69 protein-coding genes and 2 pseudogenes are annotated in these 115,343 nt (G+C 41.8%); 18 read left to right on the plus strand and 53 right to left on the minus strand.

The window, feature by feature from the left end; translation table 11 throughout:
• The 3 genes and pseudogenes from I2I04_RS08320 to I2I04_RS08330 form a co-directional block, all read left to right on the plus strand.
• Nucleotides 1-806 (plus strand): annotated as a pseudogene (locus I2I04_RS08320) (transposase); the annotation flags it as partial.
• Between the two features lie 538 nt (nt 807-1,344).
• Nucleotides 1,345-1,572, plus strand: coding sequence for an IS110 family transposase (locus tag I2I04_RS08325; protein ID WP_317192944.1), 228 nt, complete (start codon nt 1,345-1,347; stop codon nt 1,570-1,572).
• Entirely contained in the window at nt 1,573-2,355 is a 783-nt protein-coding gene (locus I2I04_RS08330) for a transposase (protein ID WP_195654777.1), read from the plus strand.
• Nucleotides 2,356-2,516: 161 nt separating this feature from the next.
• Here I2I04_RS08330 and I2I04_RS08335 read toward each other — a convergent pair whose 3' ends face one another.
• From I2I04_RS08335 to I2I04_RS08440, 22 genes are all read right to left on the minus strand, one after another.
• Complete coding sequence (locus I2I04_RS08335) at nt 2,517-6,551, minus strand: hybrid sensor histidine kinase/response regulator transcription factor (RefSeq protein WP_195654778.1); 4,035 nt, start codon at nt 6,549-6,551, stop codon at nt 2,517-2,519.
• A gap of 214 nt (nt 6,552-6,765) precedes the next feature.
• Entirely contained in the window at nt 6,766-9,423 is a 2,658-nt protein-coding gene (locus I2I04_RS08340; RefSeq protein WP_195654779.1) for an alpha-L-rhamnosidase, read from the minus strand.
• Between the two features lie 37 nt (nt 9,424-9,460).
• Nucleotides 9,461-11,986: a beta-galactosidase GalB gene (gene galB, locus I2I04_RS08345; protein ID WP_195654780.1), complete on the minus strand. Its 2,526-nt coding sequence runs from the start codon at nt 11,984-11,986 to the stop codon at nt 9,461-9,463.
• Between the two features lie 19 nt (nt 11,987-12,005).
• Nucleotides 12,006-14,117 (minus strand): hypothetical protein, encoded by a 2,112-nt coding sequence (locus tag I2I04_RS08350; protein WP_195654781.1) that lies wholly within the window; start codon nt 14,115-14,117, stop codon nt 12,006-12,008.
• Between the two features lie 91 nt (nt 14,118-14,208).
• A complete protein-coding gene (locus I2I04_RS08355; protein WP_195654782.1) occupies nt 14,209-15,042 on the minus strand; it encodes an alpha/beta hydrolase in 834 nt (277 codons plus the stop codon).
• Between the two features lie 110 nt (nt 15,043-15,152).
• Complete coding sequence (locus I2I04_RS08360) at nt 15,153-19,415, minus strand: glycoside hydrolase family 2 TIM barrel-domain containing protein (protein ID WP_195654783.1); 4,263 nt, start codon at nt 19,413-19,415, stop codon at nt 15,153-15,155.
• 61 nt (nt 19,416-19,476) lie between these two features.
• Entirely contained in the window at nt 19,477-20,679 is a 1,203-nt protein-coding gene (locus tag I2I04_RS08365; protein WP_195654784.1) for a SusE domain-containing protein, read from the minus strand.
• Between the two features lie 15 nt (nt 20,680-20,694).
• Nucleotides 20,695-21,960, minus strand: a complete 1,266-nt coding sequence (locus I2I04_RS08370) for a glycoside hydrolase family 76 protein (RefSeq protein ID WP_195654785.1) — start codon at nt 21,958-21,960, stop codon at nt 20,695-20,697.
• A gap of 111 nt (nt 21,961-22,071) precedes the next feature.
• A complete protein-coding gene (locus tag I2I04_RS08375) occupies nt 22,072-23,448 on the minus strand; it encodes a BT_3987 domain-containing protein (RefSeq protein ID WP_195654786.1) in 1,377 nt (458 codons plus the stop codon).
• A gap of 25 nt (nt 23,449-23,473) precedes the next feature.
• Nucleotides 23,474-25,423: a RagB/SusD family nutrient uptake outer membrane protein gene (locus I2I04_RS08380; protein ID WP_195654787.1), complete on the minus strand. Its 1,950-nt coding sequence runs from the start codon at nt 25,421-25,423 to the stop codon at nt 23,474-23,476.
• A gap of 18 nt (nt 25,424-25,441) precedes the next feature.
• Nucleotides 25,442-28,603: a SusC/RagA family TonB-linked outer membrane protein gene (locus I2I04_RS08385; protein ID WP_195654788.1), complete on the minus strand. Its 3,162-nt coding sequence runs from the start codon at nt 28,601-28,603 to the stop codon at nt 25,442-25,444.
• A 43-nt stretch (nt 28,604-28,646) separates the two neighbouring features.
• Nucleotides 28,647-29,846 carry a glycoside hydrolase family 76 protein gene (locus tag I2I04_RS08390; protein ID WP_195654789.1) on the minus strand — a complete coding sequence of 400 codons (1,200 nt, stop codon included), beginning with the start codon at nt 29,844-29,846 and terminating at the stop codon, nt 28,647-28,649.
• A gap of 415 nt (nt 29,847-30,261) precedes the next feature.
• Complete coding sequence (locus I2I04_RS08395) at nt 30,262-32,187, minus strand: DEAD/DEAH box helicase (protein WP_195654790.1); 1,926 nt, start codon at nt 32,185-32,187, stop codon at nt 30,262-30,264.
• A 114-nt stretch (nt 32,188-32,301) separates the two neighbouring features.
• Nucleotides 32,302-33,369, minus strand: coding sequence for a tyrosine-protein phosphatase (locus tag I2I04_RS08400; protein ID WP_143256663.1), 1,068 nt, complete (start codon nt 33,367-33,369; stop codon nt 32,302-32,304).
• Between the two features lie 162 nt (nt 33,370-33,531).
• Nucleotides 33,532-35,001, minus strand: a complete 1,470-nt coding sequence (locus I2I04_RS08405; protein ID WP_143256664.1) for a glycoside hydrolase family 125 protein — start codon at nt 34,999-35,001, stop codon at nt 33,532-33,534.
• A 38-nt stretch (nt 35,002-35,039) separates the two neighbouring features.
• Nucleotides 35,040-36,200, minus strand: a complete 1,161-nt coding sequence (locus tag I2I04_RS08410) for a glycoside hydrolase family 76 protein (RefSeq protein ID WP_143256665.1) — start codon at nt 36,198-36,200, stop codon at nt 35,040-35,042.
• A gap of 22 nt (nt 36,201-36,222) precedes the next feature.
• Nucleotides 36,223-37,728 (minus strand): sulfatase family protein, encoded by a 1,506-nt coding sequence (locus tag I2I04_RS08415; RefSeq protein ID WP_195654791.1) that lies wholly within the window; start codon nt 37,726-37,728, stop codon nt 36,223-36,225.
• 9 nt (nt 37,729-37,737) lie between these two features.
• Nucleotides 37,738-39,126: a sulfatase-like hydrolase/transferase gene (locus I2I04_RS08420; RefSeq protein WP_195654792.1), complete on the minus strand. Its 1,389-nt coding sequence runs from the start codon at nt 39,124-39,126 to the stop codon at nt 37,738-37,740.
• Between the two features lie 44 nt (nt 39,127-39,170).
• The gene (locus I2I04_RS08425) at nt 39,171-40,679 is read right to left on the minus strand and encodes a sulfatase-like hydrolase/transferase (RefSeq protein WP_195654793.1); all 1,509 of its coding nucleotides are present in this window, start codon (nt 40,677-40,679) and stop codon (nt 39,171-39,173) included.
• A 114-nt stretch (nt 40,680-40,793) separates the two neighbouring features.
• Nucleotides 40,794-42,461, minus strand: a complete 1,668-nt coding sequence (locus I2I04_RS08430) for a hypothetical protein (RefSeq protein WP_229126956.1) — start codon at nt 42,459-42,461, stop codon at nt 40,794-40,796.
• Nucleotides 42,462-42,493: 32 nt separating this feature from the next.
• On the minus strand, nt 42,494-44,359 hold the full coding sequence (locus tag I2I04_RS08435; RefSeq protein WP_229126957.1) for a RagB/SusD family nutrient uptake outer membrane protein: 1,866 nt from the start codon (nt 44,357-44,359) through the stop codon (nt 42,494-42,496).
• A gap of 9 nt (nt 44,360-44,368) precedes the next feature.
• Entirely contained in the window at nt 44,369-47,524 is a 3,156-nt protein-coding gene (locus tag I2I04_RS08440) for a SusC/RagA family TonB-linked outer membrane protein (RefSeq protein WP_195654795.1), read from the minus strand.
• 409 nt (nt 47,525-47,933) lie between these two features.
• Between I2I04_RS08440 and I2I04_RS08445 the strand changes: the two genes are divergently transcribed.
• Genes I2I04_RS08445 through I2I04_RS08455 form a run of 3 tightly spaced genes read left to right on the plus strand, consistent with a single transcriptional unit; the run spans nt 47,934 to nt 52,254 of the window.
• Nucleotides 47,934-49,313 carry a sulfatase-like hydrolase/transferase gene (locus I2I04_RS08445; RefSeq protein WP_143256671.1) on the plus strand — a complete coding sequence of 460 codons (1,380 nt, stop codon included), beginning with the start codon at nt 47,934-47,936 and terminating at the stop codon, nt 49,311-49,313.
• A gap of 22 nt (nt 49,314-49,335) precedes the next feature.
• A complete protein-coding gene (locus I2I04_RS08450) occupies nt 49,336-50,697 on the plus strand; it encodes a sulfatase (RefSeq protein ID WP_195654796.1) in 1,362 nt (453 codons plus the stop codon).
• Between the two features lie 27 nt (nt 50,698-50,724).
• Nucleotides 50,725-52,254 (plus strand): sulfatase-like hydrolase/transferase, encoded by a 1,530-nt coding sequence (locus tag I2I04_RS08455; protein WP_195473125.1) that lies wholly within the window; start codon nt 50,725-50,727, stop codon nt 52,252-52,254.
• A 94-nt stretch (nt 52,255-52,348) separates the two neighbouring features.
• Here I2I04_RS08455 and I2I04_RS08460 read toward each other — a convergent pair whose 3' ends face one another.
• The 4 genes from I2I04_RS08460 to I2I04_RS08475 form a co-directional block, all read right to left on the minus strand.
• A complete protein-coding gene (locus I2I04_RS08460) occupies nt 52,349-53,950 on the minus strand; it encodes a DUF6377 domain-containing protein (protein WP_143256674.1) in 1,602 nt (533 codons plus the stop codon).
• Nucleotides 53,951-54,151: 201 nt separating this feature from the next.
• Entirely contained in the window at nt 54,152-55,072 is a 921-nt protein-coding gene (locus tag I2I04_RS08465) for a carbohydrate kinase family protein (RefSeq protein WP_143256675.1), read from the minus strand.
• Entirely contained in the window at nt 55,060-55,665 is a 606-nt protein-coding gene (locus I2I04_RS08470) for an SIS domain-containing protein (RefSeq protein ID WP_143256676.1), read from the minus strand. The genes I2I04_RS08465 and I2I04_RS08470 overlap by 13 nt, the downstream gene beginning before the upstream one ends.
• A gap of 4 nt (nt 55,666-55,669) precedes the next feature.
• Complete coding sequence (locus I2I04_RS08475) at nt 55,670-56,203, minus strand: TIGR00730 family Rossman fold protein (RefSeq protein WP_143256677.1); 534 nt, start codon at nt 56,201-56,203, stop codon at nt 55,670-55,672.
• Between the two features lie 105 nt (nt 56,204-56,308).
• Between I2I04_RS08475 and I2I04_RS08480 the strand changes: the two genes are divergently transcribed.
• The 4 genes and pseudogenes from I2I04_RS08480 (at nt 56,309) to I2I04_RS08495 (ending at nt 59,999) form a co-directional block, all read left to right on the plus strand.
• Nucleotides 56,309-57,529 carry a M16 family metallopeptidase gene (locus I2I04_RS08480; protein ID WP_143256678.1) on the plus strand — a complete coding sequence of 407 codons (1,221 nt, stop codon included), beginning with the start codon at nt 56,309-56,311 and terminating at the stop codon, nt 57,527-57,529.
• A gap of 58 nt (nt 57,530-57,587) precedes the next feature.
• Entirely contained in the window at nt 57,588-58,685 is a 1,098-nt protein-coding gene (locus I2I04_RS08485) for an SGNH/GDSL hydrolase family protein (RefSeq protein ID WP_143256679.1), read from the plus strand.
• A 145-nt stretch (nt 58,686-58,830) separates the two neighbouring features.
• Nucleotides 58,831-58,953: pseudogene (locus tag I2I04_RS08490) on the plus strand (DNA-binding protein); the annotation flags it as partial.
• 161 nt (nt 58,954-59,114) lie between these two features.
• Nucleotides 59,115-59,999 (plus strand): D-isomer specific 2-hydroxyacid dehydrogenase family protein, encoded by an 885-nt coding sequence (locus tag I2I04_RS08495; RefSeq protein WP_195654797.1) that lies wholly within the window; start codon nt 59,115-59,117, stop codon nt 59,997-59,999.
• On the opposite strand, the gene I2I04_RS08500 is transcribed toward I2I04_RS08495, so the two are convergent.
• From I2I04_RS08500 to I2I04_RS08525, 6 genes are all read right to left on the minus strand, one after another.
• Nucleotides 59,982-60,770 carry an aspartate dehydrogenase domain-containing protein gene (locus I2I04_RS08500; RefSeq protein ID WP_143256681.1) on the minus strand — a complete coding sequence of 263 codons (789 nt, stop codon included), beginning with the start codon at nt 60,768-60,770 and terminating at the stop codon, nt 59,982-59,984. The genes I2I04_RS08495 and I2I04_RS08500 overlap by 18 nt on opposite strands.
• Before the next feature lie 40 nt (nt 60,771-60,810).
• Entirely contained in the window at nt 60,811-61,353 is a 543-nt protein-coding gene (locus I2I04_RS08505) for a hypothetical protein (protein WP_195654798.1), read from the minus strand.
• A gap of 68 nt (nt 61,354-61,421) precedes the next feature.
• Nucleotides 61,422-62,126 carry a hypothetical protein gene (locus I2I04_RS08510; protein ID WP_195473117.1) on the minus strand — a complete coding sequence of 235 codons (705 nt, stop codon included), beginning with the start codon at nt 62,124-62,126 and terminating at the stop codon, nt 61,422-61,424.
• Nucleotides 62,127-62,150: 24 nt separating this feature from the next.
• On the minus strand, nt 62,151-62,621 hold the full coding sequence (locus tag I2I04_RS08515; protein ID WP_195473148.1) for a hypothetical protein: 471 nt from the start codon (nt 62,619-62,621) through the stop codon (nt 62,151-62,153).
• Nucleotides 62,622-62,708: 87 nt separating this feature from the next.
• On the minus strand, nt 62,709-63,200 hold the full coding sequence (locus I2I04_RS08520) for a hypothetical protein (protein WP_195473116.1): 492 nt from the start codon (nt 63,198-63,200) through the stop codon (nt 62,709-62,711).
• Nucleotides 63,201-63,361: 161 nt separating this feature from the next.
• On the minus strand, nt 63,362-63,976 hold the full coding sequence (locus I2I04_RS08525; RefSeq protein WP_143256686.1) for a TetR/AcrR family transcriptional regulator: 615 nt from the start codon (nt 63,974-63,976) through the stop codon (nt 63,362-63,364).
• Between the two features lie 406 nt (nt 63,977-64,382).
• On the opposite strand from I2I04_RS08525, the gene I2I04_RS08530 reads away from it, so the two are divergent.
• Nucleotides 64,383-66,629, plus strand: coding sequence for a glycoside hydrolase family 3 C-terminal domain-containing protein (locus I2I04_RS08530; protein ID WP_195654799.1), 2,247 nt, complete (start codon nt 64,383-64,385; stop codon nt 66,627-66,629).
• Between the two features lie 1,050 nt (nt 66,630-67,679).
• Nucleotides 67,680-69,389: a DUF5597 domain-containing protein gene (locus I2I04_RS08535; RefSeq protein ID WP_195654800.1), complete on the plus strand. Its 1,710-nt coding sequence runs from the start codon at nt 67,680-67,682 to the stop codon at nt 69,387-69,389.
• Between the two features lie 54 nt (nt 69,390-69,443).
• On the opposite strand, the gene I2I04_RS08540 is transcribed toward I2I04_RS08535, so the two are convergent.
• The 4 genes from I2I04_RS08540 to dapB form a co-directional block, all read right to left on the minus strand.
• Nucleotides 69,444-70,082, minus strand: a complete 639-nt coding sequence (locus tag I2I04_RS08540; RefSeq protein WP_195470006.1) for a WbqC family protein — start codon at nt 70,080-70,082, stop codon at nt 69,444-69,446.
• Nucleotides 70,083-70,152: 70 nt separating this feature from the next.
• Complete coding sequence (lepB, locus tag I2I04_RS08545) at nt 70,153-71,094, minus strand: signal peptidase I (RefSeq protein ID WP_143256695.1); 942 nt, start codon at nt 71,092-71,094, stop codon at nt 70,153-70,155.
• 42 nt (nt 71,095-71,136) lie between these two features.
• Nucleotides 71,137-72,621 carry a signal peptidase I gene (gene lepB / locus I2I04_RS08550; protein WP_195654801.1) on the minus strand — a complete coding sequence of 495 codons (1,485 nt, stop codon included), beginning with the start codon at nt 72,619-72,621 and terminating at the stop codon, nt 71,137-71,139.
• A gap of 35 nt (nt 72,622-72,656) precedes the next feature.
• A complete protein-coding gene (gene dapB, locus I2I04_RS08555; RefSeq protein ID WP_195654802.1) occupies nt 72,657-73,421 on the minus strand; it encodes a 4-hydroxy-tetrahydrodipicolinate reductase in 765 nt (254 codons plus the stop codon).
• Nucleotides 73,422-73,504: 83 nt separating this feature from the next.
• Here dapB and I2I04_RS08560 point away from each other — a divergent pair, with 83 nt between their 5' ends.
• Complete coding sequence (locus I2I04_RS08560; RefSeq protein ID WP_195654803.1) at nt 73,505-74,788, plus strand: DUF2851 family protein; 1,284 nt, start codon at nt 73,505-73,507, stop codon at nt 74,786-74,788.
• Between the two features lie 111 nt (nt 74,789-74,899).
• Nucleotides 74,900-75,460 carry a DUF4348 domain-containing protein gene (locus I2I04_RS08565; protein ID WP_185911583.1) on the plus strand — a complete coding sequence of 187 codons (561 nt, stop codon included), beginning with the start codon at nt 74,900-74,902 and terminating at the stop codon, nt 75,458-75,460.
• A gap of 127 nt (nt 75,461-75,587) precedes the next feature.
• Here the strand turns inward: I2I04_RS08565 and I2I04_RS08570 are convergent, their stop codons facing one another.
• Genes I2I04_RS08570 through I2I04_RS08590 form a run of 5 tightly spaced genes read right to left on the minus strand, consistent with a single transcriptional unit; the run spans nt 75,588 to nt 83,920 of the window.
• The gene (locus I2I04_RS08570; protein WP_004324271.1) at nt 75,588-76,103 is read right to left on the minus strand and encodes a DUF1573 domain-containing protein; all 516 of its coding nucleotides are present in this window, start codon (nt 76,101-76,103) and stop codon (nt 75,588-75,590) included.
• Between the two features lie 38 nt (nt 76,104-76,141).
• Nucleotides 76,142-78,295, minus strand: a complete 2,154-nt coding sequence (locus I2I04_RS08575; RefSeq protein ID WP_195654804.1) for a DUF4838 domain-containing protein — start codon at nt 78,293-78,295, stop codon at nt 76,142-76,144.
• On the minus strand, nt 78,270-81,236 hold the full coding sequence (locus I2I04_RS08580) for a hypothetical protein (RefSeq protein ID WP_195654805.1): 2,967 nt from the start codon (nt 81,234-81,236) through the stop codon (nt 78,270-78,272). The genes I2I04_RS08575 and I2I04_RS08580 overlap by 26 nt, the downstream gene beginning before the upstream one ends.
• A 30-nt stretch (nt 81,237-81,266) precedes the next feature.
• A complete protein-coding gene (locus I2I04_RS08585) occupies nt 81,267-82,742 on the minus strand; it encodes a glycosyltransferase family 2 protein (RefSeq protein WP_143256702.1) in 1,476 nt (491 codons plus the stop codon).
• A gap of 5 nt (nt 82,743-82,747) precedes the next feature.
• Nucleotides 82,748-83,920, minus strand: a complete 1,173-nt coding sequence (locus I2I04_RS08590; RefSeq protein WP_195654806.1) for a HEAT repeat domain-containing protein — start codon at nt 83,918-83,920, stop codon at nt 82,748-82,750.
• Nucleotides 83,921-84,243: 323 nt separating this feature from the next.
• Between I2I04_RS08590 and I2I04_RS08595 the strand changes: the two genes are divergently transcribed.
• The 3 genes from I2I04_RS08595 (at nt 84,244) to I2I04_RS08605 (ending at nt 89,019) form a co-directional block, all read left to right on the plus strand.
• Nucleotides 84,244-85,587 carry an LruC domain-containing protein gene (locus tag I2I04_RS08595; protein WP_195654807.1) on the plus strand — a complete coding sequence of 448 codons (1,344 nt, stop codon included), beginning with the start codon at nt 84,244-84,246 and terminating at the stop codon, nt 85,585-85,587.
• Nucleotides 85,588-85,702: 115 nt separating this feature from the next.
• Nucleotides 85,703-85,897: a hypothetical protein gene (locus I2I04_RS08600; RefSeq protein ID WP_143256704.1), complete on the plus strand. Its 195-nt coding sequence runs from the start codon at nt 85,703-85,705 to the stop codon at nt 85,895-85,897.
• Nucleotides 85,898-85,944: 47 nt separating this feature from the next.
• Nucleotides 85,945-89,019 (plus strand): chondroitinase family polysaccharide lyase, encoded by a 3,075-nt coding sequence (locus I2I04_RS08605; RefSeq protein ID WP_195654808.1) that lies wholly within the window; start codon nt 85,945-85,947, stop codon nt 89,017-89,019.
• 427 nt (nt 89,020-89,446) lie between these two features.
• Here I2I04_RS08605 and I2I04_RS08610 read toward each other — a convergent pair whose 3' ends face one another.
• The 7 genes from I2I04_RS08610 to I2I04_RS08640 form a co-directional block, all read right to left on the minus strand.
• Entirely contained in the window at nt 89,447-90,706 is a 1,260-nt protein-coding gene (locus I2I04_RS08610; RefSeq protein WP_195654809.1) for a DcaP family trimeric outer membrane transporter, read from the minus strand.
• Nucleotides 90,707-90,761: 55 nt separating this feature from the next.
• The gene (locus I2I04_RS08615; protein WP_195654810.1) at nt 90,762-91,706 is read right to left on the minus strand and encodes a tRNA-dihydrouridine synthase family protein; all 945 of its coding nucleotides are present in this window, start codon (nt 91,704-91,706) and stop codon (nt 90,762-90,764) included.
• 210 nt (nt 91,707-91,916) lie between these two features.
• Nucleotides 91,917-93,017 carry a DUF5017 domain-containing protein gene (locus I2I04_RS08620; protein ID WP_195654811.1) on the minus strand — a complete coding sequence of 367 codons (1,101 nt, stop codon included), beginning with the start codon at nt 93,015-93,017 and terminating at the stop codon, nt 91,917-91,919.
• Nucleotides 93,018-93,047: 30 nt separating this feature from the next.
• Nucleotides 93,048-94,820, minus strand: a complete 1,773-nt coding sequence (locus I2I04_RS08625; RefSeq protein WP_143256707.1) for a RagB/SusD family nutrient uptake outer membrane protein — start codon at nt 94,818-94,820, stop codon at nt 93,048-93,050.
• A gap of 27 nt (nt 94,821-94,847) precedes the next feature.
• Complete coding sequence (locus I2I04_RS08630) at nt 94,848-98,006, minus strand: SusC/RagA family TonB-linked outer membrane protein (protein ID WP_195470173.1); 3,159 nt, start codon at nt 98,004-98,006, stop codon at nt 94,848-94,850.
• 159 nt (nt 98,007-98,165) lie between these two features.
• Nucleotides 98,166-99,701 (minus strand): sulfatase family protein, encoded by a 1,536-nt coding sequence (locus I2I04_RS08635; protein ID WP_195654812.1) that lies wholly within the window; start codon nt 99,699-99,701, stop codon nt 98,166-98,168.
• Nucleotides 99,702-100,044: 343 nt separating this feature from the next.
• The gene (locus I2I04_RS08640) at nt 100,045-104,103 is read right to left on the minus strand and encodes a two-component regulator propeller domain-containing protein (protein ID WP_195654813.1); all 4,059 of its coding nucleotides are present in this window, start codon (nt 104,101-104,103) and stop codon (nt 100,045-100,047) included.
• Nucleotides 104,104-104,215: 112 nt separating this feature from the next.
• Between I2I04_RS08640 and I2I04_RS08645 the strand changes: the two genes are divergently transcribed.
• A complete protein-coding gene (locus I2I04_RS08645; RefSeq protein ID WP_143256725.1) occupies nt 104,216-104,857 on the plus strand; it encodes a carbohydrate-binding family 9-like protein in 642 nt (213 codons plus the stop codon).
• Between the two features lie 162 nt (nt 104,858-105,019).
• Here I2I04_RS08645 and lpxA read toward each other — a convergent pair whose 3' ends face one another.
• From lpxA to I2I04_RS08670, 5 genes are all read right to left on the minus strand, one after another.
• Complete coding sequence (gene lpxA / locus I2I04_RS08650; protein ID WP_143256726.1) at nt 105,020-105,790, minus strand: acyl-ACP--UDP-N-acetylglucosamine O-acyltransferase; 771 nt, start codon at nt 105,788-105,790, stop codon at nt 105,020-105,022.
• 18 nt (nt 105,791-105,808) lie between these two features.
• Nucleotides 105,809-107,200, minus strand: coding sequence for an efflux transporter outer membrane subunit (locus I2I04_RS08655; protein WP_195654814.1), 1,392 nt, complete (start codon nt 107,198-107,200; stop codon nt 105,809-105,811).
• Between the two features lie 11 nt (nt 107,201-107,211).
• The gene (locus tag I2I04_RS08660) at nt 107,212-110,646 is read right to left on the minus strand and encodes an efflux RND transporter permease subunit (protein ID WP_143256728.1); all 3,435 of its coding nucleotides are present in this window, start codon (nt 110,644-110,646) and stop codon (nt 107,212-107,214) included.
• A gap of 16 nt (nt 110,647-110,662) precedes the next feature.
• Entirely contained in the window at nt 110,663-111,838 is a 1,176-nt protein-coding gene (locus I2I04_RS08665) for an efflux RND transporter periplasmic adaptor subunit (protein ID WP_195470030.1), read from the minus strand.
• A 181-nt stretch (nt 111,839-112,019) separates the two neighbouring features.
• Nucleotides 112,020-115,127: a glycoside hydrolase family 2 TIM barrel-domain containing protein gene (locus I2I04_RS08670; protein WP_195654815.1), complete on the minus strand. Its 3,108-nt coding sequence runs from the start codon at nt 115,125-115,127 to the stop codon at nt 112,020-112,022.
• Nucleotides 115,128-115,343 lie beyond the last annotated feature (216 nt).

Consider the following 115,343-nt stretch of genomic DNA (forward strand, 5'->3'; position numbering starts at 1 on the left):
AAATAGCCTTGATGGTCCTGAAGTCCTATACCAACTTTTCCGATTCACAACTGATTGAACATTTAAACGGTAATATTTATTACCAATTATTTTGTGGTGTTCAAATTGATCCTCTTCATCCGCTAACCAATCCTAAAATCGTTAGTGCAATTCGTCAAGATTTAGCGGATCGTCTTGATATTGGGTCTCTCCAGCCTATTCTGGTCGAGCATTGGAAACCTTATCTTGAGAATCTTCATGTCTGTATGACCGATGCCACCTGTTATGAAAGTCATCTGCGCTTTCCTAGTGATGTCAAACTCTTATGGGAAGGTATTGACCGGCATTACCTTCGCTCCATTATCAGAGGTTAGGAAACCAAATCAGTTGAATTCGGAGCCGAAGTCAACAATATACAGATAGACGGAATCTCCTTTATAGAACATATCTCCTTTAAGGCTTTTAACGAAGGGGTACGTTTGAAAGACTGTATTCATTTGCAACAACAACTGACCGGGGGTAGGGTTAAGGCGCTTGCGGCGGATTCAATCTATGCCAATAATGCCAACCGGAAATTTTGTACAAAATATCATATAAGTACTTCCTTTAAGCGTAAGGGCAGAGCTGCCAAAGATGAGCCGTTTCGTAAGATCTTACGCTCGGAACTCAGCCGTGAAAGAGCTACCCGCCTGGAAGGAAGCTTTGGAACACAGAAACAACATTACTCACTGGCCAGGATAAAAGCCAGAAATAGGAAAACGGAAATGCTTTGGATTTTCCTTGGAATACATACGGCTAATGCGGTATGTATGATAGAAAAGGTCTAAAAGAGTAAAGCCAAGCCTCTGTCTTGATTGAAATCAGAGTGGAACACAGAACGTTTCCACCGCTTGCGGTGGCAGAAACGTTTTTAGTTACCTTTGTTGTAGGCATAAGAAGCAAGCCGGTTGTTTTTTGGGCTTTCAACCCCACAAAAGAGTATGGCTCCTTGTCCTGCGAATTGAAGATTGGTCGTCAGAGGCCGTATAGAAGAATGCTCATCGACAGAACATGGCTTATGCCTTTATCCATCAACAACAGTAACAATATTATCATGGCAAAGAAAGCAAAAAAGTCAAGACCGCCAAAGGTGCGGAACTTCGGATAGTCAATCCCGATGCAGTGGGAATAGATATCGCGGACGGTATCATGCAGGTCTGCGTTCCTGCCGACCGCTCCAAGGACAACAACCGCGCGTTTGGAGTATATATATCCGACTTGCATGCCATCTCGGCATGGCTCAGGGAATACGGCATAAAGACAGTCGCAATGGAATCCATTGGGGTTTACTGGATATCGCTGTTCTGTCGTCTTTAGGAGGACGGGCTGGATGTCGTATTGGCCAACGCAAAGGATGTGAAGAACATAACGGAGAGGAAAACCGACGAGTCGGATGCCGAATGGCTGATGTTGCTGCACCAGGACGGATTGCTCAAGGCAAGTTTCCAACCGCACAACGACGCCAAACGGATGAAGACATTTACCCGTCATCGTGATCCCCTCTCCCGTGAGGCCTCAAGCATAGTTCTACGTATGCAGAAAGCCATGCAGTAGATGAATATAAAACTTACGCTTGTCCTGTCCGACATTACGGGAAAATCCGGCATGCGTATCATTGAAGCCATTCTCGCAGGTGAACGTGACCCCAAGAAACTTGCCGATTTGGCTGACATCCAGTGCAAAACCCCGAAAGAGGAAATAGCCAAGGCACTTGAGGGTAACTGGGAAGAAGACCTCATGTTTGTCCTTAGGCAAAACTACGATACTTTCAAACATTTTTGCGTCCAACTTGACCGATGTGACACGGAACTGGAAAAACTCATGGAAAACTATCGCACGGAGGTTGCCGAAGCAGGGCGGCCGTCATATAGTCCGACGAAAAAACGTCGTGACTATCACAAGCGTAAACGGACTGTAGGCTTCGATGTGGAAAGAAAGACATATGACATGTGGGGAGTGAATGTCTTTGAGATACCCGGCATAAGCCACCTGACCGCACTTGAACTGATGAGTGAATTGGGGCACGACTTTACCCGGAAGTTTCCATCTTCCAAACAGTTCTGCTGTTGGTGCAACATCGCACCGAACACTAAGATATCAGGAGGAAAAAGAATATCAAGCCACGTGCCACTCCGTCGAAACAATGTCGGATTGATTTCTCGGAGTATCGCTTCCTCGCTCGCCAACGCAAAGAACCAACTGGGAAGCTTCTACCGCAGGATACGTTCAAGAGCCGGAGGAAAAGCTGCTGTTATTGCCACAGCCCATAAAGTCGCGAAATATTCTTTGCCATGGTTGCAAACCAAACACCTTATAACCCAGAAAAAGTCGGTATAGGCGAGAAAGTATTACTCGAAAAACGGATTACGAGATACAAGCGTGAATTAGAACGAATTACCGGTACTCATATAGAGATTGGCAATACATGTGTTCCATAGAAGAAGGAACGTTTACTGAATATCCCTAGGACATTTCGCCTGCCACTCTGTTTTTAGAGGTTATTTTATCACTTTACTTTTCTGCTGTTCTCTATATTGGCGCGGTGGCATGCCAAATCGTTGAGCAAATAATTTATAGAATGTTCCACGATTGGTAAATCCGGTTTTGTCCATAATTTCTTCAATAGTGAAATTCTTAGTCAATAACAAACGCTCAGCTATGGTGAGACGATACTCCTTGATAATATCAGTTGGTGATTTTTCGGTTATTGGTTTTAGTTTCCGATAAAATTGGCGGCTACTATAGCCTAACTCGCTACTTAGTAATTCGACTGATAGTTCAGGATTTTCGAGGTTCTTTTCTATGATTTCTGTTATTTTGTTCAGGAAGTCATGATCTTCCTGGTGTATAAGATTGCCGTTTTCTATTTGGAAAGAACTAAATATGGAGTTGTAATATTCTTTTAGGTCTGATTTTCGCTTTATCAACCGATAGACAATTTTCTCTAGATATTTAACATTAAAAGGTTTGGTAACGTAGGCTTCTGCTCCTGAGTCAATACCTTTCACTTGATCATCTTCATGATGAAGGGCAGATAATAAGATTAATGGTATATGACTCCATAGCTTGTTCTGCTTAACGCGATGAGTAAAAGAGAGCCCGTTGATTTCGGGCATCATTACGTCTGATATGATTAAGTCGGGTTGTTTCAACTCTAGGGTAGCAAGAGCTTCTTTGGCATTGCTGAAGGATAATACGTTATAGCTATTTATAAATATTTCTGAGATAAACCACAGCATGGAGGGATCATCGTCAATAATCATAATTGTCTGTTTGGAAGAGTCGAAGTTTTTAACTGTCTTTTCTAGTTCTATAGGCTTTATGTTAGTTTTTAATAGTTCTGTTTGATATACTTCATGAGAAACCTCTTGTTCCGTCGGAGATAGCTCTGGTAAGATGACAGTGAATGTGGTAGTTTCATCAGGAATACTTTCAACGTTGATTTGTCCATTCAATAGGGTTACCATACTTTTACAGATAGCTAATCCAAGCCCGTTTCGTGAGTTATTCCCATTGGTTTCAAAAGAATCCAATATCTTGTAGCGGTCAAATATTTTATCAAGATTTTCTTTTGCTATCCCTTTCCCGGAATTGGATATGCGTAGGATTAGTTGTTGATCTTCTGTTTTTAACTCAAGAGTAATATTTCCTTTGTTGGGGGTATATTTAAATGCATTAGAAAGCAGGTTGTTGGCTATTTTATTAAAGCAACTGATATCTGTATTCCATTGGATATCCGGTTGGATATCCAACAAATAGTTGAGTTCCCTGTTTTCGGCTAGTTCACTGAATGAATCTGCTATGCTGCGAATCTTGTCCGCAACGGGTAGTCTTTGGATGGAGAGAGTCTTATTGCCAGTTTCCAATCTGCGAAATTCAAGTAATTCTAATATTAGGCTATTCAGCTTTTCTGCATTCTGCTGTATAATTTGACCATATTTGCGGATGTATGAATCTGTATGTGTATAAGCAAGTATTTTCTCACATGGACCGTAGATCAATGTCAAAGGTGTGCAGAATTCATGGGTAATATTGGTAAAGAAACGCAGTTTGGATTCATATATTTCTTCTTTCTTTTCCCTATTCATTTTTTCAATCATGTGGTATTGCTTGAGACGATATTTCCAGATGATCTGATAGATTATTAAAGTGCAGAAGATGGCAAACAAGATAAAGTAGGCAGTATAAGCCCAGTTACTCAAATACCAGGGGGGAGTAATGCAGATACTTAATTCTACAGGTTGACTTTCTTTGCCATTTATATTATTCTTGTATTTTACTAGCAGAGTATATTGACCGGGTGAGAGATTAGAGAAAATGGCACTGGACACTGTTCCGCTTTCTATCCAATGTTCACTTATTTTATCCAGTTTGTAGGAGTAGGAATAGTTGTTTCCGTTTATATAATCAAGGGCCATGAAGTCTATACAGAAGAAGTTCTGGCTATAATCCAGTTGAAGTGTGATTTGTTTGTCATCAACAGTCAGAAAATCATGGATATTGTATTCCTTACCAAAAATAGAGAGTCCTTTAAAATGTATTTGGGGCATATAGTCTTCTATAAGATAGTTGTTGGATTTGATAGTGACAAATCCGTTTGTTCCTCCAAAAAACAATGTCCCAGTCCGGGTATCCTTGTAAAAAGCACCATCGCTGAACTCGGTGGTAGTCAGCCCGTTCCCTTTATCATATGTTTGGGAGGTATTGCTCTGTTGGTTGAATCTTACCAGGCCTTGATTAGTGCTGATCCAAAGATTACCTTGCAAGTCCTCCAAAATGCCATGTATGGTGTTGTTGGAAAGTAATTTGGCCCTGTCGTGATGTTGTGGACTGTTGGGAGTGTAGTGAAGCAATCCGGAGCTGGTTCCCAGCCAGTACCCTTTAGAGTTTTTGTGAATGGCGAAAATATCGTTGACTGTCTGGCTATTTACAATATCGTCGAATCTATGTGGAGTCAGCTTTTCAGTTTTTATATTCAAGTGGTAGGCGCCATAGCCGCGATTACCAAACCAAAGGATAGAGTCGTTCTCTTGAAAGGAAGTAAAAAAGTAATTGGTGGCCATACGTCCATTGTCTTGTACTATTCTGTTGGCCGACTTTATGACAGGAGAAACATTGTCTTCTTTTAAAACCACCTTTACGATACCTTCGCCAACGGTTGCTATCCATAAAGTGGTATCATTTAATTCGTTGATGGAATGTACGTATTTTACTTTCTTACCATTGGCTATAATCGGAAATTCTTTTAGTTTTTTTTCTTTGTATGAATAGTAATTGATGCCGTTTTCGGTTCCTATCCATAACTTGTTCATGCCACCGGGAGCAAAACAATAGACAGCATTATTGATTAATGAACTGTTGCTGACAGTGAATCGGTCAAAGGATGTCAGTGTACTTGCTTCGGGCGAATAATTTTTGATGCGTAATATACCTCCTCCTTTAGTACCTATCCATAGTGTCTGTTCTTCGTCATAATAGAGTGCTCGTACAGGGTTATTGATTTGATATATAGGAGTATCCAATAGAGTGTTGGTAATGGAGAAGGCATCATTATAATACATATATAGTCCTTGTCCATCTGTTCCTATCCAAACGATATCTTGAAATTTATCTTTCATCAGACAAAAAATGCCGGAATGAATTTCCGTTGATTGTATCTGATATTTGATTTTCTGGTCGGCCATATATTTTAATATAATCAACCCGCTGCTTTTAAATCCGATATAGTAATCATTCTGTTGTTTGATAACCGAAGAAACATCTCCGTGGCTCTCTATTTCTGTTTTGAGATCTGCTATATAGTACTCTTTCAGGTTATTAAAGTCATATTCATACAATGAATAAGTTTCATCAATAAAGTAGGCTAAGTGCTCATCTGAAAAAGCCCATAGCAGCTTTTCGGGGTGTGTAAAAAGATTGTTGGGGACTAGTGTTAACTCCTGGTTTTCTTTTTTTATCGAGTAGCTGCAGGTGTTATTATTAGATGTGAAGATCCAAAGTACATTATTCGTGTCGATCATCATGGATAACACGTGCTCGAATGCCATTGGAGGAACTTTTAGTCTTTGGAATGTCTGTTGTTCCTGTTGGTAATGATAAAGGTATCCGTCATCTTTTAATATGAAAAGTTCGTTATCATCGCTTTTGGCTATATGAAAATTGTCTTTGAATTCAGTGAAGTTTTGGCATGTCTGTTGCTTGGTGTCTAATCGGTCAAAACCATAGTTTGTCTTTATCCATAACACATCCTTTTCGGCTTCCATGATATGATGTATCAGGTTGCCGGAGAGTAAAGCTTTTGAGGAATCAGGGTGATATTGCTGTATACTGTTACCGTCAAAGATATTTAAACCATCACATGAGCCAATCCAAATAATGCCTTCCTGATCTTGATAGAGAGAGGGAATGGCACTGTTTGACAAGCCGTCCTTATTGGAGAATTGTCTTAGGCTGTATGCGTAAAGTATATGTGGAAAACAGCATAAAAGACCAATCAACAGTAGAAGTGCGGAGAAAGGGTGTATGGTTTTCATATTTACGTGGGTTGAACTAGAATGATGCAAATATAAATAATAATGGCAGGATTTGATAGCAAAAAAATAGAATATTTTATATCGGCAATGTTGATTTTATGCTTTTTGAAAGGCAATAGAGTATTATTGGTATAATTAAGATAAAAGAACATTCGGAATTAAAACTACCCATTTCTTCATTATGGATAGTTTTGATTCCGAAGAGATCTTTACTTTAATTTATATAACTTTTGTTGGAATGAATGGTGTATTCATGCTTTCCTGCTCCTACTGTGTATTTTTTATCGGCATAAATTGTAGCTGTACAGCCGGCAGGAATTGTGACAGATAGGGTTATCATATCGTTACCTGTACGTTTCCATGCAGAGCGTATCATACCGCGGATAGAATTGTAACTACCTTCTACCCAATCCAGACCTTGAACAAAATGGGGATGAATAATGATGTGTTGGAATCCCGGTTCTTTCTCACTGTAATTTATGCCGGAAAGTGCATTATACATCCAGGCGCTTATATCTCCCATAAACACATGGTTTAGGGAAGCGTCGTGAAATTCGGGACTTAATAACCATGTTTCGGCCAGCGTGGTATATCCTTTGGTTTCTACCCAATATCCCCAGGAAGGAGCTTCTGTCTTGGTTATCATCTTGTAAGCATCTTCTATATAGCCATATTTTGTAAGCATGGCTGGTACGCTCTTGCTACCCAATAAGCCGAAATCCAAAAAATAATTGTTCTCCGCTACCACTTGATGTAATTTATCTGCCACTTGCTGTTGTTTGCCTTCAGGCACAATATCCATGTATAATGCGATGGCCTGAGCTGTTTGTGTACCATTGGCATATACACCTGTTTCTTGATTAAAGTATTTTCGATTGATTAATTCTTTTAGTTCTTCAGCTTTCTTTTGGAATGTTGTAGCGTCTTTCCCCAGTAACTTTGCAAAGCGCGCCATCATTTTATAATCCTGATAGTAGTACAAGGTGGAAGTATAGTCATTGGGAGTTTGTGCACGATAGAACACCCAATCTCCTAAACCGAAATTAAGGTAGCCACCATCCACTTCTTTATTCTTTAGGTATTCCAGATAGAGGAGCATGCTGGGATAAAGTTTTTCTATGGAATGAGTCTCTCCATAATAGTTATAAAGCGCATTGGGAATGATGAAGAGTGCGGCATCCCATACTGGCCCCGGCCATTCACCGTATCCCCATGTGTCGCTCGGAATAATGCCGGAAATATTGCCATTGGGACGCTGGTTGTCTATGAAATCATTCATCCATTTCTCATAGAATGTGATACCGTCAAAATTAAGTAAGGCTAAGTCTATTGCTATATGTGCATCGGCTGTCCAGCCGTTTTTTTCACGTTGGGGACAGTCGGTCGGTATGCTATGGATATTGCCTGTATAACTTAGATTGGTGGCTGCCCATATCTTGTTTAGTAAATTGTTAGAGCATTTGAATTCACCAGTTTGTCGGATCCCCGTACGGAGGAATAGTCCGGTTAAATTATCTGTAGTCAGAGTCACAGACTCACTACATTCTACTTCTACATAACGGAAGCCATGATAACAGAATTGGGGAATGAAGATTTCTTCTTCACCCGAACCGCTTAAAATGAAAACATCAGTCTGGAATATTTCACCCGGTTTTTCGGGATGATAGTATACATCAATGTTTCCTTGTTCCAGCCGTCCGTTTTCTTTTAGCAACTCACCATGACGCAATGTGTAAGTGGTACCTGCTGTTCCTTTTACTTTTAACCGACATATACCAGAAATATTTTTACCCATATCGAATACATAAATCTTGTTGCCGAAAGCTTTTACGGCAACAGGCATGATTTCCTCTGTTACTTGTATGGCAGGCATTGTTTGTGCAACCAGCAGTTTTGTCGGTTGTTCAGTTATTTGGGAGTTTGCCCATTTAGAGTCATCGAAATTCGCGGTATTCCATCCCTTTTCCTCCAAACGTGCGTCATATTTGTCTCCACTATATATGTTGTTGTAAATATAGGGACCTATATTCGTTTTCCAGGTAGCATCTGTGCCGATAATATCTGTAGTGCCATCTTCATAAGTAATCCGGAGTTCACATAGCAAACGAGGTCTGTTTCTCCAGCGAGCTTTTTCAAAATTCCATACTGCCCGACTTTGGCAGTTGTAAAAACCATTACCCAATACTGCCGCCAGAGCATTATCACCCTTTGTCAGTAACTTCGTGACATCATGAGTCACGTATAACATACGTTTGTCAAAATGTGTATATCCGGGATCCAGATAATGGTTGCCGACACGGCAGCCGTTGATGAACATTTCATAATATCCGCCTCCGCTTATATATATGCGTGCTTTCTTTATCTTTTTTTCTACAGTGAAAGCTTTTCTGAATAGGGGCGCCGATTCTGTTTCTTTCTCCAAGGCATCGGTGATCCATTGTGCTTTCCAATCTGTGGCAGCTACTTTGGCCATCTCAAAAGAAGCAACTGGAGAGACTATTTTTTTTCCGTCATTTCCACAAACTATAACCTGCCAATAATATTGGGTATGGCTTAGTAATGGTTTTCCACTATACACGGAATGAGGATTAGTGCTGTGTATTTCTTTCGAATCCCATACATCAGCTTTTCCTTTTTTCAGCAGTTCGGAAGAAGTTGCTACTCCTATATGGAATGTTGTTTGTTGGAAATTTCCGTTATCTCCTTTAAAAGCCCAGGTGAAACGGGGATTTTCAGTATCAATGCCTAATGGATTGTCTAAATACTCGCATTGCATTTTTATTATCTCTATGGCATTATTTGTTTTGCAGGCTGCTAAAGATATAAACAGATATATAATGGTGGCGAATCGGTATATAATTTTTCTATGCATATTATTATTTTAAAGAATATTATAGTGAGAAATCATGTCATTTACTTTTGATATGGAGTAGTCCTTTTTTTAATCCAGTTCCGGTAGCTTCTAAAATAATCTCCCCGGGAGTTTCTGTTGTCTGGACAATGGCAGTCATCATACCGCTGAAAAGTTTCATTTTAGGGAGCTGGAATGACTCCAATGAAATGGAGTTACCATTCGCCCCAGCTCGGTAAGTACCTTCACCCTTTACTTTGAAATGAATTTCGTTTGTGGCTGTCGGACAGAAAATGCCGTCTTTGTCTACTATGCGTACGGTAACAAAGCAGAGGTCTTTACCATTTGCTTTTAGTACTCGCCTGTCGGGTAGTAGTTCTATCTGGTATGGCTTACCGGCCGTACGTACCTCTTTCTCGGCAGCTGCTTTCCCATTCTTGTCGTAAGCAACTACTTTTATGGTGCCCGGTTCATATTTTGTGTTCATCCACATCAAGCGGTAACGTTGTTGACGTTTCAGTGTTGCTTGCGAGAGAGAATCGGCACTATTATGTACAGTGACACTCATATCTTTAGTACGCCTGCCCTGGCTCTTGCCGTTGATGAAGAGTTCTGCAGAAGGATAGTTGGTGTAGACAAATACCGGAGTCGTTTCTCCCTCACGTCCTTCCCAGTTCCAGTGAGGAAGAATATGTAATGTCTCCTTCTGTTTGTTCCAATGACTGCGATACAGATAATAACGGTCTTTCGGAAGCCCTGCCAAATCAATGATACCGAACAGAGAAGAATGGCTTGGCCAGTCTGTATAATAGGGGGTCGGTTCGCCTAGATAATCAAATCCCGTCCATACAAATTCCCCTATGCAGTAAGGCAGATCTTCATGTTGGATAAAATCATCTTCAGGCAGGTTGGACCAGTCGCAATGTTCCAGATCATATGATGATGATTGATGATCTTCATAATATCTTTTCATTGATGCCCGAGTTACTGGGAATTTGTAAATTCCTCTCGAACTAACAGTTGAAGCTGTTTCGCTTCCCAGGATAATTTGTTGGGGGAGTCTTTTATAGCTTTCCTGATATTTATGGACACGGTAGTTGAAACCGGCTACATCCATTACAGCAGCTACGTTGTTGTTTAGTGCTGCATCTACGGCGTCCATCCCTTGTGTCACAGGACGGGACGGGTCCTCCCGATGACAGATATCTTGCAGGAAACGGGAAAGCTTTGAACCCCGTTCTTTGTTCCATTGGTCAGGTACTTCATTTCCTATACACCACATCACTACACTCGGGTTATTTCGATAATGGCGTAATACATTTACCAAATCTTTTTCTGCCCATTCATCAAAGAGTTTGTGATATCCTTTGGAACATTTGGCAGCTTTCCATTCGTCAAAAGTTTCTATCATAAGCATCATTCCCATTTCGTCGCAGGCACGTACTAATTCCGGTGCGGGCATATTGTGCGAAGTACGGATAGCATTGCAACCCATGTCTTGCAGTATTCTGATTTGTCTGCGAATAGCAGCGTCATTTACAGCCGTCCCTAACGGTCCCAGATCATGATGGTTGCATACTCCTTTGAATTGTGTTCGTTCTCCATTCAGGAAGAACCCTTTGTCCGGTACAATTTTTATAGAACGTATGCCGAATGGAGTTTCCCGTTCATCTTTCAAGACATCTCCTTTATATACTTTTGAGATTGCTTTATACAAATAGGGGGCTTTCAATGTCCAAAGTATTGGCTTTTCTACAATCATCTCCTGAACAAATACGTTGTTGTCAAAAGTGGTGAGCTGTTGTTTGTCATGACTCACTACCTTTCCATCCGTATCTTTTATTTCTGTGACAATGTGATAGTCTTCTGCCTTCTCGTTTTCAGGCATTACCCAGGATGTTTTCAGGTGTATACGGGCAAATTCTTTTTCAATGACAGGAGTTGAGACTTGTGTGCCCCATACCGGGATATGCGCGTCTTCATTTACTATTAGATGAACGTTTCTATATAAACCTGCTCCCGGATACCAGCGAGAGAAATCTTTTTCGTTTTCTAACCGTACTGCCAGGGTATTCTTCTCTTTCTCATTCAAGTAAGGGGTAATGTCCAGATAGAAAGAGTTATATCCATAAGGCCAGTAACCTGCTTCTTTTCCATTGATATATACTCGCGCATGGCTCATAGCTCCGTCAAATAGGAGTGTTGCTTTCTTCCCTTTTCGGAACTCGGGCACTTCAAATTCTAGTCTGTACCAGCCTACTCCGACAAATGGCAGACCTCCTGTGCGGCCTGCATGCTCTATTGCCTCTTTCTGTCCATCCTGTACAATGGCTACTTTTTGCCGGTCATTTTGAATACTGAAAGGGCCGTAAATAGCCCAATCATGAGGTACTGTTACCGACTGCCAGCCGTTATCGTCGTATATAGTTTTGCTGAAAGCGATGTCATCTTGTCGGGTGAATTTCCATCCTTTCTCAAATGTATATCGGGTGGTTACCCTTTCTGATGTATTATTTGCTCGTATCAATTGAAAGTTTGGTAAACAGATAACCACCGCCAGTATGACAAATAAATATCTTTTCATAAATATGTAATATTAGAAGTTACCACTTTTCGATGTATGCAGGCATGGGCATAAAGCCTTCACAACGGACTGCCCAGCTGCCATCCTTGGGAAAGCCTGGAGCCTGGCCGGATGAGCCATCCCAACCACCTGCCATCATGGCAACTGCTGTGAGTAATCCGCCATTAGATGGGAAATAAGGGAATGGACCTCCTGTAGCCAACCCATGTTCGTCAAACCGGAAATTGTGTGATGGATGGAGCAGAAAGTCTATCGCCATACCGGTATTTCCACTGCGTGCGGCGGCCATTGCCAACATTGGAAAATCCCATCCCCATGTACGATTAAAGTTCCATTCGTTTGCAACTTTAATCAGAGTGCGTGAGAAGGTTGCTCTGTCTACCCCGTCACCGGGAAGCATACCGTAAGTGCCGATTAATCCCGGATGTTCAAATGCGTATTTTTTCCACATTTCAGGTATTTCTTCATAAGTCACATATACTCCTTTTTCCACGGGGAGAGGAGCGAGTTTTTCAAGAACGTTTTTCCATGACTTTTCTGGAGGTAATCCAAGGCGTTCTCTCCATTTTTGTGCCATTCTTAATCCAGATCGCCAATAACTTAATTCAAATGCCGGATTTTTGGTCTTTCGAGGATCTGAATTCTCAGAAACGAGATAGAGTGGAGGCCCGAGAACAAATTTGTCTTTTTCTTTGTCATAGAAAGCGTAGTCTGCCATGAAATCCGCTGTGGCAAATACTACTTCTTTCCATTTTTCAAGTGTTTTTTTATTGGGATGTAAACGATAATCCAGTTCTGCGAAATAGATAGGATGCGGCTCCTGCCATAATAGAGTCGCATGAATGAGGTGTGGCCATTCACGGTCAAAATTGGCGGTACATTTTGGCCATCGTGCTCCATTATAGCCTTGACTTTCTGCACGTTGTTTAGATGAGTTCAGAAATGTCCGATATATACCGAGACTTTTATCCCATAAAGACCAACGATTCCACAATGCATAATGTACTCCATGCCACCAAATCATTTCAAAGTGGAAACGCCCATACCAGCCATTGTTAACTAAGCCACTTTCTTGGGGGGGGAGTGTCCCTGCTTCGTTTATCTTCATGACATATTGTGATAAGACGATTCTTCTTTCCAACTCTTTCCAGCGGGGATCTTTACTCTCTGACAGATCAATTGCCGCTCCTGATTTCCAAAAAGAATTCCAGGCCGTTTTACTTTCACTGAATACAGAATCCGGCAGCGGCAGAACGGTATTCTTCTCACGGGAAAAAAGGCAGGTAAAGGAAAGTTTCTCCGTTTCTTTAGGAAGTAATTCAAACCGATGGGGAGATTTGGAAGATGTGATACTGGCAGGAGTAGACCAAAATAGTGTTGTATAGTAAAGGACATCGTCCATTTTTCGGATAATACAGGCTGACTCATTCCTTAGCTTTTTTAATGTGGAGCGGTGTTTTTCAGGAGTATCATATGTTCCTACATAGTTACTTTGTTGCTGTTCATTTGCATATGGGAATGCCAGGAATACTGCTATCTTTCCTTTTTTTACAAGTGGGCTTTCTATAGTGACAGCTATCGCGTCCAAATTAGGATGACAGGCGGTTTTCACAGTGACTGGATTTCCCTCAAATTTAAAATGACTGCTAATGATACCTGTCCATAAGTCTACTTCCTGACAGGTTTCGGATAAATCCTCCTGGGTAGCCTCACTGCCGTCTGCACGTGTTAATTTAAGACCGATACGTCCAAGATTAAAACGGTGTGGATTAGCAGCCAGCCATTGAGATAGTTTAGGTTGTTCCGGATTAGACAGGTCGTATAATACCTGTCTTCCGTGAGTGTCAATTATACTTTGCCTAAAATCCTCTGCTTTTACTCCTTTGGGTAAAGGAGTACTGTGCCAACCCCAATTTGACATTGTATTGAATGGAACGAACGTTTGTAGTCCTGTAATATCTACACCGAAAGCAAATTCACCATTGCCAACTTGGGCAGGACTTCCGTTGTTCGTTTTTGTTGTTACAATTCGATGTCTTTCTACGAGAGCTTTTCGGTCAATACAAGTTTGTCCACTCATTTGAAGTGCGACAAATTGAATATAGAAAAGGATACAAATAAGTCTTTTCATTCAAGTAGTTTTAATAGTTTCTATATTTTATTGTCTTGTAGGACAAGTCTTCATTACACAATATGAACAGAGTTCTTGAGATTCCGCTCTTTTATTTTCGTTCCAGATTACGAATAAAGTCCAGTAATAGAAAATGGGCGGGGCGAAGCATTGTCCCATGATTGAATCCATCCAATTCATACAAGCGTACTGACGGATGTCCTACTTGTTTGAGCATACGCCACAGATAGGCATTCTCCTCATATCGTCCGAACATTTCTTGTTCACGATCTCCTGTAATCAACAAAATAGGAGGGCAGTCTTTACGAATGTAATACAAAGGAGCATGTTCGTCAATCATTGGCTGATAGGGCGAAATACCTCTGCTACTTCTGTTGTGGTAATGGGTGATTGCTTGTCCGCTGTATGGGATAAGTGCCGCAAATTTGTCAACATCTATATCGTATTTAGCTAGACGGCTTTTATCAAATCCGATCATGCCGACTAAATATCCACCGGCTGAATGACCGGCCAGATAAATTCTGTTTGGATTTCCACCATAACGTGCGATGTTCTTCATAACCCAGGCTGCTGCAGCAGCGGCATCGTCAACACAATCATCGGTGGTGATATTTGCGTTGATCGCATTAGGATCTTTTTTATCGGGGCATAGTCGATAACTTGCTGAAACGATGCAAAGTCCTTTATTCTTAAGTTCTTCCGGTAGTTCGCGGTTTCCTCCTGTCAATCCGCCACCATGAAACCATATTACTGTTGAAAAATCTTTTTTGTTTGCCGGATAATATACATCCAAACGGCATCTTTCCTGCATATAAGAGTCTTTTTCTCCAGGGCGATAGCTTACAGCCTCATCAGTCTTGTATTCTTGTGCTCCAAGTATGCCTACACATAAAAGCAGGTAAATAGTCCAAATTATTCTTTTCATAATTTTATTTTAAGTGGAGTCCTATTATTTTGTATTTATCATTCATAAGGCTAGAACTCATTATTCCTTATGAATGGTATCACGTTTTTTATTTTATCAAATGTTGTTTTCTATTCATCGGTCAAAATTTTCAGTTCTGCTATAGCCGCTTGTTTTCCACCATCAATGGCAGATAAGGCTTGAAGCTTGACATATCGTGCCTGGTGTGGAGCAAACTCTATTGTTTGCGTTTCTTTAGAATTTGCGAATGTTCCTGTAGCAACAGCTTTTCCCCACTCTTTCCCGTCACGGCTGACATAGATTTCATATTTGGCTATATGTCCTTCTGAAGAATCCTGACGTGGCGTATACTGTAGGCCTTTTATCTTTGCTTCCTTATTCAACGCTATTTGGATATCATGCGGATAAGGTGCCAAATAAAATTGATTGTGTACGGTATGCCAATAGGTATTGATATCTCCGTCAACTGCTAGTTGCATACTTTGGTCGGAGTCACTGTCTACGTGTATAATACTCTGTTTATTAGCGAATACTCCTGAAAGGTTATTGGTGACGTTAACATTCAGTTCGGCTGCTGAAGCCCAATCTTGTCCGTTTATTTCAGACAAGGCTATAAGCTTGAAATAGCGCGCTGTTACAGGCTCTTTCAGTGTAACGACTTGTGTTGTTGAAGAGTTCGGAAAATTCCCTTTCATTTTGTTTTCCCAATTCTTGCCGTCTCTGCTAAAGTAAAGTTCGTAATCCTTGATACGTCCATTGCCTGATTTGCGGGGAGTGTAAATAAATTTGTCTACTACGAGTATTGATGCCATGTCTACCACAATTTCGTGTGGATGCTTGGCGGCAGAGGTTGACCAGCGGCTATGCCAAATAGTATTGGGATCTCCGTCAATAGTATTGCGTGCCTCCTCGCCGACATTCTCGCTACTTACAGATACTACTTTCCAAGCGGAACGATCTACATAGACAGGTAGTTCTAGAGTTGTTGACAAACTCTTTCCCAGGTTCTCTGAAATAGCATAGGCATGTACTTCTCCGCCTGATATGAATTCAATAGGTTCTGAATACTCTTTGTATGGTTTACCATTGATACTATAATATATTGTGGCGGAGGGTGTATCGGTCTTCATGCATAGGTATCCATTATTATCGCGTTCTATAAGAACAGGCATACATACAGGCATCCGAACACGTGCTTTCTTTGTTAATTCGTCTTTTGAATAACTTCTTTCCAACGGTATCATGATGAAACTGAATACTGTAGGTTGAGAGTATAGTTCGTATTTGCGCATCGGAGCCGGCCCGCAACTGGCATTGCCTAGGGGGCGATGTTTGGCATCAAGGCAAAGTATGGTTTCTTTGCGCATAGAGAATTTATACTTATGTATCAATCTTCTGATATTGTCAGGTTCAACCATATCCTGGGCTCTCACATGCAGTGCAGACCCTGACATATTGTTATTTCCTGCGATGAAAACAAAACCGACACCATTGGGATTGGTTAGGGCAATCCAGCGAAGGTCTTCGTGGTTGCCCATCTCTTGTGGTTTTACGTAGTCTACCCATTGATTTGAGACAAGGTCTTCGTATACACCGACATTCGTTGCATCTTTGCGGTCAATATAGTTTTCTAAGGGGCCCCGACCATACCAGCGCATGCGTTCAAAACCTTCGGGCAATTCCAACCTATAGCCTACACGTGGAATGATTTCTCCATTTACTGTCGGAATGATAATGCTGTTCACCAATACAGAACCATCAGATATTACAGTATACTCCATTTCGGTTTGGTAATCGAATCCAAGCTTGCCTCTATATGTATTTTTAATGAATAAGATAATTTTGTCATCTTCATTACGTATTTTCCAATCACCGGCTTCTAGGGTCATATTATATAATCCCTTGCGTTGCCAATCTTCATCCACCTGTCTGTCGTTGTCGGTAGGAGCACGGAATAGGTTCAGCTCTAATCCTTTGCTTATCAGAGGAACTTCGTTTAATGTATAAGCGGACATTGTTCCTTCTTTTTTGGAGAATGTCGCTCTGAAATTTTTACCGTTCACAAGGTAGGCATCTTTGGTTTCAGCTAAGCTGATATTACTCTTTGTTATTTTAAAAACCGGTTTTTCACTATCAGAGAGTTTGAATTGTTCTGATGCAACTTCATAATCGGCTTTCTCCCATTCTGTGTCATATTTTTGTTTAAAGCTGAAATTGATAAAGTATTCTGCTCCCGGAGTTCTCTTAATTTGGCTGTCAGGGATAGTAATTATTTTATTGGTCTGTGCATTCAAAGAGAGTTCTTCCAGGTTACCGGACAAGATTACTTTACCGTCTTCTTCAATTGTATATCTTCCATACAAGTCATTCAGATTGGTGTGGAAACGTTTGTTGGTTATCTTGTACTTACCATTTCCCAATGCTTCCACGCTTATGGGCTGATGTATTTTCTTTACCTCGTAGGCTTTAGCGGAAAAAGTACGATCGGAGAAAATGATTCCGTTTGTGCAGAAATTACCATCGTTAGGCTTGTCGCCAAAATCGCCACCGGCAGCCATATAAAAACCTTTCCCGTTAGGAGCAGGCATTTTGATACTTTGGTCAACCCAGTCCCAGATGAATCCTCCTATAAGTGCCGGATAATTCTCATATATTTCCCAATATTCCTTGAAGTTGCCTATTGAGTTACCCATCGCATGAGCATATTCACAGACTACGTGGGGTTTTACCGTTTCGCCATTTTGCGCCTTATGCAGACGTTCTTTTCCTACGTTTTCGAGCCATTCTACACTTGGGTACATGGAACTAGTTACATCGCAGTAAGAACTATTACCTTCATAATGTGTAGGGCGGGTATTGTCCAGCTTCTTTATGGCTTTTTCTGCAGTTTGGAAATTTTTGCCGTTACCGGATTCATTCCCCATCGACCACATTATAATGGATGCATGATTCCGGTAACATCTTACATGGTTTTCATTACGTTCGGTGAACGATTTTTCCCATTCCGGTTCATTGGATAAAGACATGAGTCCATGGCATTCTACATTGGCCTCGGCCATTACATAGATACCATGTCTGTCGCACAAGTCATAAAAGTAAGGGTTATTAGGATAATGTGAGGTGCGTACTGCATTTATATTTAAAGATTTCATTAATAGTACATCCCTTTCCATTTCTTCTTTGGAAACAGTGCGTCCGTTTAAAGAACTGTGATCGTGCCTATCTACTCCTTTGAATAAAGTTGATTTCCCATTAATCAACATTTGTCCGTCTTTAGTAAATTCTATTTTACGGAAACCAATTTTCACGCTACGGATATCCGTAACTTTCCCTTTTTGTTTTAGAGAGATAGTCAGGTTATAAAGATTAGGAGTTTCTGCCGTCCACTTCATCGGGTTCTCAACATCGAATTGCATATTGTTGATACCCGTTTGGGCACGAATGGCTTGTGAAGCGATTTCTTGACCATTTAAGTTTGTTATCTTTGCTATGATATCACCGTGACCTTTCTTTCCTGTAAGTTTTATGTCCAATGAAACAGAAGCATTTTTGTATTCTTTATCCAAATCTGCACGGAAGAAAAAATCCCTGATTTGTATTTGGGGAGCAGACCATAAGAATACATCTCTAAATATACCACTGAAACGCCAGAAATCCTGACATTCTAGATAGCTTCCGTCAGTAAAACGATATACTTCGACTGCTAAAATATTCTTGCCGGGTTGCAGATAAGGAGTTAGATTAAATTCGGCAGGCAGATAACTATCTTCCGAATAACCAACCTTTTGACCGTTCAGCCAAATATAGAATCCTGCTTCTACACCGTTGAAACGAATAAAGACCTCCCTTCCTTTCCATGAATCGGGGAGAGTGAACTCTCTGCGATAGCTGCCTACAGGGTTGGGCATTGTAGCAAATGTGTAGTCGGAAGGGCGGGGTTGGATGATGTTGGGCCACTCTATCTTTTCCCATTGTGTGTAGGAAAAGGGGTAGATTACGTTACAATACAGTGGTTTATCCCAATTCTTATTATTACGTACAGCTTCAATTTGCCAGGTTGCGGGTACTTTAATATCATCCCATAAACTTACATCATAGTCAGGTTTGTAGAAATCTTGCGGCCTATCTTTAGGATCGGATACCCAGTGAAATTTCCATGTACCATTCAAGGTCTTATAATAGGGTGATTCCTCTATTGGTAAATTGCTGGCCTGTTGCTCATCATCAAAAGGGATAGCAATTTGACAGGCGGTTTCCTTATTCACCCCCGAAACATGTTGGTTACTCCATTCTAAGTCTTCGGGCTTTTGGGCTGTTAGACTTAATGTGTTGAGTAGGAGTACAATGATACAAAAAAAAGATAATTTTCTCATAAATGTAAGACTAATATTGAGTATTCTAATTCTTCAGATATATTTATGTCACAAGTTTCACCTATTTATCTTTAAATGAACGTTCGTGAATATAATACCCTTGGTCTTGATTCATGTAGAATTTGAATGTGGCTAATTGATTGTAACCTTGATTATCATTCACTGTTTTCCATGTAGCGTGCCATGCATTTGAGTCAATGCTATTCCAAAAAGCATAGCGATATATTCTGAAAAATGATGGATCACTTAGGGCTGTGTTGAAATCATTACAATCTTTATAACGGTATCCCCAACGTTCTTCAAATTTTGGGTTTTTATAGGTGACTTTGACTGCGTAACGGGAATCATAGTTCTGTCCGTTTCCAATAGTCCAAGCATAATCGGTCACACTCCAAATTCCATTTCCTTCATATTCCATTGCCTTCCAATAGCTGTTTGCAAACCAGGGTCTGTTGAAAAATTCCACTTTCTCGATTTCCCTCACAGACCATTTCATTTGGGATAGATCTATTAAGAGCCAATATTTACCATTATAAGAAATTGTAGATTTTGTCATTTCCTCAGTTTCTTCAATATTTCCGTTCTCCAGAAGTGTATAATATTTATTGTTTCCTTCGTCACGCAGATACCATTCTCCTGTTTTCAGTTCTGTGAAACATTCATAGTTTCCTTCTATATAGGGCAATGAATAATTTTCTTTAGTGTCTTCTATGGTCATTGCTTGGCCTAGTTTGATTCCAGCTTCGGGTCTTTCGGTTGCTGTGCCTAGAATGCGAAGTTCTACCTCTTTCATAGGAGGATTAATTCGTGTTATAAGAATTGTACGAACTCCTGATTCACCTCCATAGGTCACAGTCTCTTTGTACTTTTGCGCACGAACAGTCCATTTTAACATAATTGTTTCCCCAAGTTCAGCACCTGCGTCCTTAGCAATTAAGTCCATTGTTGAAGCTTCGACTGTGAGTTCAGGGCTTATACCATCATTCAAGCTGGTTATTTTATATATTGGATGGGAAAAATCTCCGTCAATTTTGTCAAATAAGACTTCATAAGTTACGAAGATATAATCGTTTGATTTTGAATATGCCCATTCAAACTTGACGGGCAGTCCTTTTTCTATGATGACAGGATATTCATTACGTGGAAAATAAAGCAAATCTGCAGCTTTAAATTTTGTGTCAATATTGTCGTTGTCATCGCTACATGCGGTGAGTCCCGAGATTATAGACAAGACTCCCAACAATACTATTATTATTTTTCTCATATATGTCTTTTTTATTTAATCAAATTTAATGTCCTTAATCATACACATGGATTCTATTGCTTGGGCTGCACTTGTATATGCACCGAGAGAGCCTCCTGTTCCTTCTTCTCTGGGTTCATAGCATAAAGGACTGAAGTAAGAGTTCTCCCACCGGCCTTGGTTTTTATCAATGCCCTGTGTCCAATAATAAGAAGCATGGCGGTTAATGTATTTATAGAGCTCTCCGCGGATTCTGCTATCATGGTTATCAATGCCTGTATCAACTATCATACGTGCGGCCCAATGGAAGAGAACAGCGTGAAAGATGGAGTTATTCTCGTCATTATAGGAAGTGTTTTCATTACGCATTACCATTTCTCCTTTATATCTTGTATTCATGCGTACAGATGTCATTTGTCCGCGGGCTGCTTGGATAGCTTTGAGAAGATATGCCTTGTCTCCGGTCAGTTTCCATAGTAAACGTCCCGATTCCATGCAAGTGCCTTGTGTATAACTTAATGGTACAGTTCCCAACGTACCATCTTTTTCCATTACATAGTGTTGCTGTTCGAAACAAGCATAAGCGGCTTCTAAAAACTCGTTCGCTTTTTTTTCATTTCCGGCATCTCTTTCGTATTTAGTTAGCATACAAGCTACAATACAGCCTGGACCATTAGTACATTCATTTGCACCTGTATCAGGCAATCTTCCTGGAAGCCATCCGTATGGATTAATTTCATGTCTGGGCCATATGATTTCTTCCCAGTTCTTCTTTGCTGTTTCATAGTATATTTTTTCACCTGTTGCCTCGTAGATTTGAAGCAGGGCAATGGTTATCCAGCATACATCATCAGTCCAGTCAGCACCAAATCCTGTTGAGCCGCCGTACTCAGGATGTTTACTCATGTAGTTATTACCTTTCCTGTCATACCAGTTTTTAAAATAAGTACGGATAGTTGCAGCTTCTTCCGGTTTGGAGTTTTTGATACGATTGTAGTACTCTACCATTACAGCCATAGCATGAGCCTGTTGCCAATAACAGTTACCACTATTGTTATCTTTATTATATTCCGTATAAGAAAACACCCATTCGGAATCACCGCGTTTCTCACTGCAATAAAAACGTTCAATAAATGTTTGCGAAGCAGAATCAGCAGCGGCTGTCCAATCAATTTCATAAGGAGCATAGATTCCGGGTTTCATTAGAGGGTCGGGTAGATTATCGTCACCGGAACAAGAAACGGATATGGCAGTAAGCCCGATAAGTATGGCTGCCATTTTTGTAAATCTGAAATGATTCATATTTTTAGTTATTTGAGTTTCGCAAGTATTCTAGTCAGATCTTTTATCTACAAATAGGATAAATGTAGGAAAAAAAGTAGAATACTTGCGGAATTTATTAATTATTTTTGATTATTCACCATAAGCATAGAATTCTGCCAATTGTGCTTGTTGTCCTATATGGCTTGATTCTACTACTATTTTTATATATCGTCCTTTGGCCTCTGTGATGTCAAATTCCTGTACTGCTGTGATTTGGGCCATTTGGAAAGTACCTACTTTAGTCCAGTTATTGTTATCGGGACTTATATAGAATGTACCTCCCTTTGTTCCTATATTTGTCCTTCTTTGCTGCATAAAGAACTTAAAGAAAGTATGTTCTTTCTTTGTATCTATAATGAGTGTATAAGGTAATGTCGGCACAGGAGCAGGTTCGGATTTCCATTGGTTTTCCCAGTATGTATTAGAGTTTCCATCCAACATATATTTGGCCGGTCCTTCTCCTTTTCCGGAATTTGAACCATTTAACTCTTCTGAACTGGCTGTTATTGTCCATTCTGAACGATCTAGTTTGGGTGTAATTCGAATAGTCACTGCGTAGACGTTATTTGTGGTAGAGACTTCAAACATATTGACACTCTTGATACGTACAGGCAATATATATTCACCACTTCGATTCTCTTTGGACAATTCTTTCAATTGATTGCCATCTATAGTGATTCTTAGAACCGCTTCTGAAATAGAAGCAGGAAGTTCTAAAATCTCCGCGAATGAGTATGAACCTTCAGGTAGTAACTTGTATGAAGTTTTGTTTGCGGTATTGTATTCATCAACATAAGACTGGCTTGCTGCTTCAAAACCACAAACCAGATTCCATTGATTGGCTATATCAAGTTTGAATGTCGCATTGTAATTAATACTGGATTCAATACGACCGTATTCAATCTCTTTTACTCCTGTACCAACCTCTTTAAAGCCAACAGAGGCATTACGAACTTCTAATTGCAAGAAAAGTTCTTTCATGTTGACATTGACAGAATCTGTTTTACTGCTAATCTGCAAGGGTAATACCCATGTTGCTGAGGGATCGCTTTCCATATCTTCCGAAATTTTTTGTGCATCCAAAGATACTGTTATTTTTTTACTTCTGTCAACTGTGGAAAAGTCTAAATGGGTGGCGTTCAAAGAATAGCCGTTCTCACTAATTATTTTGTAATTTACGCCATCCAGATTACTATAGTGATTATCCACTTCTTCCTGTGTTAGTAGACTAATGTCAACATTAGCTTCCAGGTCAGGGTTGCTTCCTGCTTTAATAATGGAGAAGCTATAATGATTGATTTGCCCTGTATTGAATAATGTTATTTGTTGTTTGCCACTATTCTTCAGATACAATATTTTGTGGCATTTAGTTGGAATTGTGTTTTCGAGCTCATATTCCGATCCCTCGCAGGCTCCTAAAGAAAGTAGAATACCTGTCAGTAGTAATAAATATATTATATTTTTCATATTTGTGACTTTTGAAAAGTAATGATTAATAGTTCGGAGCTTGTACTAATTGCGGGTTGTTATAAATTTCACTTGCCAAAATAGGCCATAGGTACATACGGTTATCCCATTGGAATTGCTGTTTGATAACAGTACGTTGGTTCAATGTGCCAAAAGACGGGTTTTTACCTGCTCCTTCTACATTTAAACCTTCTCGTACACCGGCTTTCAGTTTTTGCGGTGCAATCATCCAGCGACGTACATCATAGTAACGGTGTCCTTCGCCCCAAAGCTCGATAAAACGTTCGCTGCGTACCCATTCAATAATAGACATATCAGTCGTTATATCATTTTCTGTTAGTTCGGGAATACCTGCCCGTTTGCGAATAGGGTTCAGATATTTAATAGCATTGGTTTCATCTCCTAGGGCTGCATAACATTCTGCTACATTCAGGTAAAGTTCTGCCAAACGGAAAAGTGGTTTTGCGTAATTTGACTTATTGTCAGCTCCTGTAGCTGTTGAAACAAGGATATTAGGTGATGTGTATTTTTTCATAAAATACCCTGTCACTGTAAAATCGCGATTATGTAAATCAGGATTATATCCCTGTAAATTTGCATCACGTAGGTTTATACGTAGTGGTTTTCCGCCGTTCATCTTAGGTGAATAATCGTCCCCATCGAAAGATATATCAGCATAGAAACGAGGTTCGCGGTTTACATTCAGTTTTATTATCTCTGGGCGGTCGAGATTGGCAGAAGAGAACCATTCATCTTTGGAAGGGAACTCTGAGTCTGTTTCAGGTAGTTTTCCTTTTTTTGTATAAAACTGCTCGACTGTATTTAGTGTCGGGGCAAAGGCACACCAACCGTCTTTCCAGTTGCTCCCGTATTGGGCGACACGCTTTGGCCATGGACCGTAATTGATTTTCTCTTTATCAGAGGTCATAAATACTCCCCAAATGATTTCTGTATTACCATCATTTTCATCAGAGTTTACAATATAGCGTCTTAATAATACTCGCTTTAGAAATTCTTTACCTTCTTCTGTACTGGCGTCTATGCCTGGTACATAAGGTAGGGGTAATTGATCTCTTGTAATTAAGTTTTGTACTACATCCATATCTAGTAACTTACGTTGTCCTTCATTTTCTGCATAGCTTAGTGCCTCTAAGTTAGCGGTCAAAGCACGTTCCCATTTTTCTCTAGAGTAAGAAAGACTAACTAATTCCTTGCCATATCCGGGAGTTTCATAATTTTTATTTTTCCAATTTGGATAAGGGAACTTGCCATTCCATAAATCAGAAGCGGCGTAAAGAAGTACACGCCCTTTTATTGCTTTTGCTGCTGATGCGGTGGCGCGTCCCCAATCGTCCGCATTGCCAACATCAGGTAAGGAATTGACTACATTATCCAGTTTATCTACAATATAATTAACTACATAGTCGTAGTGTGAACGTCCGGGAAATTCTTCCGGTAAAGTACTCATTGGAGGGCGCTGATCCATAACAGGAATGGGGCCGTACATTGCCAGCAACCGAGAATGGTAGTATGCCTTCAAGAATTCGGCTTCTGCTCTCCACCTAATTTTGTCTTCTTCTGTTGAACCAATAGGATGATATTCTGATAATACATTCAAGAACATATGACAATGACCAATATAGTTATACAGACGTTCCCAATATCCATTATTTTTAGTATCTGTAGAACCGGCTGCCCACATATTCCAGGCTGTTCTTTGCTGAGGTTGGTCCCATAATGGAGGATCTACAACCTCATCGGTCGAATATTCTAAAGATTGGGTATAAAAAGGAGCTGTGGATTCTACTCCTTTATAACATGAACTGATAAATTCTACCGCATCTATTTTATTTTGCATAGTGTCATCTATGTCAGGTTGTTCTGGTGGAACTACATCTAAATAATCACAAGATATGAGTGTACAGAGAGGCAATATAACGCCTAATGTTATTTTATTTATAGTAAGCTTTTTCATATTATTCGATTTTTTATATTAGAAATTTAACTGTACTCCAAAGTTGAATGTACGCTGCATCGGATAGGAGTTCCAATTTAGTTCCGGATCCCAAAGTTTGAATGGACTCCATACAGCCAGATTATCACCACTAATATAAACACGGCAATGCGGGAAGGAATAACCGAGTTCCAGTGTCTTAAAGCGGATAAAGTTACCATTATGCATCCAGAAACTACTCTTTTGTGTGTTGTTGTCAGTATGAGCTTTTGTTAATCCTAATCTTGGATATGCAGCATTTGGATTCGGATTGCTTTCTGACCAGTAATCATCAGCTATGATTTTCAACATATTATTGTTCTTTTCACCAAATGGGGTCATACCGTTAGCCATAATTGTGCGTTTGGCTGAACCATTGAAGAATACACCGAAATCAAATCCTTTATATGTCATGTTTAAGCCCAAGCCATATTGGATACGAGGCAGCCCACCATAAGCGGATAACATCACCTGGTCATCAACGGTAATAATGCCATCGCCATTAACATCCCGATACTTGATATCCCCCGGTTTAACTTGGCTTCCAAGTCCTGTTTGGTCAGGCCAATTGTCTATTTCTTCTTGATTTAGGAAAAGTCCTTCGGAAATGTATCCTTCTGTTATACTCAAAGGACGACCTGTCTTTTTTCTCCATACAGCATCATAGTTTGGTTCGTCGTAATAAATATATTTGTTTTTGTTGTATGTAAGATTAGCGCGTAAATCAACAAATAAGTCTTTGGCAACTTCATTACGCCAGTTTACACTTACTTCAACTCCTTTATTGTCTACCTTGCCGATGTTACTCCACGGAGCCATGCCATAATAACCGGCTTGTATTGGCCATGAACCACGTTTTTGTAGAATTTTAGAACGACGGTCATAGAAATAGTCAAATGTAATATTCAGTTGATTAAATAATTCCAGATCGACTCCAATGTCTAGTTTGTTAACACGTTCCCAACAAGCATTTTCTACTGCTAGAGTTGAGAATCCGGGCCCAGGCAAAGTGATTTCACCATCAAATCCGGTTTTGTAACCACTTCCATTGAGAACTACCGTATTCAGATAAAGGAAATGTCCAGCACCAGAGTCCAGGTCATCGCTACCTACAATACCGTAAGAACCACGAATCTTGAAATAATTTACATAATTTTCTAATGGTTTCCAGAAATCTTCACCACTGACTACCCAACCTAATGACATGGCTGGAAAGAATTCAAAACGTTCGCCTTTTTTCAGACGTTCAGAGCCATTATAACCAAAGTTGAACTCTGCAAGATATTTGTGGTTATAATCATAAGTAAAACGGCCGGAAAGTCCTTGCAAACGATTGGGTAATACACCTGAGCGGTTTTCACGCTGCATATACATTAACATTCCGGATACGGAGTGTTTCTCGAAATTGCGATTGTAGTCGATACGTGCGTCAAAGTAAAAAGTATTATTGGAGCTATATCCGTTATCTTTTTCTGTAATATAATCGGTACCGGAAGTTCCTAGGCGTTCCAATACGTACGCATTTGGATTATCTTGATTCCATGTGTCAAATTTCATTTGATAATAATATGGATCGATACTACGAGTATAATTGGTTGATGACCAATTCTTGAAATTTATCAATGCAGTCACTTTCAATCCTTTAGTGATAAAGTCAAGATTCTGCTCAATATTCATTACTGTATTCAATGTGTTGTAGTTTTCTTCCTTGAAAGAACTTAGCATTTTGGCATAAGGATTGGTATACAGGCTATTACCTGATAAGGATGCGTTACCAAAACGGATATGTGTATCGTCTGGTTGTGCTGGGTAAGTAGCGGGAAATACAATCGGATTTACTTCGTAAGCAGAATAGAATAGGTCACTTACTGAATAATTAGGTCCTTTTAATTTTCCGATCTGAGCATTCATCTTTAAGCCGATCTTGGTTGTAGAAGTCAGTTTGTAGGTGAGGTTGTTCTGGAAAATATAGTTCCATCGGTTGATGTTGTTATCATATGAATAGGTCTTGGGGATATCTAACATTCCGGTGTCATGATTGGTTTGTAGACTCATGTAGTAAGTGATTTTGGAACCACCGCCACTTATGTTGATATTGGCGCGTTGATTCCACGTTGCATCTTTAAACATGATTTTTTGCCAATCTACATCTGGGTAGCGGTAAGGGAATTTATGGCTGCGTGTCATTTCTATATCTTCTGGTGAATATCGTGGAGATACATCACGTGCCGATGCAGCCTCATTGTACATCTCCATCCAAGTAGCGCCATCTACATATTCAAGCATCTTTTGAGGTTGCTGTAAGGATGCCTCTACTGATACATTAATTTTGGTACGTTGATTGATTTCACCGTCTTTAGTCGTAACCAACATTACGCCGTTGGCGCCACGTGCGCCGTAAATAGCAGTGGCAGAGGCATCTTTTAACAGTGAAAAACTTTCGATAGATTCGGCAGGAAGGCGGTCTAAATCGGCCGAAGAGATCTCTACACCATCGAGTAAGATAAGTGGAGTGGTACGTCCACCAAATGTTCCTACACCACGGATATAAAACTCGGAAGTAGCTCCTGGTTCGCCACTGTTAGTTCTTGAAATAACTCCTGCTAGTTTACCGGCAATATTGTTTGTTAACGAAGAACTGGGTGCTTTTAATATTTGTCCTTGTACAGATGTTATGGCTCCTGTTACAGAAACTTTCTTTTGTACACCTGCACCTACAATGACTACTTCATTCAACATTTCATTATCAGACTTCATGCGGATATTAACAAAACCTTGGTCTGTAATGTACATTGTCTGCTTCTTGTAACCAATATAACTGATCTCCAACGTACCTCCTTTTTCATTAATTGGAATAGAGAAACGTCCTTCTGCATCAGTAATGACACCGGTCTTACTACCTTTTATTACTACATTAGCACCGATAATAGGACTATCATCAGTGTCGTCAACAATAACTCCTGTGAGGGTACGGTTTTTACCCTTTTGTTGGACTTCCATAAACTCTTCTTCAAGATGTGAAGTTATTGAATTGGTAGTTGCCGTTTGATTGGTTATTTCCTCACGTTCATTGGCTGCCGTAGTATAGACTGGCCAAATCAATAAACAAAGTAGTGGGTATTTCAACCACCATACTCTGTTGATAAAACGATTGTTTTCCATGTTTAATTAAAATTAGATTATTTAAGCGGTATGTATTAATTTATTATTCAATAGCAGCGAGACGGGCGTACATTTCTACTATGGCTGCTTGTGTCAATAGCCATTTTCTATTGTCCTGAGAGTTCCCGGTGAAATCTGTATTGAACAGTCCTTTTTCATCTCGCGCATGTTCCCAAGCATACTCCAGACTCTTATTGAAGGAATTTAAATAAGTTTTATCATGATCTATCTGATACAGTTCGATAAATCCTCTCAGCATGACCGCTGTGAACCATGCATCTCCTTTTTTTATCATTTTGAATGTATCGGTATGCTTCGGTGTATAGTTCATGAAGAAATAGTTGTGACACCCTTTAGCAATGTTTTGGGCATCGGTAAGATATTCTTTTTTTCCGGTAAGCTGATAAAGTAGGGTGGCGGATTGCATCATTTGTCCGCTATTGTAGGCGAACTTAGCCTTACCTATTTTCCCATTCAGGGAGATGTTGTCGAAGTATAAATAATCGGTAGAGTCCTGCAACTGGGCTTTGGTCCAGTTGTATAGTTGTTCTCCTTTGTTCAGATATGAATTAATTTGAGTAGCCTGAAAGAGTTTCAAGGCGAAGACTGAACCGGGAGCATTTGAACAAGTATTTTTAGATTCTTTCTTTTGTTCACACCAGTAAATACCTCCACCTAATTTATCGTCAATACCACTTTCTATAAATTTCCAGATGATTTCTGCTTTACGCAGATATTTATCTTCTTTGGTCATTAGATAGGTATCAATGAAGTCGATACCCAACCAGATATTATCATCATAGAAACGATCCGATTGTGATGCGGTATTGATGTATGAAGCATAAGCTTCGGGTGCTCTTTGGGTATCGAAATATTCTTCCAGCCCTACCAGAACTTTATTATTAAGTAATGATTGATAAGTGGTGTCCTGTGTGGCTAGGAACAATGCATTTACAGCAGAAAAGGTACCGGAATAAGGCCACAAATAAGAATATTGGTTGGGCATATTCTTTTGCATTTCAGACGCAAGGTACGTTGCGGTGTATTCGGTGATATTGGGAGGATAATTTTCTCGTAATAGATGTGTGCCTGGTACGGAGTAATTGGAATATAAGGAATCCAATGTTTGTTTTGCTCGTGTCAAAGCTAGTTCATTCCCCACTATAACCTGTTTTGGGGTATCACAACTTGTTATTGTTATTACACATATAAGAAAATTTAAAAGTACTTGTTTTGAACCCATGGCATTTATTTAAAAATTATAGTATGTTTATTGTTAATTTTTAACAGGTAGTAATATTGAGATAAAACTACCTGTTTCTTGTTTCCTGTTTTGAAATCTTTTTACTAATATCCTGCTGTCCATGAAATCTTATTTCACTAATGAGTGAGATCTATTTTTTGCATACAAAATTACAGAGAAACCTAAAAAAAAGTATATGATTTCATGACATTAATGTATTTCTGTGGATATGTGACATAAATAGAGATAAATATGTCACAAAAATAGATACTTCCTCTTTCATATGTTTGGAACAATTTGGTAAATACCTATGCAAAAAGAGCACTCTTTTTAAAAAAGGAGTACTCTTTTGAAGAAAAGAACTATTCTTTCGAAAGGGACTGTTTATGTGTTACTTTTGTTAATTTGAAAAAACTTATTTCTTGTTTTTTCTACGTGCCCATCCTTCCTCGCTGAAATCAGGCTCTTTGTCTTTGAAAAATTCTTGCCAGTCATCTTTTTTTTTCGGACCACGGGCATCAGAATATCCTCGTTCTGCACGACTGGGTTTATCTTTTTTAGTCGATTTAGCACCTTTTGCCGAAGTGTCTTTCGGTTTTCTATCTTTGTTTTCATAACGTGGTGCGCGTTCATCACTTTTGCCGCCAAATCGTTTACCTCCCTTGCGCTCATTAGAACTGTTTTCGCGTCCTTTTCCGCTTTCTTCACCGGCTATTTCAATAACTACCTTACGTCCGTTCCATTTAGCCTTGTTCAGTGCTTTAATTACATTGGTCGCTTCCTTTTCAGGTACTTCGAAGAAAGAATAGTTCTGCATCAGGTCAATGCGTCCTAATTCGATGCGTCCTCTTGTATTGCTGTTCAACAGTCCGATAAGGTCACTTGGAAAGAAGCTGTCCGTTTTACCCAGATTGATAAATAAGCGGTTGAAGCCTGGAGCAGCTTTTCGGCTTCTTTTTTCGAAACCAGCCTCTTTACGATCACCTCGTCCGGCACGTTCTGCACGGATATCGGTTGGCTGTTCTATTTCAGGACGGTTGCGGTAATATTCTGCAAAACGGTTGAATTCGTGAGAAACCATTCGTTTAATCAAGTCCTCTTTGTTTAACCATTCCAGTTTACGATAGATTTCCGGCATAAAGTCGGCAATCTCTTCTTCGTTCACTTTCACTTTTTCGAGATCATCAATTACCTTAATCAGCTGTTTCTGACAGATACCTGCTGCTGTCGGCATTTCTCCGACAATGAATTTCTTACTGATAATCCGTTCGATTTCTCTCATCTTTCCCTTTTCGCGGAGGTTGATGATGGCAATGGAAGTTCCGGTTTTTCCGGCACGTCCTGTACGTCCGCTACGATGCGTATAACTTTCTGTATCATCGGGCAATCCGTAATTGATGACATGTGTCAGATCGTCTACGTCAAGTCCACGGGCAGCTACGTCAGTTGCAACGAGCAGTTGTAGATTACGGATGCGGAATTTCTGCATAACGGCATCCCGTTGTGCTTGGGAAAGTTCACCATGCAAAGAATCGGCATTGTAACCTTCCTGCATCAATTTATCTGCAATTTCTTGAGTCTCTTTACGGGTACGGCAGAAAATGATACCGTATATTTGTGGGTAGTAATCGACGATACGTTTTAAAGCTTCATATTTATCTTTAGCCTGTACAGTATAAACAACGTGTTTAACGTTATTGGTACTCTCGTTCTTACGGCCAATAGTGATTTCTTTCGCGTTACGTAAGTAGTTCTTGGAGATACGTGCGATTTCCGGGCTCATTGTTGCAGAAAACAGTAGTGTGTTACGTTCCTGCGGCACATCAGCCAGGATGGCATTGATACTCTCTGTGAATCCCATATTAAGCATTTCGTCCGCTTCATCCATTACAACGTTGTGGATGGTAGATAAAGATACGGTTTTGCGCTCCATCAGGTCGAGCAAACGTCCCGGTGTGGCAACGATGATATGTACACCTCGTTTCAGGCTGCGTATCTGGCTATCAATGGAAGAACCACCATATACAGGCAACACTTTTAATCCATCAATATATTTGGAATAGTCGTTCAGATCTCCTGCTATCTGGAGACAAAGCTCACGGGTAGGGCAGAGGATAAGCGATTGTGGAATTCTGTTTTTTACGTCAATCTGTTGGAGCAAGGGCAAACCGAATGCGGCTGTTTTACCTGTTCCTGTCTGTGCAAGAGCTACTACATCATTATTTTCTCCTAAAAGGTACGGAATCACTTCTTCTTGTACCGGCATGGGATTCTCGTATCCCATTTCTTCAATTGCTCTACGTATCTCCGGAGAAACGCCAAGCTCTTCAAATGTCTTCATTAAATCTCTGTATATCTTTTATTTCGTCTGCAAAGATAGTTAATTTAGTTGATAATGAATGGTTGATAACGGATAATTATTGTAGACGTCATCGTATTTATCATTTATCAACAATCAATTATCAGTTAATAGAATGCTGTGTAACCGTTTTATATCTTCTGTAGAAAGTCCGATTCCTTTTTTCAGATAAGTTTGTATACTCCCATATTCAGATTCAATCTGTTCCTTTGCGGCATTCAGGAAATCTTCTTTAGCCGAGTAAATGGTAGTGATTGCCTCTTGAGAGTTGACAGGTAATTTATATGCGTATTTAGAGGCTTTGGGAATATTGAAATAATCGTTACTCAAACGATAATCTTCCATTATCACATCTTCATTGACGCCGAGAGCGGCGAGTAGGAGTGCGGAAACAACTCCTGTACGTCCTTTCCCGGATGTACAATGTATGACAACCGGATAATTGCTACGGTCGAGAAGAACGGTGAACAACTCTTTGAATTCCTTTTGGTAGTTTATAACTAATTCCCGGTTCATTCGTTCTACCAGACGGTAGATGGTATCAGTTTTTATTTTTTCTTCCCGAATACCTTGCAGAATTTTCTCCATGTTCCCTGTGAGGATGGGGATATGTACGATTTTAAACTTGTCATCATGTAGTTGCGGATAGTGGTGGCGTTCATTTTCAGAACGTAAGTCTATAATTGTTCGTATTCCCATATTTTTAAGCTCTTGACGGGAACAGGGAGGAATACTGTCTATTTGTGCGGAACGGTATATCATTCCCCAACGAAGAGATTTTCCGGTGTCAGCAGATTCGTATCCTCCTAAGTCGCGGAAGTTCTGTACACCAGGGATATTGATGTTGCGGGTAGCTACTTTGATCCGGTATTTGTTGTTAAACACCATCAAGTAGTAATAACGTTGGGATGGATCGTTGGTTACGATTGTCATTTTACCACTGGAGATGTTAGCCATTGCAATGGGAGAATCTTCCGGAATAATTTCCGGAGAAGTAGAGGTGTATACTTTTACCTGTCCTTTTAATATCGGTGCCGTTTCCCATTTGATAATACAGTTCCCTATATTATTTTCCTCACATACCACAGATATAGCAGGTGATGTGCCGGAGCACGACGGGAGCACTAATAAAACAGTAAGCCAGCTTAACAGGTTTTTATACATAGTTTCTTTGTCTTGAATCGTATACTGCAAAGATAAGAATTACCCGAAGATGTGATAATTCCTTTGCGATAATTAGCCAAAGTTAATAGTAATTTACGCGTTAAAAAAGGGCGCATCTTCCGGTGGAAGAGCGCCCTGAATGAGAAGTTGCTTGAATCAACTTTATTGAATACTGTTTAATAAATCCGTTTTTCCTTCATTGATTAACTTTAGAATAAGTTCGCCAAATAAGGTATTTTGCCATGCGAACCAAGCGCGGGTGAAATTATTGGGGTCATCTTTGTGAAAAGATTCATGCATAAAGCCTGTCCCTGCATCCGTATTGATCAGCATTTTTACACAATCCTTGATCTCCTGATCGTCCTGGCTGGTAAATGCTTTCATCATGATGCTCATTGGCCATACCATATCATAACCGATGTGAGGCCCGCCAATACCTTCTCCTGCTTTTCCCTTGAAGAAATAAGGGTTGTCTTTGCTCCATACAAAACGGCGTGTATTTTGATAGATAGGATCGTTGATTTCTACATCACCAAGATAAGGCATTGCCAGCAAGCTTGGTACATTAGCGTCATCCATTAAGAAATGATTTCCGAAGCCATCTACCTCAAAGGCGTAAATTGTACCATATTTAGGGTGATTATAAGTCGCATATTTTTTTAGTGCAGCTTCTACTTCTTTTGCCAGATCTGTGCATTCTTTTGCCAGTTCTGCATTTTGATTTACAGCATTTAGAATTTCAGCAGCTTTCTTTAGCGAAGAAACAGCGAAGAAATTGGAAGGGATAAGAAATTGCAAGGTTGTAGCATCGTCAGATGGGCGGAAAGCTGAAACAATAAGTCCGACAGGATTTACCGGAGCACCTAGGCCATTATTGTTCAATGTATCGAGTGCACGTTCTGTTTTGCGTTGAAATTTATAAGGCCCCACTCCTTCTTTGCGTTGCTGTTCCTTAAAAGTAGTCAGGATGTTGGTGATGGCTTGTATCCATTCACTGTCGAAAATACTTGCGTCACCGGTTTCTTTCCAATATTGGTAGGCCAGACGTAGTGGATAACATAGAGAATCTATTTCCCATTTTCTTTCATGTAATTCAGGTTTCATGTCGGTCAGGTCGGACATCCATTCCCCTCCGACAGCTCCGTCATTAAAAGCATTAGCGTATGGATCAATATTGATACATTTAAATTGTCTGCGGATTACTCCTTCAAGCATTTTCTTTAACTCCGGATCTCTATTGGCCAGTTGTACATAAGGCCAAACCTGTGCTCCCGAGTCGCGTAGCCACATGGCATGAATATCGCCTGTATAAACAAAAGTATCAGGCTTACCGTCTGTTGTACGATAATGGACCGTTGTTTCAAGGGTATTGGGAAAACAATTCTCGAACATCCATGCCAATTTTTGATTAGTAAGTAACTTTTTTACCCTGATAATTTCTGCTTCCACGGCTTTTGATGTAAAAAGACGTTTGCTTACAGGTGGACGGTTACTTTTATAAGCGGCAATTTCAGCTGCCTGATTGACTACATTGGTATGATCTTTAGCAAGAATGAGCTCTGTAGCGTTCGCATGACTTCCCATTAATAGGGTGGTTGTAATAATACATATTCCGATGTTTCTTTTCTTCATCTTTACAGTGTTTTTGAGAGGGTTATTAAAAGTGGTTATTATAAATTGATTCCGGCTAATCTGCCATACATTTCTACAAAAGCAGCTTGTGTCAAAAGCCATTTTTTCTCATTTTTATCTGCTCCGCTCCAATCTGTTTGGAAGAGTCCCCGTTCATCCCTGGCATATTGCCATGCATAATCAAGGCTTTTTTGGAAGTCGGCTAGATAGGTCTTATTATGATCAGTTTGATAAAGCTCTATAAATCCTCTTAGCATGACTGCTGTGAACCAGATATTTCCTTTTTTCAGTAATTGAAATGTTTGTCCGTTTGGAGAGGTGAAATGAGTGAAAAAGTGCTTGTGACATGCTTCGGCTATATTTTGAGCATCTTCCAAATAGTTTTTCTGTTTTGTTATTTGGTAGAGTAGGGCGGCAGCTTGCATCATTTGACCACTATTATAGGCGAATTTGGCACGCCCGATTTTCTTATTGAGTGCAATGTTGTCAAAGTATAAATGATCTTTTGGATCTTCTAAATTCTTTTTAGTCCATTCGTATAACTCTTTCCCTTGTTTCAGATAGATGCTGTCTTGAGTTGCCTGAAATAGCTTGAGAGCAAAAACGGCTCCAGGTGCATTTGAGCAAGTGTTTTTGGACTCTTTTTTTTGTTCACACCAGTAGATTCCTCCTCCAAGCACTTCGTCTTTACCGCTAAGAATAAACTCCCATATCAGTTCGGCTTTTTCCAGATAGGCTTGTTTTTTAGTCATACGATAAGAATCGGTAAAATCAATGCCTAGCCAAACGTTGTCATCATAAAAACGATCGGAGAGAGGTTGATTACTGATATAGGATGAGTAAGCGAATGGTTCTCTTCGTGTGTCGAAATACTCTTCCAATCCGGGGAGTACTTTATTTTCCAGAAGTTTCTTGTATTTTTTGTTTCCGGTGCTTTCCAGTAATGCGTTTACTGCAGAGAATGTACCCGAATATGGCCAAAGATAAGAATATTCATTATGCCTTTTTGCTTGTTCTTCTGACGCCAGATAAGTTGCTTTGGTGTTCTGGTCAGAAGGATAATTTTCGCGCAGCAAACAAGTATTGGGTGCTGCATAATATTTGTAGAGGGCATCCAAAGTTTGTTGGGCTCTTTCTGCGTTAGGACTGGTTGTTGATAGAGTCAATGCACAGAAAATGTTCACTAGTAAGTAATGCATGGTTTTGTTGTTTTATAAATGATTATTGCATAAAAATATTTATCTGTTTCCAATCGTTCTCAGTATCGTTTGCTACTTCTGCTCCTGGTGTAGAACGTCCTTCTTTCACGTACTTTCTAATAAGCTGTGTCATTTCTTTTACTTCTTGCTCATAGCATTTATCGTGAATAATATTTTCTTTCTCCGATGGATCTTCTTTAAGATTAAATAGTTGCATTGGAGGTAATTGTGCTAGATCTGCGGGTTTATTAGGGTATCCCCATCCGCCTGAACCTCCATTGAATACTAGTTTAAGTTGTGGTGTACGCAGAGACAGATATCCTTTTCCTGATTCATAAACAAGGTCTTTGCGGTTAGAAGCCCCTTGCTTACTTAGTATAGGCCATATACTGTAACTATCTACAGCTTCTTCATCTTTTAGTTTGTGATTGACCATTTGTGCGAAAGTTGCATAGAAGTCGGTAAGAGAGACAAGAGAATTATTTGTTTCGTTGGAGAATTTTCCTTTCCAAGATACTATTAGGGGAATTCTATGTCCTCCTTCGTAAATATCAGTTTTATAACCTCTGTAAATATAACTTGGAAAATGTCCTTGTTTTTCCATCTCTTTTACACCAACATAAGGTGCACAACCATTATCAGATGTAAAGATCACGATGGTATTATCTAGTTGACCATTTTTTTGTAGTGCTTTTATAATTTGTTGTATCATATCGTCTATCATTACAACAAAATCACCATAATCCCCTATTGTAGTTTTCCCTTTATATTCATTTGCAGGTAATACCGGTGTATGAGGAGCTGTGATGGGCAAATACAAGAAAAAGGGTTTCTTGCTGTTTTTTTGTTTGCTGATATAGTTTATGCTGTGACGGATGATATTGGGCAGGCAATCTTGTGGATCAAAGTCAGCTCCTGCCACTCCCCCATGCATCAGTTTAAGTCCTTTTTGAGGTTCGATTATATGATTAGGAAGAGCAGTCACTTTGTTATTTTCTACATAGACATAAGGTGCTATGTCAAGAGAAGAAGGTATGCCGTAAAAATAGTCGAATCCCCTGTCTGTAGGACCATTTTTGATAGGGAGTGAAAAATCTACATCTTTTTTATTCTGGGCATTTTGAGGATATCCCCAGTCCCAGCCCAGATGCCATTTACCAATACAAGCAGTGTTATAACCATTTTCAGATAACATTTGGGCTATTGTTCGACGATCAGGGGTAATCATGGCAGGAGAGTATCCGTCAAGCACTCCTTCTTTTAATTTAGTACGCCATGGATATCTTCCGGTGAGAATGGAATATCGTGAAGGTGTTGACAAAGCGGAGGAGGAATGTGCATCCGTAAAAGTAATCCCATCTTGAGTCAGATTATCAATGTTGGGAGTGGAAATCTTAGATTCTGGGTTGAATGCTGAGATATCTCCATAACCTAAATCATCTGCTAATATAAATATTATATTGGGAGATTGGGCGTTGATGGCAGTTGTTGTAAATAATGCCGATGAGAGTGTTATTAGTTTATTCATATAATTTTTTTAGTATGAGTGTAATATCTGGTCTAATCCCATGTCTTTAGGAGTTTCTAATAAAGGAAATTCTGGTAATATGCACATAGGCACTGCAGGATCTCCCACTTTCCAAGCTGGTATAGTTAAGAAGAGCTTTTCTAGCTTTTTTCTTGACTTTTCCGCTTCTACACTTCCTCTACCCTTTTTGATCGGATTTGTTTCCTCGGGATCGTTTATCGTGTCATAAAAATTGCCATCAGAATAGAGTTTATATCGTACATCTCTGAAAAATTGTTTTGCATTTTTACTTCCTGATGTGCCGAATCTCGAATCGTAATGGCAGAACACCCATTCGCGAGCCTTACCTTTCTTCCCCTTTATTTGAGGTAAAAAGCTTTGTCCGTCTATATCCCATTCTTTAGGCACTTTAGTATTCATGGCTTCGGCAAAAGTAGGCATAAAATCGGTAAAATCTATCATATCTGTACATTCATGTTCTGTATAGACACTCTTTCCCCAGTAAACTATCATGGGTACACGTACTCCGGTGTCGCTTGTCAGTCCCTTTCCACCCCTCACTACCGATCCATCTTTCATGGTTGTTCTAATTTTACGATTTGTTCCGTTATCTCCTATAAAAATGATAATGGTATTGCTCAATAAGTTCAAATTTTCCAACTTGTTGAATATCATGCCCACGTTTTTGTCTACATGTTCTACCATCTTTGGAAAATTGGCGTTATTGCGTACCTCGCGCATGGAGGGGGCTTCCCATACGTCACTTTGTGGAGTGGGGTAAAATGGGTCGTGCACCAGTACCATAGGATAATACACGAAGAAAGGTTTAGCTTTGTTTTCTTCAATAAAGTCGGTCACATATTGAGCGAATATATCCGGTCCATATTCATCGTTTGAATAAAGTTTTATACCTCCATCTTGTTCTATTAATGGAGCAGCATATCTTTCTTTTATCATCCTGTCATAGCTTAACTGCCAAAGGCAATAGCGATCAAAACCAAAATGATGAGGTAAGTTTTTGTTTCTGCCTAATTGCCATTTGCCGGCTATCATAGTAGTATATCCGGCATCTTTTGCCAAATGGGCAAAGGTTTTTTCCGTTTGATTCAAGTGTCCAAAGCGTGAGTAATTCTTATTGTTGTATTTACCTGTCATTAGTTGTACACGTGATGGTGTGCTTAGGGGTTGGGAGAAACAATTGTCGAATCTCACTCCTATTTCCGAAAGTCTGTCAAGGTTTGGGGTGTGATAGGTACTACCGTAACATCCTAAACATTCGCGCCCCATATCATCGGCTAAGATTAACACGATATTAGGCTGACTGTTGGTTGTTTGAGCCATCAGTGCCGAAGGAACTATTGCGAGACATTCCCATAAGAGACAATTAATTGCTTTCATTTGTCGATATTTTGAGATATTAATATTTTAACTTTAGAATTCTGCTATTGCATGAAAATTTCGATTTGCTCCCAGCTATTGCCTGTATCATTCGCGCTCTTCTTTCCGGGTGTGGAACGTCCTTCTTCTACATACTTCCTGATTAGTTGTGTCATTTCTTCTACATTTTTCTTATAACGTTTGTCACCGATGAGATTCTTTGTTTCCGACGGATCTTTCTCCAGATCGAAAAGTTGCATACTAGGCAACTGGGCAAGTTCGGCAGGCTTGTTCGGATAACCCCATCCGCCTGAACCACCGTGGAATACTAGCTTCAATTTGGGAGTGCGCAGAGAAAGGTATCCTTTGCCCGATGCATAAATAAGGTTCTTACGCGCAGACGTCCCTTCTTTGTTTAGTATTGGCCATATACTATAACTATCCTCTGCTTCTTTATCCTTTAGCCGATAGTTCATCATTTGGGCAAAGGTAGCGTAAAAGTCGGCAAGTGAGACCAGTGATCCATTGATTTCGTTTGCATATTTTCCCTTCCAGGATACGATGAGCGGTATACGGTGTCCACCTTCGTAAATATCATTTTTATAACCTCTGTAAATGTAACTTGGGTGATGTCCTTTCTCTTCCATTTCTTTAACACCTATATAAGGAGCGCATCCGTTATCCGATGTAAAGATGATGATGGTATTTTCCAGTTGGTTGTTTTTCTTTAATGTTTCCACAATTTGTTGCACCATGTCATCTATCATGACTACGAAATCGCCATAATCTCCTATAATTGTTTGACCTTTATATTTCTCTGCCGGTAATACGGGCGTATGTGGTGCGGTGATGGGGAGATAGAGGAAGAACGGTTTCTGACTGTTGCGTTGTTTGTCGATATAATCCACGCTGTGGCGTATGATATTAGGCAGGCAGTCTTGCGGCTCAAAATCGGCGCCTGCTGCTCCGTTGCGTATCAGTTTGATTCCTTTCTGTGGACCGATGGTACGGTTGGGAAGAGCGGTCACTTTGTTGTTTTCTATATAAACGTGTGGAGCTGTGCCCAGCGATGCTGGTATGCCGTAGAAATAGTCAAATCCTCTCTCTGTAGGTCCGTTTTTGATGGGTTGTGAGAAGTCTACATCTTTCTGCTTTCTCTGACTATTTTGTATGTATGCCCAGTCCCAACCAAGATGCCATTTCCCGATGCAGGCAGTGCTGTAGCCGTTTTCAGAAAACATTTGGGCAATTGTCCGGCGGTCGGGAGTAATCATGGCTGGAGAGAACCCATTCAGCACTCCACTTTTCATGGTTGTCCGCCAAGGATACCTTCCGGTGATAATGGAGTAGCGCGAGGGAGTGGAGAGTGCGGAAGATGAATGGGCATCCGTAAAGGAAATTCCGGAGTGTGTCAAGTTATCGATGTTCGGAGTATGGATTTTGGATTCCGGATTGAATGCCGAAATGTCCCCATAGCCTAAATCATCTGCTAATATAAATATCACATTGGGCGATTGCGCCTTTATGGCAGTTGCCGCAAGGAGTGCGGATGAGATTGTTATTAGTTTGTTCATCACTTTTGATTAGATCTTTTTGTGAATTCTATATCTTTATCAATTAGTCTATGTGAGTCCAATGAATTTTCAGAGTAATATAACGTGAAAAATCATTGAACTCACATTTGTGGTTTATTCTTGTACTATAACATTTATAGGACAGGTGAATCCATTCTCAAATTTGGGGGTTGCCGTGCCTGAGTTAGGCAGTGAATCGAATATGAAAGTGAATGTTCCCGCTTTATTTAATAAGGTACTTGCATCCGCATTGAAATCGACATACGATATGAAGTACTTTTCATTTAATTTTGGATCTTCAAAGAAATGAACGGTCTCATTACTTTTCTTGTTGGCTGTTCCAGCTCCAATTTTGGATTTGTTACCGGCTACTTTTACAACATCTGGTGTGTAGAATCCTCTAAACCAGTTGTTCTTACTGTCATCATGCGCTTTGAAGTTATAGCCTGTTGGTGCTGTAACCCCTTCTGACTTGTATGTTGCAAACCAAATGCGCAAAGCAATATTACCTCCAAGTGCCTCTCCTTTGGTTAGAATTTTCGTTTGCTGGTTACTTTTGTATACCAATTCTCCTCGTACTGCTTTTACGGGATTACTTTCTGTAGGTTCCCAATCTTCATTGAAGGTCGGTATGTCAGTATCAGTAGTAAGGTTTGGATTGACAACAAATCCGGACACCGGATTTTCAGTAATTGTAAATTCAAAAGGCACCCATCCTGTTTCTCCTGTGACAGGATGTTTGGGAAAATACTGCACGATGTCATTACCGGCATCTGTATTTGCATACTTGATGTATATCTTATAGTTACCAGGCTTTTCGATATAAGACTTGGGCGTTGAAGCACTGATAGTCCAAGATGCGGATGACATGGGACGTGTGCGGTTTCCGCCATAGAGTATATCAGATGTGTTTTCGTCCCACATGCCTACAGAAATTGGTTTTGAGTTTGTCCCATGAAAGAATATGTCATTTTCTCCCCAAACGTGGCTTAGAGTGCCGTCTTTTAATGTAAAAGCTTCGGGGTATTGTTCGATGTTTTCTTGGGTGGGAGTAAATAAGGTAAGTGCTTTTACGCCATTTTCTTCGGTAAAACTGGGGCGAATGGCATTATTGGCAATCATAATGGAATTGTAACGTAGGTTAGCAACACAGTTGTATGTAAGTCCTGCTGTTTTGATTTCTGTGGAGGGACTGGACATTCGCGCATACCAAAATATTTGTTCGTTTTGTGCTCCGGGCACTGGGGCAGATTGATTTACCCAGTTAATTTCTCCACCGAGAAGAACAAAAGGTTTCTCACTGGTAGGAATGAGTTCACGTGCAGGACGTTGAGTACCCTCAGCCCAAACTGGAATTGTTTTAGTAACAGTAGTGCCAATTTTTTCTCCATTTTCAAAAATATCAAATGAGATGGGTACCGCCCCGTCTTGCGTTGGGGTTCCGCTTATTGGGAAATAAGCATATTGTTTATCTCCCTGAAAGGAGAGTTGTACCTCTCCGTCTTCTATTTTCAATCCGGTTTCGGATGACCGATCAACAAACTTGACGAGTAGTTTCCGGCCAAACCCGTTGACGAACGGGATACCCAAGCGGTCACCCGGTTCGTTTTCATCACCGGCAAAAGCGGGGGTGCCTTTAGCCAGGAATCCGTCTACATAAATGGTTGATTCTTGTACGTTCAACCCCTTTTCTTGTACAATATATTCCATTCCGGGGTGTTCGCAAGAACAGAACAGACCTGAAATAAACAATATGGATAGTAATGCGGTAATCTTATTCATAATCATGTTTCCTTTCGTTTATATAACATTTGTTATCTTGCACCATAATTCTGTGTCAGCTTAGGATTGGAACGTATCTCTTGTGACGGAATAGGAAATAAGGTACAGTATTGGTCAATCTCAAATTTTTCGCTCTTCATATAGTAGTTGTTCACATTAGGAGAGCTGTTGGAAGTATAAGCATTATAGAAGTTGGTGAAATGTTGGTTCATTACTTCTACTGCTTTCCCTGAGCGTACGAGATCGAACCAGCGGTGTCCTTCGAACGCCAATTCCAATGTTCGTTCGTCATAGATTGCTTGATAAACCTTTTCCGGAGTATCTAGAACCCATTCTTTATTAGAGTCTCCAGACGCAAGGTACGGAACAATACCGGCCCTTTCCCGTACAAGGTTGATTGTATTATTCAAAACGCTTTGTGATAGAACTCCGTCACTTATATGTGCTTCCGCTTCTGCCAATAACAGCAGTACGTCCGCAAAACGGAGGATATACCAATTGTCATCAGAATCATTTACTTTATATTCTGATGAACCCATGTATTTGCCGCACATCCACTGGTCGTCTGCGCTAAAGCCTTTGACAGAAGTCCGGAAAGAGGTACCAGTATAAGGGTCGTAAGGATATGCGACGTTTTGTGTATAATCTTTGTTCTCATTAACCGGAAGATAAGAAACACCGTCTGTGTCTAATTTGATATTACCATTGCTGATGCGTGTATCGGTGTAGATAACATCATCGAATTTGCGTACTTCGTATTGATAATCGGGATACATGGAATCCCATTTCTTTGCCATGTCCATAAAATATCCGGTCGGTGCGCATGCGCCATTTCCTTGATTTGAAATGGGAGATGGGATATATCCGTTTGAGTTGGCTTTATTGCGGGGTGCATAAGATGCGGGTGAGAAAAGAGTGTAGAACGGGCTGCCCAATCCTTCTGCCTGACCTGTTTTGTATTCCACTTCCCATATAGATTCGCTTGAATGTTTGTTTGTGGGCTTGAATAATTCACTGAAATTCGGGTACAATTCGTATCCTCCATTGTTTATCACATCTTCTAGATAATACTTGGCGGCTTCGTATTGCGTAGTGGTCGTTTCCGGATAAAATACGGTAATGTTTGGATTGGCAGATATATCTTTCCATGCTTCTACGTTGGGGTAAGCAGCTTCTGTGATGTCGTTCGGCATGGATAGAAGTACTTTTCCCAGTAAAGCTTCTGCCGCATATTTGTTAACTCTTCCTGTTGGAGTTTTCTCTCCGCTATTTGTTGAGCGATAAAGATTGTTAGATTCGATGGCGGTGGTCAAATCAGTGAGAATCCGTATATACACCTCTTCTGTTGATGCACGCAGATGACCTCTGGAATCGGTGTATTCTTGCGGGATATCCATAATGATGGGTACTCCGCCGTAAGCGCGAACTAAGTTGAAATAGAAAAGGGCACGTAGTACTTCGGCCTCTGCAATGTACTTCTGAACAGCTTCATCATTCCCGAAAAGTTCTTTTCCTTTTTCGATGACCGTGTTGGCTCTTATGATTCCTTTGTAGTGATGAGCCCAATAGTTTTGGTTTCCGCTGTTGTTGGCAGATATGGTAAATTTTTCAATTTCATGTCGGAAAGTATTGGCATAATAATTGGTCTGATTTGGGAATGCGACATCCGAACGCACATCACCGAAGAGATAGATGCTGGCCGAATACAGTCCGTTGTCTCTCAAAGAAGAGTAAGTTGAATACAATGCTGAACGTATATCATCAGGTGACTTGTAGAAATTCTTACCCGTTAAAGTGGTTTCCGGCTCAATGTCTAGAAAACCGGTACAAGCGGACATACAGGTAGTAACCAATGCCATTGTAAATATATTCTTCAAATTTTTCATATTCTTTTTCATGCTTTTGATTTATAATGTAACTTTCAGTCCCATGGTGAAATTTCTGGATAAAGGATATCCGGTACGGTCGATGCCCGGTGCGGTAGCCGAACGGAATGTGTTGGCTTCGGGGTTCATACCGGTATATTGGGTGAAAGTATGCAAGTTGTCGATATTGAAACTTAGTACTAATCCGTTTAAAAAGGTTTTTCGAAGCATTTTTTTGTCGAATGTGTACGAAAGCTGGATATTACGGATAGACAGATAAGAACCATCTTCGAGATATCGGTTGGTAAATTTGCTCATTTCCGTGGTTGGACGTACATCATTGGAGGTGTAAGTACGGTCTGCTAAACCATTACCCGGTGATTCGGGCGAACGCCATCTGTCTACTACTTTGATGGAAAGGTTGCTATTGTTGTTTCCGCGGAGTGTTTCACGTAATGTATAGTTGTAAATCTGATTTCCGTATTGTCCGTTCAACTGAAAACTAAATGAAAAGTTTTTGTATGAGAATGTGTTGACCATACCGGCATTGAAACGCGGATAAGGATTTCCTATAATAGTACGGTCATTGTCATCATAAAGTCCGTCACCGTTGAGATCATACCATTTACAGTCTCCCGGACGAACGTTCGGGTCGAAAGCCAGTCCCGAATAGGGGTCGTTCCGCAGTGCTTGAATCTCCTCCATTGACTGATAGATACCACCGAATACATTTCCGTAGAACATACCTATCGGATAGCCTACTTTCGTGATGTTTGATTCTGCTACTCCATCAGTGATGGCTTCAGAATCGAGTCCTAGTGCCAATACCTTGTTTCGGTTGGCAGAGATGTTGAACGTAGTTGTCCATTTGAATTTGCCGGTCAGGTTGCGTGATACGATATTGAACTCGATACCCTTATTCTCAACGGAACCGACGTTTTGTAGCATACGTGAAACTCCTAAAGTGCTTGGAACGATTGTATTGAGAAGCATATCGGAGGTGATAGATTTGTATAAATCAAGTTGCATGAATATTCGGTTGTGGAAAAGCCCTATATCTATACCTAAGTTTGTCTGTTTGGACACTTCCCATTTCAAATCTGGATTAGCGATGTTCGATGGAGCCCAGCCACTTACAACAGACCCGTCTACTATATACGATTGCTGTGACATTTTGGTCTCATAGTTGTAGTCTCCGATAGCATTGTTGCCGGATAACCCGAAGCTACCTCGCAATTTGAGTTCACTAAGTACTTTCCTGAGTGGTTTCATGAACTTTTCTTCCGTCATGGCCCATCCTGCAGAAATGGAGGGGAAATAACCATATTTGTTGTTCTTTCCGAAGCGGCTTGAACCATCTGCACGGAATACTCCTTGAACCATATATTTTCTTTTGTAGTCGTAGGTCAGTCGGGCTATGTAGGATAGCATACGGTCTTCAGTCTTATTATAAGATCCTCCGTTGACTACACCTCCGTTGATGGAAGGGAGAGACTCTGTTGCAAAATGATAGGCGGATGTGTAGAGCTTGTTGAGCTGGTTGCTTTGTATAGTCATACCTCCTACGGCACTGATATTATGGTCTCCGAACTCTTTCTGATAGGTCAGTATGTTTTCGTTAATCCACATGAGCTTGCGGGTCATTGTGGTGGAAGCTTCAGAGTCAGTACGGTTTTTGCCAATGGAAGCCGGATACCATATTGAGTTTTCGGATGACATGATATCGATAGCCAATGATGGTTTGAACGTTAATCCCTTGGCCAACTTTAATTCGAAGTTAAGACCGCCAACAATGCGATTTTGACTCGTTTCGTTTTTGTATTCGTGAGCGATTCTGACTGGGTTGTCTTGATTGTCAGCCAATGGTGAATCGGTAAGAGTGGGGAATGCGCCGGTTTCGGGATCTCTTGAATCGGTTGCCTTAGTCGGTGCCAGGTTGTACTCTAATGTGGAGAAATATTCTCCATTCGGGAGTTTGACCGGGAAAAAGGGATACATGGAAATTGCGGTTCGGATTACGCTGTTCGAGCCTTCTCCACCTTCTCTGGTCTTTTTCTGGTTAATAAACGTAGGAGCAAAGTTGACAGTTACTTTGGCCCATTTATTTAATTCGATGTCGAAGTTGGAACGGAAAGCAAATCTTTTCATTCCGGTACATATCAGAATACCTTCCTGGTCGAAGTATTCTCCGGAGATTCGATAGCGCATATTTTTACTTCCTCCTGCGATAGACAGATTGTATTTCTGCTGAATGGCATTTTGGAAGATGGCATCTTGCCAGTCTGTGTTGAGGTTTTCGTCGAAAGGAAAATAATCCTGGCTCTGGTTTGTTGTGTAACGGAATCTTTCATTCAGATTCTTATCTTTATAATATTCCAGCAATTGGGCTGTGTTCATCAATTCAAACTTATGTTGTATTTGTGCTATGGTGGTTGCGGCATTGATAGTTACTGTCGGTTTGGCACTTTCACCGCGTTTGGTCGTGATAAGTATTACACCATTAGCACCACGCGAGCCATATACAGCGGTTGAGGCGGCATCTTTCAGAATCTGAATGTTGGATACATCATCAGGATTGACTGCTGACAGGCCGCCTTCCATCGGTATTCCGTCGACAATGTATAAAGGTTCCGAGCCAGCAGTAACGGTACCGATACCACGAACCTCTACATTAATATCACCACCGGGAGTTGCATCGGAAGTCTGTATACGAACTCCGGGCACTAAACCCGAGATGGTCTGTTCGATGGAAGAACCTACATATCCAGATAATTCTTCGGATTTGATGGAGGTCATGGCAGACGTTATTGTTCTTTTGGTCTGCGTTCCATAGCCAATGACTACAGTTTCATCCAACATATAGCCGTCTTCAATCATGACTACCTTAATAAGTCTCTTTGGATCTTTGATTGTGATCTCTTGTTTTTGAAATCCGATAAACGAAAATTCAAGAATTGGATTTTTACCTTTCGTTTGAATTTTGAAAGTGCCATCAATAGTAGTGGTGGTCCCATAATTGGAATTTTGGCAAAGGACATTCACACCGGGTATAGGCTGTCCTTGCTCGTCAACAACAGTTCCTGTTGCAAATGTTCGGGCATTCTGGGCGTATGTATTTCCATCTGTATATGAAGAAACTGCAAATATGGAAAATACAATAATTAGAAAAAGAATGCGGATAGAAATAATATTTCTCATATAGTAATAAATTTAGTTATGCCACAAAAATACAATCAATATACTAATTTTTTATAGGATGTAAAGCCGCCAAAGAGAATTTGTAAAACAGTATAATATGTAATATGTTGAATAGTAGTCGTTTATGTGTAGTGGGCGATGGGGAAAATGTAATAGGTCTGTGAACTGTTTATAGTTGAGGAAGGTGTTGAATATGGAGATATCGGATTTTATATTCATTTTTACCATAACTACATAAATTGTCTTTATTTGCAATGTATTCATTTGATATATAGAACTTTGTCTGTAGGTAGACTTACTTTTATCTTAAAATGGAACCAGATGTGGCTCAATGGTATTAGCATTTCGTATATTTGCATAAATATAAAAGTATTTGTTTTCCCTTTCAACAACTAAAATCGCATAAAATATGAAGAATCACTCAAGACATTTTGTAGCCGCTACTTGTGCTTTAGCAGCATTTTCTCCTGTTGAAATGATGGCTCAGAAACAACCTAACTTTGTTATTATCGTTGCAGATGATATGGGATATGGTGATGTGGGCATATATGGTAATGAGTATATAAGAACCCCGAATATTGATCAAATGGCCCGGAAGGGGATGATGTTCACAGACTTCCACTCGAACGGTTCAGTTAGTAGTCCGACGCGTTGCGGGCTATTAACCGGACGTTATCAACAGAGAGCTGGTTTGGAGAGAGTTCTTTTGGTGCCCCGGAATGATAAAGATAAGGAGGTGGGACTTCCATCGGAAGAAATAACCTTTGCAAAAGTCTTGGGAGACAACGGATACCGGACAGCTTTGATTGGCAAATGGCATTTAGGATATTTGCAGAAACATCATCCGATGAATTTCGGCTTTCAGAAGTTTGTAGGCTTTAAGTCCGGAAATGTCGACTATCAGAGCCACCGCAACCGTTATGGTGATATGGATTGGTGGGATGGACTGGAAGTGAAAGATATGCCGGGATACACAACAACCCTGTTAACAACGCTCTCCGAAGATTATATAAAGGAAAATAAAGATAAGCCGTTTTGTCTGTATATAGCACATGCGGCTCCTCATTCTCCCATGCAGGGCCCTCATGAGAAAGCGATTCGTACAGAGGCCACTCCGGAAGGAGATAAAAACTCTGATAGATCGAATAAAGAAATCTATAAAGATATGGTAGAGGAACTAGACTGGAGTGTAGGGCGTATTCTGGAGACACTGAAGAAATATAAACTGGATGAGAATACTTTCGTTGTCTTTTTCTCCGACAATGGTCCGGTGATAAATAATGGAGGTTCTGCCGGAGGATATAAAGGTGCTAAAGGAAGTCCATGGGAAGGTGGTCATCGTGTTCCTGGCATTTGTTATATGCCCGGTACTATTAAAGAGGGTACAACATGCGAACAAACAGTGATGAGTTTCGACCTTTTTCCAACTATGCTGGATATGGCTGGCATTCATTATAACGATTCAAAGAAGAAACTGGACGGAACCTCTCTGGTCCCTTTGTTCAAAGGAGAAAATCTTGCTCCAAGACTTTTATTTTGGGGTAATGGTAATAAGACTATATCAGTGAGAGACGGTAAATGGAAACTGGTTCGTTACAATCAAAAGGGGGACATTACGCTGCATTTGTTTGATTTGAACAATGACCCATACGAGAAAAATAATTTGAGCAAGCAGGAACCTGAATTGGTTGAAAGACTGGACAAGGAGATTACTCGCTGGGCTGAGTCCGTCTATTCGGAAGTTCCTGATCAGTTTGCTCGAAAAGTACAGCGCACGAATAAAAAATAACACGTTAACATACATAGTAACTATGAAGATAGAAAAAACAGCCTTGTTGGCATTGGGAGCTGCTATGACTTCCGGTGCGGCTTTGGCCTCGAATACGGTTGATAAAGCGACTCCTAATGTCTTGCTGATTCTTGTAGATGATCTTGGATTGGGCGATTTGTCCTGCCAATATGCCAAAGATTTGAGTACTCCCAATATTGATCGCATCTTTGAAACGGGAGTACGTTTGGATAATTTTTATGCCAATTCATCGGTATCTTCTCCTTCGCGTGCCGCACTGTTGACCGGGCGTTTCCCGGCTATGGTAGGAGTGCCCGGAGTCATACGTCCCTCCATCGACCAAAATTGGGGTTATTTCGATCCGTCTGCCGTCACTATGCCCGAGGTGCTCAAGAGTGGTGGTTATAGAACTGCGCTGATTGGTAAGTGGCATTTGGGTTGGGAAAGTCCGAATCTTCCTAATGAAAGAGGATTTGATCATTTTCATGGCTTTCTTGCGGATATGATGGATGACTATTACACGCATCGGCGACAGGGAGGGAATTATATGTACCTCAATGACAAGGAAATCGATCCTAAAGGCCATGCTACCGAATTGTTTACTTCATGGAGTGTGGATTATATCAAGAAAGAAGCAAAAGAGAAGAATCCCTTTTTTCTTTATCTTGCCTACAATGCTCCCCATTCTCCTTTGCAACCTCCGGTAGAATGGGTGAACAAGGTGCAAGAGAGAGACAAGTCTCTGCCGGTTAAGCGTGCAAGGCTGATAGCCCTGATTGAACATTTGGATTATAATATAGGTAAGGTGATACAATCTCTTGAGGAAAGTGGTCAATTGAATAATACGTTGGTGATATTTGCTTCTGATAATGGAGGAGACCGGGGAAGTATGGCGAACAATGGTTCTACCCGGGGTGCCAAAGGCGATATGTTTGAGGGTGGTATTCATGTCGCTTGCGCATTGAATATGCCGGGAGTTTTCGAAGGTGGCCGACGTGACAATCACTTCGTGGTGATGATGGACCTTATGCCTACTATATGTGACTTTGTAAATGTACCGGTCAAGCATGAGATAGATGGTATTTCCGTGTTGGATGCCATTAAGGGAAAGACCCAGAACACAGAAGACCGCTTTGTCTTCTGGCTCCGAAATGAAGGTGGTGCGCAGTTTGGTGGCAAGTCACAGAGTGCTGTGAGGTATAATGAGTACAAACTATTACAGAATCTTCCCTTTGAAAAGGCGCAGATGTTCAATTTGGAAGAGGACTCTTTAGAAACTACTCCGTTACCTTTGCAAGGGGATATGTTTCGGAAATTGAACAATGCAATGACTAGGCATTATCGTGCTTGGGGGGCAGTCCCTTGCCAGGCACCGTCTAAGTAGAAACTTAAATCATAAAATAAAACTAGTATGATGAATTTCAAAATGAAAAACAAGACTCTGTTCTTATGCCTTCCGGCAATGTTGAACATACCTTTTGGAGGCTCTTCCGCATTCGGAGCAAATCCAGAAAAAGACAATAAAGAAAATAGCCCGAAACGCCCCAATGTACTTGTATTGCTAACGGATGACCAGACATTCAGCACTATCCATGCCTGGGGTAATAACGAAATTCAGACTCCGAATATGGATAGGCTTGTCAACCAGGGTATATCATTCACCCAAACTCACGTAATGGGCGGGCTCAATGGTGCCATCTCGCAGCCCAGTCGTGCGATGCTCCTTACCGGACGCGGTCTGATGGATGTACACCGCAACGGACAAGTCATCCCCAAGAATGAGAAAACATTTCCCGAACTGTTCCGCGAGAACGGCTATACAACCTTCGGAACCGGCAAATGGCATAGTGACAAAGCTGCATTCAACCGTTCGTTCTCTACAGGTGCAAATATTTTTTTCGGGGGAATGCATCCCTATGGAAATGAAAAGGAAGAAAAGGGACACCGATGCCCTTATCTGCATGAGTATGACCCGACAGGGAAATACAAAAATGGTCAATGGGTAAATGCATCACTCAATACTTTCTCATCTGAGTTGTATGCCGATGCCGCCATCAAGTTCATTGAAACAAATGCATCGAATGATAACCCGTTTCTGATGTATGTCGCATTTACTTCGCCGCATGATCCGCGTAACGTATTACCCGATTACGGACGCAAATACGGCAGCAAGGAAATTACGATGCCAAAGAATTTTGTCACACAGCATCCGTTTGATAATGGCGACCTTAATGAACGTGATGAAAAACTGTTGCCTACTCCGCGTGTACCGGAACAGGTGCTTGCTGAAAGGGCCCGCTATTATAGTATGGTGAACGAGGTAGATGTTCAGATAGGGCGTATCCTTGATATGCTTGAAAAAAGCGGCAAAGCCGATAACACCATCATCGTATTTGCTGCGGACAACGGCCTTTGTGTCGGAGAACACGGACTGTTGGGGAAACAGAACTTATATGAAGCGGCGGTGAGAGTGCCTTTGGTGATATGCGGACCTAATATCCCGCAAAATGTTATGAGCGATGCCTACTGTTATCTTTATGACCTTTACCCCACTCTCTGTGATCTTTCGAATATAAAGGCACCGACTACTGTTAAGGGTATTTCATTAGCGCAAACCATACAGAACCCGAAAGTGAAAAAGCGTAAGGACATATTGCTGACATATATTAACCTTCAACGAGCTATCAAGAAGGATGGTTTCAAACTTATACTTTACAATGTAGACGGTCAGCGTCATCCGCAGCTTTTTGACCTTAAGGCGGATCCAATGGAAATGAATAATCTTTATGACAATCCGAAGTATAGTAAAAAACGTAAAGAGCTTACTAAATTACTTTATGCTCGAATGGCGTCTGTTGGCGATTTCTGTGATCCTACTAAACCGGATTGGGGCTATCCGACGAAACTGAAATGGGAACAAGTTGTCAAAGTCAATCCTTGATGTAGAAGAATGTGTGTTCGGGGCTTAAGCTCAATGTGAAAAAAATATCATTCCCACTGCAATAAGAAAAAACAGCTTATTGCAGTGGGAATTTTTATTGTCCGATGCGTCCTACTCTTTCTTCGAAAGAGTTACGATCACCAATGGCTTTGCTTCTCATTTTCGAGCGGTAGTTGTAGATAGTTGATAATGAGTATTGCAAGAAATGGGCTATTTTCACACTATCTGTAATTCCTAACCGAATCAGTGCAAAGATTCTCAGTTCGGGAGTCAGTAGTTTACCAGTACCAGGTATTATAGCATTTTCGGGTGATAAGAGTGCGTTAAAGTCCGCTACGAAGTTTGGGAATAAGTTGAGGATTGCTTTGTCGAAATTATTATAAAACTCTGCCAGATCTCCTTCTGTATTTAGCGAAGACTTGAGGAAAGAAACCACTTTATTGATATCTTCACTCTTTGCTATTTTAAGGGCTCTTTTCTTGAAACTGTCTATCTGAGTGATATAGTTGGTATATTGTTCCATATATAATCCCACATATTCTTCCTTAATTTTACTGCTATCAGCCAGTGCAGAATTTATGTTTTGTATTTCATCCAAATGGTATGACAGGCTTTTATTGGCTTGTTCCACTTTTTTCTTTTGCTTCTTTAGTTGGGTGAAAAGTATAATTAATAGGATACAGACAAGGCACAGCGAACTGAGTAGGCTATTGATAATAACAAATTTGCGTTTCTCTTTCTCTTGAAAGGCCTTGTCGATGAAGAGATACATATCCGAGGCTTCGATAGTATTAATTCTTGCATTACATAAAATCGCATCTTCCATTGCATTTTTCATGTATGCGTATGCCCGATCTATGTCTCCACTTTCAAAAATAAGTTTTGCCAATATTCGCAAAGAGCGGTTCTCTCTTGTTCCGCTTATTACATCGGATATGGCGGATATGGCAAAGTATTTGATCGCATTCCTGGAGTCGCCTTTGCCTTGATAGGCGGAGGCTAATGAATAAGCTAATATGCCGGCATTCCGTGAATATTGGGGATAGCTTAAATAAGCGCTATCCAGCATATGGATGGCATCATTATATTTCTTTTTGTGTAGCAGGATAGGAGCAATTGTGAAAGCCCGTATATTGGAAGGGACTTCTGCGCATTGAAGTAAGGAGTCACGATAAGTTTGTTCTATCAAATCATTCTTGCGTGATTCTATTTCACTGGAAGCAAAATTCTTCTGGTGATTGTAGATAGTGGCTTGCCCGAGGAAGTATTCCACTCTAAGTTTGGGAGACAATAATTCATGTTGTATGGGATTGACAATGGACAATGCTTCTTTGAAAAATCCCATGGAAGATAAAATACGCGCATAATCTAACTTGGCTTCAATGATAAGCTCTCCATCTCCACTTTCTTGAGCCAACTCATTCATATGAATAGCATAGGTTAAAGCGGAATCTTTTTGAAAGGAAGAATAGGCGAAACATAATAATTCGGCTATTTGTACTTTTTTGTGTATTTTATGGTGTAACTTCAGTTCTATTTTGAGACTATCTATTTGCTCTTGCTTTTGTTCTGCATAATCTAATTTATACTTTAGGGCTTTATCTAATGTTTTTAGTAATGACTTGATTTCATCGTTAGCTGTAGCCGGATTGATAAAAATAAAGCAGAGTAACACAGGTAAAATAAACTTTCTCATGATTATATTAGATTTTATCGCTAAAGCTGAATTTGGGATAAAGGTAAATATAATATTTGATAAATGCTAGCTTGTGATTTAATTCTCATGTCTAAGATTTATAATTCCATATCGAACCGTAAAAGTGAATACCGGTTTGATATGGAATGTATGATATGGAATCTTTTTCAGAAATGTCTATATAAAATTAGGGAATAATTGTTATTTGTATTTTTTTGCAAACTCCACCGAAACAGAATTGCTGAAACTTCCGCAAACCTCCGCTGCGAAGTCTTTTCCGCATTGGATTATTTTATCCCAGATTTCTTCATTCAAGTTATTTAGATCGCGGTATCGAACATCATATTTGAGTAATCCATAAATGAGTCCTGCGTTAAAATTGTCGCCGGCTCCAATGGTACTGACTGCCTGTAACGGTTCTACCGGATAATCTTTGTTGACCAGATTGGTGCGCAACGTTACCTTTTCCCCGCCTGCAGTACAGATGAAGCGTGGGCAATAGAACTTGATTTTATCCTTGTATATCTTGTCTATATCCTGCATATTATACATATAGAGGAAATCCTCCAATGAACCGCGTACAATGTCTGCATATTCAAGATTTTCAATAATGGTTGGAGCCAGTTTCATGGCTTCGTTCTTATGAGAAGAGCGGAAATTCGGGTCATAATAGATGATGGCTTTCTTTTCCCGTGCCTGATCGAGTAATTCGAGAACCTTTTCCCGTAATACCGGATTCAGTGCATAATACGAACCCACCATCACAATGTCATCCTCCTCTAATTTAGGGAATAGGACGTCCAAGCGCTGTTTTGGGTAATCTTTGTAAAAGATATACTCTGCATCGCTTTGTGCATTCAAAAAAGCCAGAGATACCGGTGATTTTCCGTCCGGGAATACGTTGACGTGATCCGTGGGGATATTATTCTCACGCATAAACTGCAGGATAATATTGCCTACACGGTCATTTCCGGTTTCACTGATGAAGCCGACGTTTATTCCCATTCGTCCCAATGAGACGATGCCGTTGAATACAGAGCCTCCCGGTACGGCTGCGGAAGGCTGGTCACCTCGAAAGATGATATCGAGGATTGTTTCTCCAATACCGATTACTTTTCGCATAGTGATCTTGATTTTTCTCCCAGATAACCACCATGATGGCGTTTTGAGTATTCGGCGATCGTAAATCCTGTTTCTTTCATGGTTTGTACCACCAATATATCTCCGATCACTGTCATGGCAGTGGTAGAGGTAGTAGGAGTCATACCTAACACACAGACTTCAGCCGGCTTACCGGTACTAAGACAAACATCCGACTCTTTTGCTAACGGACTGTCCGGATTACCGGTAATGACAATAAACTTCAAATCCGGATTCAGATTATGAGCCAGACGGGTTAATTCCACAATTTCCCGTGTCTTGCCCGAGTTGGAGATCAACAGGAGTAAATCATTTTCTTGTAAAATACCCAAGTCCCCGTGTTGCGCCTCGCTGGGATGCAGAAAGACGGATGGAATACCGGTGGAACAGAAAGTTGTAGCAATGTTCATGGCAATCTGTCCGGCTTTTCCCATACCGGAAGTTACCAGTTTTCCCTTTTTCTGATGTATTTGTTCTACAATCAGTTTCACTGCTTTTTCATAAGCGTCTGTTACAGGGATATTGAGCACAGCTTGTGCTTCCTGTTGCAAAAGTTGTTTGATGGAGTCTATCATATAATCAGTTTATTTTTTCTTTTAATTCGTTCAATGTGTTTGCCACTTCGTAATAAGTTGAGAATGGTTGCCGTGCAAAACCTTTATCCTCCAGGGTGTGGAGTGCTTTCAATAGTTCGTCATAGAAACCATATTCGTTGTAGAAGATGACCTTTTTCCGGTGATAACCGATAGAAGCAGCGGCTATTACATGGAAAATCTCATCGAGTGTACCAACGCCTCCGGGTAGTGCGACTAACACTTCCGACTTCTCTGTTATGATATCTTTGCGGTCACTCAAGTTGCGGGTGTGAATTTCTTCGTCTAACAGAGTGCTTACTTTGCCGTTCTCCTCCAGTTTGGTGGGAACAACTCCGATGACCTTGCCTCCGTTTTCTTTCACGGCACGGGCTACACATTCCATCAGTCCGAGGCTGGCCCCTCCATATATCAAGGTTTTGCCTTTCTGCCCCATCCATTCTCCTATTTGGCGGGCACTTTCGAAGTACATTTTGTCAATGTTCTCGGAGGCGGAACAGAATATTCCTATCTTTTCCATATACGTTGTTGCTGTTATAGTCCACAAATATCTGCAATTTTCTATAAACAGCAATAAGTTTTATTGTATTTTTGTGGCATTAATTCAATAAGGAAGTATAAAACAATGCAAGGTAACGAATATACATTGCCAAATGGCTTACGTATTATCCATGAACCGACCCTCTCAAAAGTAGCTTATTGTGGTTTTGCGATCGATGCCGGAACACGCGATGAGGCAGAGAATGAGCAGGGAATGGCCCATTTTGTAGAACATCTGATTTTTAAGGGAACGGAGAAGCGTAAAGCCTGGCATATCCTCAACCGGATGGAGAATGTGGGGGGCGACCTGAATGCTTACACTAATAAGGAAGAAACGGTGGTCTATGCCGCTTTCCTGAAAGAACATCTGGAACGGGCGCTTGAACTGTTGGGGGATATTGTATTTCATTCAACCTTTCCGCAGCATGAGATAGAAAAAGAAACGGAGGTCATTATTGATGAAATCCAGTCGTATGAGGATACTCCGTCGGAACTGATCTTCGATGATTTTGAAGATATGATCTTCCGCAATCATCCATTGGGAAGAAACATTCTTGGTAAACCGGAACTTCTGCGGAGTTTTCGCACGGAAGATGTTCTATCGTTTACCCGCCGGTTTTACCAACCGGGGAATATGGTGTTTTTTGTTCAGGGACAATATGATTTCAAAAGAATCGTCCGTTTGGTAGAAAAATACCTTTCGGATATTCCTGATGTAAGAGTAGAGAATCGTCGTACACCTCCGCCTCTTTATGTGCCGGAACATTTGACGGTTCCCAGAGACACACACCAGGCACATGTAATGATTGGTAGCCGTGGCTATAATGCGTATGACGACAAACGCACGGCTCTCTATTTATTGAACAATGTCCTCGGAGGTCCCGGAATGAATAGCAAACTCAATGTGGCCCTTCGTGAGCGCAGAGGACTGGTTTATAATGTCGAATCCAATCTGACCTCCTACACGGATACAGGGGCTTTCTGTATTTATTTCGGGACGGATGTAGAAGATATGGATACCTGTTTGAAACTGACCTATAAGGAACTGAAGCGAATGCGTGATGTGAAAATGACTTCCTCCCAATTGGCAGCAGCGAAAAAGCAGTTGATCGGACAAATTGGAGTGGCATCTGATAACTTTGAGAATAATGCACTGGGAATGGCGAAAACATACCTTCATTATCATAAATATGAATCATCCGAGCTTGTTTTTAAGCGTATTGAGGAGTTGACAGCAGAGCAACTACTGGAGGTTGCCAATGAAATGTTTGCGGAAGAGTATTTATCAACGCTGATTTATAAGTAGCTTTTTGATACTGCTACGATATGCTGACAATTAATAAACTGTTAATATTAAACTGACCATGAGAAACTTAACACGAAATGTCTGGATTTGCCTGGGTCTGATAATGTTTCCCCTTACAACATTCGGACAGCAGAAGAACAATTTTACCTATGTACCTGCCCAAGAGCTTTTACTGGTAGGAAAAGCGACCACCGAAGGTGAATATTTCCATCGGGTAGACACAGCAAAGTATTGTACGATGCCTCCTGCGGTAAAGAAACTATTCACTAACTCTGCAGGTTTGGCTATTTCCTTCACAACGAACAGTCCGGTGATAAAAGCTAAATGGACTGTTCCTGACAATTACCAATTGCCAAACTTGACCAGATTAGCCCAGAAAGGCTTGGATTTGTATATCAAACGGGATGGGAAATGGCAATTTGCCGGAGTAGGGATGCCGGGTGGTGTGACTACGGAAAGAGTGATTGTCGATAATATGGGAACCGAAGAGAAAGAATGTTTGTTATATCTGCCTTTATACGATGAGTTGAAGAATCTGGAGATAGGTGTTTCTTCTGATGCTCACATACATAAAGGAGAAAATCCGTTCAAAGATAAAATAGTAGTCTACGGATCCAGTATTTTGCAGGGAGCTTCTGCCAGCCGTCCGGGCATGGCCTATCCGGCCCGCTTATCCCGTAGCAGTGGATATAATTTCATTAATTTGGGATTGAGTGGCAATGGGAAAATGGAGAAAGAAGTTGCCGAGATGTTAGCGGATATTGATGCGGATGCTTTTATCTTGGATTGTATTCCTAATCCTTCTCCAAAAGAGATTACCGAACGGACTGTAGACTTTGTAATGACCTTGCGGGAGAAACATCCGGATACACCTATTATTATCATACAGACATTGATACGCGAAACAGGAAACTTTAATCAGAAAGCCCGTGAAAATGTAAAGCGACAGAATGAGGCTATAACTGAACAGGTAGAAGTGTTGCGTAAAAAAGGCGTAAAGAATCTGTATTTCATTAAAGAAGACCATTTCCTGGGGACAGATCATGAGGGAACTATTGACGGAACTCACCCGAACGATTTGGGATTCGACCGAATGTTGAAGAAGTATAAACCGGCTATTGGTAAGATTCTGAAAATCAAGTTTAGAGATAAATGATGGAAAGAATAAAGAGGCTATCCGAAAAGTCCCTAAAAAGAAAAATCACCCTTTTTAGGTAATGGATAATGTTTTACTCGTACAACTTTTGGGGTGCACTTTATCTGTTTGCAGGGTGACTGTTGTCACGTTACAACTAGCCAACTCAACCAAAGTGAAAGCTTCCCGATTGGTAGCAAATAAGAATGATATTCGTTCTGAATCCGTAGCTTTCAACGGAGTGAATTTCCGCGCCTCCAAGAGTCTGCGTGTAGGTATTCGCGGAGATTTTGGATATGTCTAACTTGCGTTCGTATGTCTAAAACATACTGTTATCGTCCATCATTAAATGATATTATGACTAGAAATTTGTATCTTAGCGCCCATGTTGGGTTGCTAATCCGGTAACCGTGTATGTTTGTTTTTATAATACTTCTAAAATAAAAAACGATGTTTCAGAAACTTGTAGCTATAGAGCCGGTCAGTCTGGTTCCGTCGGCCGAAAAAATGTTGTGGTCATTTGCCGGTCAGGTCGTGATGTATCCTGACATACCCACGAGTGATGATGAAATCATTGCCCGTATCGGAGATGCTGATGCGGTGCTTTTGAGTTATACCTCCCGTATCAACCGATATGTACTTGAATGTTGTCCGAATGTGAAATACATTGGAATGTGTTGCTCGCTCTATTCTCCCGAAAGTGCTAATGTCGATATTCGCTATGCCAATGAACGGGGTATCACGGTGACAGGTATTCGGGATTATGGTGACGAGGGAGTAGTGGAATATGTAGTCAGTGAATTGGTGCGCTGTTTGCACGGCTTTGGACAGGAACCGTGGGAGGAGTTACCTCGTGAGATCACCGGATTGAAAGTCGGGATAGTCGGACTGGGTAAGTCTGGTGGCATGATAGCGGACGCTTTGAAGTTCTTTGGCGCTGATATTTCATATTATGCCCGCAGTGAGAAAGAAGCAGCCACTGCCAAAGGATATCGCTTTTTACCATTAAAGGAACTCCTTGCAGAGAGTGAAGTCATTTGTTGTTGCCTTAATAAAAATACGGTTCTGTTGCATGAAGAGGAATTCAGGCAGATGGGTGACCGGAAGATCTTATTCAATACCGGTTTGTCACCAGCATGGGATGAGGCTGCATTTACTGAATGGCTGGAAGGTGATAACCTTTGTTTTTGTGATACGGTAGACGCATTGGGGAATGAGCAACTGCTCAATCATCCACATGTACGTTGTATGCAGGTGTCTACTGGCCGCACGCGTCAGGCGTTTGACCGCCTGAGCGCAAAAGTGTTGGCCAATCTGTCAGAATACAATGGGTGATGCGATATTAATCAGGGTGCTCACTACTGACCACCCTGCAATATCTGATGTAGCACTATAAATGTCTACTACGGCATGCACCTGGTCATTTTTGATTTCTACCCTTTGCGTATCTCCCACAAATCCGGGGGTAGATTGTATGGATACCTGCATGTTCTCCGGACCGACAGAAGCTCGTGAGGCGGCAACTGTAACATTCACTTTGGTTGGAAAGATGCGAATAGCTTCCGCAGCACTTCCGGAGAAAACGGTACGTTGCTCCGTTTGCAAAGAATCATCATAAACGGGAGTTCCTTTGAGTCCGTTAGGGCCTTTTTCATTGAAGAAGCGGGCTGTTGTATTTCCCATCAGGGAGGCAGTTCTTAAAACATCGAATCCACCGGTAGCTCCGGATGCGATATAGATTCGTGTGCCATTTGCCTTGGCGGTTTCTGCCACTTCCCGATAGAATGTCTCGTCTGCCAAAGCACCGATAGACAAGGTAATGACAGACGTTCCGTTTCTCAATGCCGGCAAGGCCAATTCCCGCATAGCGGCAGGAGAGGCCGACTCCACCAGATAATCTGGTTTTAATGCTAATAACTCTTCCAATGTGGCGCAAGCAATGCAAGGCTTGCCATGTTGCTGCATTTTATTTACGATGTGCGCAGCTTTTGATGCCGTACGCGAATAGACACCTACCAGATTATAATCTGGTAATAAGCCTTTGACAACTGCATCCGCAACGATTTCTGCAAGTCGTCCACATCCAACAATGACTAATTTTTTCATGCAACAAAGATAATACTTTTATTGGTAAGAACTTGGATTGCTAATTATTGTATTCAAATATCAAATAACACACCAACAGGTACAGGATAAGGAACAGCACAGACCCGATTCTCATTTTCAGTTCTTTCCGGGTAGGATGCAACCAATTTATAATCCGTGTGCGCAGAGTTTCGGGTGGACGTCTGAATAATCTTGCAAGCTCCTCAAAGGTCTTGCAGTCGTAGACTGTTTGTCTGAAATCATTCCTGCTGCCCCAACCTTCCTCTTTGAACCACCGGGTTTTAGGGTATCTTTCCGCTATCTGGTCTTGCAGCTGTCGCAAGGAGAAAGATTCGGGATTGTCTTCGTATTCCTGTTCGTAGTATATCATGCCTGTGAATCCATGTATACCTTTCCATTTAGTCATGTAGGAGCACTTGATAATATATTTTGTTCCGGTGGCATCAATAATTATATCACCTTTCCACCCGTTGGCTTCTTTTAGCATATCGAGTTTCGTTGTCTTGCCCTCTTTCCAAAAGACATAGACTCTGTTGTCGTTCGGACTGGACCAAAATATCGGGTATTTTAATTTTACTTTCATCTTTATTCCGGAACATGATGATTCAGGGTATCATGTGCAAGTGCTGCTTTATATCAGGGCTTTTTACATCAGGATTCTTCTATGGGTAATGCCACTTTCAGATTCGGATAGCAGTCGCCTAGGTGTTTTAGAAAATCATTGGCAATGACAATGGCCTGTACCGTTTCTTTCGCATCTACCGGAGTTTCGGGAATATCCGTAAAAATCAGACAGGAATAAAGGATGAGTTCAATTGCTTTTCCGTCTGTCTGCAAAGAGAGTTTATAGGCTTTTACATTTTTGCCGCGAGCTTGGGCTTGTGCTTTTGTCTGTCCCTCCAAAGGATATACGGTGAGTCTGGAGTTTTTGAGTTGCGAAGGTTCGAATATCAGATGCTTGTCTATTTCACCATTGGTATCCGTGTCGAACAGGTGCAGCTTATCACCGCTTAATACCAAATATTTGGGGGTTGCCACGGTGGTGAAACGCACAGTTCCCAAAGTAGCCATTCCTTTCAGTTTGTCTTTCATCCCGTCTTTGAAGGCATCTACCATGTTGTGTTCGGTATTAGCATAGTTGAAAGCATCGATAGGATTTTGCTCCATCGCTTTTTTCAGAAAGGGGAGTTCGGATGTCAGAAATTGGTTCTTGTATTGTGTCGCATTTGCAAATTCTGCTTTGAAATCGGTGTTGTCTACTGCCTGAACCTGCTGGGAGATTTTGCTTTTTGTATAAAACCAATATCCCAAAGACAGGATAATGCAGACAATCGGAATAAGCGAATAGATGTTCATGGGTTTTATTTTTAGGTATCCGTACTATTTTTCTTTTTCCTCGTTGTTATCCTTCACTTTTTTCACCATGCCTAGAAGCCCCAGGATAAAGTCTTTCAGGTAGGATAATATGCCTATGACTATCAATGCTGCAAGACCATAAAAAAGGAGGCTGCCACCCCATTTGTCCCAAAATGTGGGTTCAGGGATGAGGCTGCTAAGTTCTTCTACATTCAGGTCTTGCCGGATTGCTTCGGCATATTCGTCAGAAATGTCGTAATACGTATCGGGTTTCGATTCAGAAAAGAGTACGAGCGTACGTTTGCCGTCTTTCTCAATATACCCTAAATCCAGATGAGTACCTTCGTCCGTTTTATAATAGGAGCTGTCAGGGAGGGTAGCTACTTTCGGAATGTTGTTACTTACAGGAATTCTGATTCTGCGTGCTTCGGCATTACTACTCATTAAAAGACCGGCTATGACGGTCAGAATAAATAAAAACTTTTTCATAATTATTGCAATTTAACGTGTTAATGACTGATAGAGGGACAGTGTTTGACTGTTTTCTTTGTTTGTAATAATTTACTTTATGTGCTCTCCGGCTTAATTGAAAGTTAAATTCCGTACAATGTTATTTTTCCAGATAAAGCTGAACCAGTCATCCATATCCTCTTTGACGAATGTAATTTCCCAGCCGTCATTGCCTTTAGTGGATGGAGCTATTGCTTCCGGATAAAAATGGTCTTGCCAGGAAGCGTATATTTCTTCTTTATGTACCAAGCGGCTTTCATTAGGCACTAGGTTGTCTAATCGGGCAGTTATGGATGTCCAATTTTTCAGTAATGCCCGTAATTCTAACAATTGGTGTGGCGACGGCTCGGAAGCATCGCCTTCTATTGCAATGACTGTTTCCGCAGAATAAAATGGCAGTTGTAGGATGGTAAACCAGTTGTAATGATCATTCTGCCACCAATCACAAACCTTGCTGGAAAAGATGCCTATATCTTCCACTGTGTATTCTTTTCTCGTTCCCAGTAAAATAGTTACCAGTGTTTTGAAAAATCCCTTTCTTTTCCGCTGTTTGTCTACTTCCATACAGTGCTTGTTTTATAACATTTATAACGACCATTTTTTGAATGATAGTGCCAAAGTTATAAAACTATTTCGGAAAAAGTGAACGGTCGTTTCTTTTTTATCTTTTTTTTGCATAGATAATCTTAGGTGGAAGGAATATGGTATGTATTGAATAATACAGTCTAGTTTTTCAATAAGGAGTAAATGGCATGTAAATGTTTGGAGAGTAGCTGGGTATCCAATCCGCCCAGGAATGCCATTTCAAAGGACAGACCCATGTAAACCTGTCGGAACATGACTACCGCTTCCTCAACGTCTACATCCTTTTTTAGTTCTTCTGTTTGTATGGCACGTTGGATGGCGGTACGCCAGTAAGCATAATCGTTGGTTACGAGATTATGGAGCTTTTCTTTGGCGTCAGGATCATACTGGATCACTTGAAACAGAAAATGAAAATATTGGGCGTGGTATGAAAACTTTTCTGGCGCCACCTTATCTGTGCCTATCAGCTTGCCCAGCATATCCATCGTTCGTTGTACTCCTCTCACGTATTCGTCTATAAATTCGGCAAACGTACCGTTTGTTTCAGTGAATTTGTTTCGTGGATTCTGCGTGCTGAACCAAAACCTGTCCACTACAGCAATGAATAACTCCTGTTTGTTCTTGTAGTATTTGAATATGCCGGCTTTCGACATTCCGAGCATCTTGCCAAGTTCCGCAAAACTGGCTTTTTCGTAATTCACGGACATAAACAGTTTGAACGCAGCTATCAATAAATCATCACGGGTAATTTTCATATTACGGTAGTCTTTTATATTTTCTACCCCCGAAAATACTATTTTATCGGATAGCTTGCATAAAAGCGGGCAATAGATTAACAAAAATAAATCAGGAAATGCCGTTAATGAATCAGCGAAAAGTTATTTTTTAGTAAATCACCTTTCATTCCTTTACCATTGATGTAACGAATGGTAATGCAAATGCTGATTTGAAGGTTGAGAAAATAAATTGATCTGAAGACTGATGCCGGATTTTTATTGAACCTATCCTGAAAGGGTATGATGAATTGTACCCTTTCAGGATTCATCTTTGGGCGGAATAATGTAAAAAACATTAATAAACCCGTCCGCAACTAGGAAATATCCCCTGTTTGGGAGTCTATATAAATAAAGTATTAACTCATTTCTTATATCATCAATAAACATGAAACTCAAAGCAATGTTACTTGGCTTGTCTGTGATAACTGCGTTGCCTGCCTTTGCGCAGAAGCCGGTGTATCTGGATACTGGTAAGCCTATCGAAGAGCGAGTGAAAGATGCATTGAACCGGATGACCCTTGAAGAAAAGGTGAAGATGATTCATGCACAGTCTAAATTTAGTTCGGCAGGCGTTCCCCGCCTCGGAATCCCCGAAGTATGGGCTACCGACGGTCCTCACGGTATCCGTCCGGAAGTGTTGTGGGATGAATGGGATCAGGCGGGATGGACAAACGATTCTTGTATTGCCTATCCGGCACTGACGTGCCTTGCTGCTACATGGAATCCCGAAATGTCTCATCTTTACGGGAAAAGTATCGGTGAAGAGGCGCGTTATCGCAAAAAAGACATTCTGTTGGGCCCCGGTGTGAATATCTACCGTACTCCCTTGAACGGACGTAACTTCGAGTATATGGGAGAAGACCCGTATCTGTCCGCCACTATGGTGGTTCCTTACATCAAAGGTGTACAAGAGAACGGGGTAGCTGCCTGTGTGAAGCATTATGCATTGAACAATCAGGAGTTCAACCGCCATACCACCAATGTGCAATTGAGTGATCGTGCTCTTTATGAAATATACCTGCCTGCTTTTAAAGCGGCTGTCCAGGAAGGTGGAACATGGTCGATTATGGGCGCTTATAATCTCTATCAGGGAGAGCACGCCTGCCATAACAAGCGTCTGCTCAAAGACATTCTTCGTGATGAATGGGGCTTTGATGGTGTTGTCGTGTCTGACTGGGGTGGTGTGCACCATACCGAACAGGCTATTCACAACGGCATGGACCTTGAGTTTGGTTCCTGGACGAACGGACTGTCTGCCGGAACGAGAAATGCGTATGATAATTATTACCTTGCTTTCCCTTACCTGAAACTGATAAAAGAGGGTAAAGTAGGAACAAAGGAACTGGACGAAAAGGTTAGTAATGTCCTTCGTCTGATATTCCGTACTTCAATGGATCCGCACAAACCGTTCGGCTCTTTAGGCTCTCCCGAGCACGGGCAAGCCGGACGTCAGATTGGAGAAGAAGGCATTGTACTGTTGCAGAACAACGGTAACGTATTGCCAATCGATTTGAATAAAACGAAGAAAATTGCAGTTATTGGCGAAAATGCGATAAAGATGATGACTGTGGGTGGCGGTAGCTCTTCTTTGAAGGTGAAATATGAGATTTCGCCATTGGATGGACTGAAAAACCGTGTGGGCTCAAAAGCGGAAGTAGTATATGCCCGTGGGTATGTAGGTGATCCGACAGGAGAGTATAACGGTGTGAAAACCGGTCAGGACTTGAAAGACGACCGTTCGGAAGATGAACTCCTTGCAGAGGCTTTGCAGGTGGCTAAAGATGCCGATTATGTAGTTTTCTTCGGTGGCTTGAACAAGAGCAATCATCAGGATTGTGAAGATTCGGACCGTGCTTCTTTAGGTTTGCCATACGCACAGGATAGAGTGATAAGCGAACTGGCAAAGGTGAATAAAAACCTGATTGTGGTCAATATCTCCGGCAATGCAGTGGCTATGCCTTGGGTAAATGAAGTGCCTGCTATTGTTCAGGGTTGGTTTCTGGGTTCGGAATCCGGAACAGCTCTCGCTTCCGTATTGGTGGGAGACGCTAATCCTTCAGGAAAACTTCCTTTCACCTTCCCTGCAAAACTGGAAGATGTAGGTGCTCATAAACTGGGCGAATATCCGGGTAATAAAGAAGAACTGGCACAGTCTAAACATAGAGGAGACACCATTAATGAAATCTATCGGGAAGATATTTTCGTAGGTTATCGCTGGGCGGATAAAGAAAAAATCAAACCGTTGTTCCCGTTCGGACATGGCTTGAGTTACACTACTTTCGCCTATGGAAAACCCTCGGCCGACAAGAAAACAATGACAGTAGATGATACCATTTCTTTCACAGTCAATGTGAAGAATACAGGAACCCGTGAGGGGCAGGAAGTTGTTCAGCTTTATATCAGTGATAAAAAATCCTCGCTCCCTCGTCCGATAAAAGAGTTGAAAGGTTTCCGGAAGGTGAAACTGGCTCCGGGAGAAGAGAAAGCAGTAACGTTGACGATTGATAAGAAAGCATTGAGCTTCTTCGATGATGCCAAACACGAATGGGTGGCCGAACCGGGCAAATTTGAGGCAATCATCGGCAGTTCATCCAGAGATATTAAAGGTATTGTACCATTTGAGTTGAAATAGGTAGATGTTTGGTTAGAGATTGATTGTTAGGAGAATGTTACTATCTTATAAAGATCAGGGTAACATTCTCCTTTTTTCTTTGAAGCTCTTTTAATCTGTGATTGGAAAATAATCTATTTCTTTGAAATTCAGTAATATAGTTGCGTGCATTAATTAATATGGAATTTATGTAATTCTCTAATAGCTTTAAACAGAGTTTCACCAGTTTCACCGTTAGTTGAATAGTTATAGACCAGATATTTATGGTGAAAGAGGTACATAAAATAATAAAGAATCATCCTTCACACTCTTCACCGTTCTTTTTATATGCTATGAGCTAAAGTCAATATGCTATAAGGAAAAACGAATATGCTATAAGCTAAAATAAATATGCTCATAGCAAACGCTCCGTCAAGTATTAACACGTGAGTTATAAGCTATTAATGCTTTGTATCTAGGCTATTAATACTTGAGTTGTTGGGCATATATATCCAAGACGCAGGATATATATATCCAACGTGCTAGATCTATATGACCAATACACTGGATCTATATACCCAACAAATTGGGTGTATAGACCCTTAATCTATACGATATAAGCATCTCCACGTTGCTATCTTCTCATTTATCCCTCTGCTTTTTATCCTGTAAGCGTCTCCGCGATGCCGTATTGTTTTATTTTGTGAAGGAGGTGAAGGATGATTCTTTATTATTTTATGTACCTCTTTCACCATAAACATCTGATTTATACTCATTCAACTAAAGGTGAAGCCGGTGAACCTTCTAAATGACTCTTATAGTTACAAGTAGGCTTTAGAAGGTTCTGTCTTAAGCTTATTGCTGTAAACTTCAATTTATACTGATTTTCTTTTCATTATTAAGTATCTAACGAATACAAAATATCTTTGATTTGTGTAAGATAGCGGAGATAATGCATAGATAAAGACAGCAGATGTAACGTAACACAAAGCATCTGTAACCTGCCCAATAAAAAAGGAACTCAATCTCTTGTGTTCCTTTTTTATATTGTCGTAACTTTGCTTCCGGATAATATGATAAAAACCAACGGTCATGAGAAACACATTCTTTTGGATTCTATTCCTTTATATTCTGCCTCTTCAGGCACAGCAGAAACTTCCTTTTCTACAGAAGCAGGGAAGTGCTACGCAACTGGTCGTAGATGGGAAACCGTTCTTGGTAATTGGCGGTGAACTGGGTAATTCTTCTGCATCTTCTATTGAAGATATTGAACGTATCTTCCCAAAATTGCAACGCATGGGACTCAATACGGTATTGGTGCCTGCCTATTGGGATTTGACGGAACCGATGGAAGGAAAGTTCGATTTTACCTTGACTGATAAAGTAATTCAGCAGGCCCGTGCGAATGATTTGAAAGTAGTTTTCCTTTGGTTTGGCGCATGGAAAAACTCAATGAGTTGCTATGCTCCAATCTGGTTTAAAGAAGATTATAAGAAATATCCCCGTGCTTATACGAAAGCCGGGAAGCCTTTGGAAATAGCCAGCTCTTTTTCGGAGAATGTATTTCAGGCAGATAGCCGTGCTTTCTCTGAATGGATGAAACATATTGCATTGGTGGATAAAGAAGAGGGAACAGTAATCATGATTCAGATAGAGAACGAGATCGGAATGTTGGAAGATGCCCGCGACTATTCCAAAGAAGCGAATAAACAGTTCAATGCGCCTGTGCCACCCCTTTTCATCGACTATTTGCAGAAGAATAAGAAACATCTGCATCCCGAAATGCTGGCAAAGTGGGAGAGTCAGGGATTTAAGAAGAAAGGAACTTGGCAGGAAGTGTTTGGTGCAGACGTATATACGGATGAAATCTTTATGGCTTGGTCGTATGCGCAGTATGTAGAACGGATGGCAAAGTTGGCGCGCTCTATCCATCCTATTCCCTTATACGTCAATGCGGCAATGAACAGTCGGGGGCGGAAACCGGGAGAATATCCGTCGGCAGGACCATTGGCTCATTTGATAGATGTATGGCATTATGCAGCACCCAACATTGATTTCCTGGCTCCGGACTTATATGATAAAGGCTTTGTTGATTGGGTGGCGAAATACAAACTGCACAATAATCCTCTCTTTATACCGGAAATCCGGTTGGAAGATAATGACGGAGTACGTGCTTTCTATGTGTTTGGCGAACATGATGCGATTGGTTTCTGCCCTTTCTCTATTGAAAGCGGTTCGGATAGAGCAGATGCACCTTTGGTACAGAGTTATATTAAATTGAAGGAACTGATGCCCTTGTTAACGAAATATCAGGGGATGGGAGTGATGAAAGGGCTTCTGTTTGATGGTGAGAATAAAGAACGGGTGCTTTCGTTCGATGATTTGGAGATTACCTGCCGCCATTATTTTACTTTACCATGGGACCCACGTGCCCGGGATGGCAGTGTATGGTCCGAAGGAGGAGGCGTTTTGTTACGTTTGGCCCCCAATGAATATATAGTTGCCGGCAGTGGCTTGGTACTTGAATTTAAGAAAAAGGGAGAAAATAAAGTGAAAAGTTCACCGACATTGGGTGAAGACGGTTTTGTCAGCATAGGTGGAAAAGTGCAGAAGTCGGAAAACAGCTGGCAAGGTGGTATGAGAGCCGGCATCGGCTCTGTGGATGAGGTCAGCGTGAACAAAGATGGTTCACTGAAATATATCCGACGCCTGAATGGCGATCAGGACCATCAGGGAAGACATGCACGTATTCCTGTCGGAGAATTCAGTATTTTACATGTAAAGCTGTACGAGTATAAATAATGTAATTATATGGTTCATACTATTGTATATTTTCATTCCGATAGAAAAGTGAGGTCATTGCTTGCCCAGTACCAACAGACTTTCAGGTCCCATATTGAACAATAGGTCTATGATACTCAAATTAGGCAGGAAACCCAGTTTGGACTCGAAAACCTGATAGTAAGGTTGCGGAACAAACTCTGTATCCACTTCCCTGAAATCCTTTTTGGGGTGAATGACTTCCCGAAAATCGGATTCTCCGGGAGCAAACTGCATCTTATATTCGGAAGTACGTTCAATGGTGGGGTGAATATCGATCAATTCACAGACCATCCGGCAGAGTTCTTCGTTGAAATCGATTAAAAACTCGTATTTCTTTTCATAGAAAGGGCGGAAGTCGTCCTTGTAGTATTCAAAGAAAGGAGTATTGTTGTAGGCCGATTCGATGGCGTTCCAATGCAGATGTCTCCAATTGCCGTGGTCGGAGATGCGAATATCCTTCATTGGGCACTTCAATGTATCGGGCTTTACGGTTGGGATGGAAAGAGCTAATTCACCCGATGGGCCGGCAATGGTGCACCGGTTGCGGTAGGTTTGTTTTATATAATGGTCGTATTGTTCTATAAACACCTTGTCATAAGCCAGTAGTTTGGTATAATATTCGACGGGGGCGAGATAGGCTGAAGATAAATAAGCTATGTTCATTTCTTTCATTTTAATTCGTTTGGGAGGCTTTATTATTAAGGATATTATGAAGGAGTTGTTTCTTTTATGATCCGGAAGATTATTTCACCGTTCTGAAGAAACGGTTCCATCGGTATCCGTCAAACAAGCCTGTTTCTTTTTCTTTAGAGAACCAAATGATGGAGGCTTTTCCGATGATATGGTCTTGCGGAACAAATCCGAAGAGACGTGAATCGGAGAAGTTGACGGTATTGTTAGACCCCATCCAATAGTAATCTTTGGTGAAATAACAGTGTTGTGTAGGCTTTCCGTCCACATAGAGGGTGTCGTTCTTTATTTCTGCCTGTTTGCCTTCGTGCATCACGAGGGTATTCCGCAGCAAGGTTATGTTCCAGGGATAGACCCGGATGAATTTCCCTTTCCCGGGGACAATCAACGGATTCGGTTCGGCGTCTTCCTTTTCAGACAAGGGATGAACGAAACACTCTTTTCCATTCATGGCCTGTTCCAATAGATAATATTCGTAACGGCTGAAACTACGCACATGAGTACTGTCATTACTTCCCATCAATCCGTCGTTGGTAATGGAAAGAGTATGCATGAGTGAGGTAATCAGATTTTCTTTTGAAGCGGGATACGAATAAAGTCTTTTCTTATCCGGGTTGAATCGTGCCTCTGGAGAAATAACAGAGAAAAGGGAATCAACCAATAGCGTATCTCCCGGAACTCCGAGACAACGGCTGATATAGATTTCCCGACGGTCGATGACAGGTTGCCGGATTCCGGCAGGATTATTGAACACTACGATGTCTTGCCGGCGTACAGGATTCTCGCACCAGCGATGATAAGAAAAGAGCGACATGAAAGGAACCCGCAGCCCGTAACTCCATTTATTGACCAGGATACGTTCACCCTGAAAAATAGAATTTTCCATGCCGGTGGAAGGGATAAGGCAGGACGTGAAAGCAAATCCCCGGAGCAGAAGCACTACGACTACTGCTCCGGCAAATGCTAGTATCCATTTGAATTTACGAATGTTCATCAATTTTTATCACCTTATCACTCTATTCTATCCGTACACTTATCAGTCTACCCACTTGAAGAGGCGGTTCCAGCGAATCTTGCCGTCGAACCATCCACGGTCTTTGTCAAGCGACAGCCATACGACAATCGGTTTGCCCACTACATGATCTTCGGGTACAAAACCCCAATAACGGGAGTCGGCGGAGTTGTGACGGTTGTCACCCATCATCCAGTAATAATCCATTTTGAAGGTATACTCGTTGGTCTTTTCACCGTTGATGTAGATACCGTCCGGTTTTACTTCCAGTTTGTTGCCTTCGTAGGCTACGATGCAACGCTCATAGATAGGCAGGTTGTCTTCTGTGAGGGTAATGGTAGCTCCTTTGGCAGGAATCCAGATCGGACCGTAATTGTTGCGGTTCCATTTGGTATAAAGATTGAGCGGATACATTTGTCCGGCATAATCTTCGGGTTCCATTACTATTTTGCTGATTAGCTTTTTATTGCCCAAAAGAGTCTCATACATCTTCTTGGTTAGTGGAAAATGATATACCGGATTCAGTCTACCTTGTGCATTCCGGCTGTCCAGTCCCATTTCCAGCAATCCGCTTTCCCAACCGGAGTCTTCTATCAGCATGGTGTCATCCTTGCTGATGCCTAATTCGCGCAGCATATCTTCGGGAATGTACGGGCCGGTGGTCTGTACGAAATAGTTAAATTGCAGGTTTTCGGGGTTCTCGATTGCTTTGCCGTCAATCATCACCTGTCCGTCTACAATCTGAAGGGTATCACCAGGCAGGCCGACACAACGCTTCACATAATTCTCGCGACGGTCTACCGGGCGCCAGAGGACTTCACCATAAGTGCGCGGGTTGTTCATTATCTGTTTACGTCCCGCAGCATAGTACAAATCATAGATAGCACGTTGCTGGGCACGTGTCAGACTATCCATTCCAATCTGTTTGGAATAGATGCGTTGTCCTTCGCCGTAAGCCAGCGTATAGAAGTCCGTTGTCTGTTGGTAATTCACTGCTACCGTATCTCCTGCGGGGAAGTTGAAGACAACAATGTCATTCAGTTTCACTTTGCCGAAGCCCGGCACCCGTTTGTACTTCCACTGTGGCCACTCGATATATGATTTAGTATTGAGGATAGGCAATGTATGCTGCGCCAACGGCATGGAAAGAGGAGTGTTCGGTACGCGGGGACCGTAACTCATCTTGCTCACATACAGGAAGTCGCCTACCAGCAATGATTTCTCCAGTGAGGAGGAAGGAATCTGATAATTCTGGAAGATGTAGATATTGACGAAGTAGACAGCAACCAACGCAAATACGATGGCGTCTACCCAGCTCATGACATTGCGGACAGCCGGATTCTTCGACTTCTTCCAAAAAGACCAGGGTATTTTCTTAGTGATATAAATATCGAAAATGAAAGGAACAACAATCAATCCCCACCAACTCCGTACCCAGATAAGGAAGATGAGGTAAAGTAGAATGGCAATGGCACATTTGATCCATTGTGCGCGCGTGGCTTGTCTCATAATGTTATATTTGTTTAGAACTAGCTTTTGATATCTTAATCGTTCAAAAATGGGAATAAATCACTCATGCCCAGAAAACCTTCGTGGGTGGCAGTATATTCGGCTGCCAATACAGCTCCCAGTACAAATCCACCACGACTCTTGGCATCGTGGGTGATGGTTATGGTGTCTACATCGGACTCATAACGGATGGTATGAAGTCCGAAAACTTCACCCTCACGGATGGAACTGATAGGAAGTTCGTTAGGCGCACAATCGTTGGTTCCGCTAATGCTTCCGTCCGGCGCAAGGAAAGTTCCTTTCACCCATTTGTCCTTACGGTCTATCTTTTCCAAAATACCTTCCGCCAGTGTTATGGCTGTTCCGCTGGGGGCATCCAGCTTGTGAATATGATGTGTCTCGCTCATGGTGACATCATAAGCAGGAAACTGGTTCATGATTTTAGCCAGATACTTGTTGAGAGCGGAGAAGATGCTGACTCCCAGGCTGAAGTTGGACGACCAGAAGAGTGTTTTGCCCCCTTCCGTACAGAGCTTCTTGATTTCTTCGCCATGCTCGGCCATCCATCCGGTACTGCCCGATACCAGTTTCACACCGGCTTTGAACGCTTTCATATAATTGCTGTAAGCTACCATCGGATTGGTAAACTCAATGGCTACATCGGCCGATTTGAATGCTTCCGATTCGAAGTCATCCTGATTATTGATGTCAATGATGCAGACGATTTCATGTCCGCGACTACGGGCAACCTTTTCTATCTCTTTGCCCATCTTTCCGTAACCGATCAGTGCTATTTTCATTGTTTTCTGACTTATATTCAAAATAATAGTCGCAAAGATAAGATTTTTATTACATTTGCAGCGCACATTAACGTCTTGTTAACATGGAACACCTTCTCCACTACGTGTGGAAACACAAATTATTTCCTCTGAAAGTACTGCAAACCACCAACGGCTTACCGGTAGAAGTGATTGACCCCGGTCTGCAAAACCCCAACGCCGGTCCCGACTTTTTCAACGCGAAATTAAAGATTGATGGCGCCTTATGGGTGGGAAACATAGAAATACATACACATTCTTCCGACTGGTTCCGCCACGGACATCATTCTGACAAAACATACGATTCTGTGATTCTTCATGTAGTGGGCGAGGTAGATATGGAAATAAGCCGTTCCAGCGGTGAACAGATACCGCAACTGTTGCTGACTTGTCCTGAAAATGTGCAATTACATTACCACGAACTTTGTGTGGCCGATCATTATCCGGCTTGTTATTCCATCCTTGCTTCTCTTCCCAAACTTACCATTCATTCCTGGCTGACCGCTTTGCAAACGGAACGTTTGGAGCAGAAAGCACAATTAATCACACAGCGTCTCAAACATTGTAACAGTAACTGGGAAGATGCTTTCTTTATCACCCTTGCCCGTAATTTCGGTTTTGGCTTAAATGGAGATGCTTTTGAAACGTGGGCGGGATTATTACCGTTTCGTGCGATGGATAAGCACCGGAATGATTTGTTTCAGATAGAGGCTTTTTTCTATGGTTTGGCTGGATTGTTGGAAGAGACGTTTTTGAAAAAGGAACAGGAAGATGAGTATAGTCTCCGTCTTTGCAAGGAGTTCCGTTATTTGCAGCGGAAGTTTGAAATCGGGCAGGGGATGGACGCTACGTTATGGCGTTTTCTACGGCTTCGTCCGGAAAACTTTCCGCATATTCGCCTGGCACAGTTGGCTTATCTCTATCAGAAAGGAGATAAGTTGTTTTCACGTTTGCTGGAAGCGGAAACGCTGGCGAATGTGAGAACCTTGCTGGATGCCCGTACGTCTCCTTATTGGGAAAATCATTATTTATTCGGACGACTTTCTTCACAAAAGGAGAAGGCGATGGGAGAGCGTTCCAAGGATTTGATAATCATAAATACAGTGGTTCCTTTTCTTTATACATACGGCTTGCATAAGGCAGATGAACGAATGTGTGAACGTGCCGGACGTTTTCTGGAAGAATTGAAGGCGGAGAGCAATCATATTATCCGTTCGTGGAGCGATGCCGGGCTTCCGGTTATCAGTGCGGCGGATAGTCAGGCGTTGATACAGTTGCAAAAAGAGTACTGCGATAAACGCAAGTGTCTGTACTGTCGCTTCGGTTATGAATATTTGAGGCATACATAGATTCGGAAAATCGATTGCGTATAGAAAAATATTTAGTTCTTAAAATAACCAAGATACCAAACTTGTCATTATCTTTGCGGCGTCAATTAAACTGTTAATTTATATCGTGTTATGAGAGCTAAAAAGTTTGTATGCTGCTTGCTGGCTATGATGTTGCTCGCAGGTGTTTCGTTTATCTCCTGCGGTAATAGTTCCAAGGTAAAAGCCGATAATGAACTGACTACGCAAGATGGTGAAGATTTCAAATCGTTTTTGGATAAATTTACTTCCAGTGCGGCCTTCCAGTATACTCGTATCAAGTTCCCATTAAAGACTCCGATTACTTTATTGGCAGATGATGGTGAAACTGAGAAAACATTCCCTTTCACCAAGGAAAAATGGCCGTTGCTGGATAGCGAAACCATGAAGGAAGAACGTATCACCCAAGAAGAAGGAGGAATCTATGTCTCCAAGTTTACGCTGAATGAACCGAAACACAAAATCTTTGAGGCAGGCTATGAAGAGTCTGAAGTGGATTTGCGTGTCGAGTTCGAATTACAGGCTGATGGAAAATGGTATGTGGTAGACTGCTATACAGGCTGGTATGGGTATGACTTGCCGATTGGGGAGTTAAAACAAACCATCCAGAATGTGAAAGAAGAGAATGCTGCATTCAAAGAGATACATCCTTAAAAAGGTAATAAGTGATAGGTTATAGTCATTTTCTATTACCTGTCACTTATCAATATCTGAATTCCCTTGCCATTCATACCCTATCTGGAATAGCTTACCCAAAATAAAAGGTAGTGCGTCTCATTCTTTAGGGTTCTCCTACATAGTATCCCAGTTCGGATTCTTTTCCGTCCACCATCTCTCTGACAATACCGTTTTTAGTGTTGAAATCCTGATAGAGCTCTTCATAATCACGTGTATAATCTGCGTCGGGGACTACGTTAACATCAAATTTCAGTTCTGCTTTTCCATTTGGGAGCATATTGCCGAAAATCCGGATGCGGTGAACCACTTCGCCTACATTCTTGATGCTGTTGTAGGTTGCCTTGAATTGCCTGATACCGTCTTCGGGAATGATGATATGCGAACTTTTATCCAGAATGATGCAGCCACAGGAAGGTTGCATTTCTGAAATGATTAATGGAGCGTCTCCCGTGTTGGTGATGGTAAACATGATATCGAGTTGCTGACCTTGCTTGATTGGGTAATAGTGTCTGACGGAATCTTTTATCGTCATGCTGGTGGGACGTACTTCCTTCCTGCACCCTGTAAAGCAGAGCGGAAGTGCCGTCAGTAGTAAAATATAGAATATAGATTTATTCATTGTTGCCATTTATTTTTGTTATATCACTTTTTCAGCATCTAAGGGATGAATGCAATTTCATCGATACCCATTTGCGTTCCCGGTTTCTTTAAACAACTGATTTTTATGCTTAATTGTTCTATTCCGTTCAGGTCTGCCGGAACGGTGGCTTTCATCATTTCTCCTTTTTCCGGGGAGTTGTCCGGTTTCAAGTCTATTGTTTTATAGGCTACTCCGTCTTTCAACAGTTGAACTTGCTGTGGCGCATAGATGCGGTGGCGGGGAAGATTCAGAAAACTGATATAGAACGTTCCTGATGCATTGAGTCCTTTAACCGGCAGGTTGATGACACATTCTTCTCCCGGAATGATAACCCAACCGCAATGGTAGTCTCCGGGTAAACCGTGAGTGCCGTCGGTCAGTTTCTTTGAATCATTTTTATTTAGTTTAGGGGTTGCGGAAGGATTCATTCCCAGAAACAAGCTTTTCTTTATGTCGGAAGCAAGTATATATTGTTCCCATTCCTTTATATAATAGTCAATCTCATAAGCCGACTCGTTATAATATTCCATTCCGGCAAATGCTTGATGCTCTTTGAGCTGGGCAACCCATTTACGTGCTTGGGGAAGCGGTTGAATATCCTTTCCATTCCGCTTGGCATATCCGTAAGTGTCGAAACCGTGGTCACGTGCCAATTCCATGCGTGTGAAAGACAAGGCGGTCTGAAGTTCGTGCAGCTTTTTGCGTTCTTTCCCTTTTGCTTCGGATACAAAATCTCCCATTTCATCATAGAATCTGATAAACTTCTCCGGATAGAGGAATCCTTTTTCCGATTCTCTGATGCCGGCGTAAAGTCCGAGCCGCTTTCCGGATTGGGCGTTATTTTCTAGCTCTGTGTAGTAATCGTACAGCCATTTTTTGGATACCGGGTATTCCTGATTGAAATAGCTTTTAATTAAGTCATCAACCGGAAGTTCCGGGTTGATAAGGAGAGCTGATAATACAAAAGTCCTCATTTCATCGAAAGAAGAATAGCTGTAACCGCTTCCGTTGAAGAATATGCCGCTGGCTCCGTGTTGTTTGAAGAGTTGGAGTCTTTGCCGGGCTATCTTTAATATGGGGAAAGGAGTGAGATAGTCGTCAAAGTTGTTGATATAGTCCCATATATAGATGTTGTTCGTTACTTTCTTCCAGTTGTCGAGTTGTTCCGCAAACTTTTGTTCTTGCTCATCCTTGCCGTCTGTCCGGCGGAGCGGGAAGTCGATAGCGCTGACCATTACCCCGACGTTAGGCGGAAGTTGCTTGTCTGTGACTTGTTGCGTAGTCAGGTAGGAAGTCGTAAAGAACGTATGTTTGGGAAAACGCTGCGACAGGCGGAGGATCAGTTCCGTAACGGCCGGAGTTGCGTTCTTCTCTGTATTTCCCAATGCGGTGCAGGAGGCACACGTACAGGCGTACGGAGTATCATCCGGTGCGATTACAAAACGGGAATTCCCCTTTTCACCGAAGTTATCTGCGATGTAACTTTCTATCTGGCGATACATATCCTCGGAAGAAAAACACAGTTGTGAGTCATCTGTCTTCCCGTGAATGGTGGCATATACTTTCTCTGCATCTTTTCCCAATACTTTTCGCAGGTTGTGTCCCCATATTCCCCAGCTGTCGTCAAAGTTGTTCAGGCCGATAACGCCTGTATGATCGGCGTTCAGGCCGTATGGAGAATAAATGCTTTGGTAGTCAAATGCAAAAGTTCCGCAAGTATCATTGAGGTTGATAAGGGCGGGAGGAAGGTCCGAACCGTCTATGCGCGGGTCTTCCTTGCTGATCTTCTTTATCAGTTGGTATTGTAGCCATAACATTTGTTTGTCGTCACTTGCGGTCAGTCTGATATCCGAACCTTTGCAGGCTACTTTGAATCCTCTCTGCAATGTCGGGTCTATCTGTATGATGATACGCCACATATCCATCTCGGAGACACCGAAAGCGACCATTTCATCGTCATTTGCACGTTTTTTGAGGTGCTCGTACAGGTATTTGGCCCATCGGGTATCTCTGTCCGTCGGATCTTCGCCGATTGTGATGAGGTATCCTTCTTTAGATGGGAACATCTCCGTGCGTGCCTGCATGCGGCAACCGGATAAAAGGCAGCATATACATATCATTCCTGCCAATATGGGGCAAAGCGTGTCAGAATGAAATATAGACTTGTGCATAGATGTTATATAAGTTTTTATAGCGTGTCGATATGGATTCTATCGGGTTGAGCGGACTGGTCCCTCGCACGGTGTTGGTCTGGTTATAATAGGTATTCCAGGTACCCATCAGACCTATGGTAATGTTAGGACTGACCATGTATTGGCCTCCCAGTCCTACCATTGTATTGGTGTGTGAAAAAGAGCCGGGCAGCGCATAGTCCAGTACGGCCGTTTCCGGGGCCGATCCGATACTTGCCATGGCGTTGATATTCGTCTTTCCATCATTAGCCGGGAAGTATTTGGCGCCAATCTGTGCATTGTAGTAGAATTTGGAGTTGAAGAAATGCATGTCCAGCTTCGTGTTGAGGCGAACGACTTCGATGGTTTTGGCTAATTCTCCGCCTACGGTGAGCAGGTTGGTCTTTGACTCATTCCAGCCGGTAAATAGATAACCGTTATCTCCGGTGCCTCCTGCAAAGAATTCATCGTTCCATTCATAACGTTTCGTATAGGCAGCTACGCGTCTGTATCCCACATGTGCTCCTATTTCCCAGTCATTCTTGAGATAATGCCGCACGGCAACATCGGCGGTAATATCCGGGAAGTATTTGGTAGCAAAGGCGGCATTGACCGTAGTGCTCCACTTTGGTGAGAAATGGTGCGTCCATTCTCCCTGTATCTGGATGCCGACCCCTCCCGGTGTCTGTTCTTCAGCCTCCATGCTGTCGCTTGCCGATCCGCTTCGTCCTGCATAGTTGAGACGTCCCGTGTAGCTGTTCTTCTGGCCTTTTCGGGTGTATTCGGCGGTGGCAACGGAGGTAATGATGTCTTCTTCTCCGTAGCGTGCACGAAGGTAGGTCAAAGCAATCTCATTCTTGAGCATCATGCTTCTAAGGCCTGATAAGTGCCGTTGGAAAGAGCGATATTCCATGATGGAAGGCTCGTAATACTTTTGGTAATAATAGGCTGAATCCGCTTGTCTGTTGGCTTCATATACCACGCCTTTGGTGTATTTCAATGACTTGTTCTGGCTGTCGTAAAGCAAAGCTGTATCAAGAACAGCAAGAGCTTTTTCCGGTTCTTTTGCCTTTGTCAGTTGCAGGGCATGATATTCGCTGCTTTGTGAGAACGCGCCTATAATCTCTTTGTTACTCGGGTATTTATTGAGTATTGGTTTCAGGAATTCCAAAGAAGCTTCGTATCTCTTGTCACGTTCAAGGATAGTAGCCCTCTTTGCCTGATAGAATGGTTCTTCAGGATAGTAATTGATTCCTTGCGCTGTATATTTCTCGAATTCATCGTATTTTCCGAGTAAACCGGACGAATTGATAGCATACCGTAATCCCAGATCGCTCGATGGATTCAGGCTGACCAGCTTGATGGCTTCTTCGTATGCTTTCTTCGTAGCTCCGGCTTCCATGCACTTTTTGATGTAGGGCACTGCCAGTTCCTCATATCCGATGACGTAGAAGATACGCATATCCTCGTCGCTCTGCTCGATGGCAGACAAGTATAGTTGTAAGGCCTCTTCGGTTTTGTCCATTTTATCGAGAATAAATGCCCTTTTCAACGTACCATTCTCGTAATCCGGGAAGTGAAGGGTAATGGTATCCAATGTGGCAAGTGCTTCATTGTAGCGTTTCATATTGATGTAGCAGCTCAAGGTTTTTTCCCATGCGGCACCGTTCATTTCATTATCTACATGCTTTTGGGATACAAACAATACGTGTGGCAATGCTTCCGCATACAAACCGAGTTCCATCAGTTTTTCAGCTTTCTTCATGTGCTGTGCGCTCATGGCAAGCGTAATGTCATAATCATCAGGATACATCTCGTACATCTTTTTCAGCGTTGAATAAGCAAGATCATCCTCATTCATCTGGCGATAAAGCATATATTCTTTATAGAGAATTCCTTTATCATTGTTGCCATATTGTTTTTTAGCCTCTCTGATATAGAAGAGGGCATCGTCGGTATATCCGCGGGTGACGGAAGTGTTGAGCAAGTAGTCTAGTGCTTCCTTGTTCTTGTTGCCTCCTTCGTAGGCCATGCCATATAATACATAAGGGTCTCGTTGTTTTTCTGCACGGGCAGCTTCCATCAATAAGTCGTTGTACATACGCCGTATGGCAGGACTATTGTTTCTCTTCATTTGCTCGCGTATAAATGCCAGTGCTTCCGGATAACGCGCCAATTCACTGAGGATACTTGCCCTTTTGACGATGAGAGCACTGCTTCCCGGTATGGCGGCCAAACCGTTGGATGACCATCCTAGAGCAGCTTCCCGGTTTCCTTCCTGCAAATGCAGGTTGATGATATCCAGGTAATATTCTTCGTTTTGCGGAGAAACTTTGATTAGCTCCGTCAGTTTCTCAATTGCTTCTTTCCGGTTGCCGCCTTTTTTCATTTGTTGGTAGCCTACTTCCATACTGTAGATGTAGTCTTTCCTTAGGATGGTATCGTTCGGGTAAATCTGGTTGATTCGTTTCAATAGGCGATCCGCTTCCACATCGTTGTTCTGCTTGCGGTATAGTTCAATCTTTCTTCGCCATAGGCCTCTCCAGTACGGATTCACTTCCAGCAACTCATTAACGTAGCAAATGGCACTGGAGTAATTCTCGGTAATATCTTCCACATCCACCAGCAGATGTTTGGCATTGACGTTGTTGTAATTGTCGTCTATTGCTTTGACAAGATGATAACGTGACTGGTCGTAATTCTTTTCGTGGAACCAGTATTTACCCATGAGCCATTCAAGGTCAGAAACATTCGGGTATTTCTGAAGGCCCTCCTCCAACAGCTCTTTTCCTGCTTCCCATTCCTCATTCGCAAAATGCTCCTGCACAATCTGGGCATATTGCTCCGGCGTCTGGAATCCATTATCGGTTCCGGAGGAAGAGGTTATCAGCAAAAACAGACAACCTAATAGGGTGATCTTATGGAGAAATTCTCTGTTCATTCTATCTTGTCTTTAATCTTTCTTTCTTGTTTAAATCGTTGCCGGTTCGGGCTTCATAGCCGCTGTTTCAGCATCATCCGTCTTTTCTTCTTTCTGCTTGAATCCTTTACGCTCCATATTCTTCCACTTGAAGTCTCTATTGGTCAGATAACTAAGGTATCCTCTCAATGAACAAAAAGTGATGATGGGATGATAGAAAATGGGCTCCAATATGGACGCAATGATAATCCACAGGTATTCGTATCCTCTTTTATAAAGCATCCCGACGTAATAGTCGTAGGTAATAACGACGATGGAAAGGAACTGACAGAACGTATAGATCGTCAGGTAAATCATCCATGCCGTGTTCCAGTTGACCGCTCCTGTAAAGGCCAGATAGATAAATACGATCAAACCGGTAAGCTCGATGATGGGCGCTAAAAACTCAAATACGAACATATAAGGCAGAGTCAGCAATCCCATCTGTTTATATGTTTTCTTGAAAATCATTTTATGATGGATGCTAAGTGTCTGGAACAATCCTCGTGCCCAACGGGTACGTTGACGGTAAAGCATCGCCAAGTTGGGAGGGCCTTCCGTCCAACAGCAGGTATCAGGAATCTGAATAATCTTATAAGGACGGGAGAAATCGCACATATATCCTACCATGCGGGTAATGAGGTCCATGTCTTCTGCGAAGGAAGTACCGTCATATCCTCCGGCTGCAATAGCCACGGAACGGTCGAAAAGACCGAATCCACCGGAAACATTCGGCATACCATTGATTGCGGACCACCCCATTTTACCAATCAGGTAGGAACGCATATATTCGAGGTTCTGGAAAAGCGGAATCGGAGTACGCGGAGTTCTCACGTCTACTATCTGTCCGTCTTTCACTACGCATCCGTTGGCCATCAACATCGTTCCGCTGACTGCGATTACCTGTTTATCGGAAGATATAATGGGCGATATACAGCGGTAAAGAGCATATTTCTCTAAGATACAGTCTACGTCCGTACAGATGAAATAAGGATATGAAGAGACATTGATACCTGCATTGGATGCATCCGCCTTGGTTCCTCCATTCTCTTTGTCTACCACGGTAAGCCGGCTGTATTTCGGACTGGTAGATTTGAAGAGTCTTCTGAACGGTTTGGTTTTGATTCGCTCAATATAGGCATAGGGCACTTCTATCAGTTCATAATGTTCAATCATCTTCTTCAACGTACTGTCCGTGCTTCCGTCATTTACGATCACCACCTCGAAAAGCGGGTATTCCAATGCGAGCATAGAGTTCACGTTATCAATGATTGTCTTTTCTTCATTGAAAGCAGGGGCAATTACCGAAATACCCGGTGTATAGGGGGATTCCTTGATTGTTTTCCGCATATAGCTTTCCACATAGTAATCTTTTCTCCGTTTCAGAGAAATGAAAGAGAGGAAGGCGAATGTGACGAAGAATATCGCCAGCATACTCGTATAAAAGAATACGAAATAATTGAAGAATGTAAATATTATATCTTTCATATTCTCTAAATTAACTGGTTGATTAACGGATGCCTGGTATGGGCAAACAATATAGCTGTGTGGGAGTCGGCCTTTCTCTCCAATTGATCGAATGTTTTTCTTCCCATTGGGCTGTATTCATAGAGGGCTTTCAGGATGATACGTTTTGTCCCCCAGTTGTCTGCTTCGTCATAAGCATTGTAAAGAAATCCTAATGCTTTATCTGTTTTCAGGTCTGCGACAGCCGAAATGATTTGTCGTTTGATTTCTTCCGGTTGCACATGATACATTTCAATCAGCTTGGGCTCGATCTCTTTATATTTTAGTTTTCCTAAAGTTCTGATCGCTTCGCCCCGGATTTCGGTAGAGCGAGCGTTGATTTGTTTAGCCAGGGTGGGAGCGCTTTCCGTTTCTTTATATAACCGGATTTCGTTGATAAAGAATATCTTAACATTCTCTTCGGCCGAAGTATTCACCCATTTTATAAAGCTGGGTGTGTTATATCCCACCTTCTTGCGGTGTTCCAAAATGGCATGCAATTCCATCATATCCCATTGTCTCAACTTCATGCCGATATCTTCGTCGAAGAAACGGAACGGGTCTCCCTGGCTTAGCCACATATAAGTGTAGCGTGCAGAGTTCCTCAATTCTATTTCACGATGATAGAGGAAGCGTACCAATACCGCTTCAGAGGCATATCCGTTGATGGATTGAATAAGTTTCAGAGCTTGTATCTTTGATCTTTTGGAGCCGAATTGAAGTTCGCGTTCAAGGAAACGTGTGATCTGGAATACGGTTTGAATCGTTTGGTAGTTTAGTTCATGAATGTCATCTTCATGTACACTCTTGATTTCTGTTAATAGTTGAGTGATAATACGTAGTTCATTAGGCTTGGGGCGTTTTTTCGTATCATACTGTAATCTGTCCGCGATTTCTTCTTCACTCAATGTGTTGGAATCTAGCGAGATAGATTTCATTTCCTCGTAATATTTATCGAAAGCTTTATTGTATCTTCGCTTTTCTTTCCGTCTTTTGAATATACCATATATAATATGGAATAGGAGAAACAAGTACGCAATAATACAAAACATTACCGCAATTGAGCATATTCTTATGATTAAAGGATAGCCAATAAACTTGTAATATATCCAATAGAAATAATATTCTATGTAATCTATACCATACAGTACCTGATCCATTTCCCTTGATATTTAATCTATAAAACTTGTATATTCAAAACAAAAGTTTTATATTTGTTGTATTGAATGTTCTGTCCAATGCAAATATACTAAATAACTTGTATATATTATCCATTGCTCATGAACAGGCCTTTTGAACGATATTTGAACTCTTGTGATTATTTTCGATGGAAAGGATTGAAATTACAAATAAAGGCAGGTGGAAAGCTGTTGAGCGTTAAATATATTTTTGATAAGTTAACAGATGAGGTCTGGGGATAAGTATGATAAACCGGGCTTTCGTGCAAAACAGAAACAAACAATAATTTAAAAATTAGATTAAAATGAAGATTAAAAGTTTGATGTATGTCCTTATGGGGACGATGTTGGTTGTTGCTTGTACAGACAGTAACAATGAAGAAGGAATAGTGGATAATGGAGGAGGAGATGATTCTCCACAGTATGTTATTCCGGCAGGGTTTGATTTTGCAACTAGTCGTACTGTCTCTGCTAAAGTTTATTCAAGTAAGCCTGTAGTGGCTGATTTGTATTGGGATTCAGAAAATCAGGAAAGAAGTTTGTTGGTGAGTGGTCTGCTTGTTGATGGAGAGAAAGACTTGGAATTGAATGTGCCTATTCACTGTGCCAATATTTATTTAAAGTATTCTGATGGAACGGATAAAACAGCATCATTTCCGATAAATAGCGTGACTCGGAGTGGTGAGACTGTAGCAATAACTGTACCTGAAGATGCGGTGGCGGTAACTAGCGAGGAAGATGATGGATGGTTTTTCTATCATAATACAGGCGTTGCTATGTTTGAAGACAATTGGCCGATTGAACCAGGTCAAGACAATGATTTGAACGATGTTGTTTTTGAGTATGATTTGAAAGTGACCGAATGTCAGGCTGAAAAATGGCTTGAAGCTGGTCAGGGATATAAAGAAGGATTGAAGTTGACTTTGGATATTCGTGCCAAAGGCGGTAGATATCCTATTAAATTAGGTGTAGTATTAGGTGGCTTGGATAAAAAGTATATAGAGACTGTTGCGACCCGTATTCTTTTGAAAGAAGGACAAGGAGAAGAAAAAGTACTTGCCACTGGGGAAATGCAAGCAGAAATGCCTCAACAGCAACTCTTTGGTAAGTCGCAATTTTGTAAAGTTACGGTAGACACGGAACACGGTAGTCCGGTTATCATAATGGATGGTTTGAGTGCTTTGGGTGATAATACTAATTTCTTCCAGACTACGAAAGGTTTTATAAATCCGGGACAAGGTATGTTACGTGCAGAAATTATTTTGGGAGCTAAGGCTCGTACTAGTCTTACTGAAGATTTGGATCAATTGAAAGCTTATCGTGCTCTTATTACTGATACTCATAATCAGAACTTCTTTATTGTGACACATACGAATAAAGAGATTCACATGAAAGGCTATAGACCTTCTTATCTTTATACTGATTACGAAGCTGATTCAGCCGGTGAGATGATGGAAGATGTTCCATATTGTAATAAGAATGGTTTTGTTTGGGGGATTAAAGTTCCTGTTGGTGTAAAACATGCTTATGAAAAGGTGCTTTTTGATAACGCTTATCCTGAATTCCGTGCTTGGGTGACTAGCAATGGAGCTGATAACAAGGATTGGTATTTGCATCCAGCTGCTGAAAAAGTGGTAGAAGCTTGGTAATACAAATTCCCGGTCAATACATTATTTGAGATATTTTGTACAATTTGAACCCCTCTTTTTTCGAAAAGAGGGGTTTCTTTGTATCCGGAAGAATTATCTTTAAACTAATACCGTAATGACGAAGCGATTTATTATTAGCTACAGTTTGATTACTTTATTTCTTTTGAGTAGTGTAGTGCTGTTTGCACAACACGAAAATGCGTTTGCGCAACAATGGAAGATAGAAGATGCATCCCATGCCTTGCAGGTGATGGACATTTCGGGCTTCGTCTCTTACAGAACCATCTACTATTTACGGATTTTAAAGTGACTACTCTCTGACTTATATATTGGAAAACCTAATAAGACGATATATCCATGATGAAACAAGCTTTTATTAAATTAGGAGTGACAACTCTATTTTCTCTTTTGTGTTCAACATTCCTTCATGCGCAAGTCGTAACAGACGAGCGGATGTTTTCTTTTGAAGAACCACAAATCCCGGATTGTATATCCGGCACTCATTCTCAACTGTCAGTATCCGATGTGCATTATAAAGACGGAAAACATTCGTTGGAATGGACATTTGAGCCTGGTGGTGTATTGGAACTTAAAAAAGACTTGAAGTTTGAAAAGAAAGATCCGACTGGCAAAGACTTATTCCTTTCGGCTTTTATTGTGTGGGTTTACAATGAAGAACCCCAAGATGCAACCATCGAATTTGAGTTTCTGAAAGACGGTAAAAAATGTACTTCTTTTCCTTTTGGTATCAATTTCACTGGCTGGCGTGCCGCATGGGTCTGCTATGAGAGGGATATGCAAGGCACACCGGAGGAAGGGATGAATGAACTTCGTATTGTAGCTCCAAATTCAAAAGGACGCCTTTTCATCGACCATTTAATTACATCTACTAAAGTAGACGCACGTCAACAAACAGCCGATTTGCAGGTACCTTTTGTTAATAAAGGAACGACTAGTCATTGGCTGGTGATTTATAAACATTCTCTTTTAAAACCGGATATTGAACTAACTCTTGTGGGCGACAAGCAACGGGAAGAAATGCAACTGTTAGAGAAACGTTTTCGTGATATGATCTATACGAAAGGCAAGATCACAGATAAAGAGGTTGAGAATATTCGTAAGAAATATGATTTCTATCAGATCACTTACAAAAACGGTCAGGTTTCGGGAGTACCTGTCTATATGGTACGTGCTGCGGAAGCTTATGAGCGAATCATTCCGGATTGGAACAAGGATATGCTCACTAAGATGGGTGTGGAAATGCGTGCTTACTTCGATCTGATGAAAAAAATAGCTGTTACATATAATAATAGTACGGCGAAACCGGTGATTCGGGAAGAAATGAAGAAGAAGTTTTTAGCCATGTACGATCACATAACCGATCAGGGCGTGGCCTATGGTAGTTGTTGGGGAAATATCCATCATTACGGGTATAGTGTTCGCGGTCTGTACCTGGCATATTTCTTGATGAAAGATGTGCTTAGAGAAGCCGGCAAACTTCAAGAAGCCGAACGGACATTACGCTGGTATGCGATTACTAACGAAGTGTATCCCAAACCGGAAGTCAACGGAATTGATATGGACTCTTTCAATACACAGACCACAGGGCGTATTGCCAGTATTCTAATGATGGAAGATACACCGGAGAAACTGCAATATTTACGGTCTTTCTCTCGTTGGATTGACTATGGTTGTCGTCCTGCACTGGGGTTGTCCGGTTCATTTAAAGTGGACGGAGGTGCTTTCCATCACCGCAATAATTATCCGGCTTATGCCGTAGGCGGACTGGATGGAGCAACAAACATGATTTATCTTCTTAGCCGGACGGAATTCGCAGTTTCCAAATTGGCTCATGAAACGGTGAAGAATGTATTACTGACCATGCGCTTTTATTGCAATAAACTGAACTTCCCTCTTTCTATGTCCGGTCGTCATCCGGATGGAAAAGGAAAACTGGTTCCTATGCATTTTGCCATGATGGCCCTAGCCGGTTCACCCGATGGAAAGGTGGAATATGATAGTGAAATGGCTTCTTCTTACCTTCGTTTGATTTCCGATTCAGGCGTTGAGAATGATGCTCCCGAATATATGCCCAAAGTGTCAAATGCTGAAGAACGCAAGGTGGCAAAACTTCTGATAGAGAAAGGCTTCCGTCCGGAACCGGACCCGCAGGGGAATATAGCAATGGGCTATGGTTGTGTCTCTGTTCAACGTCGTGGTAACTGGTCTGCCGTGGCCCGTGGACATTCCCGTTATTTATGGGCGGCTGAACATTATTTGGGAGCGAATTTATATGGTCGCTACCTGGCACACGGCAGTTTGCAGATATTGACTGCTGCACTGGGGCAGACAGTGACTCCGGTCACTAGTGGCTGGCAGCAGGAAGGTTTTGACTGGAACCGTATCCCGGGAGTCACATCTATTCATTTGCCATTGGAACAATTGCAGGCTAAAGTGCTCAATGTAGACCGTTATTCAGGAATGGAAGAGATGCTTTATTCTGATGAAGCTTTTGCAGGCGGGTTGTCTCAACAGAAGATGAATGGTAACTTCGGAATGAAGTTGCACGAACACGACAAGTATAACGGATCGCACCGGGCACGTAAATCTTACCATTTCATCAATGGAATGATTGTCTGCCTTGGATCGGATATCGAAAATACAAATACGGAGTTTCCAACTGAAACGACTATCTTCCAATTGGCAGTCACTGATAAGGCGGGACATGACTATTGGAAAAATTATCAGGGAGATAAGAAAGTTTGGGTAGATCATTTGGGGACAGGTTATTATGTTCCGACTGCCATTCGGTTTGAGAAAAACTTTCCTCAATATTCGCGAATGCAGAATACGGGAAAGGAAACAAAAGGTGATTGGGTTTCTTTGGTAGTAGATCATGGAAAGGCGCCGAAAAACGGAAGGTATGAATATGCTGTTTTGCCTCAAACGAATGAAACCGCGATGAAGAAGTTTGCGAAAAAGCCAACTTATAAAGTATTGCAGCAAGATCGGAAGGCACATATTGTAGAGTCCGCTTCCGAACAGATTGTTTCTTATGTATTGTTTGAAACTCCTGAAACAACGTTGCCGGGTGGTCTGTTGCAACGTGTGGATACTTCCTGTCTGGTTATGACTCATAAAGAATCTGCTGATAAGATTAAGCTGACGGTGGCACAACCTGATTTGGCTTTGTATCGCGGCCCAAGTGATGAAGCGTTTGACAAAGACGGAAAGCGGATTGAACGTAGTATCTACTCTCGTCCGTGGATTAATAATGAAAGCAGTGAAATACCGGTGACTGTGACCCTAAAAGGCCAATGGAATGTGGAAGAAACTCCGTTTTGTAAAGTCGTCTCTTCTAATGAAAAGCAAACAATCTTACGATTCAGTTGCAAGGATGGCGCTAGCTTTGAAGTGGAGCTGAAGAAATAAGAGTTATACAGTTAGGAGATATCCTGTTTGCCTTTGTAGAAACAATAGTTTCAAAGCTTTGAAACTGTTGTTTCCAGCCGCGGAAACTTTAGTTTCTATAAGGAGAAACTTTGGTTTCAAGCGTATGAAACTTTAGTTTCAAGTAAGGAAAACAAAAGTTACGTGCCTTGAAACAAAGGTTGTATATTAATGAAATAAATATAACTGCTTGAACTCTTGGAATGAATGTCTCCGGTTTATGAAGTGTAGTTAGTCTGTTTGTAAGCGTCTCCGCGATGCCGTCTTGCCTTTATTTCCAGTGACAGCAATATTGCTGTCACAATGCTGTCACCGATTGCTGTCACAATGTTAATCGTTTATAATCAAATTATTAGGCAGTGATCGGTGACAGGTGACAGATATATAATCAAAATATTAGTGTAGAGGGTTAGAACATAAACATGGCAACAGCAACAATACGGTTGTTGCATACGGCATGAGTATCTCTGATTTTTCCATTGGAGGCATTAAGTGAACCATACCATGCAGAGCTTAAGGTATATTCCAATCCGAATTTCCAATGGGGAACATTGTAGGTCAGTTCAGCGCCTGCTGTTACTAACTGGTCGAGGTTTGTTCCCGTTCCATACACTTGAGCGTCAGTTCCGTTCGGGGCATATAGTGCATCGCTTGTTCCCAGATTTTTAGCATATCCTACAAAAATACCAGGTTTCCATTTCTGTCCGTAGACAACATTCAACCAAGAGCTGGAGAAACGTATTGGAGTATATTTCTGTTCTCCGGTGTGCTCGTTGACTGACTTAATGCCGAATCCGCCTAATCCGGAAGCTTGTGTAAGATTGGAACCCAATACACTTTTTGCGGCAATGAACCAGGCTTTATGGGTGTATTTCGCATGGGCCTCGTAAGAAAGGGTGGTTATGCGTTCGTCTATTTTATATTTATCTCCGTTTGCTCCCAAGGCATTTGTGCGTGGCTTTAATGATAACAATTCAATGCCGACACCTGCCAATAAACCGTCTTTCTTGTAGTCAGCTCCTACATATATCTCCGGAATGCAACCATTTTTCAGGTATTCATGACTTTTTTTGCTCTCTTTCGGTTTGTCAGGATTGATACCTTGTGAGGTGTATTGTGATTGCCACACTGCTGCTCCGGTAAGTTGGAAATTTTTGTTTGTATAGCGATAACGAATTTGTGGCGCACGGCTGAAAGGTTGGAACGGTGCTCCTACGGAAAGATTAAGAATCTGCGGCGATACATCTCCAAATAACGGATGCCAAGTTTGCCCGAGCAATACAGCCGATTTTCCCCAATCCAGATTCAAATAAGCATGGCGGAGTCTAATGACCGAATAAGAAGTCCCTGTACCACGGAAGTCGACCTCTACTTTGGCAGATGTCTTGGCTGTTCCCAGCTTCGGACCGGCAACGTCTACTCCGAGACGTGAATACAAGGTATAGAAGTTACTGTTAGGAGTTGAGTTCAAATCATTCCCGTCCGGATCACGTACCTTATCTTTCGGGTACATATAGAACAACCCGTCTACGGTCTCTTCATTGGCACGACTATTGTAATAGAAATCAGTACGAATTTGTCCGTAGAATTTGAACTTGAAATCCTGCATTTGTGCGAAACTGCCTGATACAGTTATCAGACAAAGAAATAATAGAATGTATTTTTTCATAATGTGCTTGTTTATAAACGGGCGCAAAATTACATAAAATTACCGGTTTATCAGTTTATCGTTGATTAAAAAAGGCTAGAATCGCCTGATTATATTTATTGAGACTTCCGCTTTTATGAATTGCTTTCAGTAATTTTCTGTCTGCTTGTGGCGTCAGATATTCCCAGAAAGTTTTCATCTTGTTTAGAAGCTGTTCGTCTCCTCCTTCCAACTGTTCTGCATATTGAGTGTATACAGATGTATGCATCGAATGAAGTTTTTCCCTCATTTCATCGGCGGTTAAGATTCGATTCTCTTTATACTCCAAAGCCAGAGCCGGATTGGCAAGCAGTCCCCGCCCAATCATAATGCCTGCCAATGCCGGAAATTGTTTCTGGATACGTTGGATATCCTCTAAAGAATGAATGTCTCCGTTATAGATAAGCGGATGCTTGCATACCTCCTGGAAGGCGGAGAATCCCTCCAGGTTTACTTCCCCTTTATATTGCTGTTTCCCTAATCGGGGATGCATGGTTACTTGCCGCAAAGGTAAGTCGTTGATGATAGGTGCCAAGTGAAGACATTCATCCGGATTTTCCCATCCTAATCTCATCTTTATTGAAAAGCTGATTTCCGGATACTTCAAAACAAGATTGAGCAATTCCTTCACTTCTTCCGGATAAGGAAGAATGCCGGAACCATTGTGGCGTTTGGTTAATATGGGAAAAGGACATCCCATATTAATGTCGGCTTCCTTATATCCCTTTTCAATGAATAGGGATAAAATCTTCTCAGCCTTTTCAGTAGAAGGGGCTATCAGCTGGGGAATCAGATGCGAAACCTGATTATTCCCGGGTTCGATTCCCCGGATGTCTCTATGGCGGAAGCTGCCTTTTTCGAGTCGTACAAATGGAGTGTAATAAGTGTCTATACCTCCAAAGCAGGCAGCATGAGCATTACGGTAAATTACGTCGGTGTAACCTTGTAATGGGGCAAAATGAATAGGAAGAGTCTTTTGCATTGTTTTTATTTTTGTGCAAACTTATATATAAATGTTGATTTATACGCCAGTTGAATAAAGAAAAATATTTCTCTGTGAAGAATGAAGATATGGAAAAAGTAAAAGAGAGGAACCTCGCGGACCCTCTCTTTTTAATGTTAAATTGATTAAAGTCTGATTTTTATAAACGTTTTCTATGATTGAAGGTTAGAAAAATTGGGGGATATACTATTATTCTACAACGTTTATAGTCAGTTCACGTACTACTTGACCACCTTGATGGACGTAGTTTGCATTGTTGGCTACGAAGGTAGCGGTGTATGTTCCGGCCTCCTCGTAGGTATGTGAGTATATCTCTAATGATTGCGAGATATTCTTGATGGCTACACCGGCGTCAGGATCGCAGGAACCATTGAGGAGAACCGGGGTAGAAATAAGCCAAGTATCTCCTTTGGTATAGTCTTTGCTGCCCCCGCTGGTTACGAAATCGTTTGGTTGGCTAATTCTCCAGAAATAAGGAATATTACCATCCACTGTGGTATATGCTATCTTGTCTGCATATTCAGCATTTTTCATTTCTTCAAGTGTGAGATTTTTGTTTCCTAATGCTTCCTTCAGTTTGTTAAGATGAGAACTGTTTTTTGAAAGGTCATCCAAATTATAGGTTACATTCAAGGCTGAGAACTCAAAATTTTTTGCATTGATTGTAGTTGATTTCCCGTTGTTGAACTCTAAATTAAGCTGTAAACCTTTAATATGTATAACAGGCATTGTAGCGCTGTTGTCAAGGGGATTCAGGCGGAAAGCAATGCTGATTTCCTTGCCCAAGTAAGAAGTCAAAGGGCAAGAATAGTCTTTAGTAACTTTAGTTGCTTTGGGGAGATCTTCCTGGCTGACAAGTTCCGTCCAGTCACAGTTAGTAACAGCTTCTTTGTCTTTTTCCACGTTGTTGCCACTAATTCCTCCAAATCGATCGGATATTAATATGTGAGTAGAGCCTTCGATGGTTTTCGCATTGCCATAGTCATATAATATAGAGAAATTGATTTCACATTTTTCTACGTCTTCCGGTTGCATTTCAATTCTGTCCCGATGTTTGTATTCATGGCCTATTTCTCCACTGAAGAATGTTATAAAATCAGGGTCACCATCAAAGCTGAACGTTACAGGGCTTCCTTTCTTTACAGTCACAGTTTTGCCATCGAAGCTGACATTGCTGTCTGTCACCACACCCACTTCCATTGCTGTTTCTTCTTTTAATTCCTTGTCGCATGAAGCCAGGGATAGTCCGGCAAAAGCGATAGTCATCAAACTTTTATATATTGTTTTCATGTCCTTTTCTTTTTAAAGTTATTAAGAGAATTACCAACCCGGATTATTCGTCTTGATAGCACCGTTTGATCCTATTTCATTGGCAGGAATCGGGAAATAATTGTAAGACTTCGGAATATTGAAGTAAGTATATACATTGATTCCGAATTTCCAGGATTCGTCAGCCTGTGCCTTGTCCACTTGTTCCTGCATCAGTTTGTAATAGTCTCCCCAACGGATCAGGTCGAAACGGCGTGTATATTCGAAGCAGAGTTCCATAGCACGTTCGTCTTTGATAGCCTTCCGGAAGTTGGTTTCATCCAGATTTGCAGCAAGCTTGTTGATTCCTGCACGCTCTCTTACTGCGTTGATACATTCATAAGCCAGATCATTAGGACCATGGTTGACCTCATTCTCTGCCTCTGCAATCATTAGCAGAATGTCAGAGTAACGGAGAAGAGGGAAGTTGATGGAAGTATCGTTTTTGCTCTTCTTGTCAGCTTCATATTCTCTACGATATTTGGCGGCAGCTCTGTTGCGGTTCTTATTGGCATCGTTCTTCGATTCACGATCACCGTAAGTAGAACCCGGCTCTGTTTCACCATAGCTGAAGGATTTGTCCCAGTATTGTTGTTTCACTTCATCTCTTTTTCCCTTTACAAATTCACGACCGTCTACCGGGGTACCTTCCCCTGCTGACTGGGTGTAAGTGAATGGAGCGATGTTCCAGTTGCAACGGTCAATGTCACCGTTTGCTTCATACAATTCGAGCAGTTTAGGAGTATTCCAGATAAAAGCGTATGCATAACCCGGGTCACCTTTACCGGTGATGGATGCTTTGGAAGAAAGATCTTTACCCTGAATACCAATGATATTACCGATTCTACCTTCTGCACGTACATCCGTTGAACGGTTACCTGCAAATTCTACTTCCCAAATACTTTCATTAGCTTTGGCACCATCCTTATTGAGAGCTGTGTTATACTTATCAGAGCAAATGTCGATAAAGAAATCCCAATATTTGGCAGTCAGTGAATGACCTTCATTCTTGACTAACTGTGCATAGTAACTTGCTTTTTTGAAATATTCTGTAATCTCGGCACTAGTCGTATTGTTGGCCAAACCCACTTCTTTGTCACGTTTAGGTTCGCCGGCTCTGAACATATATACACGCGCCAACATTCCCCAAGCTGCCGATTTGGAAACACGTCCCGGCAAATAGTTCAAATCTTGAGCAGATTTGAGATCCTCAGCAGAACCATACATCTCTTTAATGATAAAATCATAAATTGTCTGTTTGTCCGTGCGCGGAATAGAGAGGTTATAAGCATCTTCTGTAGAATTAGTCTTGAAAGGTACATCACCCCAACATTCTACTAAAGTGAAATAATAGAATGCGCGTAAAAAGCGGGCTTCAGCTTTGTACTGCTTGCGGGTATCGTCGTTCATATCGGGCACTGCATCAATATTTTCCAGGAAAATATTGGCTCTGTTGATGCCGGAGTATAGTGTGTACCACAATGCTGCAACGGCCGGATCACTTGTATTGGCATTGTTACAGATCAACCCGCTTTTGTTAGGTCCGCGGTTGGCACCACCATAGTGCCCCAGATCGTCACCTCCTACAAGGTATAAGAATTCATTTCCGTAGAAGGAACTTTGTCCCAGAATGGCATAGGTTCCTGTTAGCCAAGAGGTAGCGTCCGCTTCATTTTTGAAAAAGTTTTCAGGAGTGGTGTATGTCGGGTCTTTTTCCAGGAAATCGCAGGAAGTCAGGTTAAGTCCGACAAGAAGTGATATGATGATTATTTTTATTGTTTTCATATACGTAATTGTTTGAAGGATGATTGATTAAAAACCTAAGTTTATACCAAAACTGATAGAGTAGGCTCTCGGATAAGCGGAGAAGTCCAGTCCCGGAGTCAGTGCGCCTTCGCGGATAGATACTTCCGGGTCATAACCGGAATATCCTGTACATGTCCATAGATTCTGACCGGCAACGAATACACGTGCATTGTCTATCTTCCATTTCTTGGTCAGTTGTTTTGGCAGTGTATATCCCAAAGATACGGTCTTCAGACGAAGGAAAGAACCATCTTCAATAATACGTGTAGAGAACACTTTGTTGGAACCGGAGTCGGTAGCTCTCGGAATATTACTTTCCGGATTTTCCGGTGTCCAACGGTCTGCATAACTTGCGTATTGGTTCAAGTCACGTGTTTTATTGCTGTTCTCGAAGAACAAGCGGTTGGCATTCAAAACATCGTTTCCGTATGACCATTGGAAGAAAACACTCAAGTCGAATCCTTTGTATTCGAAGTTGTTGGTGAATCCGCCTGTATGCTTCGGCATACCGTTACCGATCATAGTACGGTCGTTGTCGTCGATGATACCGTCGCCATTCAAGTCTGCGTATTTCGGCATACCTGGTTGTGTATTACTCTCGGAAGAGAAATACGGAACATTGCGTTTCAGTGTATATGTATCACCCGCTTTATCGAAATCTTCATATTTGTATGTACCTTCATAGATGAATCCGTACATCATTCCCATCGGATAACCCACTTTGGCAATATAGCTGTATTGGGAGTTATAGTTCTGGTCAAATTTGGCTGCACTCAACAGAGAGGATTGGTCTTCGGCCAATTCTAATACTTTGTTCTTATTGAATGCGATATTAAAGTTAGTAGTCCATGAGAAATTACGGTTCTTGATATTAGTTGTGTTCAATGTGAACTCGATACCTTGGTTGCGTACCTTTCCTACATTCTTCATGGCACTGAAATAACCGGAAGAGGTGGGAAGCGCAGTATTCAGCAATAAATCACGAGTCGTTTTACGATACCAGTCTACAGTTAATCCGATGCGCTCGTCCAGAAAGCCCAAATCCAGCCCCAAGTTCCATTGTTCGGTCGTTTCCCATTTCAGTTTTCTGTTTCTTAAGGAAGTGGGCACTGTACCTACACTTGTCAGACTGTTTTCGAACGGATATACGCCACTGGGGAGGCTACCGATCGAAATAAAGTCTCCGACTTTATCCTTCAATATCTGATATAAAGCATACGTATCATACTCGCCTACACGGTTGTTACCAGTCAATCCCCAGCTTGCTCTTAATTTACCTGAAGAAACAACAGACTTCAATGGTTTCATAAAATCTTCCTCCATGAATCCCCATGCCAATGAACCGGAAGGGAAGTAGCCGAAACGGTTATCACCACGGAACTTGGAAGAACCGTCGGAACGGAAAGAAACCGTTGCATAATACAATGATTTATAGTTATAGTTCAAACGTCCCAGGAAAGAAAGCATAGACCAAGAACTCTTTAATGATTTAGTCGTACTGGGAGTTCCTTCACTCATTCCCGCCATGCCGAGTGCTTCGTTCGGAATCTGTACCGTTTTGTATGAATAGTATTCATAGTCGGAATTCTGCAGGGTTACACCTACCATGCTATTAAAGAAATGCTTCCGTTTGATATTGGTCTGATAGGTCAGAATATTTTCGTTCAACCATGTTGCACGTTGAGAATGGTAGATTTCTGCATTTACCTTATCGGATGATTTCGGATTACCATAACGGGTCTTCGAGTTGTTGAATGTTTCCCCTTTGCGGGTATCGAATGTGTAACCGCCGGAAACTTTCAACTTCAATCCTTTGATAAATTCATATTCTGCAAATCCGTTGAACTGAATATAGTTCGCATACGTCTTTCGATATTCGTTTTTCAAGGACATGATAGGATTGAAACGATAGTCGTTGGTATTGTTTATCGCGTCGTCCATGATGTTATCCATCAACGAGTTTAATGGTCTGTCCGGTTCGGTCACGGGGCGGTATCCCCATACACTATAGAACAGGTTATTCATACCACTGTATGAGTTCTGGGAAGGAGAACCACCGGTGGTTGTAGTGCTTGAATAGTTGGTTGTCAGATAGATTTTCAGTTTCTTCTTTTGGATGGTAGTACCCATACGGCCTTGTACACGTTTGTAGTTTGATTCCAACAAGATACCGTCCTGGTCATAATAAGATAAAGAAGCGTTGTAGCGAACTCCTTCCGAACCACCGGTCAGGCTGACATTGTGGCTTTGCATCCATGCGCTGCGGAAGATCTCATCCTGCCAGTTATATTGCGGGATATTCCTATAATCTTCCAGTCCCCATTTCTTACCGTCATAATTCATGAAGTAGGTAGTTTCCATATCTTTGGGACTACGTTCTGCCTGCAGTTTAACGAACTCGTATGCATCCATCATCGGAATCGTTTTGGTGATATGCTGAATACCGAAACTTCCGTCATATTTAATTTTAGGCTGACCGATTGTTCCTTTCTTGGTTGTAATCATTACGACACCATTGGCACCACGAGCACCGTAGATAGCGGTAGCAGAGGCATCCTTCAGGAAATCGAGTGACTCAATATCGTTCTGATTGATGGCTGCGGCTATGGAAGGGTCTTCTACCGGGAAACCGTCAATGACATAAAGAGGAGAGTTGTCTTGTGTCAATGAGTTGTTACCACGGATGACGATGTTCATCTGTCCGCCCGGCATACCTTCGCCCGAACTTACATTGACACCGGCAATACGTCCGCCCAATGTCTCGCCGAAAGAAGCAGTTGGAGTGCTAAGCAGTTCTGCCATACTGGCTTTGGCAACAGAACCCGTCAGATCCTTCTTGCGTATTTCCTGATAGCCGACTACTACTACTTCGTCCAGCGTCTTTGTGTCTTCCTTTAATGTGATGACCATTGGCTTTTGAGTGTCCACCTTCATTTCTACAGTGACATAACCAATGAAAGAAATAACCAATATCGAATTCTTATTGGGCACGTTAAAAGCAAATTTACCGTCAAGGTCAGTGATTGTTCCTTGCGAAGTACCCTTTACCTGAACACTGGCTCCCGGCACTCCTTCTCCTAAGTTATCCTTCACTGTACCTTTAACAAGTACCTGTGCAAGTACAAAAGAAACAGAAAACAGGATCAGTCCGATGGAGGAAAGCATCCTTTTTCTAGTTTGAGTGGATAAATGTTTTTTCATATATTAAAAATTAAGTGATTTATTGAATCTACGTTTGCAAAGATAGACGGATTGAATCTTCTTATATGGATAGAATTATTCAAGATTGGTGCAAAATCATACAATTTTTCTGTTCTCATATATCTATTTCTCTTTTACGGATTTCAGTAATTCGGATAACTCTTTCACTATGTCGGAATGTTGCTTTGCGACATTGGTTTTCTCCGATGGATCGGAGGATAAATCGTAAAGTTGAGGCTGTTTGTCGTTGCCTAACTCCATTCCTGTCCAGTATTCGATAGCAGGGCTGTCACTCGGCTCGATGTATTTCCATTGACCTTTAATAATGGCAAGCGTATTATTGAGATTTTGCTGAACGACATACTCACGATCTGTATTATTTTTGCCTAGGAGCACATTCAAATGTTCCTGACTGTCAGGAGCGGCTCCTTTACGTAAAGGTTGGTTCAGAAGCAAAGCGAGTGACGCGTACACATCTATCTGGGAAAAAAGTGCTTGCTGTTTGTTCGGCTTTATCTGGGCTGGCCAGCGAACGATAAACGGGACACGTGTACCGGCTTCATAAGCACTGTATTTTCCACCACGGTAAATCCCCATCGGCGTATGTCCGTTTAGAAGTTCGTAGGCTTGGTCTTGATAGCCGTCGTCTATGACAGGACCGTTGTCGCTGGTAAAAATCAGTATGGTATTGTCTGCAATGTGGAGACTGTCCAGCGTATGCATGATTTTACCGATGGTCCAGTCCAGTTGCAGGATGACATCACCACGGGTGCCTAGTCCGCTTTTGCCGGCAAAACGTGGATGGGGGATTCGTGGTACGTGTACGTCTTGCGTACCCATATATAAAAAGAAGGGTTTTTCCTGATGGGATGCGATAAAGTTCTTTGCTTTATTAGCAATAACATCGGCTATGTCTTCATCCTTCCAAAGGGCAGACTTCCCGCCAGTCATCCATCCAATGCGGGGGATGCCGTTGATAATTGTATTGTTGTGTCCTTGGCTGGGTTTCAAGGTTACGAGTTCCGGATTCTCTTCCCCCGTAGGCCAATTGCCGACTTTATGGTCGTAGCTTACGGTGATAGGGTCATTGGGGTCAAGTCCTACGACATGTCCGTTTTCTACAAATACACAGGGTACACGGTCTACAGTAGCCGGAATAATAAATTCGTAGTCAAAACCAATACTTTGTGCGTTAGGGGTAATCCGGTTGTTAAAGTCGGTTCCACCCTTCGGACCGAGTCCCAGATGCCATTTACCTACTGCACCGGTTACGTATCCTGCATCTTTCAGCATATTTGCCATGGTGACGCAGGTAGTGTCGATAATGAGTTCGGAGTTACCGGGAGCGATTCCTGTGTTTTCCTGTCTCCAGGGATACATACCTGTCAGGAGTCCGAAACGGGAAGGGGTGCTGGTGGCAGAAGTTGCATAAGCATTGGTGAATTGTACTCCTTGTCCTGCCAACCGGTCAATGTTGGGGGTGCTCACTTTCGTTGCTCCATAACAACTTAAATCACCAATGCCGAGATCATCTGCAAATATATAAATAATGTTAGGCTTTTGGCTATTCTGCCCATTGCTCTTTTGGGGTGCATAATTGCATCCTGACAGCGTGACGATGCCGGACAATAGGGGAAGTAGACGCGGGACGTTTTTCATAATGCTGAAAGTTTTAGGAAATAATGTAATGAACACAAAGATAAGTGATTGGAAGAAAAAGAATGAGTAGGAATGTACAAGTGAAGTACAAAATAGTACACTTAAGAAGTTCCTTCTTTATTCGGGCTAAGATGTCCGGGGTAAGAAACGATCATTCCTCTGATTTGGAAAGTATATGGTTAGTGTTGTATCATCCCGTATTCGTTTATATAATAAATTTAGGCACGGATTACACGGATTAACGTTGTTGTTTTCATGCTCATCGTTTTAAAACCGTGAAATCCGTGTGGTCCGTGCCTAATAATATAAGATTATTTTGCAAGACAACTTGTGCAATTGCTTGCTAATCAGCTTTTTCTTCGTCTCTTTCTTCGCTCTCTTCTCCTTTACGATAAGCCAGCGGACTGACGTGATAAATCTCTTTGAAACATTTACTGAAATAGCGGGAGGAGGAGAACCCAATCCGGTCAGAGATCTCCGTGATATTCAGCTCCGGATTATTCCTTAACATAACAGCGCCTTTTTTGAGACGTATGCTTAGAATGAAATCATTCGGGGTCTGGCCTGTGACTGCTTTCAGTTTGGTGAATAAGTTTGTACGTGCCATACCCATTTCACGGGCGAAGATGTTAACGTTGAAATCCGTATTGTCCAGATGGCGTTCGATAATAGCCATTGCACGGTCGAGCATCTCTTTATCCATCGGGTTGGTAGCCAACATTTGAGCAAAAGCCTGCGGCTGTTTGCTGAACTTCTCTTGCAATAGCCGTCGGGAGTTAACTAGATTATTGCAACGGGAAATTAGAAGATTGGTATTAAACGGTTTCGTGATATAATCATCCGCACCGATCTTCAATCCTTCGATATTATGCTCTATAGCAGTGCGTGCAGTTAGTAATACTACCGGAATATGGCAGGTGTTAAAGTCCGTCTTGATCTGTTTGCAAAGTTCCGTACCTGACATACGTGGCATCACAACATCACTTAAAATGATGCTCGGCATATCCTTCTGTATCATTTCTAGTGCTTCTACTCCGTCAGAAGCTGTACTGACCTGATAGAATGTTTCGAAAATACCGACTAGCATCTGTTTGATAGATTCATTGTCTTCCACTATCAACATTTTGGCGTCCTCGATACGTTTGTTGTCTTCTTCTTTCCATTCCGAATCAGAGATTATCTCTACTGAAGGAACAATCTCTTCTGTTTGTTGGATGGTTTCCGTATCATCCTTCGCTATTTGCTCTTCTGTAAAGTGATTATTGCCAAATTTAAGGGTGATAATGAAACTGCTTCCTTTACCCGGTTCACTTTCCACCCGGATTGTGCCGTGATGAAGTTCTACAATACCTTTCGTCAGTGCCAAACCGATTCCAGTGCCAGCTCCGGTATTCAATGAGTTGAGATGCTCAGTCTGATAAAAGCGGTCGAATATCTTATCAATCTCGGCAGCAGCAATACCTGTACCGGTATCTTTTATTTCAATAATGGCGTGATCATCTTCCTGCGATACGTTAATCGAAATTGTATCTTCAGCTTTGGTATGTTTTACTGCGTTTGATAATAAATTGTTTATCACTTTCTGCATCTGCTTTTGGTCATACCATACTTCAATGTCATCCTTCTGCTTATTGAACTTGAAGTTGATTTGTTTACTGCTGGCATATTCGAGGAATAGCAGGTAGTTCTCATACAGGAAGTTTACCAGGTTATGCTGGCTTACTTTGATCTTCATGTGACCTTGTTCCTGTTTTCGGAAATCGAGCAGTTCCGTAATCAGTTCCCGCAATTGGAGACTGTTCTTGTAGATTCCCAACACCTTATTATATATGTTAGGCGTAAATGTCTGCACTTGCAACAATGTTTCTACTTGTCCTACGATCAGCGTTAATGGTGTGCGGAACTCGTGTGAGATGTTAGTGAAGAAACGAAGTTTTGACTGGTTCAAAGCTTCAAGGTCTTCAATATGTTTCTTTTCGTATTTTAAAGACTCACGGAGTTTGATGCGCGAATTATAGTTCTGAATAAGATACCATAACAGACTGATAGTTACAATGGTATAAATCAGGTAAGCCCACCATGTCTCATACCACGAAGGGAGTATAATAATCAGCAATCTGGCCTCTTTTATTCCTTCCCTCTGTGATTTGATGACAAGGGTATATTTACCTGGATTCAGGTTTGTATAAGTAATCAGCGTTTGTTTCCGGTAAGTATGGTTCCATTCGTCTGAGAAACCCTCCAGGCGATAGAGAATCTCATCTCTGTTGGCATGGATGAAGTTGGAAGTGGCATATTCGATGCTAAACATCGATTGATTTGCTTTCAGGCTAATTTCCGGAGTGTGGCAGATCGATTGTTCAAGGATGCCGCTTTCATCTCCCGGAATTACTTCTTTTCCATTGACAAACAGACAGGAAAGAATGATATTATATGATTTTGGGGTGAAGTGTAATTTCTTCTCCCAGAAAGAAATCATTCCCTGAATACCGCCAAGGAATACTTCTCCGTCATGTGTCACAAATAGTGCGTTTTCATTAACGGCGGTCAGCGGGAACCCATTTTCCGTACCATAATTATAGAATGTCTTGCTTGGATAGTCGAACTGTGAGAATCCTTGATTGGTAATCAGCAGTAAGTCTCCTTTCTGTATGGATGATTCGCAAACTTCGTAGATACAGTCGCTGGATAAACCATCTTTCTGTACATCGAAGTTTTCAAAGTCATCACTTGCTTTACGGTAACGGTCGAGGCCGCTTCCGGAGGTGCAGAACCACAGATTACCGTTACTATCCTGCATGATGCTGTTGATATTGTTGTTGCTAAGACTGTTTGGATTGGCAGGATTGTGCGGATAATTAGTGAGTTTACCGCTGTCGAACCGGTAAGAATAAACGCCCTCCCCGGTAGCTGCAATCCACAATGTGCCGTCTTTATCAATGCAAAGACTGGCTACCATGCCAATGCCTCTTCCTTCTTTCGTCTCTTTAAAAAGTTGTTGGCAAGTACCTGTTATTGGATCGAAAAGGCAGACACCGTTCTGTGTAGCAACAACCAGCTTGTCTTTATATGGTACAATGTCCCGGACAATATCTGAAGGCAGCGATGTTGGATCCCCTGCTTTCATTCGGTAGGCTGTGAAACGATTAGTGTGCAGGTCGAGCTTATTCAGGCCTCCCAAGTGGGTGCCTATCCACATAATCTCATGATCCCGGTCATAATAGATTGCTTTTACATTATTATGGGAAATACTGTTCTTGCCTTCTTCATGGCGATACCACCGATAGGTGTTATTCTTCCGGTCGTACACATTCACACCACCGCCTTCGGTACAAATCCACAGGTTCCCGTTCTTATCTTCTGTCATTCTGCCGATGATCGGACTACTTAGACCTTCTTTCTCTGTATCTCCAGTTTTGTAACGAGTATAAATTTCGTATTCCGGGTTGAAATAATTAACACCTCCGAAGTAAGTACCCAACCAGATTGTTCCTTGCTCATCTTTTACGATACACCAGATGGAAGAGTGGGTGAGTCCGTCGGGTCTGTCATTATTGGCAGTATATAGATAGAATTTGCCTGTGCTTTTGTCATACCGGTTCAGACCGTGAAATGTTCCTATCCACAGGTTGCCTGTGTTGTCTTCACAACAGCTTCTTACAAAATCAGAGCAGAGACTATTCGCGTTTTTCGAATCGTGGCGAAAGTTTTCGATGTTTCCGTCTCTCTTTATATGGTAGAGTCCTTCTTCCCAACTGCCTATCCATAACTCTTTGGCAGAATCTTCATATATACTGGCAATATTACCTCTTGTAACAGGTTGTGAGATTTTTGTTTTATCTTCCGACAAGCAATAAAGGCCACTATTGGTAGTCCCCATCCAAAGGTTTTTCTTTTCGTCCAAGTGGAGGCAGGAGAGGGTGATGTTTTTTCCGGCAAGATGATAGTAGAGATCGAAGTTACCCGTGCTTTCATTATATACAAAAATTTCTTCTCTTTTGCTGATATATAATTTTTCATTGAAGTAAATAGCATCCACATTCCCTTGCAGTAATGTTTTGAATTTTTGCGTAGTCAGATCGAACTCTGCTACTCCATCAGTGCAAAGCAAGTATACTTTTCCGTTTTTGTTTCCGGTGATGCGCAGCACTGTATTGCTGAACAGACTGTTCGGATCATTTTTCTTAAGTTTGAAACTTTTGATATCGTTACCGTTATATCGGTTAAGTCCTTCACGCGTGCCGATCCATATAATCCCTTGTTCGTCAATATAAAGGCTATTAACAGAGAACTGGGAAAGCCCATCGTCCGTGGTCAAATGGCTAAAAGTGATGTTTTGACCTTGTGTGCGGACTGCGGTTACGCTTAAAAATAGCAGAAATAAAAGAATTACTTTTCTCACTAATTTGTATTTTAAGGTGTTTACATCTATGCAAATATATTGTTTTTATTTGATTTCAGTGAATCTTATTAGAAGAAAGTAACTATATTTGTATCATTCAAACGAAAGATATATGAAAGTAAAGAAAATTAGTGCGGCTAACGTGGAGGCTTGTTCGCTTCCTAAATTATTCGATGAAGAAAAAATAGATTTTCAGCCGATTCACTGTGTCAATTGGGCTGAATATCCATACAAACCCAAAGTGAACTTTCGCATTGCTCACACGCAGAACTCAATTTTGCTACACTTTAAAGTGAAAGAGGAGAGTGTACGTGCCAAGTACGGTGAAGATAACGGTTCTGTATGGACTGATTCCTGTGTAGAATTCTTTTCTATACCTGCAGGCGACGGGATCTATTATAATATAGAATGTAATTGCATCGGAACTATTCTGGTGGGTGCCGGCCCAGTTCGTAACAACCGGGAACATGCGCCGAAAGAAGTGACTGCTCTTGTGCAACGTTGGTCTAGTCTGGGTAATCAGCCTTTTGCGGAACGTGTCGAGGAGACAGACTGGGAAGTTGCTCTCATCATTCCGTATGCTGTATTCTTTAAGCATCAGATTGAATCACTCGATGAAAAGGAGATAAAAGCTAATTTCTATAAGTGTGGTGATGAGTTGCAGACTCCTCATTTCCTTTCATGGAATCCGATAGAGATTGACCAACCGGATTTCCACCGCCCCGATTTCTTCGGTACTTTGGAATTTGAATGATGAATTGAATTTCTGGATTTGAAGATGAATCACTAGTGACGCTGAATCACTGAAGTTTCGTCCATTTATAAAAATATTATCTATTGCGTCATCCGTCTATAAAAAAGAAGGGTGACGCTTTTCTTTGAGCATCACCCTTTCTTTCTATATAAGTCATTTTGTTTATTTCACAATACCTCTTTCCGAGCTCTTTACGAAATTGACAATATTCTCGATTTCTTCACTCATAGGAACTTGATCAATAATCTTCTGTACGGCATCTTGAATGCTGAAATTACCCTGATAAATCAAACGGTATGCATTAGCGATGTGACGAAGGATTCTTTCCGATGTATTATGATGTTGGGAAAGAACTACGGCGTTCACACCGTGATATGCCACCGGATTTCCTGACATGATAACGTATGGAGGTACATCTTTAGATATACGGCATCCGCTTTGTACCAGTGTCCAACTTCCTATGTGACAATATTGATGTAGGGTAACGTTTCCACTTAGAATAACGCAGTCATCCAATGTACATTCTCCTGCAATAGTGGTGCCGATACCTACCACACAGTTATTGCTGATTTGTACGTCATGGCAAAGATGTACCTTGTCCATCAGATAGTTTCCGTTTCCGATTTTGGTAGCATTGCCGGCAAATGTAGCGCGGCTGATTACTACATTCTCACGAATATCGTTATTATCTCCGATAATCAGGCTGCTTTTTTCTCCAGTATAGTGGAAATCTTGTGGTTCCGCTCCGAGAACAGCATTCTGATGTACCTTGTTTCCTTTTCCCATTTTAGTACCTTGCAAGATACTAGCGTAAGACATGATGACGCAGTCATCCCCGATTTCTACATTCTTTTCAATGTAGGCAAAAGGCTGAACTGTTACATTCTTACCCAGCTTTGCTTCGGGGTCTACGTAAGCTAACGGACTAATCATAATAGTATATGTTTAAAGTTATTCTTCTCTTCCACCACCCAATGCCTGGTAAAGGCTTACTACGGCCTGCATCTGATCGAAGCAATCGGAAACCTGAGAGATTTGTGCGCTCAGGTAAGACTGTTGTGCCGATAGTACTTCCAGGTAGGTTGAGGTCCCTAAGTTAAACAATTCTTTTGTATCTTCCGAAGCTTTTTTAGCAGATTCTACCTGCATTTGGCGGGATTCTACTTTTTCACAGGTTTTTTGGTACAAACTTAGCGCATTGCTGACTTCGCTTCCGGCGTTTAAAAGTGTTTGCTGGAAGGAAAGTTTAGCTTGTTCTTCTTGTGCTTTTGCAGCTTTCAGCCGGGCTATGTTCTGACCCCGGTAGAATAGAGGCTGCGTAAGTGAACCAATGGCAGAAGCTAACAACTTACCCGGATTTATAATCGCACTTCCGGCACTGTTTGTCCATCCGGCAGAGCCGCTGAGCGTGATTTGCGGATAGAATGCAGCACGTGCCGAATTTGTATTGTAATAGCAGCTTGCCAGTGACATTTCGGCTGCTTTCACGTCCGGACGGTTGGATAGCAATTGAATGGGTATCCCTGCGGAAAGTTCCGTCGGAAGTACTTGTGCTTCCAATACACCACGTTTGATGGCATGGGGAGCTTCTCCGAGGAAAGTGGACAGGGCATTTTCTGTCTCACGGATGCTTTGTTCAATGTCCGGAATAGTGGCAAGTACTTGCGCATAAGCAGCTTTGCTCTGTTCTACGCCTGCCGAATTGATATTGTACATAGCAGAGTTTTTCATTGCTTCCATTGTCTCGGCATTCTGTTTCAGAATTTCAGCCGTGGCTTTGGTTATTTCCAGTTGGCGGTCCAACATCATTAATGTATAATACATATTGGCGATGTTAGAGACAACTTGTGTTTGTACTGCCTGGCGGTAAGCTTTCATTTGCTTCAGTGTAACTTGCGCATTTCGTTTAGAGTTTAGCAACTGACCGAATAAATCGACCTGCCAGCTAGCTGTAACAGGCAGTGAGTAAGTTTTGGTAGCTGCGTTCTTGTCGAAGCTGCTGATAGTTCCCTGCGGAGACAATCCTAGTGACGGGGCATAAGCCAGACGAGCTGACATCAGGGACGCTTCTGCCGCTTTTACATTCTGTGCAGCGGACAAGAGGTCAGTATTTTGGTTCAGTCCCGCTTCGATGAGAGACTGGAGTTGTGGGTCGGTGAAGACTTCTCTCCACGGCAGATTACCGAAGTTGGTTGTATCCGAAGTCAGCGTATCATTCTCCGCTACCGGATCGCGATACAGGCCGGAAGTAGTAATGTCTTCGGGTCTGTCATACGACTTATAGATGTGGCAGCTGCTCAGGAGAGCAGTTGCACACAACATATATAGAATCTGTTTCTTCATATCGAATTTCATTATTTAGCGTATTGTTCAATCTCTGTTACGGCATCTGTATTGTCGATATCTTCCCATTCCATCGGTTTCACTTTTTCTTGCAGATACTGGAAGATAACAAACAAGACAGGAACGATGAAAATCTGGCAAATCATACCGATTAACATACCACCGATAGAAGCAGTACCCAGTGTACGGTTACCATGAGCACCTACACCGAAGGCAAACATCAACGGAAGCAGACCGACTACCATCGCCAGGGAGGTCATCAAGATCGGACGGAGACGGGCACCGGCACCCAATACGGCTGCCCATGTGATGCTCATACCCATCTTACGACGGTCGAGGGCGAACTCTACAATCAGGATGGCGTTCTTCGCCAACAGACCCATCAACATGATTAACGCAATCTGCATATAGATATTGTTGGACATCGTACCAAGAATCATCTTCAGCATCGAGATATTACCGATAGCACTAACTCCGTTCACAAACAGGAAGCTGCCTAACAGACCGAACGGAACGGACAGCAACACGGCCAACGGAAGTATGTAACTTTCGTACTGCGCACTCAGCAACAGGTAAACGAATACGAAACAGAGGATGAAAATCAATCCGGTAGCACTACCACTGCTCTGTGCTTCTTCACGTGCCATACCACCCAGCTCGTAAGTGTAACCGGTCGGAAGGTTCTGGCTGGCTACTTCCGCCAATGCAGCCAATGCCTGGCCTGATGTATAACCACTGGCAGGAGCCACCATCACTTTCATGGAAGTGTAGAGGTTGAAACGGCTGATGATGTCCGGGCCATATACCTTATCGACAGTGATGAATTGAGAGATAGGAGCCATTTCACCGGCATTGTTACGAACCTTGATATTCTTCAAAGATTCCAGGTTCTTGCGTGATAACGGATCCGACTGAATCATTACACGGTACATCTTACCGAAACGGTTGAAGTTGGATGCATACAGACCACCGTAATATCCCTGCATGGTAGTAAGGATGTCACTCGGGCTGATGCCTGCCTTCTTACAAGCTGCCGCATCGATATCAATCATATATTGCGGGAAATTCGGGTTGAACGTCGTTTTTGCCGAATTGATTTCAGGACGGGCTTCCAGTGCGGCGGTATAGTCGTTGACTACATCGAAGAACTTGTTCAGGTCGCCACCCGTCTTATCCTGCATGTTCACCTCAATATCTGTAGATGCCGAATAACCCGGAATCATCGGCGGAGCAAAGAACAATACCTGTGCTTCCTTGATGATCTTCTGTGCACGCATATATAAGGAGCCCACCACAACGTCAGAGTTCTGTATCATCGAACGTTCATCCCAGTCTTTCAGTTTGATGATGAAAGAACCGTAGGACGGTCCCTGTCCACCAATGAAACTGAATCCGGAAATCAGTGTACGCGAAGATACGGCAGGGTCAGCGGCAATCAGGCTGTCTACACGTGCCAGAATCTCTTCCGAGCGGTCTTGTGACGTACCCGGCGGCAAGGTTACAGCTCCCATCAATGTACCGGTATCTTCATTTGGCACCATACCTGTCGGAGTAGTATTCATGAAGAACATAAGCAATACGATGGAAGCAACGACCAGTCCCATAGACAGCCACTTCTTTTGGATAAAGAACAGTACGCGTTTCTTATACCGTTTCAGGATAGATTCATAGGTATCATTGAAACTGTTCTTGAATTTCTTCGTGCTCATTCCGATTAGTGCCAGGATACTGAGAAGTATGAGGATGGCGGTAACTATCGGGTTGATATTGAAGAATCCGAAAATCATACCGAGGATGACAACAAGTGTGAATGTGAGTGTGATTCCCGGATGCAACATCTTTCCGATAGCTTCGGTATATCTGTTTATCATTGTTGTATGAGCTGCCTTATAGGCTGTTTTCATACGCTCCTTCAATGGAGGAACCTCTTCGGAACCTTCACCTTCCTGCTTATGCGGTTTCAGAAGAACGGCACACAAGGCGGGACTTAATGTCAAGGCGTTCAGGGCGGACAGACCGATGGCGATGGCCATTGTCATACCAAACTGGCGGTAGAATGTTCCTGCCGTTCCTCCCATGAAACTTACCGGAACGAACACAGCCATCATGACCAGCGTAATGGATACGATAGCACCACCCAACTCATTCATCGCGTCGATGGAAGCCAGACGGGCGGATGTGTAACCTTGGTCTAGCTTGGCGTGTACACCCTCGACGACCACAATGGCATCATCGACCACAATCGCGATGGCGAGCACAAGCGCACATAACGTCAGCAAGTTCAAGCTGAAGCCTACCAGAGACAAAATGAAGAAAGTACCGATAAGAGCTACCGGGATGGCAATAGTCGGAATCAATGTAGAACGTAAGTCCTGTAAGAAGATATATACTACGATAAATACCAGGATAAATGCCTCGATCAATGTTTTCAATACCTCATGGATAGAAGCGAACAAGAAGTCGTTGGCATTCATGGAAACGTTTATCTTCAAGCCGGCCGGCAGTGATTTGGACGCTTCATCCAGTAACACCTGAATGTCACTGATGGTTTGTGTCGCATTTGTTCCTGCCATCTGATAAACGATACAGGTTACAGCCTTATGTCCGTTTACACGGTTGGTAAAGTTATATCCCAAACGGTCCAGTTGGATTTCGGCAATATCATTCAGGCGAAGTACTTCACCGTCGGGCAAAGACTTGATGACGATATTTTCGAACTCTTCCGGCTGTTGCAGACGTCCTTTGTAACGGATGGTATATTGGAAAGTCTGGTTACTGCGTTCACCGAATTGTCCCGGGGCAGCTTCCACGTTCTGTTCCGCTAATGCTGCGGATACGTCACCCGGAACCAGCTTGTATTGTGCCATCACGTCCGGACGCAGCCAGATACGCATGGAGTAGTCCTGTCCCATTACGGAGGCATCACCCACACCCGGCACACGCTGAACTTGCGGAATCAGGTTGATTTTTGCGTAGTTCTCGATAAATGCTTCTGTATACGTATCGGTTTCATCGTAAAGAGAGAATACCACCAGCATGGAAGTCTGGCGTTTCTGGGTTGTCACACCGACTTTGGTTACTTCGGCAGGCAGTAATCCCTGTGCCATAGAAACACGGTTCTGCACGTTGACGGCAGCCATATCCGGGTCTGTCCCCTGTTTGAAATAGATGGATATATCACCGGCACCGGTGTTGGATGCGTTGGAGGTCATATACATCATATTTTCTACACCGTTGATTTGTTCCTCTAGCGGAGCAATCACGGAGTTCAATACAGTTGATGCACTGGCACCCGTATAAGTGGCCCTTACCGATACAGTAGGGGGCGCAATGTCCGGATATTGGGTGATTGGCAGTGTTGCCAGTCCGATAGCACCCAGGATGACTATCAAAATAGAAATAACGGTTGATAGTACCGGACGGTTAATAAATTTATCTAACTTCATACGATTATCTAAATTATTAATTGAAAGCTGTAGCTAAATTACCATCGTGCTGGTCTTTCAAATGCTGTTGATAGTTCGCTTCTTTTTGAGCAGGTGTGATAGGCTGTATGTGCTGGCCGTCTTTCAGACTTTGTACTCCTTCAATTACGATTTTATCTCCCGGATTCAGGCCGGAAGTAACGAGATATTCTTTTCCGTTATCCAGGTTAAAGATGCCGATTTCCGTATATTTTACGGTGTTATCCGGTTGCAGCACGTAAACGAACTTCTTATCCTGGATTTCTACTGTTGCAGATTGTGGTATGCTGATTACATTTTCCATGGTATAAGGGATCAGCACGTTTGCTGTTCCACCGCTACGCAAGATATGCTCATTGTTCGGGAAAAGTGCACGCATGCTTACCGAACCGGTTGACTGGTCGATCACTCCTGTAATTGCGTCTACTTTACCTTCGATGCTGTACTCTGTACCGTCTATCAATTGTAATTTGATAGCTGGAATTTTGCTGATTTCTTCTTTGATAGTACCTCCGGTCTTAGTCATGGCCAACAATTCTTTTTCTGTCATGGAGAAATATACATATACTTCATCAATTTCAGAAACAGTAGTCATTGGAGTAGAGATGGAAGGGCTTACCAGTGCACCCAGACGATAGGGGATGTCATTGATTACCCCGTCGGAAGGGCTCTTCACTTGGGTGAAAGAGAGATTCTGCTGAGCTGTGGTAAGCTGTGCTTTCGCTTGTGCCAGTTGTGCCTGTGACTGTGCCAGTGAGTTTTCTGCCATTGACAAATCATAGTCACTGATGATGTTCTTCTTATTGAGCTCACGCTTATTGTCCACTGTCATTTGTTGAGTGCGGACAGCAGCTTCTGCTGTAGCAACGGCAGCTTTTGCTGTGCGTACTGAAGCTTCATATTGTGTAGGGTCAACAATGAACAACACTTGTCCTTTACGGACAGCTGCACCTTCGTCTACACATAGTTTCGTGATAAAACCCGATACTTGGGGGCGGATTTCTACATCTTGTTTACCTTTAATTGTAGCCGGATAGGCAGTTGTTAAATTAGCAGTCGTTTTTTGTAACTCTTGTACTGCATATTCAGGAACCTTTCCTGTGTCATTACCCTTATTGCCACAACTAGACAAGAGGGCTACGCAAAATGCAAATAAAACAATTCTACTTTTCATACTTCTAAATATCTGTTTTTTAATTTAATGCGTTTGTTGCCAGTGTGCTGTTCATCCATATAGATAAGGGGGTTAAGGAAGAAAAACCGGAAACTAAATTAGAGACTTTAGTTTCCGGTTGCAAAAGTACTTTAAATTCGGTATTCTTGTTCTCTGATACCGTGTTTTTTAACTATGTTTTTTACTTTATTTTATGATATACAGGAGTCATAATAAAACTTAACTCATAATCCTGGTAAGGAAGACGATATTTTTCCAGTGGGATAGCTCCCCAACTGTTGACACAGGCAAGTCCGGTTTGTGCCTTATCGATGCAGAAGTTGGTGAAGTCTGCCTTTTCTACTTCCGGCGAGTGGCGCTGGTCTTTGCCGTCGCCGTCATCCAATGATTCGATGGTGTAATTCAGGGCAGAAGCGGAGAAAGGAGCACTCGATACGAATTGCAGTCCGTTGCCACTGATGTTCAGAAGTCTCCACCAGCGGATATCCGTTTTTGTTCCGGTTTCCTGCGGGCGGATGTAAGGATAGAATTGTTCCTCCACTGTCTGGCGATATTTACCTAACATTGCCGCGTGGTTGCGGTCGGCGTAGTTTTCTCCCGGGCCACGGCCGTAATATTCTATCTCGTTGAAGTTGACCGGCATGCGCATTTGCATACCGAAGCGGAACATGTCAGAAACTTTCTTGCTCTTGTCTGCCGCCATTTTTTGGGTAACTTTCACCGCGCCCTTATTATTGATGGTATAAGTCAGCGATAACGTTCCACCAATCGACTTCATGTCATATTCGGCACGAACCACTGCCTGATCGTTTTCAATAGCATGTTTCAGAGAAGTCAGTTTCAGTTCCGGATTCTTCCAGACAGCATATTTACGTTGCAGTCCGGCTCCAAAGTCGTTATCGGTTGGTGCACGCCAGAAGTTAGGAGTCAGTGCGCTGCCATCTTCCATCAGTTGCATACCGTTGACATCGTAACGGCAGAGGTAACCGTTTTGTTTGTTAAAATCCATGGAGAAGTTTTCACCTTTCACAATCAGGTAGTTGTGGTCGTTGTCCAAAATGGTGGGCACGATGACCGGAAGGTTAGAAGCTTGTTGGTTTTCCAGTTTCAGTTCCGGTGCTTTGTAGTCACGGATGCTTAGTTGGTTGTAAGCGATGGTAGTTCCTGCCGGTAGCAGTGTTTCGGCAGCTTTCAGTTTATAGCTCACGTTGAGCAGCAGTTCTTTGCAAGGGCAGATGTTCTTTGTGTCAAACGGGATTTGCACTTTCACAGTTTGCTGGGGTGCTACTTTCAGGTCGGATACGATGCCTGTTTGCACTACTTCTCCGTTTGCCAGTAATTGCCATTCCATATAATAAGCAGATAAGTCGCGGAAGAAAAACTCGTTGAAGATGTTGATTTCGCCTTTGGCAAGATCAGCGGGAGTTGTCCATATATTCTGATAGAAATAAGCTACTTCGTATGCATGCGGATTGGGTACGCGGTCGGGGCTAATCAAACCGTTGTCGTTGAAGTTATTATCCGAAGCGTCGTATTTGTTGAAGTCGCCGCCATAGCCGTAGATGCTCACTCCGTCTTTGTTTTTCCAGTGGCAGGACTGGTCTACGAAGTCCCAGATAAATCCGCCCTGATATTTCGGATATTTGCGGATGATGTCCCAGTATTCTTTGAATCCGCCTTCGGAGTTACCCATAGCGTGCGCGTATTCACATTGGATTAACGGCTTTTGGATATTGCCTTCGCTATATTTGATACAAGCGTCGTAGTCATAGTACATCGGGCAGAAAATATCGGTGAATTCGCTGGTTCCTGCTTGTTCGTACTGTACGGCACGTGTCTTGTCTTCATTCTTGATCCAAGTGTAGCATTTTTCAAAGTTCGGTCCCATGCCGGCTTCGTTACCCAGTGACCAGAAGATGATGGACGGATGGTTGTATCCGCGTTGTACGTTGCGTTGGTTACGTTCCATGTGAGCTTTGGCGTAACTTGGGTTCTTTGCCAGTGTCTGGTCGCCGTAACCCATTCCGTGAGATTCTACGTTAGCCTCGGCTACTACATATAGGCCGTATTGATCGCAAAGGTCATACCAACGGTTGTCGTCCGGGTAATGGCAGGTACGCACAGCGTTGATATTGAGCTCTTTCATTACTTTGATATCTTGCAGCATACGTTCGGTAGAAACCACATAACCGCCGTCCGGATCCATTTCGTGACGGTCGGCTCCTTTGAAGAGCACCGGTTGTCCGTTTACGAGTATCTGTCCGCCTTTCAGCTCAATTTTGCGGAAACCTATTTTAACAGGGATTACTTCTACTACGTTGTTGCCGTTTTTCAGTGTAGCGGTCAGTGTGTAGAGATTAGGCGTTTCAGCAGTCCATTTTGCCGGATTGGAGACGGATAGGGTCGTGTTTAATTTGTCCGAACCTTTCAGGTCGGCAGTTGCTACGCTGTTGCCTTGAGCATCTGTCAAGTCCAAAGCTACTGTGCCGCTTCCTTTCAGGTCAACGGCTATATTCAGCGTACCGTCTTTATATTGGCTGTCCAAATCGGGAGTGATGCGAATATCCTGGATGTATTTCTTGTCGCGTGCGTAAAGATAACAGTCACGTCCTACACCGGAGTAGCGGAAGAAGTCCTGATCTTCCAGGTAGCTGCCGTCGCACCAGCGGAAAACTTGAAAGGCGATGACGTTTTTACCCGGTTTCAGGTAGTTAGTCAGGTTGAATTCAGCTTCCAGTTTGCTGTCTTCGCTATATCCTACGTAGCGTCCGTTCACCCAAAGGTACATATTGGACGTTACCGAGCCGAAATGTGCGAAGATTTCTTTGCCTTTCCAGTCGGTAGGAAGGGTGATCTCTTTGCGGTAAGAGCCTACATGATTGTTTTCTGTCGGCACTAGCGGAGGATTGTTTTTGAATTGACTTCTCCAGGCATATCCTATGTTGACATAGATAGGGTCACCGTAGCCGTTCAACTCCCAAACACCGGGAACCTGAAGATCGTCCCAACCTTTGTCGTTGAAATTAGTCTGATAAAAGTCAGTCGGGCGCGCGTCTGCGTGTCTCACCCAGTTGAATTTCCAAGGACCGTTCAGGGTCATGAAATTCGCGGAATTTTCTTTAATACCGGCTTTAGCTTCATCAGCCGATGCGAAAGCAAAGTAGTTAGTGTGCATAGCGGAACGGTTTACGGAATTCACTTCCGGATCTTTCCACTCGTTGAAGCTTTGCGCTTGAATTGCTGTCAGTCCCAATGCAGCCAAGCAGCAAGAGAGTAATTGTTTCTTCATGGGTTTTTTGTATTAGGTTTGAATTTCTGGAGTCAAAGATAGGGAATATTTTATTCAGTGAAGGTTAAAGAATCATTCAATTAAGTCTAGTTTTTAATAAATTAGCTAGAAAACAGAGTATTTTACTGACTCTAATCAGTAAAAACGTGAGATACAGTTTTCCCCTGCGATGGAAAAGGTATCTCACGTTAATAAAAATTGGCTGTTACATTGGTC

It is taken from the genome of Bacteroides sp. 1001136B_160425_E2 (genome assembly GCF_015559655.1).
Lineage (GTDB): Bacteria > Bacteroidota > Bacteroidia > Bacteroidales > Bacteroidaceae > Bacteroides > Bacteroides luhongzhouii.

Bases quoted from the DNA above. Each gene is read 5' to 3' on its own strand.
- I2I04_RS08330 (WP_195654777.1), top strand. From the start codon at position 1,573: ATGAATATAAAACTTACGCTTGTCCTGTCCGACATTACGGGAAAATCC.
- I2I04_RS08335 (WP_195654778.1), bottom strand. From the start codon at position 6,551: ATGAAAACCATACACCCTTTCTCCGCACTTCTACTGTTGATTGGTCTT.
- I2I04_RS08340 (WP_195654779.1), bottom strand. From the start codon at position 9,423: ATGCATAGAAAAATTATATACCGATTCGCCACCATTATATATCTGTTT.
- galB (WP_195654780.1), bottom strand. From the start codon at position 11,986: ATGAAAAGATATTTATTTGTCATACTGGCGGTGGTTATCTGTTTACCA.
- I2I04_RS08350 (WP_195654781.1), bottom strand. From the start codon at position 14,117: ATGAAAAGACTTATTTGTATCCTTTTCTATATTCAATTTGTCGCACTT.
- I2I04_RS08355 (WP_195654782.1), bottom strand. From the start codon at position 15,042: ATGAAAAGAATAATTTGGACTATTTACCTGCTTTTATGTGTAGGCATA.
- I2I04_RS08360 (WP_195654783.1), bottom strand. From the start codon at position 19,415: ATGAGAAAATTATCTTTTTTTTGTATCATTGTACTCCTACTCAACACA.
- I2I04_RS08365 (WP_195654784.1), bottom strand. From the start codon at position 20,679: ATGAGAAAAATAATAATAGTATTGTTGGGAGTCTTGTCTATAATCTCG.
- I2I04_RS08370 (WP_195654785.1), bottom strand. From the start codon at position 21,960: ATGAATCATTTCAGATTTACAAAAATGGCAGCCATACTTATCGGGCTT.
- I2I04_RS08375 (WP_195654786.1), bottom strand. From the start codon at position 23,448: ATGAAAAATATAATATATTTATTACTACTGACAGGTATTCTACTTTCT.
- I2I04_RS08380 (WP_195654787.1), bottom strand. From the start codon at position 25,423: ATGAAAAAGCTTACTATAAATAAAATAACATTAGGCGTTATATTGCCT.
- I2I04_RS08385 (WP_195654788.1), bottom strand. From the start codon at position 28,603: ATGGAAAACAATCGTTTTATCAACAGAGTATGGTGGTTGAAATACCCA.
- I2I04_RS08390 (WP_195654789.1), bottom strand. From the start codon at position 29,846: ATGGGTTCAAAACAAGTACTTTTAAATTTTCTTATATGTGTAATAACA.
- I2I04_RS08395 (WP_195654790.1), bottom strand. From the start codon at position 32,187: ATGAAGACATTTGAAGAGCTTGGCGTTTCTCCGGAGATACGTAGAGCA.
- I2I04_RS08400 (WP_143256663.1), bottom strand. From the start codon at position 33,369: ATGTATAAAAACCTGTTAAGCTGGCTTACTGTTTTATTAGTGCTCCCG.
- I2I04_RS08405 (WP_143256664.1), bottom strand. From the start codon at position 35,001: ATGAAGAAAAGAAACATCGGAATATGTATTATTACAACCACCCTATTA.
- I2I04_RS08410 (WP_143256665.1), bottom strand. From the start codon at position 36,200: ATGCATTACTTACTAGTGAACATTTTCTGTGCATTGACTCTATCAACA.
- I2I04_RS08415 (WP_195654791.1), bottom strand. From the start codon at position 37,728: ATGAATAAACTAATAACACTCTCATCGGCATTATTTACAACAACTGCC.
- I2I04_RS08420 (WP_195654792.1), bottom strand. From the start codon at position 39,126: ATGAAAGCAATTAATTGTCTCTTATGGGAATGTCTCGCAATAGTTCCT.
- I2I04_RS08425 (WP_195654793.1), bottom strand. From the start codon at position 40,679: ATGAACAAACTAATAACAATCTCATCCGCACTCCTTGCGGCAACTGCC.
- I2I04_RS08430 (WP_229126956.1), bottom strand. From the start codon at position 42,461: ATGAATAAGATTACCGCATTACTATCCATATTGTTTATTTCAGGTCTG.
- I2I04_RS08435 (WP_229126957.1), bottom strand. From the start codon at position 44,359: ATGAAAAAGAATATGAAAAATTTGAAGAATATATTTACAATGGCATTG.
- I2I04_RS08440 (WP_195654795.1), bottom strand. From the start codon at position 47,524: ATGAGAAATATTATTTCTATCCGCATTCTTTTTCTAATTATTGTATTT.
- I2I04_RS08445 (WP_143256671.1), top strand. From the start codon at position 47,934: ATGAAGAATCACTCAAGACATTTTGTAGCCGCTACTTGTGCTTTAGCA.
- I2I04_RS08450 (WP_195654796.1), top strand. From the start codon at position 49,336: ATGAAGATAGAAAAAACAGCCTTGTTGGCATTGGGAGCTGCTATGACT.
- I2I04_RS08455 (WP_195473125.1), top strand. From the start codon at position 50,725: ATGATGAATTTCAAAATGAAAAACAAGACTCTGTTCTTATGCCTTCCG.
- I2I04_RS08460 (WP_143256674.1), bottom strand. From the start codon at position 53,950: ATGAGAAAGTTTATTTTACCTGTGTTACTCTGCTTTATTTTTATCAAT.
- I2I04_RS08465 (WP_143256675.1), bottom strand. From the start codon at position 55,072: ATGCGAAAAGTAATCGGTATTGGAGAAACAATCCTCGATATCATCTTT.
- I2I04_RS08470 (WP_143256676.1), bottom strand. From the start codon at position 55,665: ATGATAGACTCCATCAAACAACTTTTGCAACAGGAAGCACAAGCTGTG.
- I2I04_RS08475 (WP_143256677.1), bottom strand. From the start codon at position 56,203: ATGGAAAAGATAGGAATATTCTGTTCCGCCTCCGAGAACATTGACAAA.
- I2I04_RS08480 (WP_143256678.1), top strand. From the start codon at position 56,309: ATGCAAGGTAACGAATATACATTGCCAAATGGCTTACGTATTATCCAT.
- I2I04_RS08485 (WP_143256679.1), top strand. From the start codon at position 57,588: ATGAGAAACTTAACACGAAATGTCTGGATTTGCCTGGGTCTGATAATG.
- I2I04_RS08495 (WP_195654797.1), top strand. From the start codon at position 59,115: ATGTTTCAGAAACTTGTAGCTATAGAGCCGGTCAGTCTGGTTCCGTCG.
- I2I04_RS08500 (WP_143256681.1), bottom strand. From the start codon at position 60,770: ATGAAAAAATTAGTCATTGTTGGATGTGGACGACTTGCAGAAATCGTT.
- I2I04_RS08505 (WP_195654798.1), bottom strand. From the start codon at position 61,353: ATGAAAGTAAAATTAAAATACCCGATATTTTGGTCCAGTCCGAACGAC.
- I2I04_RS08510 (WP_195473117.1), bottom strand. From the start codon at position 62,126: ATGAACATCTATTCGCTTATTCCGATTGTCTGCATTATCCTGTCTTTG.
- I2I04_RS08520 (WP_195473116.1), bottom strand. From the start codon at position 63,200: ATGGAAGTAGACAAACAGCGGAAAAGAAAGGGATTTTTCAAAACACTG.
- I2I04_RS08525 (WP_143256686.1), bottom strand. From the start codon at position 63,976: ATGAAAATTACCCGTGATGATTTATTGATAGCTGCGTTCAAACTGTTT.
- I2I04_RS08530 (WP_195654799.1), top strand. From the start codon at position 64,383: ATGAAACTCAAAGCAATGTTACTTGGCTTGTCTGTGATAACTGCGTTG.
- I2I04_RS08535 (WP_195654800.1), top strand. From the start codon at position 67,680: ATGAGAAACACATTCTTTTGGATTCTATTCCTTTATATTCTGCCTCTT.
- I2I04_RS08540 (WP_195470006.1), bottom strand. From the start codon at position 70,082: ATGAAAGAAATGAACATAGCTTATTTATCTTCAGCCTATCTCGCCCCC.
- lepB (WP_143256695.1), bottom strand. From the start codon at position 71,094: ATGAACATTCGTAAATTCAAATGGATACTAGCATTTGCCGGAGCAGTA.
- lepB (WP_195654801.1), bottom strand. From the start codon at position 72,621: ATGAGACAAGCCACGCGCGCACAATGGATCAAATGTGCCATTGCCATT.
- dapB (WP_195654802.1), bottom strand. From the start codon at position 73,421: ATGAAAATAGCACTGATCGGTTACGGAAAGATGGGCAAAGAGATAGAA.
- I2I04_RS08560 (WP_195654803.1), top strand. From the start codon at position 73,505: ATGGAACACCTTCTCCACTACGTGTGGAAACACAAATTATTTCCTCTG.
- I2I04_RS08565 (WP_185911583.1), top strand. From the start codon at position 74,900: ATGAGAGCTAAAAAGTTTGTATGCTGCTTGCTGGCTATGATGTTGCTC.
- I2I04_RS08570 (WP_004324271.1), bottom strand. From the start codon at position 76,103: ATGAATAAATCTATATTCTATATTTTACTACTGACGGCACTTCCGCTC.
- I2I04_RS08575 (WP_195654804.1), bottom strand. From the start codon at position 78,295: ATGCACAAGTCTATATTTCATTCTGACACGCTTTGCCCCATATTGGCA.
- I2I04_RS08580 (WP_195654805.1), bottom strand. From the start codon at position 81,236: ATGAACAGAGAATTTCTCCATAAGATCACCCTATTAGGTTGTCTGTTT.
- I2I04_RS08585 (WP_143256702.1), bottom strand. From the start codon at position 82,742: ATGAAAGATATAATATTTACATTCTTCAATTATTTCGTATTCTTTTAT.
- I2I04_RS08590 (WP_195654806.1), bottom strand. From the start codon at position 83,920: ATGGATCAGGTACTGTATGGTATAGATTACATAGAATATTATTTCTAT.
- I2I04_RS08595 (WP_195654807.1), top strand. From the start codon at position 84,244: ATGAAGATTAAAAGTTTGATGTATGTCCTTATGGGGACGATGTTGGTT.
- I2I04_RS08600 (WP_143256704.1), top strand. From the start codon at position 85,703: ATGACGAAGCGATTTATTATTAGCTACAGTTTGATTACTTTATTTCTT.
- I2I04_RS08605 (WP_195654808.1), top strand. From the start codon at position 85,945: ATGATGAAACAAGCTTTTATTAAATTAGGAGTGACAACTCTATTTTCT.
- I2I04_RS08610 (WP_195654809.1), bottom strand. From the start codon at position 90,706: ATGAAAAAATACATTCTATTATTTCTTTGTCTGATAACTGTATCAGGC.
- I2I04_RS08615 (WP_195654810.1), bottom strand. From the start codon at position 91,706: ATGCAAAAGACTCTTCCTATTCATTTTGCCCCATTACAAGGTTACACC.
- I2I04_RS08620 (WP_195654811.1), bottom strand. From the start codon at position 93,017: ATGAAAACAATATATAAAAGTTTGATGACTATCGCTTTTGCCGGACTA.
- I2I04_RS08625 (WP_143256707.1), bottom strand. From the start codon at position 94,820: ATGAAAACAATAAAAATAATCATCATATCACTTCTTGTCGGACTTAAC.
- I2I04_RS08630 (WP_195470173.1), bottom strand. From the start codon at position 98,006: ATGCTTTCCTCCATCGGACTGATCCTGTTTTCTGTTTCTTTTGTACTT.
- I2I04_RS08635 (WP_195654812.1), bottom strand. From the start codon at position 99,701: ATGAAAAACGTCCCGCGTCTACTTCCCCTATTGTCCGGCATCGTCACG.
- I2I04_RS08645 (WP_143256725.1), top strand. From the start codon at position 104,216: ATGAAAGTAAAGAAAATTAGTGCGGCTAACGTGGAGGCTTGTTCGCTT.
- lpxA (WP_143256726.1), bottom strand. From the start codon at position 105,790: ATGATTAGTCCGTTAGCTTACGTAGACCCCGAAGCAAAGCTGGGTAAG.
- I2I04_RS08655 (WP_195654814.1), bottom strand. From the start codon at position 107,200: ATGAAGAAACAGATTCTATATATGTTGTGTGCAACTGCTCTCCTGAGC.
- I2I04_RS08660 (WP_143256728.1), bottom strand. From the start codon at position 110,646: ATGAAGTTAGATAAATTTATTAACCGTCCGGTACTATCAACCGTTATT.
- I2I04_RS08665 (WP_195470030.1), bottom strand. From the start codon at position 111,838: ATGAAAAGTAGAATTGTTTTATTTGCATTTTGCGTAGCCCTCTTGTCT.
- I2I04_RS08670 (WP_195654815.1), bottom strand. From the start codon at position 115,127: ATGAAGAAACAATTACTCTCTTGCTGCTTGGCTGCATTGGGACTGACA.